The organism is Mesorhizobium sp. WSM4815, assembly GCF_055811575.1.
In genome coordinates this window covers 1-97,384 of the sequence record NZ_JBVVQS010000078.1, presented here as the reverse complement: position 1 = coordinate 97,384, position 97,384 = coordinate 1, and the positions used below count along the sequence as shown (strand labels likewise).

Below are 97,384 nucleotides of genomic sequence, written 5' to 3'. Positions count from 1 at the left end.
CCCCCCCCCCCCCCCCCCCCCCCCCCCCCCCCCCCCCCCCCCCCCCCCCCCCCCCCCCCCCCCCACCCCCCCCCCCCACCCCCCCCCCCCCCCCCCCCCCCCCACTGTGGGGGGCGCCTCGCACAAACCTGTCTCATCTGCCGCATTCCCCCACGCGGCCTCTACCGCAGCGATGGCCGCCGGCGGCAATTCCTTCGACAAGGTCAGATAATCCTCCAACCTCAACCTTCCGCCACCACGCTCCAGCATCTCCAGCAGTTCACGTGGGGTTTGCGGAATCCCTTCAACGACGTAGCCCTGTTCGCTCAGGTCGTGCAGCATCGCCAGCACGCTGGACGGCACGTCGAGGCCGACGGCGTAGCCGGTGCGGCCGGGGGCGCTCGGATAGTCGGGTATCAGGATGGCGAGCTTGCGCTTTTCGCGCGGCGTGCGCTGCAGGCGCACGAACGCCTCGACACGGTTCGCCACCTGCGCGACCCGGTCCAGCTCCGGCCGGTTGGCGAAGGCGCGGAAGGCCAATGCGGGATCGACCTCGCTTTCGCCCTTGAAGGAAACGGCGCCGGCAAGGATGCGGCCGTCGAGTTCCGGCAGGACGACATGCATGGCGAGGTCGGCGGGCGCCAGGCCGCGCTGGTTGTCTTGCCAGATATCGCGGCGTGTCGTCGCGACGATGACCTGAAAAACAGGAACGCCGGCGCGGTCGAACAGGGTTTCGACGCCGGGCTCGGCACCCGAGGCGAAGGCGGTCGCGGTGATGATGGCGGCCGGCTTCAGCGCGGCAAGCGCGGTCTCGACAAAGGCGAGCGAGGCCGGGTCCTTGAGGCTGGAGACGAAGATCGGCACGGGGGCCATGCCGCGCTGCCGCAGCGCTTCAAAAAGCGCTTCGATCGGCGCGACATCGGCGGCGAGCAGCATCGAGCGGTAGAAGAGAATGGGGATGATTGGGGCGGATTCTATGGCTGCAAGGCGCGAAGGAACGCCAGCATTTGAAAAGTCCGGTCTTTCTACGACCCCCAATCCCGGCTCATAAAATCCCGCCTTCGGCACGACAACCGGCTCCGCGACTGCCACATCTGATCCCGCGAGACTTGCCAGCCTCTGCACCAGCGCCGTCATATTCTCCGGGCCGCCTTCGCGGAAATAGCCGAGCAGGCCGTCGAGCTCCTGGCGCGGCAGCGTCGAGCCTTCGATCAGCCGGAGATCCTCGTCGCGGCATTCGCCGGGCAGCAGCGCCAGTTTTATGCCGTGCGCGCGGGCGGTCGAGGCGAGCTGGTCGCAGCCGTAGCGCCACCAGTCGTAGCCGCCGAGGATGCGAACCAGAACAACCCTGGCGTGCCGGGCGACACTGTCGATCCACAGGTCGACGGACATCGGATGGCGCAGATCGCGCAAGGCGGCCAGCCGCATCGACGGCAGCCGATCCGCATCTGCCTGCCATGCCGCCGCCAGCCCGGCCAGATCGCTGTCGGTGAAGGACAGCGCCACGACATCCGCAGGCGTCTGCCTGAGATCGACAGGCTCGGCAAGATCGTCGAGCGAGGCGGATGTGGTGGTGAGGATGTGCATCGCGGCTCGTGCCTGAGGTCAGCCGGCGAGAATACGCTCGATGGCCGGGCGGTTCAGCCCTTTCAGGCCGATGACGACGAGGCGGGAGCGGCGATCGTCGGCGGCGGTCCAGGCGCGATCGTAGTAGTGGTTGACGCGCGGCCCGACTGCCTGCAGCAACAGCCGCATCGGCTTGCCGCCGACCTCGACGAAGCCTTTTACGCGCAGCACGTTTTCTTCCTCCGCCGCCGTGGCGACACGCAACGCCAGCTCATCGGGATTGGCAATCGACGGAATGTCGATGACGAACGAGTCGAAATCGTCATGCTCGTGATCGAGCTCGTCGTCGTGGTGCGTCTTGCGGTTCTCGATGTCGTCCTCGACGGCAAGGCCGAGGCCGAGCAGCACGGACGGATCGACCTTGCCCTGCGAGGCCGGCACGATCTTCACCGCGCGGGCGGCGTGCTTCCCGATGACGGCATTGGCGCGGGCCGAGCCGGCGGCGTCCATCAGGTCGCTCTTTGACAATATGATCAGGTCGGCGCAGGCGAGCTGGTCCTCGAACACCTCCTCGACCGGATCGTCGTGGTCGAGCGTCTCGTCCTGCGCGCGCTGCGCCTGCAGGGCGTCCATGTCGTTGGCAACGCGGCCTTCGGCCAGCGCCGGTCCGTCGACCACGGCAATGACGCCGTCGACCGTCACCCGGCTCTTCACCGTCGGCCACTGGAAGGCCTGGACCAGCGGCTTGGGCAGCGCCAGCCCGGAGGTTTCGATCAGGATATGGTCGACCCTGGGCGTCAGCGACAGGATCTGGTCGAGCGCCGGGACGAAATCGTCGGCGACGGTGCAGCAGATGCAGCCATTGGCCAGTTCGACGATGTTTTCCTCAGGGCAGGTGTCGATGCCGCATCCCTTAAGAATCTCGCCATCGATGCCGATGTCGCCGAACTCGTTGACGATGATGGCCAGCCGCTTGCCGCCGGCGTTTTCGAGCAGATGGCGGATCAGCGTCGTCTTGCCGGCGCCGAGGAAGCCGGTGACGACGGTGCAGGGCACACGCGAGACGGAAGTGGTCATATCTGGTCCTTCAAAAGGTCGAGGGGTGGGATGCGGGCAACGAGGCCGCGCTTCAGGCAATCGGGGCGGCCGCGCCATGGGATGAGGCCGTCGGTCGAGGTGGCGAAGAGTTTTGCGCCGGTGATGAGATCGGCGCCGCTGGTCGCGGTCAGGTCGCCGAAGACATAGCTCCAGCAGCCGTCGCGCAGGATAGCGGCGCTGAGGCGGCGCTTGCAGTTGCCGAGGCATTCGACGCTGCGGATACGGATATTTTCGCCAGAGGCGGCGCGGCGCGTGTCTTCGGCCAACAATTCGCCGGCGCGAGGATGGCCGTCGGAGCCGGTCTCGTCACGGCAGGAGGCGCAGACGATCACGGTGACGTCGGCCAGAGCATCATCATCGCCGGACAATACGCCCGCTGTCTCAGCCGAAAAACTGCTGTCGCGTTCCAAATCAGGCTCCTTGCCCGGAAAACCCGCCAGGCGATCGGATTCTTTTGTCCTAGACGGCAGGTCTCCTGGCTCGCGGGTCATCGCCTTGGTGCCGCCTTCCCGGGATTTTCCCAGTGGTTATCGGCCTTGGCTCGTCGCTTACAGTTGCGGGGACAGCCGCGGATTTGAAATCGGATTTCGCACCGCATTCCCTCTTGGCTCCTCCCTTTGCCGAGAGGAGACCGTCTGAACCGGATTTAGGCTTGTGGAGGCAGTCGTGTCAACGCACGTCTACGACGCGGCGAGGGAAACGCTGCGGGGCAATTTTCGCGTCGGCGCTGTCCCTCATTGCCCTGCCGGGCATTTCTCCCCGTATAGTGACGGGGAGAAAGAGCTGGCCGCAACGGCGGCGCCTGCAACGCTGGCGATTGGCGAAACCATCGATGACAGCATCCCTCTCCCCGTCTCTATACGGGGAGAGGACGCCGGCAGGCAGGTGAGGGGCAGCGCCCACATCGACCTCACGAAACCGCGACATCCGCCAGCGCATGGCCCAGATCCCCCGCAGGCGTCACCTCGATGCGTTCGAGCCCGAGCCAGCCCTGCATCAGCTTCAATTCCTCAAAAAGTTCGGCGGCGGTTTGCGGCGGCGCGCCGGGTTCGGCATAGGCGGCATGGACGCGCAGCACGCCGGCCGGGCGGTCGGCCTTAAGGTCGATGCGCGCCACGATCCTTTCGCCGAGCAGGAACGGCAGCACATAATAGCCGTATTGGCGCTTTTCGGCAGGGGTGTAGATCTCGATGCGATAGCGGAAGTCGAACAGTCTTTCCGTACGCGCCCGCTCGAAGACTACCGGATCGAAGGGAGCGAGCAAGGCGCGCGCCTCGATCTTGCGCGGAAAACGGGCATTCCTGTGAAGATAGGCGGGCTTGCTCCAGCCTTCGACGGTCACCGGCAAGAGGTCGCCGGCCTCGACCAGTTCCTCGATGCGGCCTTTGATGTCGGCGGGGGAGAGGCGGAAATAGTCGCGCAGGTCGCCTGCTGTCGCGACGCCGTGGGCGCGGGCGGAAATGCGCAGCAATTCGCGGTGCGCATCCTCAGGCGAGGGCACAGGCAAGGCAAGTACTGCCGGCGGCAGCACGCGCTGCGGCAGGTCATAAAGCCGCTCGAAGCCACGACGTGACGCCGTGGTGATGCGGCCGGCCCAGAACAGCCATTCGAAAGCGTGCTTGGCGTCGCTCCAGCCCCACCAGCCGCCTGAGCCTTTCTGGCCTTCCAGGGCGGAAGCGGCGATCGGGCCGCGTTCGACGACCTCGCGAAAGATGTCTTCAATGTAGGCGGTGCGCTCGCGGCCCCACTTGGCCAGCCCGTTATACATTTCCTCGCCACGTTCGGCCCGTTCCATGCGCCAGCGCATCAGCGGATAGGTTTCGACCGGCAGAAAGGAGGCTTCGTGCGCCCAATATTCGAAGAGTTTGCGCTTGCGCGTCACGGCGGCGTTGTCGAGCAGGGCGAGCGGGTAGGGGCCAAGCCGCGAATAGAGCGGCATATAATGGGCACGCACCACCGCGCTGACGGAATCGATCTGCAGCAGACCGGTCCGGCCAAGCACACGGGCCAGATGGCGGCGATCGGGCGTGCCGTTAGGGCGAGGATCGGCAAACCCCTGTGCGGCAAGCGCGATGCGCCGGGCCATGGCGAGCGAGATTTTTTCCTTCATACAGGCGGCACTCTGTCGGCGTTTGACCAAAGGTGGGAGAGATGATTCCGCACCATGCTAGCAGGGTTCTGGCGGCATCCATGTCAGGAGAGAAAAGTGGAGTAAAAAGCGAAGGAAATCAAACAGGAGCGGATTGGACCAGTTTATCCGGATATGCCGTCGAGCACCGTGTTTTGAACAAGGTTTGACTTGCTTCGCCGAAAGCCCTGCGCTAACCCTCGCCGCGTTGCAGCATAGAGCCCCCTAAAACGGTTCAGTGGTTAAACTGTCACGCTTCCGCAAGTGGGTCCGGTGCTGTAATCAGAGTGGATTGGCCGCCAACGGAAAGCTGCAGCATGAACGCATTGTTGAGTTCGTACCTGCCCATCGTCCTGTTCATCGGCGTGGCGCTGGTCGTCGGCCTGGCGCTGCTTGCCGCACCCTTTCTGGTGGCCTACCGCAATCCCGATCCGGAAAAGCTTTCCGCCTATGAATGCGGCTTCAACTCCTTTGACGATGCCCGCATGAAGTTCGACATCCGCTTCTACCTAGTGTCGATCCTGTTCATCATCTTCGATCTGGAAGTGGCCTTCCTGTTTCCGTGGGCAGTGTCTTTCAGCCAGATCGGCATGCTCGGATTCTGGTCGATGATGGTGTTTCTGGCGGTGCTGACCATCGGCTTTGCCTATGAATGGAAGAAAGGAGCGCTGGAATGGGATTGAGCGACAATTCCGGCACGCTCGTCGCGCCGAAGCCAAAAGGCATTCTCGACCCCAGCACCGGAAAGCCGGTGGGGGCGAATGATCCCTTCTTCCTCGAGATCAACAACGAGCTTGCCGACAAGGGCTTTCTCGTCACCTCGACCGAGGCGCTGATCACCTGGGCGCGCAGCGGCTCGCTGATGTTCATGACCTTCGGTCTTGCCTGCTGTGCGGTCGAGATGATCCACACCTCGATGCCGCGCTATGACTCGGAGAGGTTCGGCGTTGCGCCGCGCGCCTCGCCGCGCCAGTCCGACATCATGATCGTCGCCGGCACGCTGACCAACAAGATGGCGCCGGCGCTGCGCAAGGTCTACGACCAGATGCCGGAGCCGCGCTACGTCATCTCGATGGGCTCCTGCGCCAATGGCGGCGGCTACTATCACTATTCCTATTCGGTGGTGCGCGGCTGCGATCGCGTCGTGCCTGTCGACATCTATGTGCCCGGCTGTCCGCCGAGCGCGGAAGCGCTGCTCTACGGCATCCTTCTGTTGCAAAAGAAGATCCGCCGCACGGGCACGATCGAGCGGTGAGCGCGATGATGAGCCTGAATGAACTCTCGACCTATCTCGGCGAGAAGCTGAGCGGCCGGATAGGCGATGCGGTGCTTGCCTATGGCGAACTCACGATCTCGCTCGAGCCGCACGATCTGATCGAGGTGGTGAGCTTCCTGCGCGACGATCCAAAATGCCAGTTCATCTCGATCATCGACGTCTGCGGCGCCGATTATCCGTCGCGGGCCAAGCGCTTCGACGTCGTCTATCACCTGCTGTCGCCGAAGCAGAATATTCGCATCCGCATCAAGGTGCAGGCCGACGAGGAGACGGTGGTGCCGTCTATCACCGGTGTGTTTCCGGGCGCCGACTGGTTCGAGCGCGAAACCTACGATCTCTACGGCGTGCTGTTCTCGGGCCACCCCGATCTCAGGCGAATCCTGACCGATTACGGCTTCGAAGGCCATCCGCTGCGCAAGGATTTCCCGCTGACCGGTTTCGTCGAGGTGCGCTACGACGACGAGGCCAAGCGGGTCATCTACGAGCCGGTGGAATTGAAACAGGAATTCCGCAATTTCGATTTTCTCAGCCCTTGGGAGGGGACGGATTACGTCCTTCCAGGCGACGAAAAAGCCAAGACGAATTGAGACGCCAGAATGGCTGAAACCTCCGTCCGCAATTTTAACATCAACTTTGGACCTCAACACCCTGCAGCGCATGGTGTTTTGAGGCTGGTTCTTGAGTTGGACGGCGAAGTCGTCGATCGCGTCGATCCGCATATCGGGCTGTTGCATCGCGGCACCGAGAAGCTGATCGAAGCCAAGACCTATTTGCAGGCCGTGCCCTATCTCGACCGGCTCGACTACTGCGCGCCGATGAACCAGGAGCATGCCTTTGCGCTGGCCGCCGAGCGGTTGCTCGGCATCGAGGTGCCGAAGCGCGGCCAGCTGATCCGCGTGCTCTATTGCGAGATCGGCCGCATCATGTCGCACATCCTCAACGTGACGACGCAGGCAATGGATGTCGGCGCGCTGACGCCGCCGCTGTGGGGTTTTGTCGAGCGCGAAAAGCTGATGGTGTTCTATGAGCGGGCCAGCGGCTCGCGCATGCATGCAGCCTATTTCCGGCCCGGCGGCGTCCACCAGGACCTGCCGCAGCAGCTGGTCGAGGACATCGGCAACTGGATCGATCCGTTCCTGAAATCGCTCGACGACCTCGACGCACTGCTCACCGGCAACCGCATCTTCAAGCAGCGCAACGTCGACATCGGCACCGTCTCGCTGGCCGATGCCTGGGCCTGGGGTTTTTCGGGCGTCATGGTGCGTGGATCCGGCGTCGCCTGGGATCTGCGCAAGTCGCAGCCCTATGAATGCTATGCCGAGATGGATTTCGACATTCCGATCGGCAAGAACGGCGACTGCTACGACCGTTATCTCGTGCGCATGGAAGAGATGCGCCAGTCGGCGAAAATCATGCGCCAGTGCGTCGACCTGCTGCTCGGCAAGGAGGGCACGGGACCGGTGTCGAACCTCGACGGCAAGGTGGTGCCGCCGAAGCGCGCGGCGATGAAGCGCTCGATGGAAGCGCTGATCCATCACTTCAAGCTCTACACCGAGGGCTATCGCGTGCCGGCCGGCGAGGTCTATGCGGCGGTGGAAGCGCCGAAAGGCGAGTTTGGCGTCTACCTGGTCTCGGACGGCACCAACAAGCCCTATCGCTGCAAGCTGCGCGCGCCCGGCTTCGCGCATCTGCAAGCCATGGACTTTTTGTGCCGCGGCCACATGCTGGCCGACGTCACCGCCGTTCTCGGCTCCCTCGACATCGTGTTTGGTGAGGTCGATCGATAAATGTCAGTCCGCCGTCTCGCAGAAGCCAGCCTCCAGCCAGCCTCCTTCGCCTTCAACCGGGCGAATGCGGCGGCGGCGAAGCAATGGATCAACAAATATCCGAAGGGCCGCGAGCAGTCGGCGATCATCCCGTTGCTGATGCTTGCGCAGGAGCAGGAAGGCTGGGTGACCAAGGCTGCGATCGGGACGATCTCCGACATGCTCGGCATGCCCTACATCAGAGGGCTCGAAGTCGCGACCTTCTACACGCAGTACCAGCTCAATCCGGTCGGCACCCGCGCGCATATCCAGGTCTGTGGCACCACGCCCTGCATGCTGCGCGGCTCGGAAGCGCTGATGGACGTGTGCCGTTCGAAAATCCATCACGACCAGTTCCACACCAACGACAAGGGCACGCTGTCGTGGGAAGAGGTCGAATGCCTTGGCGCCTGCGTCAACGCGCCGATGGTGATGATTTTCAAGGACACTTTCGAGGATCTGACGCCGGAGCGGCTTGCCGAGATCATCGACCTCTATGATGCCGGCAAGGGCGCCTCGGTGAAGCCGGGGCCGCAGAACGGCCGCATCACCTCCGAGCCGATCACCGGCCTGACGACGCTGAAGAGCGAAAAGGCAATCCTGAAGACGACCCGCGACAAGGACGCCAAGGCAGCCGCCAAGGCCGCCAGGGAGGCAGCGCCAGCGGCAATTGTCGCGGCGCCAGCGGCTCTGGCCCAGGCATCGGCCGGCCCCGTTGCGCCGTCGAAGGCCAGCAAGCCGAAGACCGATGCGCCCGAAACCAGCCCGGCGCTGGAGACGCCTTCTCCGGCAAAGGTCGCACCGGATACGGAAAAGGCGGCGAGCGTCAGAGCGCCGCGGCATTCGGCGGCCAACGCCAACAAGGCCGCGCCGGAAGTCGAAAAGGTTTTGAAACAGCGCAGCGGTCCCAAGACCAAGGCTGAGCCGACGGCTGCTTTCAAGGCGCCGGAGTTGAAGGAAGCGCCGATCGGCGCTGCCGGCAAAAAACCCGTCAAGACGACCAGTGCCAAGACGGGCAAACCTTCGCTCGAGGACAAGAACCGTCCGGCCGGCATCGCCAGGCCGGCGCTGGTCGACGATCTCAAGCTGATCTCGGGCGTCGACCCGAAGATCGAAGGCATCCTGCATTCGCTTGGTATCTTCACCTACGCGCAAGTCGCGTCTTGGAAGAAGGCCGAGCGCGAGTGGGTCGATGGCTATCTCAGTTTCCACGGCCGCATCGAGCGCGAAGACTGGGTCAAGCAGGCCAAGGCGCTGGCCAAGGGCGGGGTCGCCGAATATATCCGCGTCTTCAGCAAGAAACCGGTCTGAGGGACGAACAATGCTTCAGGACAGAGACCGCATCTTCAACAACATCTACGGCCGCTTCGACAAGTCGCTGGCCGGTGCGATGGCGCGCGGCGCCTGGGACAACACGCCCGGCATCATCGCCAAGGGGCGCGACTGGATCGTCAACGAGATGAAGGCGTCAGGCTTGCGCGGCCGCGGCGGCGCCGGCTTCCCGACCGGGCTGAAATGGTCGTTCATGCCCAAGCAGAGCGACGGCCGGCCGAGCTATCTCGTCGTCAACGCCGATGAATCCGAGCCCGGCACCTGCAAGGACCGCGACATTTTGCGCCATGACCCGCACACGCTGGTCGAAGGCTGCCTGATCGCCGGCTTCGCCATGGGCGCGATCGCCGCCTACATCTATGTGCGCGGCGAGTTCATCCGCGAGCGCGAGGCGCTGCAGCGCGCCATCGACGAGGCCTATGCGGCCAAGCTGATCGGCAAGAACAACACGTCCGGATACGATTTCGACATCTACATGCATCATGGCGCCGGCGCCTATATCTGCGGCGAGGAAACGGCGCTGCTCGAAAGCCTCGAAGGCAAGAAGGGCCAGCCACGGCTGAAGCCGCCGTTTCCGGCCAATGTCGGCCTCTATGGCTGCCCGACGACGGTCAACAATGTGGAGTCGATCGCGGTGGCGCCGACCATTTTGCGCCGCGGCGCGGCGTGGTTCTCGTCGTTCGGCCGGCCCAACAACGTCGGCACCAAGCTGTTCTGCGTTTCGGGCCACGTCAACACGCCGTGCACCGTCGAAGAGGCGATGTCGATCCCGTTCCGCGAGCTGATCGAGACGCATTGCGGCGGCATTCGCGGCGGCTGGGACAATCTGCTGGCGGTCATTCCGGGCGGCGCTTCGGTGCCGCTGGTGCCGGCGGAGCAGATCATCGATGCGCCGATGGATTTCGATGCGCTGCGCGACCTGAAATCGGGTCTCGGCACGGCGGCTGTCATCGTCATGGACAAATCGACCGATATCGTGAAGGCGATCGCCCGGCTTTCCTACTTCTACAAGCACGAGAGCTGCGGCCAGTGCACACCGTGCCGCGAAGGCACCGGCTGGATGTGGCGGGTGATGGAGCGGCTGGTGCGCGGCGAGGCGCAGAAGCGCGAGATCGACATGCTGCTCGACGTGACCAAACAGGTCGAGGGCCACACGATCTGCGCGCTGGGCGATGCGGCGGCGTGGCCGATCCAGGGCCTGATGCGGCATTTCCGCGGCGAGGTGGAGCGGCGTATCGACGAGTTTTCGCGCAATGCGCACCGGGCAGAGCCGGTGATGGTGGCGGCGGAATAGACGAGAGTTGAAAGATGGGCGAATGCCCGATTTGAGATACGGGCAAAAGTGCCCGATCTGAAATACGGGCAAGAGCCCGATCTGAAATCCGGGCAAGTGCCCGATTTGAGATACGGGCGAGGGCCCGATCTGAAATACGGGCAAGTGCCCGATTTGAGGAAACAGGCCGGGGCATACGGAAGAAACGACCAGGAGACTACCTATGTCGCTGAATTCGAGACCCGAACATTTGATGCCAGATTTGGACCCGTTCGAGAAGATGAACCAGGACCTGACCAGGATGATGCCGAAGGAGATGGCCAGCGCCGTCAATCTCCTGGCGCACCCTGTCGCGAGTGCGGCAGCGATGTCGGCGCTCGGCATCGGGCTTGCCAATCATGCCTTTGGGGTGTGGATGGGCGTGCTCTCGGGAGCCGCCGAGGCCTCGCAGCGCCTCTTCCAGCCGATCGTCGACGATTTCGATGCCAGGGTCGAACGTTTTTCGCAGACAGGGACAAGCTCCTCGACCAAGGCGCGCGCGGCGACAAAAACCTTGATCGCCGAGGCGCAGTCCTTCGCCAGGAACGTGAATGACATAGCCGCCAACAGCATGGATGATGCGCGCAGCGTGGTGGATGCGGCTGCCGCACCGGCCGGGTTGATGCCGGAGGATTTCAAGCAGCCCAAGGCAATGGATCGTCCGGAAAACCCGGCAGACCTCAAGGCGATATCGGGGATCGGGCCGAAGCTGGAACAGGTGCTGAACGGCCTGGGCATCTGGACCTACGGCCAGATCGCGGCGTGGACGCCGGAAGAGATCGCCTGGGTCGACGATTATCTGTCGTTCAAGGGCCGCATCGGTCGCGACAACTGGCTTGGCCAAGCAGCGGCGCTGGCCGCCAAGGCCGAGAGGTAGGCGACGCGATGGAGGTCCACGACAGGCGCGATGTTCTCGACGTGCGCAACGCCATCGTCAGCAATTCCAGTTTCGATGACGTCAACATGTCGAACACCCGGTTTCACGACGTCAACCTGTCGGCGGCCAGGATCCACCGCACCAACCTGAGCAACACCAAGGTGGAAGACGCCAATCTTTCGAACGCGTATTTCACCAACGTGAACATGAGCAACGTGAAGATAGACGCGCAGGTTGCGGGCATGATGATCAACGGGATCAGCCTTGAAGACCTGTTCCAGGCATATGAGACGGCGAAGACCGCCGGGGGCAATTGATGGCAAAGCTCAAGGTCGACGGGAAAGAAATTACTGTACCCGACCACTACACGCTGCTGCAGGCAGCCGAGGACGCCGGCGCCGAAGTGCCGCGCTTCTGCTTCCATGAGCGGCTGTCGATCGCCGGCAATTGCCGCATGTGCCTGATCGAGGTGAAGGGCGGGCCGCCCAAGCCGCAGGCGTCCTGCGCCATGGGCGTGCGCGATCTGCGTCCGGGACCAAATGGCGAAACGCCGGAAATTTTCACCAACACGCCGATGGTCAAGAAGGCCCGGGAAGGCGTGATGGAATTCCTGCTGATCAACCATCCGCTCGATTGCCCGATCTGCGACCAGGGCGGCGAGTGCGACCTGCAGGACCAGGCGATGGCGTTCGGCGTCGATTCCTCGCGCTATCACGAGAACAAGCGGGCGGTCGAAGACAAATATATCGGGCCGTTGGTCAAGACGATCATGAACCGCTGCATCCATTGCACGCGCTGCGTCCGCTTCACCACCGAAATTGCCGGCATTTCCGAGCTCGGCCTGATCGGCCGCGGTGAGGACGCCGAAATTACCACCTATCTCGAAAGCGCGATGACATCGGAACTGCAGGGCAACGTCATCGACCTTTGCCCGGTCGGCGCGCTGACCTCCAAGCCCTACGCCTTCCAGGCGCGGCCGTGGGAACTGACCAAGACCGAATCCATCGACGTGATGGACGCAGTCGGCTCGGCGATCCGCGTCGATTCAAGAGGCCGCGAGGTGATGCGCATCCTGCCGCGCACCAACGAGGCGGTGAACGAGGAGTGGATTTCCGACAAGACCCGCTTCATCTGGGACGGCTTGCGCACCCAGCGCCTCGACCGGCCATATGTCCGCAAGAACGGCAAGCTGGCCCCGGCAAGCTGGGCCGAGGCTTTTTCCGCGATCAAGGAAGCGGTGTCGCGAACCGCGCCCGACAAGATCGGCGCCATATCAGGCGATCTCGCCGCCGTCGAGGAGATCTATGCGCTGAAGCTGCTGATGGCCTCGCTCGGCTCGAAGAACACCGATTGTCGTCAGGACGGTGCGGCGCTCGATCCGTCGCTCGGCCGGGCAAGCTATCTCTTCAACCCGACCATCGAGGGCATCGAGCAGGCCGACGCGGTGCTGATCATCGGCGCCAATCCGCGCTTCGAGGCTTCCTTGCTCAACGCCCGCATCCGCAAGCGCTGGCGGCTCGGCAACCTGCCGGTCGGCGTCATCGGCGATGTCGGCGATACGCGCTACGACTATGAGCAGCTCGGCGCCGGACCGGAATCGCTGAAGGATTTGGCCGACGGCAACGGCAAATTCTTCCAGGTGCTGAAGCAGGCGACGCATCCGCTTGTCATCGTCGGTCAGGGCGCGCTGTCGCGCTCGGACGGCGCGGCCGTGCTCGGCCATGCGGCGAAGCTCAGCCTGGCCGTCAATGCCGCGAGAGCCGACTGGAACGGCTTTGCCGTGCTGCACACTGCGGCGGCGCGTGTCGGCGGTCTCGATGCCGGCTTCGTGCCGGGCGAGGGCGGCAAGAACGTCGCCGGCATGCTGGGCGATATGGAGGTGCTGTTCCTGCTCGGCGCCGACGAGATCGACATGACCAGGACCGGCGGCGCCTTCGTCGTCTATATCGGCACGCATGGCGACCACGGCGCGCACCGCGCCGACGTCATCCTGCCGGGCGCCGCCTATACCGAAAAATCGGGCACCTACGTCAACACCGAGGGCCGGGTGCAACAGACCAACCGCGCCGGCTTCGCGCCGGGCGATGCGCGCGAGGACTGGGCGATCCTGCGGGCGCTGTCGGATGTGCTGGGCAAGAGATTGTCGTTCGATTCGCTGCCGCAGCTGCGCGCAAAACTCTATGGCGAATACCCGCATCTTGCCCGCATCGACCAGGTCGCGGCCGGCAATGCCGACGATATCGCTGAGGTGGCGAAGCTCGGCGGGCGGCTTGGCAAGGGCGCCTTCACCTCGCCGGTCAAGGATTTCTACCTGACCAACCCGATCGCGCGGGCTTCCGCAGTGATGGCGGAGTGCTCGGCGCTGGCGAAAAACGGTTTTAGGCAGGCGGCGGAATAGCATGGACACCTTCTTCTCCTTCTACGTGCTGCCGGCGCTTCTCATCCTGCTGAAGTCAGTCGTGCTGATCGTCGTGCTGCTGATCTTCGTCGCCTACATCCTGTACGCGGACCGCAAGATCTGGGCGGCGGTGCAGTTGCGCCGCGGCCCAAACGTCGTCGGCCCATGGGGCACGCTGCAGGCTTTCGCCGACCTTCTGAAGTTCGTGTTCAAGGAGCCGGTGATTCCGTCCGGCGCCAACAAGGGCGTTTTTCTGCTGGCGCCCTTGGTTTCGGCGGTTCTGGCGATCTCGGCCTGGGCGGTGATCCCGGTCAATGAGGGCTGGGCGATCGCCAACGTCAATGTCGGCATCCTCTATGTCTTCGCCATCTCCTCGCTCGAGGTCTATGGCGTGATCATGGGCGGCTGGGCGTCCAACTCGAAATATCCGTTCCTCGGCGCGCTGCGCTCGGCGGCGCAGATGGTGTCCTACGAGGTCTCGATCGGCTTCGTCATCGTCACCGTGCTGCTTTGCGTCGGCTCGCTCAACCTGTCCGACATCGTGCTGTCGCAGCAGGATGGGCTGGGCACAAGGGTTGGGCTGCCCAACACCTTCCTCGACTGGCATTGGCTGTCGCTGTTCCCGATGTTCGTCATCTTTTTCATCTCGGCGCTGGCCGAAACCAACCGCCCGCCCTTCGACCTGGTGGAAGCCGAATCGGAACTCGTCGCCGGCCATATGGTCGAATATTCGTCGACGCCGTTCCTGCTGTTCTTCCTCGGCGAATATGTCGCCATCGTCTTGATGTGCGCGCTGGCCACGATCCTGTTCCTCGGCGGCTGGCTGCCGCCCTTCGATTTCGCTCCCTTCACCTGGGTGCCGGGTCTGATCTGGTTCGTGCTCAAGGTCTGCCTGGTGTTCTTCATGATCTCGATGGTGAAGGCCTTCGTGCCGCGCTACCGCTACGACCAGCTGATGCGGCTCGGCTGGAAGGTCTTCCTGCCGATCTCGCTGGCGATGGTGGTGATCGTCGCCGCGTTCCTCAAGATCACGGGGTTTGCGTGATGACTGCTCTAGCCCAAGCCGCAAAATCCCTGCTGCTGCAGGATTTCGTCAGCGCTTTCTTCCTGTCGATGCGCCAGTTCTTCGCGCCGAAGGAGACGATCAACTATCCGCACGAAAAGGGGCCGACCAGCCCGCGCTTCCGCGGCGAGCATGCGCTGCGCCGCTACCCGAACGGCGAGGAGCGCTGCATCGCCTGCAAATTGTGCGAGGCGATCTGTCCGGCGCAGGCGATCACCATCGAGGCCGGCCCGCGCCGCAACGACGGCACCCGCCGCACCGTGCGCTACGACATCGATATGGTGAAGTGCATCTATTGCGGCTTCTGCCAGGAGGCCTGCCCGGTCGACGCCATCGTCGAGGGGCCGAACTTCGAATTCGCGACCGAGACGCGCGAGGAACTTTATTACGACAAGGACAAGCTCTTGGCCAATGGCGACCGCTGGGAGCGCGAACTGGCGCGCAACATCTCGCTGGACGCGCCGTACCGCTGACATTTGACGCATGGACGGGGCGAAGGGCCTCGTCTAAGGAACACGAAACTTGCCGACCGGAGGCGGTGGCAAACATCGAACAGGACGAACGTCCTGTTCGGACAGGAACCCGGGGGAACCCATGCTGAATGGACTAGAGGCGGCCTTTTTCTACCTCTTCGCCTTTGTCGCGGTGGCGTCGGCGTTCATGGTCATTTCGGCGCGCAATCCCGTGCATTCGGTGCTGTTCCTGATCCTGACCTTCTTCAATGCCGCGGGCCTGTTCATGCTGACCGGCGCCGAGTTCCTGGCGATGATCCTGCTCGTCGTCTATGTCGGCGCGGTCATGGTGCTGTTCCTCTTCGTCGTCATGATGCTCGACGTCGATTTCGCCGAGATGAAGGAAGGCGCCCTGCAATACGCGCCGATCGGCGCGCTGGTCGGGCTGATCCTGGCGGCTGAGCTGATCGTCGTGCTCGGCGGCTATACGTTCGCGCCGCAACTGGCGGCAACGGTTGCAAAACCCATTCCGGACCTTGCCGCGCGCTCGAACACGGCAGCGCTCGGCGACATCCTCTACACCGACTACCTCTACTATTTCCAGATTGCCGGCCTTGTGCTGCTGGTCGCCATGATCGGCGCCATCGTGCTGACGCTGCGCCACAAGCCGGGCATCAAGCGGCAGTCGATCGCCGCCCAGGTCGGCCGCACGCCGGCAACGGGAATGGAAATCCGCAAGGTCAAGACGGGCGAAGGAATCTGAGATGGTCGTCGGCATCGCACATTATCTGACCGTATCGGCGATCCTGTTCACGCTCGGCGTGTTCGGCATCTTTCTCAACCGCAGGAACATCATCGTCATCCTGATGTCGATCGAGCTGATCCTGCTTGCGGTCAACATCAATTTCGTCGCCTTCTCGGCAGCGCTCGGCGATCTCGTCGGACAGGTGTTCGCGCTGTTCGTGCTGACGGTCGCAGCGGCTGAAGCGGCGATCGGCCTCGCCATTCTCGTCGTCTTCTTCCGCAACCGCGGCTCGATCGCGGTCGAAGACGTGAACATGATGAAGGGTTGACGGAAACCACCATGTATCAGGCCATCGTCTTCCTTCCTCTGCTCGGCTTCCTGATCGTCGGCCTGTTCGGCACGTCGCTCGGCGCCAAGGCGTCCGAATACATCACCTCCGGCTTCCTGGTGATATCAGCCGTGCTGTCGTGGGTCGCCTTCTTCGCCGTCGGGTTCGGCGAGGGCGAGGTGTTCACTGTGCCGGTGCTGCGCTGGATCCAGTCGGGCGGGCTGGAGGCCGCATGGGCACTGCGCATCGACACGCTGACGGTGGTGATGCTGGTCGTCGTCAACACGGTGTCGGCGCTGGTCCACATCTACTCCATCGGCTACATGCATCACGACCCGAACCGGCCGCGCTTCTTCGCCTATCTGTCGCTGTTCACCTTCGCCATGCTGATGCTGGTGACGGCCGACAACCTCGTGCAGATGTTCTTCGGCTGGGAAGGCGTCGGCCTCGCCTCCTATCTGCTGATCGGCTTCTGGTACAAGAAACCGTCGGCCAATGCCGCCGCGATCAAGGCCTTCGTCGTCAACCGCGTCGGCGATTTCGGTTTCGCGCTCGGCATCTTCGGCGTGTTCGTGCTGTTCGGCTCGGTCAATCTCGGCACCATCTTCGCCAATGCGGCGACGTTCATTCCGGCCGAAGGCGCGCCGGAGGGCGCAGCCGTATTGACCTTCCTCGGCTATGCCCTCGACAAGCAGGCTGCGATGACCGTCGTCTGTCTCTTGCTGTTCATGGGCGCCATGGGCAAGTCGGCGCAGGTGCCGCTGCACACCTGGCTGCCGGACGCCATGGAAGGCCCGACGCCGGTCTCGGCGCTCATCCATGCCGCCACCATGGTGACGGCCGGCGTGTTCATGCTGGCGCGGCTGTCGCCGCTGTTCGAACTGTCGCATTCGGCGCTGATCGTGGTCACCTTCATCGGCGCCTTCACCGCCTTCTTCGCGGCGACCGTCGGCCTTGTCCAGAACGACATCAAGCGCGTCATCGCCTATTCGACCTGCTCGCAGCTCGGCTACATGTTCGTGGCGCTCGGCGTCGGCGCCTATGGCGCGGCCATCTTCCATCTGTTCACGCATGCCTTCTTCAAGGCGCTGCTGTTCCTCGGCTCGGGCTCGGTGATCCACGCCGTCTCCGATGAACAGGACATGCGCAGGATGGGCGGCCTCAGGACGCTCATTCCGAAGACCTATTGGATGATGGTGATCGGCACGCTGGCGCTGACGGGCGTCGGCATTCCGGTGACGGTCATCGGCACCGCCGGCTTCTTTTCCAAGGACGCGATCATCGAAAGCGCCTTTGCCGCGCACAATCCGGTCGCCGGCCTTGCCTTCGTGCTGCTGGTCGTCGCCGCCTGCTTCACCAGCTTCTATTCCTGGCGGCTGATCTTCATGACCTTCCACGGCCAGCCGCGGGCGAGCCACGACGTCATGCACCACGTCCATGAATCGCCGCCGGTCATGCTGGTGCCGCTGTACATCCTGGCGGCTGGCGCGCTGTTCGCCGGCGTGATCTTCCATGGCGCCTTCATCGGCGAGGGCTATGCCGAGTTCTGGAAGGCGTCGCTGTTCACGCTGCCGGAAAACCACATCCTGCACGACATCCACGAAGTGCCGTTTTGGGTGAAGCTGTCGCCGTTCGTCGCCATGCTGATCGGCTTTGCGATTGCCTGGCAATTCTACATCCGCGCGCCGGAGATGCCGAAGAACCTGGCGGCGCAGCATCGCGGGCTCTACGCCTTCCTGCTCAACAAGTGGTATTTCGACGAACTCTTCGACTTCCTGTTCGTGCGGCCGGCAAAACGCCTCGGCCACTTCCTGTGGAAGACCGGCGACGGCACCGTGATCGACGGACTTGGTCCTGACGGGGTTTCGGCGCGCGTCGTCGACGTCACCAACCGGGTTGTCAAGCTGCAGACCGGCTACCTCTATCATTATGCCTTCGCCATGCTGATCGGCGTTGCCGCATTCGTCACCTGGATGATGCTCTGATGACCGCCTGGCCGATCCTCTCGCTGGTCACCTTCCTGCCGCTGGTTGGTGTGCTGTTCATTCTGCTGATCAATGACGACAGCGAGAATGCCCGCCGCAACATCCGCGCCATCGCGTTGTGGACGACTGGTATCACCTTCATCATCTCGCTGTTCATCTGGACCGGCTTCGACAATGCGGAGCCCGGCTTCCAGTTCGTCGAGAAGTTTGCCTGGCTGGATTCCGGCATCTCCTACCATATGGGCGTCGACGGTATCTCCATGCTGTTCGTCATCCTGACCACCTTCCTGATGCCGCTCTGCATCCTGGCTTCGTGGGAATCGATCGAGAAGCGCGTCAAGGCCTACATGATCGCTTTCCTGCTGCTGGAGACGCTGATGATCGGCGTGTTCTGCGCGCTCGACATCGTCTTGTTCTACGTTTTCTTCGAGGCCGGCCTGATCCCGATGTTCATCATCATCGGCGTGTGGGGCGGCAAGCGGCGCGTCTACGCCTCGTTCAAGTTCTTCCTCTACACGCTGGCCGGCTCGGTGCTGATGCTGCTCGCCATCATGGCGATGTTCTTCCAGTCCGGCACCACCGACATCCCGACGCTGCTGACGCACAACTTCCCGGCCTCCATGCAGACCTGGCTATGGCTCGCCTTCTTCGCCTCCTTCGCCGTGAAGATGCCGATGTGGCCGGTGCACACCTGGCTGCCGGACGCCCATGTCGAGGCGCCGACGGCCGGTTCGGTGATCCTGGCCGCCATCCTGCTGAAGATGGGCGGATACGGCTTCCTGCGCTTCTCCCTGCCGATGTTTCCGATCGCCTCGGAGATGTTTGCGCCGCTGGTCTTCGCGCTGTCCGTCGTCGCCATCATCTACACCTCGCTGGTGGCGTTGATGCAGGAGGACATGAAGAAGCTGATCGCCTATTCGTCGGTCGCCCATATGGGCTTCGTCACCATGGGCATCTTCGCGATGAACCAGGAAGGCGTCCAGGGGGCAATCTTCCAGATGCTGTCGCACGGCCTGGTCTCCGGCGCGCTGTTCCTCTGCGTCGGCGTCATCTACGACCGCATGCACACGCGCGACATCGACGCCTATGGCGGGTTGGTCAACAACATGCCGAAATACGCCACCGTGTTCATGATCTTCACCATGGCCAATGTCGGCCTGCCCGGCACCAGCGGCTTCGTCGGCGAGTTCCTGACCATGCTCGGCGTGTTCCGGGTCAACACCTGGGTGGCGTTCTTCGCCGCCACCGGCGTCATCCTGTCGGCGGCCTATGCGCTGTGGCTGTATCGCCGGGTGATCTTCGGCGCGCTGACCAAGGACAGCCTGAAAGGCCTGCTCGACCTGTCGACGCGCGAGAAGGTGATCATCTACCCGCTGGCCGTGCTGGTCATCTTCTTCGGCGTCTACCCGGCGCCGGTCTTCGACGCGACCGCCGCATCGGTCAAGGCGCTCGTCACCAATGTCACCGCATCCATCGACACCGCGCAGACCGCGGCGGCGAACTGACCCGAGAGGTTTGCGAACCATGACGCCGGACCTTCTCTCCAGCCTGTCGCTGTCGACGCCAGAGCTGATCCTCGCCGTCGGCGCCCTGGCGCTGCTGATGCTCGGCGCCTATTCGCGCGCCAACACCACCACCACGGTCAGCGGCCTTGCCGTCGCCGTCCTGGTCGTTGCCGGCGTCTGGACGATCCTTTCCACCGGGCAGGGCAACGCTTACGGCGAAGCCTTCGTCCAGGATCCCTTCGCCCGCTTCATGAAGGTGCTGGCGCTGATCGGGTCGGCGGTGACGCTGGTCATGTCGATGCGCTTCGCCAAGGCGGAGCATTTCGACAAGTTCGAGTATCCGGTGCTGATCCTGCTGTGCACGCTCGGCATGATGCTGATGATCTCGGCCAACGGCATGATCGGGCTTTATCTCGGCCTCGAACTGCAGTCGCTGGCAATCTACGTGCTGGCGGCGATCAACCGGGACAATCTGCGCTCGACCGAGGCGGGACTCAAGTACTTCGTACTTGGGGCGCTGTCGTCGGGCATGCTGCTCTACGGCATCAGCCTCGTCTACGGCTACACCGGCAACACCGGCTTCCAGGAGATCGCCGCAGCACTTGGCGGCGGCGAGCGGCAGCTTGGCCTGGTCTTCGGCCTGGTCTTCGTGCTGGCCGGCCTCGCCTTCAAGATATCGGCGGTGCCGTTCCACATGTGGACGCCCGACGTCTATGAAGGCGCGCCGACGCCGGTGACGGCCTTCCTCGCGGCGGCGCCGAAGATGGCGGCGATGGCGCTGATCGTGCGCGTCACGATGGACGCCTTCCAGCCGATCGCCGCCGACTGGCAGCAGATCATCGTCTTCATCTCGATCGCCTCGATGCTGCTCGGCGCCTTTGCGGCGATCGGCCAGACCAACATCAAGCGGCTGATGGCCTATTCCTCGATCGGCCATATGGGCTACGCCCTGGTCGGCCTCGCCGCCAACAGCCAGGCCGGCGTTCGCGGTGTCGCCATCTACATGCTGATCTATCTGGTGATGACGCTCGGCACCTTCGCCTTCATCCTCGCCATGCGGCGCAAGGAAGGCAATGTCGAACAGATCAGCGATCTCGCCGGGTTGTCATCGACCAATCCGATCATGGCGACGATCCTGACCATCCTGATGTTCTCGCTGGCCGGCATTCCGCCGCTCGCCGGCTTCTGGGGGAAATGGTACGTGTTCCTTGCCGCCATCAACGCCAACCTCTACGCGCTGGCGATCATCGGCGTGCTGGCCTCGGTGGTGGGCGCTTATTATTATCTGCGGATCATCAAGATCATGTGGTTCGACGAAGCGGTCGGCGGCTTCGTGCCGATGGCGACCGAGCTTCGCGTCGTGCTTGGCGTCTGCGGCGCCTTCGTGCTGTTCTATGTGCTGATCGGCGGGCCGATCGGCACCTATGCCGAAGCCGCCGCCAAGACATTCTTCTGACGGGATGGCATTTCGGCTGGCTCCAACAGCGGCCTCGGAAGGGTTCCGGCTCGAGGCACATGACACGGTCGGTTCCACCAATGCGCTGGCGCTCGACCGTGCGCGGGCGGGAGATTCGGGCAAGCTCTGGGTCGTTTCGAAAAAACAGGAAAGCGGGCGTGGCCGGCGCGGCCGGGTCTGGGCGACGCCCGAGGGCAATCTGGCGGCGACGCTGCTGGTGGTCACCAATGCCGAGCTTCGCCTGGCCGCGACGCTCGGTTTCGTCGCCGGGCTGGCGCTGGCCGATGCGCTCGAGGCCGTCGTGCCGAAGGGCAGGATCGCAATCGGCATCGACGGCGGCAGCGATGGAAAAAACCGTTTCGAGCTGAAATGGCCGAACGATGTGCTCGCCTCCGGCGCCAAGCTTGCCGGCATCCTGCTGGAATCGGCGATACTCGAAGGCGATCGCTTTGCGGTGGCGGTGGGCATCGGCGTCAATGTTGTGGCATACCCCAAGGATTTGCCTTATCCGGCGACATCGCTTAGCGCGCTGGGCGCTGCTTGCGATGCCGAGACATTGTTTCTGGCGCTGTCGGATGCCTGGAGCGAGAATGCGCGGCTGTGGAACGATGGGCGCGGGCTGGCCGCCGTCAGGCGGCGCTGGCTAGCGCGCGCGGCAGGGCTTGGCGGGCAGGTTGCTGTCAGAATTGACGGTAATGTGGTGCGCGGCACGTTCGAGACCATTGACGAGGACTGCCGTTTCGTGATCCGCGACGATGAGGGTTCGGTTCTGACGATCGCCGCCGGCGACGTGCATTTCGGTGCGGTCGCGTCGGCCCAGGTTTGACAGGCCCCCAGGTTTGGCAGGCCAAGGTTTTGACAGGCCAAGTTTTTTACGGGCTCAGGTTTGACTGGCCCCAGATTTTGACGGGCTTGGGTTGACCGGCCAGGAAAGGAATGATCATGGCGACAGCGGAAAACGCCGAACTCGTCTTCGTGCCGCTTGGCGGCGTCGGCGAGATCGGCATGAACTTCGCCCTCTATGGCTACGGGCCGGCCAATGCGCGCGAATGGATCGTCGTCGATGTCGGCGTGACCTTTCCCGATGCCAGCCTGCCTGGCGTCGACCTGGTGCTGCCCGACACGCGCTTCATCGAGGAGAACATCGCCAATCTGCGTGGCATCGTCATCACGCACGCGCATGAGGACCACTACGGCGCGCTGCTCGACACATGGCCGAAGCTCAAGGCGCCGGTCTGGATGACGCCGTTCGGCGCCGGATTGCTGGAAGCCAAGCGGCAGGGCGAGCAGGGCGCACCAAAGATCCCGGTGACGATCTACCGCGCCGGTGAAAAGTTCAGCGTCGGCCCGTTCGAGATCGAGGCCATCCCGGTCGCGCATTCGATCCCCGAGCCGATGTCGCTGGCGATCACCTCGCCGGCCGGCACCGTCATCCACACCGGTGATTGGAAGATCGATCCGGCGCCGACGATCGGTCCGCTGACCGACGCGGCGCGCTTTCGCGCCTATGGCGACAAGGGCGTGCTGGCGTTGATCTGCGATTCCACCAATGCGCTGCGGGAAGGGGTGTCGCCGTCGGAAGTCGCGGTTGGCGAAGGCCTCAAGGGCGTCATCCAGAGCGCCAAGGGCCGCGTTGCGGTCACCACCTTCTCCTCCAATGTCGGACGCATCGTCTCCATTGCCAAGGCGGCACGCGATGCCGGCCGGCAGTGCCTGGTGCTCGGCCGCTCGCTGAAGCGGGTCATCGATGTTGCCGGCGAGCTCGGCTATATGGATGGGCTGCCCGAATTCATCGCCGAGGAGGATTTTGGCTTCATCCCGCGCGAAAACCTCGTCATCATCTGCACCGGCAGCCAGGGCGAGCCGCTTGCGGCACTGGCGAAACTGTCGCGCGAGGAGATGAAATCGGTGTCGCTGACGGCAGGCGACACGGTGGTGTTTTCCTCGCGCACTATTCCCGGCAACGAGAAGGGTATCCTTGAGATCAAGAACCGTCTGATCGATCTCGGCATCAAGATCATCGAGGACGGCGATGCGCTGGTGCATGTCTCGGGCCATCCGCGCCGTAGCGAGTTGCGCAAGATGTATGAATGGGTGCGGCCGCAGATCGGCGTTCCGGTGCATGGCGAGGCGGCGCATCTGGTGGCGCAGGGATCGCTGATGTCGGTGTCCGGCATCGGCCAGGTGGCGCAGGTGCGCAACGGCGACATGCTGCGGCTCTATCCCGGTGCGGCGACGATCATCGACCAGGTGCCGTTCGGCCGCATCTACAAGGACGGCAGGCTGATCGGCACCGACCAGGCGATGGGCATTCGCGACCGGCGCAAGCTGTCTTTCGCCGGCCATGTCGCGGTCAATGTCGTGCTCGACGACAAATATGAGCTCGCCGGCGATCCCGATCTGGTCGCCATCGGCGTCGCCGAGGCCGATGCCCGCGGCGAGAGCCTGGAAGACCTGATGATCGATGCGGCAATCGGCGCCGTGGACTCCATCCCCCGTCAGCGCCGAAGAGATCTCGATCTCGTGCAGGAGGCAGTGCGCCGCGCCGTCCGCGGCGCCGCCAATGAAGCCTGGGGCAAGAAGCCGCTGGTGACGGTGTTCGTCACAAGGTGACGAACAAGGGAGTAGGGCAGTAGGGCAGTAGGGCAGTAGGGGAGTAGGGAAAGACAGGCGAAGAAGTGCAAACGATCTCCTCCCTATTCCCCTATTCCCCTACTGCCCTACTCCCCTAACTTTTGGAGTTCCAATGCTTGGACGCCTGAACCATGTCGCGCTTGCCGTGCCGGATCTGGCTGCGGCGACAGCGGCTTATCGCGACACGCTCGGCGCTCGGGTGACGGCGCCGCAGGCGCTGCCGGAGCATGGCGTGACGGTGGTGTTCGTCGATGTCGGCAATACCAAGATCGAATTGCTGGAGCCGCTTGGTGAGGGTTCGCCGATCGCGGCATTCCTCGAGAAGAACCCCTCGGGCGGCATGCATCATCTGTGCTATGAGGTCGACGACATTCTTGCCGCGCGTGATCACCTCATCGCCAGCGGCGCCCGCGTCCTCGGCGACGGCAACCCGAAGACCGGCGCGCACGGCAAGCCGGTGCTGTTCCTGCATCCCAAGGATTTCTTCGGCACGCTGGTCGAACTGGAGCAAGCATGAGCTGGGTTTCATTTCTCGCCCTGTTCTTCATCACATGGTGGGTGGTGCTGTTCGCCATCCTGCCGTTCAGCCTGAGAACGCAGGACGAGGATGAGGACGTGACGCTGGGCACGGTATCCAGCGCGCCGCGCGGACCGCATATGCTGCGTGCGGTGCTGCGGACGACGATCGTCACGCTGGTTCTGCTTGGCATCTTTTATGGCATGACGCGGGGGCTCGGCCTCGGCATCGACGACATCCCGCACATCGTGCCGGATTTCAGCCGGAGTCCCGAAAACTAGACCGCCGGTACGGCTGGCCACATCTTGCATGCGAGCACCAATCCGGGCAGGAAGCCGATGCAGGTTTCGAACCGGCTGTGCTGACGCAAGGTAAAGCGGTTTAGCAATTTGTCGTGCTAACCAAATGATTGCACAAAAAAAATGCAAGGCACGAGGCCTTGCAATTTAAACGCGTCCGATCTGTTTCCGGTATTCGGCGGCAGCGAGTAACCGCGCCTAGATCGCATCCTCCCAAGACTTTGACCGCGTAGGAGAGCAGATTTCTTTCCGCCCTCTCGTTTATCGGCGCACATTAGACCAAGCCGGGTGAAAATGTCACGCAGAATTTTGCCCGGAAATAAGCAATCTCGTGCTGCACTGCACAATAGTATGGCACGCGTTGCTTGCAAAACGACCAGCAAGGCGAACGCGGCACTGCGGCGCCTTTGCGACGCCCCATCGGGCGCCCAGTTGGCTGCCAGTTGGCTTTGGGGGGCGGGTTTCCATTCCGTCATGAAATGGCTATGAAGCCGGGGCAAGCAAGCCTGCGCTGCGCCGATTCCGGTGCGGCAATCCTCTCTCTCACGGACCGGTCCATGCGTTTGTCGCGCTATTTCCTGCCTATCCTTAAAGAAAATCCGCGCGAGGCCGAAATCGTCTCGCACCGGCTGATGCTGCGCGCCGGCATGATCCGCCAGCAGGGGCAAGGCAGTTTTTCCTGGCTGCCGCTCGGCAAGAGGGTGCTGGACAAGGTCTGCCGGATCGTTCGCGAGGAGCAGGACCGGGCCGGCGCGCTTGAGATCCTGATGCCGACCATCCAGTCGGCCGAGCTGTGGCGCGAAAGCGGCCGCTATGACGACTATGGCAAGGAGATGCTGCGCATCAAGGACCGGCAGAATCGGGACATGCTCTATGGGCCGACCAACGAGGAGGTGGTCACCGAGATTTTCCGCGCCTATGTGAAGTCCTACAAGGATCTGCCGCTCAATCTCTATCACATCCAGTGGAAGTTCCGCGACGAGGTGCGGCCGCGCTTCGGCGTCATGCGCAGCAGAGAGTTCCTGATGAAGGACGCCTATTCCTTCGATCTCGATTTCGAAGGCGCCAGGGCGGCCTATAACAGGATGTTCGTGTCCTATCTCAGGACGTTCACGCGCATGGGGCTGCAGGCAATCCCGATGCGTGCCGACACCGGGCCGATCGGCGGCGATCTCAGCCACGAATTCATCATCCTGGCCGACACCGGCGAGAGCCAGGTCTATTGCCATCGCGACTATCTCGCGCTTGACGTGCCGGGGGCAGACACGGACTTCTCCAACGATGCCGAGATCGGCGACATCGTCAAGAAATGGACGACGCCCTATGCGGCGACCGACGAGATGCACGACGAGGCGGCGTGGGAGAAGGTCGCGACAAGCGATCGCGTCTCGGCGCGCGGCATCGAGGTCGGCCACATCTTCCATTTCGGCGACAAATATTCGAAGCCGATGGGCGCCAAGGTGACCGGGCCCGACGGCAAGGATCATTTTGCCTCCGGAGGTTCCTACGGCATCGGCCCGACGCGGCTGGTCGCGGCGATCATCGAGGCCAGCCACGACGACAACGGCATCATCTGGCCGGAGGCGGTGGCGCCTTTCGACATCGGCCTGATCAATATGAAAGCCGGCGACGCCGACTGCGACCGCATCTGCGATGAACTCCATGCGGCGTTTGTCGCCGTCGGCAAGGACGTGCTCTACGACGACACCGATCAGCGGCCGGGCGGCAAGTTCGCCACAGCCGACCTGATCGGACTGCCGTGGCAGGTGATCGTCGGGCCGCGCGGCGTGGCCGCCGGCGAGGTCGAGATCAAGAACCGCAGGAACGGCGAGCGTGAGACGCTGCCGATCGAAGACGTGAAGAAACGCTTCGGTTTTGCCGGATGAGTGGAGCGGCAGCAGCTAAACCCATGGCCGCCGGAGCTTTTTCCGTGTTCGAACGCATGGTCGCGTGGCGCTATCTGCGCTCGCGCCGCAAGGAGACGGTGATCTCCGTCATTGCCTCGATCTCGTTCCTCGGCATCATGCTGGGCGTCGCCACGCTGATCGTCGTGATGGCTGTCATGAACGGCTTTCGCGCCGAGCTCCTGACGCGCATCCTCGGCGTCAACGGCCATCTGATCGTGCAGCCGCTCGACATGCCGCTGGAGGACTATGCGCAGGTCGCCGGCCGCATCAACGGCGTGCCCGGCGTCCAATACGCCATTCCGCTGATCGACGGGCAGGTGCTGGCGCAAGGCAATGTCGGCGGCGGATCAGGGGCGCTGGTGCGCGGCATACGCGGCGAGGATCTGGGCAAGATTTCAATCGTCGCCAACAATATCAAGCAGGGCTCGATCGCCGGCTTCGACACAGGCGAGGGCGTCGCCATCGGCAGCCGCATGGCCGACAATCTCGGGCTTGTGCTCGGCGACACCATCACGCTGATCGCGCCCGACGGCGATGTGACGCCGCTCGGCACGACACCGCGCATGAAGGGTTACCCGATCACGGCGATCTTCGAGGTCGGCATGTCGGAATATGACAGCTCCATTGTCTACATGCCGTTTTCGGAAGCGCAGCTCTATTTCAACATGGATGGCCGGGCCCAGGCGATCGAGATCTATGTCGACAATCCCGACAATGTCGACGCGCTGAAGCCCAAGGTCGAGGAGGCATCGCAGCGGCCGATCACCATGGTCGACTGGCGAGAACGAAACCGGACATTCTTCGATGCGCTGCAAGTGGAGCGCAACGTCATGTTCATGATCCTGACGCTGATCGTGCTGGTCGCGGCGCTCAACATCATTTCGGGGCTGATAATGCTGGTCAAGGACAAGGGCCACGATATCGCCATCCTGCGCACCATGGGCGCCACGCGCGGCGCGATCCTGCGCATCTTCCTGATGACGGGGGCGGCGATCGGCGTGGTGGGCACCCTTGCCGGCGTCCTGCTCGGCGTTGTAATCTGCCTGAACGTCGAGCGCATTCGCCAGTTCTTCTCCTGGCTGGCCGGCGAAAGGCTGTTCAATCCCGAGCTCTACTTCCTGAGCCAGTTGCCTGCCCGCATGGACGCCAGCGAGACGATCTCGGTGGTACTGATGGCGCTGGTACTGTCGTTCCTGGCGACCCTGTTTCCGGCATGGCGCGCGGCCAGGCTCGATCCGGTCGAAGCGCTGAGGTACGAATGATGGCCGAGGCCATTATCGAACTGAAGAGCGTCGAGCGGCATTATGTCCAGGGGCCGCGCAAGCTGACCATCCTCAACGGCGCCGATTTTTCGTTGAAGCGCGGTGAGATCGTGGCGCTGGTGGCGCCTTCGGGCACCGGCAAATCGACGCTGTTGCACACCGCCGGACTGCTGGAGCGGCCGGACGCCGGCGATGTCATTCTGGCCGGCCGCGCCTGCGGGCGGCTTTCCGACGACGAGCGCACGGCGATCCGCCGCAACGATGTCGGCTTCGTCTATCAGTTCCATCACCTGCTGCCGGAGTTCACGGCGCTGGAAAACATCATGATGCCGCAACTGATAAAAGGGCTGACGCGCAAGGAGGCTGCCGAGCGGTCGGCGCAACTGCTCGACTACATGCAGATTGGCAAGCGCGCGCAGCACCGGCCGTCCGAACTGTCCGGCGGCGAGCAACAGCGCGTCGCCATCGCGCGCGCCGTCGCCAATGCGCCGCTGGTGCTGCTGGCCGACGAGCCGACCGGCAACCTCGACCCGGTCACCGCCTCCTATGTGTTCGAGGCACTGGGGGCGCTGGTCCGGCAGTCGGGCCTGGCGGCGCTGATCGCCACCCACAATCACGAACTTGCCTCGCGCATGGACCGTCGCGTCACGCTCGCCGACGGCAAGGTTGTTCCGCTTTAGGTGTGCTGTCTGGCTGCATCTCCCCACGCGCAGCCAGCGCGGAAACAGTGAAATCCGTTCTCAACCTTTCCTTAACCGTGCCGAACTGAGCGCCCGAATTTCACGACACGCTTTGACTGAGGCCGTTGACATTCGAACAGAATCAGAACAAAATGCGAACATACTGAAAACAGGAGAGCGTTATGACCGGTCTTGTTCAGGATGTCGTGTCACTGGTGTGCATGAGCACGTTTCTCATTTCCATGGCGATCTGGATCGGAGCGATGTGAGGATTTCTGAAGATGTGGCTCGACGCTGACGCCCCCCTCTCCCCGTTCCTTCACGGGGAGAGGGTAAGGGTGAGGGGCAGCGCATGCGTGGACCAGAATTCGAGACGACGAGCCGAGCGAGATGCTTGCGTCAATCGGACAATGACGCCGAAACCGCGCTCTGGATGGAACTGCGTGACCGCAGGCTGAACGGCCACAAATTCGTGCGGCAGTTTCCGATAGGCTTCTATTTCGCCGACTTCGCCTGCAGGGAGTGCCAGCTTGTCGTCGAAGTTGACGGGAGTCAGCATGTCGGCAGCAATCATGATCGAATCCGGGATCGCTTCATCGTCTCGAATGGCTGGTCCATGCTGCGCTTTTGGAACGTCGACGTACTGAAGGACCGCGAAGAAGTTCTTGAAACAATATTGGCTGCGATCGAAGGACGCCTCGAACGCCGTATCGAAACGCATGATCTTCGATTTGTTGCCGCCAAAGGCTATGGAGAGACATGTCCTTGATCGTTCGCGCCGCCCCTTACCCTTACCCTCTCCCCGTGAAGAACGGGGAGAGGGGGCGTCAGCGTCGAGCCAGATTCCCACTCGTCGTCCCGTAAGCCTTGTCGCCGCCATTGCGTGAGATGGGGGGCGGTGCGCCTGCATTGAGGCTGGCACAGGCGTTGGGCTAACGAAATGCTTCAGCCGGCCTTGCGGGCCGTTTCGACAAGCAGAGCTGCGGTGGGTCCGAAGACATCCTCGAAGGCGGATTTCAGCGCGACATCGAGATCGGCCATTGCCAGGGGGAGGCCGAGGTCGACGAGGCTGGTGACGCCGTGGTCCTGCACACCGCACGGCACGATGCCGCTGAAGTGGCTGAGATCCGGCTCGACATTGATGGCGATGCCGTGAAAGCTCACCCAGCGCCTCAGCCTGATGCCGATGGCGGCGATCTTGTCCTCGGCGAGCGATCCGTCGGGCAGGGCGGGGCGATCCGGCCGCACCACCCAGACGCCGACACGGTTCTCGCGCCGTTCGCCGCGCACGTTGAAAGCGGCCAGCGTGCCGATGATCCATTGTTCAAGTGCCGCGACGAAGGCGCGGACGTCCTCGCGCCGCCGCTTCAGGTCGAGCATCACATAGGCGACCCGCTGGCCTGGCCCATGATAGGTGTATTCGCCGCCGCGCCCAGCTGCAAACACCGGGAAACGGTCGGGCTCGATCAGGTCCTCGATGCGGGCGCTGGTGCCGGCGGTGTAGAGCGGCGGGTGCTCGACCAGCCAGACCATCTCGCCGGCGGCGCCGCCTCGGATCGCTTCGGCACGCGCCTCCATCACGGTAAGCGCATCCGGATAGGCGGTGAGGCCGGGTTCGATCCGCCATTCGACCGGCGCCGAACCGGGCAGGGGCAGGAACGACGTGGCGATCTGGCTGCGTTCTGTCATGGTGTGTCTCGTCTAAAGCGCGCCGCGTTTGAAGGGAACCGTGGCGCGCTTTAGATTCTTGATTTGTGCATGTCGTTGTCCCAAAACCGCTGCGCACTTTTGGGCGACATGCATTAGCCCCACATATGGCGGCAATCGGCTGAAACGTCCAGTTGCGAGCGCGTTTCAGCTCTTTGGAGGGTTATGCCGAAGCCCGGGCAATTATTGCGCGACGCGCCCTTGTTTCGCCGGAAACGATTTGCTACACGCCGCGAGCCGGTTCGTTCCGGCTCCTACCACGTGCGGTCGTGGCGGAATTGGTAGACGCGCAGCGTTGAGGTCGCTGTGGGGCAACCCGTGGAAGTTCGAGTCTTCTCGACCGCACCAGCTTTATCCAACAAGCTGTTATTTTTATTGTGCGATTTTCTGTTTCGCCGTAGTTCTTCCAAAACTGTTTGTGCAAGCTGAAACCTGCACGAACCCGCTGCTGGTTGGTGCGGATGCCGCGCACTGACCGAGTGGTTTGACCCGCCGTTACTTGCCAGCCGCTTCAAAGACCGAACCGTGCCGCGAAACGGATACTTGGCAATGCGCGGCGAAAAATGCGCTTTCCAGGCGAGCGGCTATTGATGTGATTGCGCGGCAAATCGCCCGCTAGTGCGTTATCTCAAGGCTTGTTTGCGGACGCGATTTTCCAGCCGCATGAGCAAATAGTCGACCTCTTGTCTGGCCGCCGCCGACAATGCACTGCCCGGCTTGCGCTGGGCGTCCGACGCGATGGCGCCGCGCTTCATCATCACATATTTTCGTACCGCAAGCCCCACGCCGGGTTGCTGCTCATAGCGCAGATAGGGCAGGTGGGCGTCGAAAAGATCGTGCGCCTTGTCGCGCTCGCCGGCGGCGGACAGTTTCACCATGTCGACCAGCATATCGGGGAAGGCATAGCCGGTCATCGCGCCGTCGGCACCGCGCTCCATCTCGAAGTCGAGAAAGAGGCCGCCATTACCGGTAAGGATCGACAGCGGCCGCAGCGAGCCGTCCTTCTGGAAGCCGCGCAGCGCGCTGATCTTCTCCAGGCCCGGCCAGTCCTCGTGCTTGAGCATGAAGCAGGCCGGGTTGTCAGTGACGATGCGGCGGATGACGGCCGGCGTCATGATCACCGAGAGGGTCAGCGGATAATCCTGCAGGACGAAAGGAACATCCTCGCCGACCGCTTCGGATGCGTTGCGGAAGTAGGTGACGATCTGGTCGTCGGTGCGCAGCGCCGGCGGCGGCGCGATCATCACGCCCTGCGCGCCAAGCTCCATCGCGGCGCGCGCAAGGCTGCGCATGGCTGCGAAGCCAGGGGCGGAGACGCCGACGATGACCGGCAGCCTGGTGCGCGCCACGACACGTTCGACGATCTCGATCGATTCGCCGGCGTCGAGCTTCGGGGCCTCACCCATGATGCCGAGGATTGTCATCCCATCGACGCCGCAGCGCTCGTAGAAATCGACCATCGAATCAAGCGATTCCCAGTCGATCTTGCCATCCGCCTCGAACGGCGTCGGGGCAATGGTGTAGACGCCTTTGGTGTCAGGGCCGATGGCCATGAGTTCCTCCTAAATCCAGCTTTCAATCATAGCGCAGGACCGACGGTCCGATCCAACCCGGCAGTCGGTCCGGACGGGCGGGGTCCCGTTCGTCGTTCCATCGTATGCGGACAACTGGTTGGCCGATCTGGACAATGGCCGCACAGGATTGCGCCGCGGGTCGAAACCCGCGGAAAAGAGAAGGTGTTACGCCGTCGGACAATGCAATCATGCTCTGCGAGCCGTCAACCTTCTTACGCCGCGAGTTCAGCAGTTGCAGGCGGCGATCCGTGCGGCGATTGACCTCAAGGACTGTCGATCCTGGGGAATGACTTTGCCAAAGTCAAAATCCAGCCTTAACCTTCTGCAATGCATTCCAGGTCGAGCATCCGGTTTTGCCTGGGAAAGCCGCACGCAACGGAGCCCTATTTATGAGTGACAGCCAGGTAAGGATTGCGGCCGGGAACACCATTCGAAGCCTGCATGCCGATCTGCCGGTCAACGCCACCTTCCATATCTGGCTCAAGGCGACCAGGCCGGACGTTCCAGGCTCGCTGTCGTTTTCCAACGTTCGCGGCAAGTTCGGCGAGGTGAGCGTCGCGAACGCCGAAGAGCATGAATTCAGAATTTTTCACGTCTTCGGCGGCGGCAGTGTCGAACTGGATTACGATGCGGATCAGACCTCGGTTTCGGTTGCCTACTGGTTCGCATTGGCCGACGTGCTGGAGACCGGCATTACAGTTCTCCACACCAATCCGGGAAATGCCCCGCCGAACATCCCCGACAGCTATCATTTTCGTCCGCCGTTCGGCTGGATGAACGATCCGAACGGATTTGGCCGGTTTGGAGGCCGCCCACATCTGTTCTATCAGCATTATTCGCATGGCCTTCGCTGGAACACGATGCATTGGGGGCACGCCGTCTCTTCGGATTATTTGCGGTGGCGTCACATGCCAATCTTCCTGTTTCCGTCGGAAGATCTCACCGCCAGGCCCGACAAACGGGGCGGCGCCTATTCCGGCTCGGCCATCCCGCTTGCCGATGGCCCGGGCATTCGCGTCTTTTTCACCGAGCAGGTACAGGACCGTATCCCGGAACAGCAGATCCAACTCACGGCCACTTCCAGCGACCTCATCATGGCGGGAGACGCGCACGTCATCCTGCCATACCGCCCGCTTGACCAGGGATTGACAGCGGATTTTCGTGACCCATACGTCTTCAGGGGACCGGATGGCCTTTGGAAAATGCTGCTGGGCAGCCAGAGCGATGAAGGCGGCGTTGTCCTGCTCTACGAAACCCGTGACCATACGGCCGCCACCGGATGGACGTATGTCGGCAAGCTTCTGGTCGAGAAACACTATCGGACGACGGCGATCGAATGTCCCTGTCTGCTGCCGCTCGACGGGCCTGCGACCGACCCAGCGACGCGCTGGGTCCTGATTCTCGGGCTGATGAACAGTGAAGACCAGTCGACCCGGCGCAAGAACCTGACAATGGCCATTGTCGGCTGGTTCGATGGTCGGACCTTTGCCAAGGAATTCGAACAGGAACTGGACTTCGGGACGGATAATTACGCCTTCCAGGCCTTCGCCGACGGCGATGCCATTGTCGGCATAGGCTGGCTTGCCAACTGGGCCGACACCGGGCCGGCAATCGATTTCCCCACAGCCATGACGTTGCCTCGCAATATCCATCTGTCTGCAGGCGAGTTGCACACCCCGCCCATCGGCGCTGCCGAGAGCCTGCGGAGCCATATTCTGGACCGGACACGCCTCGCAGCCGGAGAGCAGGTAAGCTTTATCAACGGCGCCGTCGAAATCCTGTTCGAGCTGGAAAAGCCGGGTGCCCATTTCCACCTGAAGCTGCAACATCCAACCGTTCGGCTCGAGGTTGTCGTCGACGACGAGGGACTTGCCATTCGTCATGGAGACGACGCAGTGGAATCCCCTCACTATATTGCCAAGGGAGCCCGTCCAAAACGGCTGCGGATATTCCTCGACTACGGATCGATCGAGGTTTTTGCGGATCGCGGTCGTTGGGCCGGCACGAAGCGGATCAGCGGTTTTGAGCCGGTGCAATCGGCACGTCTCATCGCCGAAACTGGCGCCATTCTACACGCGACGGTGTGGGCCCTCAAACCGTGACAACGAGAATATTTCCAGCTCAGGATCGGGCGTCCGCAAACACCGACCAATGAACGAGGCCTTCGACGACGCCAAGGGCGAACTGTCCCTTGGCGCTGTAGATCAGCGGGTTGGCCCGCGCCATGTCAAGCAGTTCGGGAAGGGCATTGGCAACGACAATCCCGCGCGCACCGGGCAGCTCGAACATGCTGCGGTCGTTGTTGGTATCGCCGGCGACGACCACCTCATCGAGGCCGATGCCGAGCTCATTGCAGAGCCAGGCCAGCGCCTGGCCCTTGTCTGCTGAGCGCGGCAGGATGTCGAGATCGCGTCCGCTCGAATAAACCATCGTCACCGACAGGTCGGCCTCGGCCAAAGCACGCTCGATGCTGGCAAGGGCTTCCGGACTTGCGTCGAGCAGGTACCAGCTCGATTTGAAGGCGTGCTGATAGCCGTCGGGTTGGCGGACGGTGTCTTTGAGCGACCCGAGCACCGCATCGATCTTTTCAAGCGACCAGCCTTCCGAAAATCTTTGGGTAAAATGCCCCAAATCAGTAAAGTGTGCGGGGCGCGAGGTGTGCCGCGGACCGGCGAGCATCGTGCCGACACCGCCGATCACATAGTCCGGCGCCGGCAGGGCTACTTCGTCGACGAAGTTCAAGATATCGTCGGCCAGGCGACCGCTGTTGTAGACGAGAACCGGCCGGTGCTCGGGATCGAGCGCCTCCCATTTCAACCGAAAGCGTGACGTCGCCGGCGCATCGCCAGCCAGGGTCCCGTCGAGATCACTCGACAAAAGCGCGATCGGTTTCAATCGCCGTCGTTCCACGGCTCGTCCCAATCATGGTCGTCGACCGCCTTCAGCACCGGACGTCCTTCGACAAGGCTGACCAGCTGCTGCGCGATGCCTGTCCAGGTGAACAGGCTGCGCGCCTTGTGCGCGCCCATGCGGCCCAGACGGCCGTAGAGGCGCTGGTGCTTCATCGGCTTGACGATGGTGATGCCGAGATCTTCCTTGTCGAAAGGATCGCCAAAAAGCGCATGCCGGCCATAGCTGATCCCGCGATAGAGGCCGCCATGGATCGTAACCACGGTCGGCGTTCCGCAAGCCATTGCCTCGATCGCGGTCATGCCGAACGGCTCGTAGCGGCTCGATAGGACGAACATGTCCGCCGCCCGATAGGTGTCGGCCAGGTCCTCGTCGGCAACATAGCCGGAGAAGACGACACGATCCTGCAAGCCTAGCTGTTCGACCTGTTGCTTGAGCTGGTTGAGGATCTTCTGTTCCTGCTCGTCCATGTTCTCGCCGCCGACAGCGAGCCTCAGGACCGCATCCGGCACACGCGGCGCCACCACGGAAAACGCATCGATCAGCAGGTCGTAGCCCTTGTTGGTGGCGAGCCGGCCGAGCGCCAGGACCGTTCGCCCTTCGAAGCCGAGCCGATGGCGGATCAACCGACGAGACGCCTCGCTGACGGGGAAGAACCGGTTGTCGTCGTAACCGGGCGGGATCATGTGCACGCGGTCGCGCTCGAGGCTGTAGTCCTCGACCAGCATGTCGACCTGCGGCGGCGTTGTTGCGATCACCATGGCGCAGCTTCGATAGATGATCGTCTCGTGCTTTATGCGCTCGCTGAAATTGAACTCGGCCTCGAACGTATCGGCCTTGTCAGGGTAGTCGGTCTTCATCTGGCGCTGCTTCCATATGCCAAGCGAATGCGGCGTATGGATGTGCGGGATATTGAGCGCTTCGGACAGCCGCTGCCCCGCCACGCCCGCATCCCAGTAGTGACTGTTGATGAAGTCGTAGGAGAGATTTTCCCGGCGAATCAGGCGCAGCGCGTTTTCACACCACTCGAGAAGGTGGCGGTGGAGATATTCCTTCGGAATAAAATCGGGTCCGCCACAGGCGACACGCAGGACGCGAACCCCGTCGGCCACTTCATCGACAGGAGGCTGGTCTTCAAATCGTCGCGTCCAGATATCGACGGCATAACCCAACTGGGCCAGCTTTTTGGCAAGTTCCAGGACATAGACCACCTGTCCGCCGGTATCGGCCGCGCCCAGTGGCGGGTTGGCTGCTACGTAGCCGTGGGTTGAAATGAGAGCAATTCGAGGTATCGCCGCATCCGAGTCCGGCATCTGTATCCTTCTCTACGATTGATCTGCGCACGCCGCAGCATGCACAAGTTGGGTTATATAAGGTTTCCAGCCGCCATCCGCAAATGTCGAAAGCGCCAGGCGGCCGCCAGGCTGGTGGCACGTCGGTGAGAATATTGACTCCGCCCGCAATGGTAGCCCCCAGAGACGCCGATAGGGAACATACCGAGGAGCCTCGGCGCGACGCTTATGGGAGAGCCGAAGACGTTGTGCGATTGGTGGATGATTGCGCCGGCTGACATCGACTTCGAAATCTGACAGACGCTGTAGCAATTTGACGCTGCTCATGATCCTTTCTGGAAATCGATTCCGATTTTCATGGTCATGCGCTAGACCTGACACGCAGCTTTTCCGGAATTCTGAATGGCGGGAGGCGCTTGTGGAAGGCCAGGACGAACAGACGACCGGCGCCAGGACCGCTGAGGACAGCGCCGACATCTATGGCGAGGACGGCGCCATTCTATCGTCGTTCCTTGCCCAGATCGGTGCCGCGATCGCCGATCGCGACACGCTGACGCTAAAGCGTGAAGTCGACGACCTGCACCAATCGGAACTCGGCGACCTGATCGAGGCGCTTCATCCAGAACAGCGCCGCGCGCTGGTCGAATTGTTGGGCGCCGACTTCGATTTTTCCGCGCTGACCGAGGTCGACGAGGCTATCCGCCGCGACATCGTCGACAGCCTGCCCAACGCCCAGATTGCCCAGGGGGTCCAGGACCTCGATTCCGACGACGCGGTCTACATTCTCGAGGATCTCGAAAAGGAAGACCAGGACGAGATCCTGTCGCAACTGCCGTTCACCGAGCGGATCAGGCTGCGCCGCTCGCTCGACTATCCCGAAGAGACTGCCGGTCGCCGCATGCAGACCGAGTTCGTCGCGGTGCCGCCATTCTGGACGATCGGCCAGACCATCGACTACATGCGCGAGGACAACAACCTTCCCGACCGCTTCAGCCAGATTTTCGTCATCGATCCGAGCTTTAAGCTGCTCGGCGCCATCGACCTCGACCAGATCCTGCGCACCAAGCGCTCGATCAAGGTCGAAGAGGTCATGCATGAGACCAGGCACGCCATTCCGGCGACGATGGACCAGGAGGAGGCGGCGCGCGAATTCGAACAATACGACCTTCTCTCCGCTGCCGTCGTCGACGAGAACGAGCGGCTGGTCGGCGTGCTGACCATCGACGACGTGGTCGACGTCATCCAGCAGGAAGCCGAGGAGGATCTGCTGCGCATGGGCGGTGTCGGCGACGAAGAATTGTCGGACAGCATCCTTTCGACCTCGCGCTCGCGCGTTCCGTGGCTGCTCGTCAACCTTTTGACGGCGTTCCTGGCGGCCTCGGTGATCGGCCTGTTCGACCGCACGATCGAGCACATCGTGGCGCTGGCCGTGCTGATGCCGATCGTGGCGGGCATGGGCGGCAATGCCGGCTCGCAGACCATGACGGTCACGGTGCGGGCGCTGGCGACGAGGGACCTCGACATCTACAATGCCGGCCGCATCATCCGCCGCGAGATGGGGGTGGGCTTCATCAACGGCATCATCTTCGCCATCCTGATCGGCATCGTCGCGGCCGCCTGGTTTCGCGATCCCAATCTGGGCGGCATCATCGCCGCGGCGATGATCATCAACATGTTCGTGGCCGCACTGGCCGGCATCCTGATCCCGCTGCTGCTCGACCGGTTCAAGATCGACCCGGCCGTGGCTTCGGCGGTTTTCGTCACGACGGTTACCGACGTCGTCGGCTTCTTTGCCTTTCTCGGCCTCGCCACATGGTGGTTCGGCGTGTGAGCGACGCCTACTCAATTGACTTTTACGTAAATGCCATGCGAGATTTTGGAACAGCCTCTGGCCGATTCTGAAACGCGTGCGGAAAGCGAGGCCGCATGGTTGGAACCCGCAGCGCGGCCGGGCATTTGGAGTGATGATGCGGGAATATTATTCGATAACCGAACTGACCCGCGAATTCGATGTTTCGACGCGGACGCTGCGCTTCTACGAGGACGAGGGGCTAGTGCAGCCGGTACGGCGCGGCCGCACGCGGCTGTTTCGCCCGTCGGACCGGCACCTGATCCGCCAGATCATGCGCGGCAAGAGGCTCGGCTTTTCGATCAACGAGATCCGCGAAATCATCCAGATGTACAAGGAGCCGCCCGGCGAGGTCGGTCAGCTCAACCTGATGATCAAGCGCATCGAGGAAAAGCGCGAGGATCTGCGCCAGAAGCGCCGCGATCTCGAAGAGACCCTGGCTGAGCTCGACCAGGCCGAAGAGTCGTGCGTCGAGCGGCTGGTGGAACTCGGCGTCAACACCTGATCGACCTTTTTGATAATTCTACTCTGGCGGCCAGCCAGAGCGAATTCTGAAAAAGACCTTGCTGCCTCAAATCCAGCGCCGCACAGTTTTCGCGTAATCCCGGTATTTCTTGCCGAATTTCGTTGCCAGAACTTTTTCCTCGGCCTCGATCGCCAATTTCTGCGTTGCGAAGGCGGCGACGATCGCCAGCGGCAGGAACCATACGTTCCCCGAGATAAGGGCGACGCCGATCATCAGCAGCGTGTTGGCCAGATAGATCGGATTGCGGCTGACGGCGAAGGGGCCCGATGTCACCAGATGGTCCGGCACGGCGTTCGGGTGGAGCGTCGTCTTTGCCCGGATCATGATGCGGATCGCCGTGAACCAGAGTGCGACGACGCCGAACAATGCCACCCAGCCGGCCGCGAACAGGATGTCGCCCAAAAGACCGCCGATCCATGGCAGCGGATAAAGCAAGCCAAGCGCGATGCTGACGGCGATGGCCGCGACATAGATCAGCGGCGGCCACGGTATAAACCCCGGTTTTTGCTGTCCCGGTTTCTGTTGGCCCGGTTTCTGCTGATGGTCGGTCATTGTGCTCCTCCCTCCATCAAAGTGCCGTCGGCCTTGGCAGTGCAGGCGCCGGCGAGCTCGTCGAGATGCGCCTTCCATTCCGCAGCCTGGTCGTTGCGGTAGAGCCGATCAAGCGTGGCCTCGCCCTCGAGCGTATCGAGCATGCAGACACAATAGCTGCTGCAGAACTCCGTGTCGCGCGATTGCTCGCACGATGCCTGGCACTCTTTCAGGAAGGTGACCTGCCTGGTTTCGACCGCTGCCGGCATGACTTGCGAAATCAGCCAGACCGAGCCGATCAGCACCGGCTGGTGGATCAGATAGAAGGCGAGGCTGTGCCGGCCGATAAAGACCAGCGGATTAGTCCAGCGGCCGGGCGTCAGGCCCGCCAGCCGCGTCAGCATGCCGGAGGCGAAGGCAAGCTTTGCCGCTGCGATGCCGGCAAGCACAGCGCCGAACCATGGAAACAGCGGGACATAATCGTTGGAGCGCGGGTTGGTTGCCGACAGGCCGACCCACCACAGGGCCGGATGATCGAAGATCTCGGACCTGAGGTAGAGCGGCGCGGTGATGACGAAAGCTGCGACAACCAGCGTCAGCAGCGCCGGCAGCCGCAGAAACGCCAGGCCGAGCAGGCTGGCCAGTGCGATCTCGTGCAGGATGCCGAAGAAGATGAAACTGTCGGGTGTGGCAAGCCTGGTGGCGGCCGATATGGCGAGCGCCGCCCCGCCGACCATGGCGAAGCGTTTCCAGAAGCCGTTCCAGCGGATTTGCTTGCCATGGGCGAGGAACAGGCTGACGCCGACCAGGAACAGGAAGGTCGAAGCGATGCAGCGCGCGTAGAATTTCCACCAGCCAAAGGCGGTCAGGCCGGGATCGGTGTAGCCGAAGAATTCGAGATCCCAGGTGAAATGGTAGCTCGCCATGGCAAGCAAAGCGATGCCGCGGGCGACGTCGATAGCGATGATGCGCCTGGATCGGTCCTGAACGGCCGGCGTAGGAATGGTCATGATCTCGCAATTCTGATTCAGTGCTGCAAGACGACTATCATGGTTGCCCCGGACAAAAGAAGACAGGGCCCGTTGATGCCCAGGGCGTCGAAGCCGGCGCCGCCCCTCATTGCCCTGCCGGGCATTTCTCCCCGTATAGTGACGGGGAGAAAGAAGCCGGCCGCAACGCCCGGCGCCATCCTTGCGACGCTGATGATTGGCGAAACCGCCGATGACAGCCCCCTTCTCCCCGTCACTATACGGGGAGAAGATGCCGGCAGGCAGATGAGGGGCAGCGCCGACGATTCAACCATCAAGATCGCGGCGAAGAGGAACCAAGCTGGTTCCCGGCACGGCGCATTCGCGCTGCTAGCTGGCGGAATTTGGTTTGCCGGGCGCGGCGATTCTGCCTATAGTCGCAGCCGTCGTCGGTTCCGTTTTGGAACCAAGAGGGAATGCGGTAGGGGCAAAATTCGCCCGATGCCGTGGCTGCCCCCGCAACTGTGTGCGGTAGTCCTCTCCATATGCCACTGAAGATTTTCTTCGGGAAGAGCTTCTTCGGGAAGGTGGGGAAGGGCGCTGATCCGCGAGCCAGGAGACCTGCCGGCGACAGGAGAACTGACTTCTATGCCCTCGGGTGGAGGGCGAAAGGACAAGACATGAATACCGCTTCCGTCTCGCTCGGCGCTTCCGTCTCCTCGCAGTCGCGCTTTGTGCAGTTGGCGCTTGCTGCATTTCTCGGCGTTTTCGTCATGGGCTTTGTCGGCTTCTCGCACATCGATGCGGTCCACAATGCCGCTCACGACTATCGCCATTCGACGGGCTTTCCCTGCCACTGACGAGGGGCTGACACCATGACACTGTTTCGCAACGTCGTGTTCATCGCGGCGATCGCAGGGCTTGTGGCCGGCGTCGTTCTCGCCTGCATGCAGGCCTACGCCACGGTGCCACTCATCCTCAAGGCGGAAGTCTACGAACAGGCCGGCGGTGGTCACACGCATGACCATGGTTTGTCGCCGGCCGCAGCAGGCAGTAATGCCATGAGCAGCGCCGTGCCGGCTGAAGCAGCCACCGCGGAAGAGGAAGGCTGGGCGCCGGCCGATGGCTTCGAGCGCTTCGCCTTTAACGTCGTTGCCAACGTCGTCACCGGCATCGGCTTTGCGCTGATCCTGGTCGCCGCTTCGGAATTCGCCGGCGGCATCGGCAATTGGCGACAGGGCCTGTTCTGGGGCCTTGCCGGCTTTGCCGTGTTCACGCTGGCCCCGAACCTTGGCCTGCCGCCCGAACTGCCGGCGATGCCGGCGGCCGATCTCGCCCAGCGCCAGATCTGGTGGACGGCAACGGTGGTGGCGACCGCGGCCGGTCTCGGCCTGCTCGCCTTTCGCAAGTCATTGCCGCTGGCGGTGATTGCCGTGGCGTTGATCGTGGCGCCGCATATTGTCGGCGCGCCGCAGCCCGACAGTTTCGAATCGCCGATCCCGGAAGGCCTGCACCACCAGTTCGTGGTGGCGGTGACGCTGACCAATCTGGTGTTCTGGCTGGTGCTCGGCGCTGTCGTCGGCGTGGTGCGCGGCCGCTTGACCGGCGCCGCAACCGGCCTGCGCGACAGCCTTGCCTGATCGCGCTGCTCCAGGCAGCAAGCTGACCCTGGTCATCGGCGGTGCACGCTCGGGCAAGAGCGCGCATGCCGAAAGCCTGGTGAAGGCCTGTCCGGCGCCGTGGACCTACATCGTCACGGCGCAAGCCTATGACGACGAGATGCGCGAACGCATCGCGCTGCACCGGGCGCGGCGCGGCTGCGGCTGGACGACCATCGACGCGCCGCTCGATCTCGTCGGCGCGATCGGGGGGCTGCCTGACGGCCGGCCCGTCCTGATCGACTGCCTGACGCTGTGGCTGTCCAACCATATGCTGGCCGAACGCGACATTGAGGCCGAATGCCGAGGGCTGGCGGATGTGCTGTCGCGGCCGCGCGGGCCGTGGTTCGTGGTTTCCAACGAGGTCGGGCAGGGCATCGTGCCCGACAATGCGCTTGCCCGCCGGTTCCGCGATGCCGCCGGCCGGCTCAACCAGCAGGTCGCCGCCGTCGCCGGCACAGTACTGCTGATGGTGGCGGGACTGCCGCTCAAGGTGAAGTGATATGACCGATATCGACGACAGGGACGAGCAACGCCACCGCGCCAAGATGGCCAAACGCAAGGCGGTGCAGGACGCCGAGGTCGCGGCCAAGACGGTCGAGAAGGGACTGCTGATCGTCAACACCGGGCCCGGCAAGGGCAAGACCACTGCCGCCTTCGGGCTGGCGCTGAGGATGCTCGGCTACGGCAGGCGCGTCGGCGTCGTCCAGTTCATCAAGGGCAAATGGCATACTGGCGAGAAGGACGCCTTTGCCGCTTTCGGCGACCGGGTCGTCTGGCACACGATGGGCGAGGGTTTTACCTGGGAAACGCAGGATCTGAAGCGCGACATCGCCGCCGCCGAGGCTGCCTGGGCCAAGGTGCTCGAGCTGATGGCCGATCCATCGATCAGCCTGCTGGTACTCGACGAGTTGAACATCGCGCTGCGCTACGACTATCTCGATCTCGACACGGTGGTGGCGGCGCTGAAGGGCCGCCGCGAAAACCTGCATATCGTCGTCACCGGCCGCAACGCCAAGCAGGCGCTGGTCGATGCCGCCGATCTGGTCACCGAGATGGGCGTCACCAAGCATCACTTTTCCGCCGGCGTGAAGGCGCAGCAAGGCATAGAGTTCTGAGGTTTCGTTCGCCTCTTCTCCCTTCTCCCCTTGTGGGAGAAGGTGGATTGGCACGTAGCGCCAAGACGGTTGAGGGCTGCTGGACGGAGCGCCGTCGGTACCAAGCTGGAACACCCCTCATCCGGCCGCTTCGCGGCCACCTTCTCCCACAAGGGGAGAAGGGGAGGCCGCAGTCACGCAACGATGACGATCACCGACAGCAAGCCGAACAGTCCCATCAGCAGAAAGTCGGCAACCCGATAGAGTCTTAGCGCTCGTCTGATGTCCACGCTCTCGACATCGCGGCGGCCGCCTTCGCCCATGAACGCGTCGTCGACCATGACGCCGTCGTAGGAGCGCGGCCCGGCCAGCGCCAGGCCGAGCGCGCCGGCCATCGCCGCCTCAGGCCAGCCGGCATTGGGCGATCGGTGCTTTTTCGCGTCGCGCCGCACGGTGCGCCAGGCGTTGCCGGCATCGGCGTCTTTGACGAGGAAGGCGGCCAGCACGATGAGCAGCGCGGTCAGCCGCGACGCCGGCAGGTTGATCAGATCGTCGAAGCGCGCCGCCGCCCGGCCGAAAGCCTCATGGCGCGGCGTGCGGTGGCCGATCATCGAATCGGCGGTGTTAGCGGCCTTGTAAGCGACGCCGCCGGCCAGCCCGCCGATGCCGATCCAGAAGACCGGCGCGACGACGCCGTCGGAAAAATTCTCGGCCAGGCTTTCGATCGCCGCACGGCAGACGCCGGCTCTGTCGAGCTTTTCCGGATCGCGGCCGACGATCTGCGAGACGGCAACACGACCGATGTCGAGTCCGCCATTGTCGAGTCCGTCGGCCACCGCCTCGACATGCTCGGCCAGGCTCTTCTGCGACAGCAGCGATGTCGCCAGGAGCGCGGTGAGGATCAATCCGGCTGGAATGCCCGCAAGCATGGTTTCCACAGCGAAAGCGATGGTGGCCGGCACAAGTACGATGATCAGCAGCGCATGAACACCGCGCCGGCGGCGCAAGGCGTCGGAATCAGTATCGCGGTTGAGCCTGCGGTCGAGAAAGGATATCAGCCTGCCGAACCAGGTGACGGGATGGCCGATGGCGCCGAGCAGCCAGCTGGGATAGCCGACAGCGAACTCAACAAGCAATGACAGGAAAGCGATCAGGATCGACATGAAGTCTCTTGATGGAGCGGCGGCAGTGGTGGATCACGGCGGAAGCCTTGGCCGGGCGAGGGCGCTTTTTCCGCATGCGCCGCAGCCCTTCGTCGACCTCTCGACCGGTATCAATCCGCACTCCTATCCGTTTTTCGAGCTGCCCGCCACCGCCCTGTCGAGATTGCCGGAAGCTGCGCGGGTCCGTGATCTGGCCGATGTCGCGGCGAGCGCCTATGGCGCACCATCGGCGGCCAATGTGGTGGCAGCGCCGGGCACGCAGATCCTGTTGCCGCGCGTCGCTTCGCTGGTCAGCCCCGGCAAGGCGCTGGTGCTCGGGCCGACCTATGCCGAACATCAGCGGGCAGCGGCAATCGCCGGCCATGCGGCGATGGAGGTCGACGATTTCGATGCCCTGGCAGGAGCCGACCTTGCCATCGTCGTCAACCCCAATAATCCGGACGGTCGCATCGTCGAACGCAAGAAGCTGCTTGCGCTTGCCGAAAGATTGCGCGCCAGAGGCGGGTTGCTGGTCGTCGACGAGGCGTTCATGGATGTCGGCCCGCTTGACGAGAGCGTGGCCGGCGATGTCGAGCATGGCGGCATCGTCGTGCTGCGCTCCTTCGGCAAGTTTTTTGGCCTTGCCGGCCTGCGGCTCGGCTTTGCATTGGCCGACGCGCTAACGGTCGAACGGCTGGAGGCGCAGTTCGGGCCGTGGGCGGTTGCCGGTCCGGCGCTCGAATATGGCATCCGTGCGCTTGCCGACAGCGGTTGGCAGTCCGAGATGCGGCGCCGTCTGGCCAGGGATGCAGCACGGCTCGATGCGCTGTTCGGCCGCTTCGGCGTTGCTGTTGCCGGCGGCACCACCCTGTTCCGCTTTATCAGACTGGCGGACGCCGCCGGTCTGTTTTCGGTGCTTGGCGAGCGCGGCATCCTGCTTCGGCATTTTTCCGGCCGGCCGGAGGTGCTGCGCGCCGGGCTGCCGGGCGGGGGCGAGGAATGGCAGCGGCTCGAATCGGCTCTTGCCGACTGGTCGCAACAGCGCGACGATAACACCAGCGAGGTCCAGCAATGATCCATGTCTGTTCGCTTTCAAAAGTCGAGGAAACCGTCGCGAAGACCGGGGCCGAGCGGTTGCTTTCGCTGCTGGCCGCCGGCACCGAGGTGACGCGGCCGGCGTCGATCGCCCAGGAAAACCATCTGCATCTGGTCATGCACGATATCGCGGTGGCGCAGGAGGGCATGACCATGCCGGGCGAGGCGCATGTTCGCAACCTGCTCGATTTCGCGCGCCGATGGGATCGCGCAAGGCCGCTGGTCGTGCATTGCTATGCCGGTATCAGCCGGTCGACGGCCTCGGCCTATATCATCGCGGCGGCACTGGCGCCGCAGCGCTGCGAGGTCGAGTTGGCTGAGACGCTGCGTGCACTGTCGCCGACGGCAACACCCAATCCGCGGCTGATCGCGGTCGCCGACGCGCTGCTCGATCGCAACGGCCGCATGACCCGTGCGATCGAGGCGATCGGGCGCGGCGCCGAGGCCTTCGAGGGCACGCCTTTCGAGTTGAAGATCGACGGCTGATTCCTAGTCTTGAGGACAGTTGCTTATCCATCAAGCCACCAAGCAACCTACTCGTGCTGTGATCGCTGCAGGTATTGGCGACGTCGGCGCTGGCGAAAAGCCTCCTAGGCCAGCCAATCTGCAAGCTTGGCCTTGCGGACGTCCTTCAACAGGCTGATGAAACCGTCGGCTTGATGGTTGGCGGTCAGCCGGCCCTTTTCGGCCGTTGCAATGCTGGCGTCGCCGACCACGCCGTTCGGGTTGAGATCGGTGGCGATCCAGGCGAAGGCGTGCGTTCCGGTGTGGCGCAGCAGCGAAAATTGCTTTTCGGCGCGGGCGACGTTGGACACGAAATTGTCGGCCTTTGCCATGTCGACCAGATCCGGCCGGAAATGCAGCATCAGCGAGGTCTCGACATCGCCGCCATGGATGCCGTGGCGGTCCTCAAGCTCGGTATACATGCCGGCCGGTCGGCCAAAGCGCTGCCAGCTCGTCTTCACCGCCAGCATCTTTGCCCGCACGCGCAGTTCGCGGGTGATGATGCCCATGATCTCCTCATTGCCGCCATGCGAGTTGACGACGATCAGCTTCCTTAACCCGGCCCGGGCGATCGACAGGCCGAGCTCGGTCCAGGCCTCGATCAAGGTCGCCGCCGGCAATGTAAGGGTTCCCGGCGCATGCAGGTGCTCGTTCGACTTGCCCACCGCCTGGACCGGCAGGATGCGGATGTCGAGATCGCCGGGCAGGCGCGCGATCACCGTTTCGAGCATGCCGTTCATGATCGAGCTGTCAGTCGAGACCGGCAGATGCGGCCCGTGCTGTTCGATCGCCGCCACCGGCAGAACGGCGATCGTCGCCTCCGGGTCGATGGTGGCGTACTCGGTGGTCCGGTAGTCGCCCCACCACACGCGTTTCGTTGCAACGGTCATTTTGAAACCTCGAGCAAACTGGCGGCGTTGGCGCTGCCCCTCACCCTTACCCTCTCCCCGCATAGAGACGGGGAGAGGGGGTCGCCAGCGTTGGAGCGCTTCCCTTCTCCCCGTCACTATACGGGGAGAAGGTGCCGGCAGGCGGATGAGGGGCAGCACCAGCCTTTGTCGTGTAACTGGAGATCAACGGCCTGTCGATTCCAGCCGGCTCCTCACCCTGCCGCGACGACCTCGATCTCAACCTTGAACTCCGGCCGCGCGAAACCGGACACGATCATCAGCGTCGAAGCCGGCGCCGGGCTGGTGAACAGGCGATCGCGAACGTCCATATAGGGTTTCAGGTGGGCGCGATCGGTGACATAGGCGTTGATGCGCACGATGTCGGAAAGTCCAAGCCCGGCGTCGCCGAGAATCGCTGCGATGCTTTGAAAACAGAGCTCGGCCTGCGCGCCGGCATCCTGCGGGATCTGATCGTCCACAGTGATGGCGACCTGGCCAGAACACAGCACCAGCCGCTTGCCGGGAGGCACCTCGACGCCATGGCTGTAGCGGGCAAAGGGCGGCTTGATCGACTTCGGCGTCAGGAACTTGAACATGAAAATCTCCAGTCTGCTGCCAGCGTAAAGCCGGATCAGGCGAGCCCTCAAGATGCAGTGCATACTATCAGGGCGATTGTGGACAGGCGTTCAAAAAATAGGCACGATGCCCCCGGTACGGCATGACCGGTCCGGCTTTCGCGCGCCACTGTTGCGCAAGGCGGGCGGTCCGGGCGATGGCATGTGTCTTGCTTCTTCGATCGATGGTGTCGAGCCCGGCGCGCGGCGCGCCGGAGCCAACTGAGGGTGGTGTGGATGGACGGAAAACTCAAGATTTCGGCTGGCGCGATCGTGCTGCTTGTAGCAAGCACGCTGAGCGCGGCAGCAAACGAGAAGATCACCTTCGGCACCAACTGGCTCGCCCAGGCCGAGCACGGTGGCTATTATCAGGCGGTCGCTGATGGCACCTATGCCGCGTGCGGGCTCGACGTGACGATCATGCAAGGTGGCCCGCAGGTCAGCGGCCGGCCGCTGCTGCTTGCCGGCAAGATCGACTTCTACATGGGCGGCAACATGCTGCAGGCCTTCGACGCCGTGCAGCAGGAGATTCCGCTGCGCGTCGTCGCCGCCTCGTTCCAGAAAGAGCCGCAGGTGATCATGAGCCATCCGGGTCAGGGGCTCGACAGATGGGAGGATCTGAAGAACGCGGACCAATACATTATCGGCGACGAAGGTGCACAGAGCTACTTCCAGTGGATGATCACGGAGTTCGGCTTCGATCCGGCCAAGCGCGTGCCGTATACGTTCAACCCAGCACCTTTCATCGCCAATCCGAAGTCGATCCAGCAGGGTTACGTGACCTCGGAGCCCTTCGCCGTCGCCAAGGAAGGCGGCTTCCAGCCCAATCTGTTCCTGCTCGCCGACTACGGCTTCGACACCTATGCGACGACGATCGAGACCATGCAGGCGACGATCGACAAGCGGCCGGAGGTGGTTCAGTGCTTCGTCGATGGCTCGGCCAAGGGCTGGTACAACTATCTCTACGGCGACAACGCTGCCGCCAACGCGGCGATCAAGACGGACAACCCCGACATCAGCGACGAGCAGATCGCGTTCTCGATCGAGCAGATGAAGAAATTCGGCATCGTCGATTCCGGCGATACGGAAAAACTCGGCATCGGCGCGATGACCGACGCGCGCATCCAGAGCTTCTACGACAAGATGGTCAAGGCCAAGGTCGTGCCGGCCGACGTCGACATCAAAAAGTCCTACACGCTGGACTTCGTCAACAAGGGCGTCGGGATCGACCTGAAGAAATAGCACCCGGGCATGATGCAGGAGAAAGTGGCGCAAACGCCGGCAAGCGCATCGGGCAAAGGTCCGATGCTGCTGGCGCTGCGTGGCGTCGGCAAAGTCTTTTCCAACGGCGTGACAGCGCTCAGCGACGTCGACCTGACGATCCGGGAAGGCGACTTCCTCAGCCTTCTCGGCCCGTCCGGCTGTGGCAAGTCAACGGCCTTGCGCCTCATCGCCGGTCTTGCAACGCCGACCTCCGGCCTGCTCGACTGGCGCGGCAGCAGCGCTGCCGATCGCTCTGACATCGGCTTCGTCTTCCAGGAACCGACGCTGCTGCCGTGGGCCGACGTCTTCGACAATGTCTGGCTGCCGCTCAGGCTGAAGGGCGTGTCGCGGGCCAAGGCTGCGCCTGTCGTGATGGAGATGCTGGCGCGGGTTCATCTGACCGGTTTCGAGAAAGCCGTGCCGCGCGAATTGTCCGGCGGCATGAAGATGCGCGTCTCGATCGCCCGCGCCATGGTGGCCAAGCCGCGCGTGCTTTTGATGGACGAGCCATTTGCGGCATTGGACGAGATCACCCGCTTCAAGCTCAACAACGATCTTCTGGAACTGTGGCAGGACGAGCGTTTTACCGTCGTCTTCGTCACCCACAGCGTTTTCGAAAGTGTTTTCCTCTCCAGCCGCGTCGTCGTCATGGCGGCGCGGCCGGGTAGGGTCTTCAAAGAACTCGCCATCGATGCGTCCTATCCGCGCAACGAAGCCTTCCGCACCTCGCCCGCCTATGCCGCGCTCTGCCGCCAGGCGTCCGATGTGCTGATCGGCGCCATCAACTCAACCGCCGGACCGCATCATGACGGCCATTAATCATACTGCCGTAACCCTGGATCCAGAGGAGGCGCGTCGCGTGCGCCAGGAGCGGCTCGAGCGGATCGGCCGCTGGCTGCTGCCGCTGGCGATCATGGTCCTGGCGATCTGGCTGTGGGATCGCATCTGCGTCTGGAACGACATCCCGAAATATATCCTGCCGCGCCCCGCTGTGGTGCTGCAAACGCTGTTCGACGATGCCGGGCTGCTGTTCTCCTCGCTGCTGGTGACGCTCAGGATTACCTTCCTCAGCCTGCTTCTGGCGGTCATCGGCGGTGTCGGGCTGGCGGTGCTGTTTACGCAATCGAAATGGGTGGAGATGTCGTTCTTCCCGTTTGCCATCGTGCTGCAGGTGACGCCGATCGTCGCGATCTTCCCGCTGATCAACATCTATGTCGACAACCAGACGACCAAGCTTCTGCTGTGTGCCTGGATCGTCGCCTTCTTCCCGATCCTGTCCAACACGACGCTCGGCCTCAACTCCGTCGACCGCAACCTGCGCGACATGTTCAAGCTCAACGGCGCAACCCGCTGGCAGCAATTGCGCTATCTGCGCCTGCCGGCGGCGATGCCGTATTTCCTCGGCGGGCTGAAGATCGCCGGCGGCCTGTCGCTGATCGGCGCGGTGGTGGCGGAGTTCGTCGCCGGGGCCACCGGGCAGTCGTCGGGGCTGGCCTCGCGCATCATCGAGGCCGGTTACCGGCTCAACGCACCGCGGCTGTTCGCGGCGCTGATCCTGATCTCGTTCACCGGCATTTTGATTTTCCTGGTGCTGTCGCTGATCTCGCACCTGATCCTGCGACGCTGGCACGAGAGTGCGCTGAAGCAGGAGCGATGATGGTGTTGGAGGAAGGCACCCCCCTCTGGCCTGCCGGCCATCTCCCCCTCAAGGGGGGAGATCGGACGTCATCTAGGATTTCGCCAATAACCAACGTTGCAAGACGAGCGCCATGGGCAAAGCTGCCAATCTCCCCCCTTGAGGGGGAGATGGCCGGCAGGCCAGAGGGGGGTGCGGCTTGATATCAGCCTCTGGTCCTTATCATCTCACCAACGCCCGGCTTCACGCATCACTTACGCCGAGACTCTCCGCTGTCTATGACAGCGATGGCTTTGCACTCGCCGACATCGCTGTTGCCGACGGCAAAATCTCCAGCATCGTCGCGAATCGCCAGTCCAATTCACCCGCAGGCGCCGTCGACCTCGGCGGCCGTATCGTCATGCCGTGCTTCGTCGACTGCCACACCCATATCGACAAAGGCCATATCTGGCCTCGAAAACCCAATCCGGACGGCACCTTCATGGGTGCGCTGAACGCCACCGGCGCCGACCGTGCTGCCCGCTGGAGCGCCGAGGACGTCGCTCGCCGCATGGATTTTTCGCTGCGTTGCGCCTACGCGCACGGCACAAGGGCTTTGCGCACCCACCTCGATAGCGTCGCACCGCAGGAGGAGATATCCTGGCCGGTGTTCGAGACGGTACGGGAGAAATGGCGTGGCCGCATTGAGCTGCAGGCCGCTTGCCTGCTCGGCATCGAAGGCGTGCGAGACAAGAAATGGTTCGAAAGCCTGGCCAAACGCGTCGCTGCGGCCAACGGCGTGCTTGGCATCGTCACCTATATGCTGCCGGACCTGGAAGAGCTTCTCGATCGAGTTTTCGCGCAGGCGATCAAGCATGGCCTCGACCTCGATTTCCATGCCGACGAGACCGACGACATCTCGGCGATCTCGCTGAAGAAAATCGCCGAGGCGGCGCTGTGGAACGGGTTTGAGGGAAACATCCTCGTCGGCCACTGCTGCTCGCTGGCACGCCAGCCCGATCTCGACGTGCTCGACACGCTGGACAAGATGGCGAAGGCGGGGCTTGCCGTGGTGTCGCTGCCGATGTGCAACCTCTATCTGCAGGACCGGCGCGGCGACCAGACCACGCCGCGCTGGCGCGGCGTGACGCTGCTGCACGAGATGAAGGCGCGCGGCATTCCCGTCGCCGTCGCCTCCGACAACACCCGCGATCCGTTCTACGCCTATGGCGATCTCGACATGCTGGAGGTCTATCGCATGGCGACGCGTACCCTGCATTTCGATCACCCGGTCGGCGACTGGCCGCAAGCGGTGACTTCGACGCCGGCCAGGGTGATGCGGCTCGACGGTTTCGGCACCCTTGCCGCCGGCGGTGGCGCCGACTTCGTCGTCTTCAGGGGGCGGAACTGGACGGAATTGCTGTCGCGACCCGAATCGGATCGCATCGTGGTGCGGGATGGTCGCGCCATCGAGCGCCAATTGCCCGACTATGCCGAACTCGACGATCTGATGGAGAAATGATGGACATTTCGGCACTGAAGCGCGACCTCGACGGTCTGAAGATCGACGACCATCCGGCGATCATCCAGCAGAAGAGCCGCGATTTCTACTGGTACAGCCCGGTGCTCAAGCAACAGCTCGACCATGTCACCGGCGACCTGATCGTGACGCCAAAGACCGAAGTCGAGGTGATCCGCGTGCTTGCCGCGTGCCACCGGCATGGCATTCCGGTGACGCCGCGCGGCAGTGGCACCGGCAATTACGGTCAGGCGATGCCCTTGTCCGGCGGCGTGGTGCTCAATCTCGCCGAGATGAACGCAATCAAGGCGATCGCGCCCGGCCGCGTCGTGACCGGTCCCGGTGCCATCCTCGCCGACATCGACAGGGCGGCGCGCGCCCATTCCGGCCAGGAGCTTCGGATGTCGCCATCGACCTATAACACCGCTTCGATCGGCGGCTTCGTCGCCGGCGGCTCGGGCGGCATCGGCTCGATCCGCTGGGGCGGGCTGCGCGACCTCGGCAACGTCATCCGGCTCAGGACCGTGACGATGGAGGCGGAGCCTCGCATCATGGATCTTGCCGGTGAGGAGGTGCTGAAGGTGATGCATGCCTACGGCACCAACGGCATCATCACCGAGGTCGAGATGCCGTTGACCGCTTCCTACGACTGGATCGACGTCATCGTCGGCTTCGACGATTTCATGGATGCGGCCGGCTTCGGCAACGATCTCGCCATTCAGGACGGCATCCTGGCGAAGCTGATCACGCCGATCGCCGCGCCGATCCCTTACGACTATTTCAAGCGGCACCAGAAATTCTTCCGGCGCGAGCAAAGCATCGTCGTCTGCATGATCGCCCCGCAGGCGATGGACGCCTTTGTCGCCCTCACGGCGCGCAGCAAGGGCGAGATCGTCTTCCGCGCCGACAAGGAGGCCGATCTCAAGGGCTTGCCGCCGGCCTATGAGCTGACCTGGAACCACACGACGCTGCGCGCCATCAGGGTCGACCCTGATATTACCTATCTGCAGACCCGCTATCCCTCGCCGGATCACCTCGCTTACGTCAAGGCGATGATCGACCGCTTCGGCGACGAGGTGCCGGTTCATCTCGAATTCATCCGCTTCGACGGCGCGATCGGCGTCGCTGGACTGCCGCTGGTCCGCTTCACCACGGCCGAGCGGCTCGACGAGATCATCCGCATCCATGAAGACAATGGCTGCTGGGTCTTCAATCCGCACCGCTACACGCTGGAAGAGGGCGGCATGAAGCAGACGGATGAGGTGCAGCTCGCCTTCAAGCGCGAAACCGATCCGCAAGGGCTGCTCAATCCCGGCAAGATGATCGCCTGGGAAAACCCTGACTACGACTTTCGCTCGGGCAAGTCGTTCCTGTTCAAGGGATTGCAGAAGGCGGGGTGAACGATGACGAGCGTGTGGCGCTGTCGCGCCGACCTGCGAGGACTTCGGTGAACATCCTCGTGCTCTACGCCCACCCGGTCGAAACCAGCTTCAACGCCGGTCTGCACCGGACGATCGTCGAGCGGCTGACGGCCGCCGGCCACGCCGTCGACGATTGCGATCTCTATGCCGAGGATTTCGACCCGCGGCTGACACGGGCCGAGCGGCTCGGTTATCACGACGAGCGCGGCGCCGGTGATCCGGCAGCGCCCTATGTCGAGCGCCTGCTGAGGGCAGAGGCGCTGGTGCTGTCGTTTCCGGTGTGGAACTACGGCTATCCGGCGATCCTGAAAGGCTTTTTCGACCGCGTCTTCCTGCCCGGCATCTCGTTCAAGCTGGTCAATGCCAAGGTGCAGCCTTCGCTGCACAACATCCGCAAGCTGGCGGCGGTCACCACCTATGGTGGCAGCCGGCTCCACGCCATGCTGATGGGCGACCCGCCGCGCAAGCTGGTCAAGCGCGTGTTGCGCGCCACCGTCGAGCCAGGCGCCTCGGTGTCCTATCTCGCGCATTATTCGATGAACCTGTCGACCGATGAGACGCGGAAGAGATTTACGGCGAAAGTCGCCGCCAGCATGGATGCCTTCTGATGCGGGTCCTGGTGGTTTATTGCCATCCGGTCCCGGAAAGCTTTTGCGCCGCGATCCGGGATAGTGCCATCGAGGTGCTGGAGGCGAGAGGCTGGGAGGTGCGGCTGCTCGACCTCTATGCGGAAAATTTCGATCCGGTCATGGGCTGCGACGAGCGACGCTTCTATAACGAGCACGCCCCGCAGGATCCGGCGCTCAAGCCGCATATCGAAAATCTCAACTGGGCCCAGGCAATCCTCTTCATCTATCCGACATGGTGGTACGGGCTGCCGGCGATGCTGAAGGGCTGGCTCGACCGGGTCTGGGCGACCGACGTCGCCTTCCGACTGCCGGCCGGCAAGGGACGGATCCAGTCACTGGTGAGGCATGTGACGAAGATCGGGGTGATCACGACCTGCGGCGCACCGACCTGGTGGAGCGTCGTCGTCGGCCAGCCGGGACGCAAGACAATCCTGCGCGGCATGCGGGCGCTCTGCGCCACCCGCTGCAGGACGTTCTTTCTGGCGCACTATTTGATGGATGCGTCGACACCGAAGACGAGGGCGGCGTTTCTGGAGAAAGTGCGAACGAAGCTGGAGCGGTTTTGAGCAGGCGGAGATCTCCTTCTCCCACAAGGGGAGAAGGGAAGGGCGCCCTACATCCGCACCCGTTCCGCTTTCGGATCATACATCGGCTTCAGCGACACTTCCGCGGCGAAGCGCTCGCCGGCGACCTCGATCTCGTAGGAAGACGACAGCACATCCGCCTCGCTCTCGCCTTGGCAAGGCACGTAGCCGAGGCCGACGGCGCCGCCGAGATGATGGCCGTAATTGCCCGAGGTGACCGGGCCGACAATCTTGCCGTCGCGCAGGATCGCTTCGTTGTGGAAGAGCAAGGGTTGCGTGTCTTTCAGGCGGAATTGCACCAGCCGCCGGTTCAATCCGGTTTCCTTCTTCCTCAGCACGGCATCGCGGCCAAGAAAATCGCCCTTGGCAGTCTTCACTGCGAATCCAAGGCCTGCCTCCAGCACATTGTCCTCGTCGGTGATGTCGTGGCCGAAATGCCGGAAGGCCTTTTCGATGCGGCAGGAATCCAGCGTGTGCAGGCCGCAAAGTTTTAGGCCGACATCGGCGCCGGCCTCAGCGATCGCCTCAAACACGTGTGCGGCCTGGTCGGTCGAGACATAAAGCTCCCAGCCGAGCTCGCCGACATAGGTGACGCGATGGGCGCGGGCCAGCCCCATGCCGATTTCAATCTCCTGAAACGTTCCGAACGGATTGGTTTCGTTGGAGAAATCGTTCGGGCTCAGCTTTTGAATGAGCTGCCTCGAATCCGGGCCCATCAGGCAGAGCACGGCTTCGGCAGCGGTGACATCGGTGATGACGACGAATTCATCGGCGAGATGCTTTTTCAGCCAGGCGAGATCACGCTGCAGCGTGGCGCCCGGTACGACGAGGAAGAACGCGGTTTCAGACAGCCGCGAGACGGTGAGATCGCTCTCGATGCCGCCGCGCTGGTTGAGCATCTGGGTGTAGACGATCTTGCCCGGCGCCACCTCCATGTCGTTGGCGCAAAGCCTCTGCAGGAAGGCGCAGGCATCGCGGCCCTCGACACGGATCTTGCCGAACGAAGTCATGTCGAACAGGCCGACGCCGTTTCGGATCGCCAGATGTTCGTCGCGCTGGTTGTCGAACCAGTTCTGCCGTTTCCAGGAATAGCGGTACTCGCGCTCCTGGTCCTCACGCGCGAACCAGTTGGCCCGCTCCCAGCCGGCAACCTCGCCGAACACCGCGCCGCGTGCCTTCAGATGTTCATGGAGCGGGGAGCGCCTGACGTTCCGAGAGGTCGCCATCTGCCGGTACGGAAAATGGTCGGCATAGAGCAGGCCGAGCGTCTCGGAGACGCGCTCTCTGAGATAGCGGCGGTTCTTCTGGAACGGCTGGGCGCGGCGGATGTCGACCTCCCACAGATCGAAGGGTGCTTCGCCATCGTTGATCCATTGCGCCAGCGCCATGCCGGCGCCGCCTGAGGAGACGATGCCGATGGAGTTGTAGCCGGTCGCCATCCAGTAGCCGGAAAGCTCCGGCGCCTCGCCGAGATAATAGCGATCATCAGGCGTAAAACTCTCGGGGCCGTTGAAGAAAGTGTGGATGCCGGCGCTGGCCAGCATCGGCATGCGGTTGACGCCCATTTCGAGGATCGGCTCGAAATGTTCGAAATCCTCGGGCAACTGGTCGAAGCAGAAATCTTCGCTTATGCCGTCCATGCCCCACGGCTTGGCCACCGGCTCGAAGGCGCCGAGCATCATCTTGCCGGCATCTTCCTTGTAGTAGGCGCACTCGTCCGGCACGCGCAGCACCGGCAGCCGGGTCAGGCCGGGGATCGGTTCGGTGACGAGATAAAAATGCTCGCAGGCATGCAGCGGGATGCTGACGCCGTTCTGGGCGCCAAGCTCGCGTGCCCACATGCCGGCGCAATTGACGACGATGTCGGCCTCGATCATGCCTTGCTCGTCGCCCTTCGCCCAGGAAACGCCGGTGACGCGGCCATTCCTGGTGTGAACCTTGGTGACCTTCACATTCTCGACGATCGTCGCACCGCGCTGGCGCGCGCCCTTGGCCAGCGCCATGGCGATATTGGCCGGGTCGCATTGGCCGTCGAGCGGCAGATGCACGGCGCCGACCACATCGGAAACATTAAGATGCGGGTACATCTGCCTGACTTCGTTTGGCGAAATCTCGCGCACGTCGATATCGAACGCGCGGGCGAGCGACGCTTGCCTATAAATCTCGTGCTTGCGTTCCTCGGTCAGCGCCACGGTGATCGAACCGACCTGGCGCATGCCGGTGCCGACATCGGTCTCGGCCTCCAGCTTGACGTAGAGGTCGGCCGAATATTTCGCCAGCCGCGTCATGTTCTGCGAGCCGCGCAACTGGCCGATCAGGCCGGCGGCATGCCATGTCGTGCCCGATGTCAGCTGCTTGCGTTCCAAAAGAACGATGTCGGTCCAGCCGAGCTTGGCCAGATGATAGGCGACCGAGCAGCCTGAAACACCGCCGCCGATGATGACGGCCCTCGCCTTGGGAGGAATGGTTTTGGGAGACGGGACGGTCATGCGGCCTCACGGCGATAGCTGGAAGCAAAGCGACGCAAGCGAAGGGTTGCTTCCAGAAGCACCGCCTCGGGCTGGCAGAGGCTGACGCGAATATGGCCGGCGGCGGCATCGCCGAAGCTCGAGCCGGGCATCACACCGACCTTTTCCTTGTCGAGCAGAGCCCAGGCGAATTTCTCGTCGTCCGGCTCGAGAGCCGAGATGTCGAGCATGACATACATGCCGCCTTCGGAGCCGCGCACGGTGACGTTGTTCATGCCGCGCATGGCATCGAGGACGACGCTGCGCCGTGCGGCATAGCGTTCGGCGATCTCCTTGACGCCGTAGCCGTTTTCCAGCGCCTCGGCGCAAGCGAGGCTGATGAAGGCCGGCAGGCCGTAGGTGGTCACCAGATTGAGGTTGGTCAGCAGCGAGATCATCTGTTCGGGCCCGCTCAGCCAGCCCATCCGCCAGCCGGTCATGCCGTGGCTCTTCGACATGGAATTGATGACCAGCGTGCGTTGCGCCATGCCGGGCAGCGAACGCGGCGAGACGTGCTCGCCGCCGCCCAGCGTCCAATAGACCTCGTCCGACAGCAGCCAGAGGTCATGCTCCCGGCAGATCTGCGCCAGCTCTTCCAGTCGCTGGCGCGAATAGACGGCACCCGTCGGATTGTTCGGCGTGTTGATGAGGATGGCGCGGGTGTTCGGCCGAAGTGCGGCGCGAATGTCGGCGGCGCGCGGCTGGAAACCATCATCGGCGGGTGTCTCGACCACGGTGAAATCGGCGCCCGCTGCACTGAAGGTGTTGGGGTAGGTCGCGTAATAGGGCGCGACCACGATGGCATGGTCGCCCTGGTCGAGAACGGCCTGCACCGCCGCGTAAAGCGCGGCCTGCCCGCCCGGCGTGGCGATGACCTGGTCGGGGTTGGTCGCAACGCCGGTGCAGGCGGTCGAGGCCGCCGCCATGGCCTGGCGCAGGCGCGGAATGCCGGGAAGCGGGGTATAGTGGTGATTGCTGGCGCGAACCGCGGTCACGCAGGCTTCGATCGTCTGCGTCGGCGTGTCGAAATCATGGTCGCCGACCGACAGCATGATGATGTCCTCGCCGGCATGCTTGCGGGTCCAGGCGGCGATATGGACCTCCCAGCCGTCCTTGCCGGAAGGCACGATGCCGGAAATGCGCGATGATGGTCTGGGCATTATGCTACTCCCGAAAGTTCGTAGCCGGCCTGTTCGAGCCGGTCGCGCAGGGCGGCGATATGGGCCGGCCCGACCTCGCAGCAGCCGCCGACGATATCGGCGCCGGCCTCGACCCAGCCGACCGCCTGGTCGGCATAGGCATCCGGATCGAGGTCGTGGCGGGCGTGCAGCACTTCCACCGTGCCGCCATGCTTGAGCGCCTCGACCGAGGTGAAGCCGTTGGCATAGGCGCCAACTGGCCCGCCGAGGCCGATCATTTCGGGCAGCGCGGCAGCGATGGCTTCGGGCCGGCAGCAATTGATCAGTCTGGCTGCGACCGGCAGGCCGTCGAGAGCTCTTGCTGCCGCCGCTATGGTTTCGCCGCTGCGCAGCCGTGGTGTGCCGTGATCGGCGAGCGTCCACGACACCCACACCGGCTTGCCGCTTTCCGACGCGGCAGTGACAGCCGCGCGCGCTTCCTCGGCCGACGCCATGGTCTCGCACAGGAACAGATCGACGCCGTCGGCCTGCTCGGCAACGATGCGGCGGTAGATGTCGAGCGTATCCTCGAAAGATATCGTCAGGGCCGGTGCGTAGCTGCCGAACAGCGGCGACAGGCAGCCGGCGATTGCCGCGTCGCCGGCCTCGTCGCGCGCTTGCCTTGCCAGTTCTATGCCGCGCTGCTGCAGCGGCTTGAACAGCTCTTGCGCGCCCTCGCGCGCCAGCCGCTCGGGGGTTGCGGAATAGGTGTTGACGGTGATGACGCGGGCGCCGGCCCGGATGAATTCCGCATGCAGGTCGCGCACCAGATCCGGTTCGTCGATCAGCACCCTGGCCGACCATAGCGGCGTCGGCTCGGACTTGCTGCGGCGGACCAGTTCCTGGCCCATGCCGCCGTCGGTGAGAATGACTGAATTCATGCGCGCAACCTCTCGTTTTTCGGATCCCACAGCGGTTCGTCCTTCTGCACGACCGCCTTGAAGCGCTCGCCGAAGATCTCGACCTCGACCGCAGTTCCCGGCTCAGTCAGGTCGGCGCGCAGCATGCCGAGCGCGATCGACTTGTCGATGCGATGACCCCAGCCGCCGGACGTCGTCTCGCCGACGATCCGGCCGTCATGCCACAGCGTCGACATGGTTGGCGCGTCGCAGTCGCCGGGGTTTTCGACGACCAGCGTGACAAAGCGCTTCTTCACGCCCTGCTGCTTCTCGTTTTGCAGCGCCGCCTTGCCACGGAAATCCGGCTTGTCCCATTTCACGAAACGCTCCAGCCCACCCTGCAGGATTGAATAGTCGGTCGACAGGTCGCCTTTCCAGGCGCGATAGGATTTTTCAAGCCGCAATGAATCCAGCGCGTACATGCCGAACGGCTTCAGGCCGTGCTTCTGCCCAGCCGCCCAGACGGCGTCGAAGACGGTGGCGGTGTCGTCGACCCTGGTGTGGATTTCCCAGCCGAGTTCGCCGGCGAAGGACACACGCACCAGCCTTGCCCAACGGCCGGCAATTGTCGTCTCCTGGTGCGTCAGCCAGGGCAGGGCAAGGTCGGCGGCGCAGACCTCGGTGAGGATTTTTCGCGAATTGGGCCCGGCGAGGATCTGCGTTGAGAACTCCTCGGTCCTGTCGACCAGCCTGAACGAAGCGCCCTTCGGCATGCGCCATTTCAGCCATTCGAAATCGTGCCATTGCGCCACCGCGGCGGTGATCAGCGTCATCAAATTCTCGTCGTGGCGAACGACAGACATTTCGGTGACGATGCGGCCCTTGTCGTCGGCGAAATAGACGAGGCCGATGCGGCCGGGTTTCGGCACCAGCCCGGTGATCTGTTGGTTCAGCCAGTCGGCCGCGCCCGGACCGTCGAGATTGAAGCGGGAAAAACCGGGCAGATCCAAAACGCCGGCGGAATCGCGCAGGGCGAGGCATTCTTCGCGCACGCGATGCTGCCACGGCCCATCGCGGCGGAAGGTCAGCGTCGCGGCTTCCGAGACATCGTCGCCGGCTTGCGCGTACCAGGTGGCGCGCTCCCAGCCATTGTAGGCGTCGAAGCAAGCGCCGAGCGCCTTGATGCGATCGTGGATCGGCGACAGTTTGCGGTCGCGCCCAGCTGGCCAGGCATGGCGCGGGAACTGGATGGCATATTCGTTGCCGTAGATTTCCATGCCCTTGGCGACGCAGTAATCCGGGGCCGAGGCAAAGCTGGTGAAGCGCCGCGGATCGCAGGACCACATGTCCCACTCGGTCTGGCCCTCAGTCACCCATTCGGCCAGCACCTTGCCGGCGCCGCCGCCCTGGGCGATGCCGAAGGTGAAGACGCAGGCCTCGAAGGCGTTCGGCAGGCCGGGCATCGGGCCGATCAGCGGGTTGCCGTCCGGCGCGTAGGGGATCGGGCCGTTGATGACCTTGGACAGGCCGGCGGTGCCGAGAATCGGCACGCGGGCGACGGCATCGGCCAGATAGTCCTCGAGCCGGTCGAGATCGTCTGGGAACAGCTGGAACGAAAAATCGGCTGGCATCGGATCGTTGTGGCCGACCCAATGGGCACGGCAATTGCGCTCATAGGGACCGAGATTCATGCCGTTCTTTTCCTGGCGCAGATAATAGGAGGTGTCGACGTCGCGCAGCAGCGGCAGTTTCTTGCCCTGCTCCTTCGACCACGCGGCCAGTTCGGGGATTTCCTCGAACAGGATATATTGATGGCTCATCACCATCATCGGCACGTCGCGGCCGAACATCCTGCCGACTTCGGCCGCACGGTAGCCGGCGGCGTTGACGACGATCTCGCAGCGGATCTCGCCCTGAGCGGTCTCGACCACCCACTCGTCCTTGTCGCGGCGCACGCCGGTGACCGGACAGAAGCGAATGATCTTCGCACCCAGGTCGCGGGCGCCCTTGGCCAGCGCCTGGGTCAACTGCGCCGGGTCGATGTCGCCGTCGCTCGGATCGTAGAGCGCGCCCTTCAATTCATGCGTTTCGATGAACGGGTAGCGGCGCTTGATCTCGTCGAGCCCGACCACATCGATGTCCATGCCCTGGTAGCGGCCCATGCCCTTGGCGCGCTGAAACTCCTGCATGCGCTCTGCCGTATGGGCCAGCCTGAGCGAGCCGGTGACATGATAGTTCATGGGATAGCCGACCGCGTCGGCCAGCCCGCGATAGAGCTCGGTCGAATAGCGCTGCATGTTCATCAGCGACCATGACGAGGAGAAGGTCGGCACGTTGCCGGCCGCATGCCAGGTCGAGCCGGAGGTGAGCTCGTTCTTTTCGAGGAGCACGCAGTCGGTCCAGCCCGCCTTGGCGAGATGGTAGAGCGCCGACGCACCCACGACACCGCCTCCGATGATCACCACACGTGCCGTAGTCGGCAAACCGGCCATACTCTTCTCCAGACCTCTAGTAGACAGGTGGCGAAACCACCCAGATGACCACCGCCGGCTCCGCACCGGGATTGCGCCAGCGGAACGGCTTGCCGTCGAAGCGAAACGAGTCACCCTCACCAAGCCGGTGCCAGACGCCTGATATCTCGATGTCGAAGCTGCCGGAAGCGACATATCCGGCTTCCTCCGTCGGCCGGCGGGCTTCGGTCTTCAGTTCAGCACCCGGCGCGAAGACCGAACGCAGCATCTCGAAACTACCGCCGAGATCGGGTGACAGAAGCTCCTCCACCAGTCCGGAATCGCTTGTGCCAAGCGTGCGGCGGCTGCCGGCGCGGACGACCACGCCGCGCTCGTTCTCGACGGGCACATCGTGGCTGAAGAACAGGCTGACCGGCACGCCGAACAATTCCGCGAAGCCTCTGAGATCGCTAAGCGACGGTATCGACAGGCCGCGCTCGACCTGACTGACCCAGCCGACCGAGCGGCCGAGCTTCAGGCCGGTCTCGGCAAGCGTCAGCCCGCGCGCCCTGCGCAGCGCCCTGATATCGCCGGCCAGCAGCCGTTCGCGGTTTTCCTGCTCCGATCTGACGGCGGTTGAGGTCAAAGCTTTTTTCTCGGTAAAAATCTGTCTGGTGAAAAGTCCCCCTTGGTGAAAAATTGAGGGCAAATTTCATCAGGGGTCAGGTTCGTGAAAAAATCAAGAGAATTTTCATGAGGCCACAAGATTTGCTTGCGCCGTTTTGACGGTTCAGGCAAAGGCTCGGCCACGAACGGCGAGTGAGGGCGTCCGGTCGAGCTTGCGTTAGAGCGCCATGCGTCAAATTGGACCGCAATGGTGCTCTCTCATTTCTAGACGGCGCATGTATCCTTTCCGGAATCGATTCCGGTTTCCGGGGCACGCGCAAAGGGACGCCCATGCTGGAAAACAGGACTAAGATTACGGATGGCGCGGCGATCGTCGACGAGGCGATCACGTCGCGCCGTTCGGTGCGGGCGTTCCTGCCCGACATGGTCGACGATGAGACGATCCGCGCCATCCTCGGCGTTGCCGCGCGGGCGCCTTCGGGCACCAACATGCAGCCCTGGCGCGTCTACGTCACCAAGGGCGAGGTCAAGCAACGGATCAGCGACGCCATCCTCAACTCCGGTATCCGTGCCGAAAAGGCCGAGTGGGACGAGTATCGCTACTATCCCGACCAGTTCTTCGAGCCCTACCTGACCCGGCGGCGGGCCAATGGCTTCGGCCTCTATAGCGTGCTCGGCATCGGCCGGCGTGAGGTCGACAGGATGCGCGCCCAGCACGACCGCAACTTCGTCTTCTTCGACGCGCCGGTCGGCATGATCTTCACCGTCGACCGGCGGCTGAACAAGGGCTCGTGGATCGACTACGGCATGTTCCTGCAGAACATCATGGTGGCGGCGCGGGGCAGGGGCCTGCATACCTGCCCGCAGGCGGCCTTTGCACCCTATCACAAGCAGATCAGGCCGGTGCTCAACATTCCCGACGAGGAGATCGTCGTCTGCGGCATGGCGCTTGGCCGTGAGGACACATCCAAGCCCGCAAACGCGTTCCGCACCGACCGCGCGCCGCTGGAAGAGTGGGTGACTTTCGCCAGTTGAGGTGACAACGCGCCGTCTCGGTCTACTGAACTTCGTAGCCGACTTCCTCGCTGGCGTGGCAGAGCGCCTTCCAGAACGAGCGCGCAAACGAGCGGAACACATAGATGTCGAACTGGTCGGCGCCGGTGCGCTGGATCTGGGCGAAGATGTCATGATGCATGGTCGAGCGGCCGGCACCGACCGGGAAGGCCGGCAGCGCGAAGTCGATGGCGAAGAACTTTGCCAGCACCCATTCGGCCTTCGGTCCGGCGATGCGGATCGCGGTGCGGCCATGCGACAGGTCGGTCACCGTGCCGATATCAGGGGTGACGACATTGGCAAAGGCCGATGCCAGGCCCTCGGCCTCGTCGACCACGGTGAATTTGCCCGGCGCAAAACCGAACACCGACCTCACGCCGTTGGTGCTGCCGGCGCCGGCGCCGTCGGGCAGCGCAAGGCCGGTAACGGTGCGAATGCCTGCTATCAACGCCTTCTCCTGGCCCGGCCAGGCAGCGAGCTGCAGGATCGATCCCGGCCTGGTTTCGGAGAGGATGACCTCGATGCCGTGTTCGAAATCGCCATGCGAGCCGGTGCGCAGCTCCAGCTCAAGCGGGGATTGGCGCTCAACCATGCATGCGGCTCCCGTCCGGATCAAAGAAGTGATTGGAGACGATCTCGACCGGGCCGAACCGGTTGCGCAGAGGATCGGAGATATGGGCGCGCGTGCCGCGCCGTGCCTTGCCGTCCTTGACCAGAGCGAGCGCGATGTACTTGCCGAGCGCCGGCGAATAACAGCAAGCGGTGATGTGGCCGATGGAATCGTGCGGATTGGCTTCGTCAAGCGCTTCAACGATGTGGGCGCCGCCGTTGAGCGGCTGGTTGTCCAGCGAAATCAGGCCGACGAGTTCCAGGCGGCCAGGCGCGATCAGGCCCTCGCGATCCATCATCGCCGAGCCGATGAAGGGCTTCTTCCTGGACAGCATCCAGTCGAGATGCAGGTCGCGTGCGGTGGTGCGGCCGTCGATCTCGGCGCCGGTGACGTGGCCTTTCTCGATGCGCAACGTGCCAAGCGCCTCAAGCCCGTAAGTCACCAGTCCGAACGGCTTGCCGGCTTCGATCAAGGCTTCCCAGACATGGGTGCCGTAGCCGGCGCCGGAGTAGACTTCGAAGGCCATTTCGCCGGAGAAGGAAAGCCGGCAGATCATCACCGGCACGCCTGATATCTTGCCGTGCACGATGCCCATGAAAGGCAGGGTTGCGTTGTCGACGGCGGTGCCGGTGACGCAAGCAGCAAGGATCTCTCTCGCCCTAGGCCCGCCGATCGCCGCACCCGCCCATTCGTCGGTCACCGAGGTGACATGGACCTTAAGCCCCGGCCAGATGACGTCGAGGACATACTCCAGTTGCTGCATCACCTTGCCGGCATTGGCGGTCGTGGTGGTCATCAGGAAGTCCTGTTCGCCGAGCCGCCACGTCGTGCCGTCGTCGAAGGCGAGGCCGTCCTCGCGCAGCATTAACCCGTAGCGGGCCTTGCCGACGGCCAATGTCGAGAACATGTTGGTGTAAACCTGGTCGAGGAATTCCGCCGCGTCCGGGCCCTGCACGGCGATCTTGCCCAGCGTCGAGACATCGACGATGCCGGCGCTCTCGCGCGTCGCCCTGGCTTCGCGCACATAGGCCTGCTCGATCGTCTCGCCGGGATGGCCATAGATCATCGGGCGATACCAGAGGCCGGCCGAATACATGGTCGCGCCGTTGGCGACGTGCCAGTCATGCATCGGCGTCAACCGTTGGGGCCTCAGGTCGCTGAAACGCTCGGCGGCGAGTGACCCGATCGACACGGCCGAAAAAGGTGGGCGAAAGCGTGTCGTGCCGACTTCGGGAATCGGCTTGCCCAACGCCTCGGCCATGATGGCGAGGCCGGGTATGTTGGAGCTCTTGCCCTGGTCGGTCGCCATGCCGAGCGTGGTGTAGCGCTTCAAATGCTCGACCGAGACAAAGCCTTCGCGATGTGCAAGCCGTACATCCTCCGCGGTCACGTCGTGCTGGAAATCGACGAAGCTTTTTCCATTGGCCCTGATCTCGAACACCGGCGCCGGGTCGGGACCGCCGGGTGCGGCTTCGACGACCGGCAGGGCCGTTGGCGCACCTGTTCCACCCGCCGCCGAAAGCCCGGCGGCGCGGCCTTCGGCGATTGCCTCGGCGGTGGAAAAGCTGCCGGTGAAAGCGCCGGCGCCAATCCATCTCTGACTTGGCCATCGCTGGGTTGGCTTCGGTGGCAGGAAGGCTTGTCGAGCAGCATTCCATTCCGCCTTGGCGCCGGCCTGGCTGGCCAGATGGATGATCGGCGACCAGCCTCCCGATATCAGCAGGCAGTCGGCTTGAATGCTGCGCGCCTCGCCGGCAAGCGCGCCGTTGACCATGTCGAAGCGCTGCACCTTGACGCCGGACAGCGCCTTGCCGCCTTCGGTGGCGACCACGGCGTGACCGAAAAGGATCTTGGCTTCCGCTTCATCGGCGAACTCGCGCATCTCGCTCGAAAGCTCCGGCCGCACGTCGACGATCGCGACAATCGCCGCGCCGGCCTTCTTCAGCGCCAGGGCGGAGCGATAGGCGCTGTCATTGTTGGTGAACAGTGCGATCCTGTTGCCCGCCAGCACGCCGTACTCGTTGGCGTAGCGCTCGGCGGCATGCGCCAGCATCACTCCCGGCCGATCGTTGCCCGGAAACACCAGCGGCCGCTCGAAGGCGCCGGTGGCCAGCACCACCGACTCGGCGCGAATGATCCAGTAGCGTTGGCGTGGTTCGCCCTTGCCGGGCCTCTCCTTGTGGTCGGCAACCCGTTCAAGCGCGGCGAGCGTGTTGCCGTCGTAATAGCCCCAGACCGTGGTGCGTGGCAGCAGGCGGACATTGTCATAGCCTTCGAGCTGGCCGGCGGCTCGCGCTGCCCAGTCGGCCCCGGGCATCCCGTCGATCGTCTCGCCCGACCAGTTGGCCGAGCCGCCGAAATGCGGTTCGAGTTCGCTGAGGATGACACGCGCGCCCTGATCGGCGGCTGCCCTGGCGGCCATCAGTCCGGCCGGACCGGAACCGACCACCAGCACATCGCAGAAGGCGTTCATGCGCTCGTAACGCGCCGTGTCGGCAGCGGTCCCGGCGCGGCCGAGACCGGCGGCGCGGCGGATGAAATGCTCGCAGAACATCCAGAAACGCGTGCTCTTCAGCGGGCCGATCGCGGGCCCCATGAAGGTCTTGTAATAGAAGCCGGCAGACAGAAGCTTGCCGCCGAGCTGGTTGGCGGCGCTGACATCCCAGGCCAGCGATGGAAAGCGGTTCTGGCTGACGGCGGTCAGCCCATCATGGATCTCGACCATGGTCGCGGCGATGTTAGGCTCGCGAACCTCGCCCCGCAACACCGTCACCAGGGCGTTCGGTTCCTCGACGCCTGCTGTCAGCACCCCGCGAGGACGGTGATATTTGAACGAGCGTCCGAACAGGGTGACGCCATTGGCCAGCAGCGCTGAGGCAAGCGTGTCGCCGGCATGGCCGGTGTGAGGCGCGCCGTCGAAGGTGAACCGGATGGTTCGCAGCCGGTCGATCCGGCCACCGGCATCGGTGCGGCGCGGGCTCATGACTTGCCCTCCGCCTTGTGCCGGGCAGCCACTTTGTGGTCGCCGCGCGTGAACACGACGCTGGAGATCTCGTGTGTCAGCGTGTTGCGCACGGCCCTGAGATGGGCGCGGCAGCCGCCGGAATGCTGCCAGATCTCGTTGTGGTCACCCGCCGGGTTCAATCGGTCGTAGACATAGGCGTTCCAGGCATCGAGGTCCTGCGAGGCAGGCTGAGGGCGCTCGCGGTTGCCGTCACCCTGATAGGTGAACTCGATGACGTCGCGCGGGCCGCAATAGGGGCAGGTAATCAGCATGCGATTGTATCTTCTCGTTTGACCATGATCTTGGCCGAAAACCGGTTTCCAATCTTTGTTACGCCAACCTGCGGTTCGGGATCATGGTTTAATGCAGCCGCGGCGTCGCGCCCTGGCCCTTGTCGTCGATCACCAGGCCGCGATGGAAGCGATCCAGGGTGAAGGGCGCGTTGATGTCGTGCGGTTCATCCTTGGCTATGGTCCACGCAAAGCACCAGCCGGAGGCCGGCGTCGCCTTGAAGCCGCCGTAGCACCAGCCGCAGTTGAGATACATGCCCAGCAGCGGGCCGGTGGTGATGATGGGCGAACCGTCCATCGACATGTCGCAGACGCCACCCCAGGAGCGCAGCATGCGAACCCGGGCGAGACCCGGAAACAGCGCCAGCATCTCGCTCATCACCTCGTCGACAACAGGCAAACTGCCGCGCTGGGCGTAGCTGTTGTAGCCGTCGAGATCTCCGCCATAGACGAGGCCGCCCTTGTCCGACTGCGACATGTAGAAATGGCCCATGCCGAAAGTCAGGACCGTGTTGATGAACGGCTTCAGCGATTCCGTCACGAAGGCCTGCAGCACCTGGCTCTCGATCGGCATCGTATCGATGCCGGCGAGCCGCATGACTTGCCCGGTGCTGCCGGCCACCGCGACCGCCACCTTCCTGGCACGAACCTCGCCGCGCGAGGTCGTGACGCCTGATATGCGGTCGCCGTCGCGCAGGAAGCCGGTGACCTCGCAATTCTCGATGATGTCGACGCCACGGCGGTCGGCGCCGCGCGCATAGCCCCAGGCGACGGCATCGTGGCGTGCGGTGCCGGCGCGCCGCTGCATCAGGCCGCCGACGATTGGGAAGCGCGCCGTGGCGGAGACGTCCAGCGCAGGCACCAGGCGCGCGATCTCGGCCGTGGTCATCAGTTCGGCGTCGACGCCGAGATGGCGCATGGCGTTGCCGCGGCGGGCAAAATCGTCGAGCTGGGCGGGCGTGTGCGCGAGGTTGAGGCAGCCGCGCTGCGAGAACATGACGTTGTAGTTGAGATCGTGCGACAGGTTCTCCCACAGCTTCATCGAATGTTCGTAGAAGCGCGTGTTGGCCGGCAGCAGGTAGTTGGAGCGGACGGCTGTCGTGTTGCGGCCGACATTGCCGGAGCCGAGCCAGCCCTTTTCCAGCACTGCCACGTTGGTGATGCCGTGCTCCTTGGCGAGATAATAGGCGGTCGACAGGCCATGGCCGCCACCGCCGATGACGATCACGTCGTAGGACGCCTTCGGGTCCGGCTTGCGCCAGGCCGGTTTCCAGTCCTTGTTGCCGGTCAGCGCATTTTTGAGAAGCGAGAAGGCCGAATATTCCGCCATTCTTTTTGTTGTCCGTTCTGGCTTTTCGTCAGCCGTTTTGGGCGATGCGGCACATTATAGAGCAGGCCGCTGCCGCAAAGCCAATATTGCGCCATCGCTTTTCGACTGGCCGACTCCGAAGGGCGGGCAGGGCGGGACGGCTTGCTCCCCGGTATCAGCGTCTTTATCAAAGGCGAGCTTTAGAACGCCTTACCGCCTGTGAGTCGCCAAACGATCATGCTTTTCCGACTGCTCCGCTTCGTTCTGGTCCTGGCGATCGTCGCCTCGGCGCCGCTGTCGCTTGATGCGGCGGCGCAGGGGCTTGAGCAGGCTGCCTCTGGAGTGGTCGCCGACCAGCAGAAAATCCTGCAGGACCTGACGACGAGGACCGACAATCTCGAAAAGAAAATCCAGGAGGACGGTGACGACGACGCCAGCCTTGTCGACATCCGCCTGCAGCTCGAGGAAATGTCGCGAGGTGCGCTGGACAGCGCGCTTGTCTTCCGCCCGCGCCTTTCGGAGATCAACGCAAGGCTCGATCAGCTCGCGGCGCCGCCGGCCGCGGGCCAGCCACCCGAACCCGACATCGTGACCAGCGAACGCCAGGCGCTGGCGTCCGAAAAGGCCGAGATCAATGCTGTCATCGCCGCGGCGCAAAACCTGTCGATCCGAATCAGCGGCCTCATCGCCAAGATCGCCAATATGCGCAGCGAGCTGTTTCGCAATCTGCTCACCAAGCGCTACGTGCTGTCCGACGCGTTGAGCCCTGAAGTCATTTCCGATGCCAATGGTGAATTTACCGGCTTCAGCAAGGCAGTGTCGTCGTGGCTGGCCTTTGTCTTCAAGTTCAAGTTCCAGGCCGTGCTGGCCGCGACCTTGACGGCGCTTTCCCTGGCGGCGGTGCTTTTTGTCGGTGGGCGGCGTTTGTTCGGGCGTATCTTCGAAGCGGACCCGTCGGTCGAAGATCCGTCCTATCTCAGCCGGTTGTCGGTGGCGTTCTGGTCGACATTGCTGCCGACGCTGGCGGTCGGCGTCTTCCTGGTCTCGACCGTGTTCTTTTTCAACTATTACAATGTGTTGCGCGGCGACATTGGCGTTTTCCTGAAGGCGCTGGTCGGGGTCATCGCGGTGGTGTTCTGCGTCAACCGACTGGCCAATGCGACGCTGGAGCCGCGGCTGCCGAACTGGCGGCTCATCCCCGTTGAATCAGGCCCGGCACGCTGGCTGGTGCGGCTGACGACCGCCATGGCGGTGGTGATCGGCGTCAACTATTTCCTGTCGGTGGTCAACGACACGATGGGCTCGCCGCTGTCTCTGACCATCGCCAGAAGTTTTGTCGCCACCGTCATCGTCGGCATCATCCTGATCCTGATGGCGCTGCTGAAGCCGTTCAAGGCCACCGACGGAAGCTGGCGCCCCTGGCCGGCGTGGCTGCGCTACACCGCTGTCGCGCTAGGCCTTTTCACCATTGCCACGGCGCTGCTCGGCTATATCGGCCTTGCCATCTTCGTCTCGCTGCAGGTCGTGGTCACCGGTACCATTCTGGTGACCGCCTATATCGGCTTCCTGTCAGCGCGGGCGATCAGCGAGGAAGGTGGCTTTGCCAACACGTCGATCGGGCGCTGGCTATCGACCAATTCCAGTTATGAGGAGTCCGCGCTCGACCAGCTCGGCCTGGTCGTCAGCGTCGCCATCAACCTGATGATCGTGCTGGTGTTCCTGCCGATGATCCTGTTGATGTGGGGCTTCCAGCCCGGCGACATCGAGGCCTGGGCCTACAAGCTGGCGACGGGCCTCACCGTCGGCTCCGTGACGATCTCGGTGACCGGCATCCTCACCGGCATCGTCGTCTTCATCATCGGCTATTTCCTGACGCGCTGGTTCCAGGGCTGGCTCGACGGCTCGGTGATGGCGCGCGGCAAGGTCGATACCGGCGTGCGCAACTCGATCCGGCTGGCGGTCGGCTATGCCGGCGTCGCGCTCGCAGCCCTCGTCGGCGTCTCGGCGGCGGGCATCGATCTCTCCAACCTGGCGCTTGTCGCCGGCGCCCTGTCGCTCGGTATCGGCTTTGGCCTGCAGAATGTCGTCTCCAACTTCGTCTCCGGCCTGATCCTCTTGGCCGAGCGGCCGTTCAAGGTCGGCGACTGGATCGTCGCCGGTGAGATCAGCGGCACGGTCAAGAAGATCAGCGTGCGCGCTACCGAGATCGAGACGTTCCAGCGGCAGTCGGTGATCCTGCCCAATTCAAACCTGATCAACAATGCGGTCGGCAACTGGACGCACCGCAACAAGCTCGGTCGCATCGACATCAAGGTCGGCGTCGCCTACGGCAGCGACGTCAAGCAGGCCCATGCTGTGCTGTTGGAGATTGCGCGCGGCCATCCGCTGGTGCTGAAAAATCCGGAACCCTTCGTGCTGTTCACCAATTTCGGGGCGGCCGCTCTCGAATTCGAAATCCGTGTGTTCCTGGCCGACGTGATGAACGGCAACATCGTGCAGAACGACATTCGGTTTGCCGTCCTCGACGAGTTCGCCGATCAGCATATCGAAATTCCGTCGGCGCCGCGCGCCGTCGTCGAGACCAAGAAGCATGAGGCGTGGCCGATCGATGACGACAAGATCGAAGTCGATTTTGCCGAACAGGAGCAAGCAAAGGCGGAAGCCGTGGCCGAGACGAAACGCCTGGCCAGATCCGGGCGCAAGACCCGCAAGCCGGATCCCGATTAGGGTTTATTGATATTCAGCCGGCCTGCGAACGGCTGATACCTGCGCTTCCGACGCAGCCAAAGCAATTGCGGCATGAATGCGGCATTCAGTTGCCGTTCAGCTGGCATCTCATATAAGCTCACATGCAAAGGGCGGGAATGCCTTGCGAAATGCAACAGAGGCGGTGGCAACACCGATACTGCAAATGTGGAAGTCTCTCGTCGCCGCCATTGCTTTTCTTGCCGTGGGCGATTCAGCCTTCGCCGCCAGCGCCACCAACAAGGACGCCGAGACCCGCACACTCGTCGTGACCGAAGGCGGTGGCAAGACGGAGCTGGCGCTGGCCGCCGGCGAAACCGCTGAATTCTGCCCGACCGGCTGTTTCGTTACCATGCCGAATGGCGACCTCGAAGCACTGACCGGTTCGGAAACAATCGAAATCTCTGGCGGCGTCGCCCGCATCAAGTAACCGCGTCAAAAAACGTTGACTAGTTTTTAGAAGGCCGGGCAAATGCCCGACCTTTGATCGTTTCGGGTTATCGAAACTTAACGATGAAAGGGAAAATACCGTCACGCAAGCCAGGCCGGGCCGGACGCCTTAACGATCGCTGCGCTGTTGCCCGCTATATCGGGCCGAAGACGCCGAAGCATGGGGTTTTGGATCGGCGCCTGATCCTTTCCGAAAGGTCGGCTTTCGGGATCATGCGCTTTTAGGCAGGGCAACGAAGAATGGATGCGCGGTCGGACAGGAACGCAATCCCGCTTGCTGTCGATCTCGACGGCACGCTGCTCGCGACGGACCTGCTGTGGGAAGGTCTGTTCATCCTTCTCAAGAAGAATCCGCTCTATGTTTTCCTGGTGCCGTTCTGGCTCGCCGGCGGGCCGGCGCGGTTGAAGCAGGCCATCGCTCAACGCATCGACATCGATCCTGCGTCGCTGCCCTACCGCGAGGCGCTGCTTCAGCGCCTTCGCACCGAACATGGCGAAGGCCGCAAGATCGTGCTGGCGACCGGGACGCCGCGTAAATTCGCCGAGGCGATCGCCGCACATCTCGGGATATTCGATCGCGTCCTGGCGACTGACGGCCCCCACAACATGACGTCAGGCAGAAAGTGCGCCTCGCTTGTCGCAGCCTATGGCGATGGCGGCTTCGACTATGCCGGCAACAGTCGGCACGACCTTAAGGTATTCGACGCCGCGCACACGGCAATCGTCGTCGCGCCCGACCGCCATGCCGCGCGCTGGCAGGCCGCGCACAGTGCTGAAATCATGCCGGCGCCGAAACCGACATTCAGAACCATCGTCAAGATGCTGCGCGTTCATCAGTGGCTGAAAAACTCGCTGATCGCAGTGCCGATGGTGCTGTCGCACGAATACTTCAACGCCGACATGATCTGGGAATGCCTGCTGGCATTCGTCTCGTTCAGCGCAGTCGCTTCCGCCATCTATATCCTCAATGATTTCTTCGATCTCGCGCTCGACCGCAAACACCCGACCAAGCGCAACCGGCCATTCGCCAGCGGCGCGCTGTCGATCCCGTTCGGCCTCGGTTCAATGATGGTGCTGCTCGCAACAGGCGTTGCTGCAGGGCTTCTGCTGCCGATCGAATTCCTCGGCGTGCTCGGTGGCTACATGGTCATCACCACAGGCTATTCGCTGTCGTTCAAGCGCATGCTTCTGATCGACGTGCTGACATTGGCCGGTCTCTACACGATCCGCGTTCTGGCGGGCGCCGCGGCAACCGGCGTCGACGTCTCTTTCTGGCTGCTGGCCTTCTCGATCTTCTTTTTCCTGTCGCTGGCGCTGGTGAAGCGGTTTGTCGAGCTGCGCACGACCGCCATTCCGGCCGGCGAGCGCATTGCCGGCCGCGGCTACCGCACCGAAGACCAGGAGATCGTCGCCCAGGCGGGCATGGCGTCGGCCTTTTCCTCGGCGCTGGTGCTGGCGCTCTATATGGACAGCGCTGCGGTGCGCGAACTTTATCCGCATCCTTGGCTGGTCTGGCCGCTGGCGCCGATCGTGCTTTACCTGACCATGCGCGTCTGGATTCTCGCCCGCCGCGACCAGATGCATGACGATCCGGTCGTCTTCATCATCCGCGACTGGCGCAGCCAGATCGTCGTGCTCATCGGCGCTGTGTTTCTGGTCGTCGGAGGCTGGTAGGCGTGGGCCAGGAGCGGTTCCAGAGCTTCGGTCTTGCCACGCCACCGGCACTCAATGTGATCCCGGCGGACGACGCTGTTGCGTTGCTGAAGAGCGGCAAGGCGACAAGAAACGCTTTGCTCGCCTACGGCAACGGCCGCTCCTATGGCGATTCCTGCCAGAATGGGGCCGGCACGATCATCGATATGCGGCCGCTGAACAGGATCCGCGCCTTCAATGCCGAGACCGGCGTGATCGAGGCCGAGGCCGGCGTGCTTCTGTCCGACATCATCGCCCATGCAGCGCCATACGGCTTCTTTCCCGCCGTCGTTCCGGGCACGCAGTTCGTCACGCTCGGCGGCGCCATCGCCAACGACGTTCACGGCAAGAACCATCACCGGCGCGGCACCTTCGGCTGCCACGTCGAATCCTTGACGCTGCTCAGATCGGACGGACAGGCCCATTACAGCTCGGCCACCGAGAATGAACGCCAGTTCGCGGCGACGATCGGCGGCATGGGGCTGACTGGCCTGATACTGTCCGCATCGATCCGGCTGATGAGGGTGCCATCGCTCGACATCATCGAGAAGGTGACGCCATTCCGTGATCTCGGCGAGTTCTTCGAACTTGCGGAAGCGGCCGATCAGGCCAACGAATACGTCGTCGCCTGGATCGACCAGCTTGCCGGCGGCCACAGTCGCGGCCGCGGGCTGCTGTTCACCGGCAATCACGCCGAGCATGGCTCCCATGTGGCCTTGCGTGCCGGTGGAAATCTTTCGGTGCCGTTCCAGCCGCCGTTCAACGTGCTCAACCGGCCGTTCCTGACTGCCTTCAATGCCGCCTACCGGTGGAAGAAAGGCCGGTCGACGGAGGCGCGTCAGGTCGGCTACCAGGGTTTCTTCTTTCCGCTCGACGGCGTCGGCAACTGGAACCGCCTCTATGGACCGAATGGGCTTTTCCAGCACCAGAGCGTGATGCCGGAAGACGTCGCGCGCCGAGTGGTGCCGGCGTTGCTTGCGGCGGCAAAACGGGCCGGGCAGGGCTCGTTCCTCACAGTCCTGAAGCGCTTCGGCGGGGTCCGCTCGCCGGCACTGCTGTCGTTCCCGCGGCCGGGTTTCACGTTGACGCTGGATTTCCCCAACCGTGGCAGGGCGACGCTGGCGCTGCTGAAGGAGCTCGACCAAATCACGGTCGAGGCCGGTGGTGCGGTCAATCCCTACAAGGATGCTCGCATGGGCGACGACGTTTTCGCAGCCTCCTTTCCGGAATGGCAACGCCTCGAAGCGATCCGCGATCCCGCCTTCATGTCGAGTTTCTGGGCGCGAACGGCGAAAAGGCTCGAGGCGCGACACGGAGCCGCCGAAGCCGCGGAATAGATAACATTCGAATAGTTCGTGGTAAACAGATCGATAATTCAAGCTTTCCTCGAACTTTTTTGTGCTTCACGAAATGTTTGGAAGTTTTCAGTAGAACGAAAAAGGTTGATGAGAAAAACATGAAATACATCGTCTCAATTCTGTTCACGGTCATGACCAACGCCGCCGCGCAACTCATGCTGAAGCAGGGCATGATGTCACTCGGTCCGATTTCCTTCGAGGGCAGCAATCCGTTGCTGAAGCTGTTGCAGATCGTCTTCAGCCCATGGGTTTTCTTCGGCCTGTGCACCTTCGTCATCTCGATGGCGGCGCACATCTATGTGCTGTCCAAGGTAGAGCTCAGCTTCGCCTATCCGTTCCTCAGCCTCGCCTATGTCGCCGTCGCGATCTTCGCCTATTTCATCTTCCGCGAAGACCTCAATGGCTGGCGTATCGCCGGCATCGCTTTCATCTGCGTCGGCACGGTGCTGATCGCCCAAAGTGGCCGGGATCTGGGTGGCCGGGATTTGGATAGCCAGGATTTGGGTGGTCGCGGGCATGACGAGGAAACCGCCTCCCTTTCGTCCGACAAGATTCACAGTGGGATCGTTCGATGAGACATGTGATCTTCGGCGGTGACGGTTTCGTCGGCCGCCACCTTGCCCCGAAACTCCTGGCCGATGGCGAGGAGGTGGTCGTCGCAGATATCGCCAAAAGCGACCTGCCGCATTACCGCTCGGTCCGATATGTCAGGTGCGACGTCACCGATCCGGCCTCGGTCGCTTCGGTTGGGCTGAAGGCCTACGACATGGTCTACAATCTGTCGGCGAAAATGCTGTCGCCGATCCAGGTGCGCGCCAGGCGCCACGAATTCTTCTTCCCGGTGAATTTCCACGGCACCGAGCATATCATGCAGGCGATGGACAGAGCCGGCGCGCCCAAGCTCGTCCATTACACGACCGACATGATCTACGGCCACACGGTCACACAACCAATGACCGAGGAGCACCCGGTCGCGCCGCTCGGCGAATATGGCTGGTCGAAGCAGAAGACCGAGGAACTGGCCGTCGAATGGCGCAAGCGCGGCATGTCGATCTCGCTGTTTCGGCCGCGCCTGATCATCGGCCCCGGCCGCCTCGGCATCCTCGAAAAGCTGTTCAAGCTGATCGACTGGAACCTCCCGGTGCCAATGATCGGCTCGGGCAAGAACCCGTATCAGTTCATCTCGGTGTTCGACTGCGCCGAGGCGGCGCGCGCTGCGTGGAAGGCCGGCGTGCCTGATGAGGCTTATAATCTCGGCTCGCTCAACCCGCCGCCGGTCCGGAAATTGCTCGGCGACCTGATCAGGCATGCCGGCTCGAAATCGATCCTGATCCCGACCCCGGGCTGGGCAGTCAAGCGAACGCTCGACCTGCTCGACCTCTTGAACATGCCGATCATGGATCCTGAGCAGTATCTGATCGCCGACGAGGACTGCGTGCTCGACGTGTCCAAGGCCGAACGCCAGCTCGGCTGGGTGCCGCAATATCGCGACGAGGACATGCTGATCGCCGCCTACAGCGAATATCGCGCCAAGAAAGACGGCCATGCCGTCGCCGCCAACCATGTGCCCGCCGAGTGAAGGGCCAGCAGGAGACTCTTGAGATGACGGTCATGACCAAGTCAGACCACACGACTGCGCGCGCCACGGTCAGCGCGCGGGCGCTTTCGCCCGCCACCACCGCCAAGCCCGATCTGATCAGCGTCGAGCAGGCCAAGGCGATGGACGTCGCGCGCATGACCGACCTGTTCAAGGCGCATCTCAACCCCGGCCAGCTGCATTTCATGAAACTGCTCGGCTTCCACAAGATCAAGATCGAGCGCGCCGAAGGCATGTTCTACATCGACCAGAACGGCCGCAAGATCCTCGATTTCTTCGGCGGCTTCGGCTCGCTGGCCTTCGGCCACAATCATCCGCGCCTTCTCGAGGCGCGCAAAAAGTTCCAGGAGGAGAAGCGGCAGGAGATCGCCATCGCCTTCATGTCGCAATATGCGGCGGCCCTGGCGCACAATCTCGCCAAATGCTCGCCCGGCGACCTCGACATGGTGTTTCTGGGCTCTTCCGGCTCGGAAGCCATGGAGGCGGCGGTGAAGCTCGCCGAGCGCGCCGCCGGCCCGAAGCGGCCGAAAATCGTCTATGCCGAGAATTCCTTCCACGGCAAGACCAAGGGCGTGCTGGCGATCACCGACGGCTCGCTCTATCGCGCCGACTTCAAGATGGCCGACAATGTCATGCGCATTCCGTTCGGCGACGTCGAAGCGGTCGAGCGCACGTTCCGCTCCGATCCCGAGGTCGGCGTCATCGTGCTCGAAACCATCCAGGGCGGCGGCGGCATCATCCAGGCGCCTGCCGAATACTGGCAGAAGCTGCGTGCGCTATGCGACCAATACGGTGTTCTGTGGGTCGCCGACGAGGTGCAGTGCGGCTATGGCCGCTCCGGCCGCTTCTATGCCTTCGAGCACTACGGCGTCGTTCCGGACGTGACGGCGCTGGCAAAGTCGCTCGGTGGCGGCAAGGCGGCGGTCGGCGCGATGATCGCCAGGCGCGAGGTCTATTTGAAGGCCTATGGCACGCCGAAGACGGCGATGATCCACGCCATGGCCACCTTCGGCGGCATGGGCGAGGCCTGCGTCACCTCGATCGAGGCGCTCAACGTGCTTTACGACGAGGGGCTGATCGACAACGCCGCGGTCACCGGCGACTATCTGCTGCAACGCCTGCAGACGTTGCGCGAAAAATACCCGAGGATCATCAAGGAGGTCCGCGGCAAAGGCCTTATGGTCGGGCTGGAATTCCACGACTTTTCGCAGACCTTGCCGATGGTGCTGCGGCCTGTGGTCAGCGTGCTTGACGACAAGCTGAAGGGATCCTTGTCCGGTTTTGTTGGTGCTTTGCTGCTGCGTGACTACGACGTGCTCGTTGCCTTCACCGAATACAACCGCAACGTCATCCGTCTCGAACCGCCGCTGATCTGCCAGCGCGAACATGTCGACCGCTTCGTCGAGGCGCTCGACAGCCTGTTGTCGCGCGGCATCGTGTCGATCGTGAAGGATTTCGTCAAAAGCCAGGTTCGTTAGCCAGGTGCGCCGAGCGAGACCATGCTGAGCAAGTCTCCGGCTCCGACGAACCTGCTCGACCGGCTAACCAAGGCCAGTCTGGCATGGGGCGAGGGCACCTATGCGCGTCTTGCCGCACCGATCGGCGCGGCTGCCTTCGCGCTCTACATCCTGCTGACCGCGGCGACGGCATGGTTCATGCCTGACGCCAATTGGGACATGCTGCCCTACCTTGCGATCGCCGAGGAGGGCACCTATCGCGATGTGCAGGCGCTGCACGATTATGCCTATGGCACGGTCAGGGACGGCCTGTCGGCGAGCGACTACAAGGCGCTGACCGATGATGGCGGCGGTTTCCGCAGTCATATGGCCGGGAATGCCGCCGATTTCCATTCGCTGCTCGGCATGTACCGGATCAAGTTCCTTTTCGCCGAGATCCTGTCGACGATGAGCTCGGCGATGTCGCCGGTCGCGGCGATGCGGCTGCTGCAGGTGTTCTCGGTGCTGCTGTTCGGCGCGATCGCGCTGCTCTGGCTGCGCTCAGAGGGCGCGCTGGCGCTGGCGCCGGTTCTCGGCGCGGTGCTGATGATGGCTGATTTCGGCGACGCGGCGCGGGCGTTGACGCCTGACCTGCTGTGCTCAGCGCTGTTCCTCGGCGGGCTCTTTGCCTATAGGCGCGGTCGTGAAGTGGCCACCGCGATCCTGCTCTTTCTCGCTTTCATGGCTCGGCCCGACAATATTGTTTTCCTTGCTATTTTTGCCGTGCTGCTGTTGGTCTTCCGGCAGAATGCGTGGGGCGCGCTGGCCGGCTTTGCCGCCTCGCTCGTCGCCTATTTCGCCATCTCCCACTGGGCGCAGCATCCCGGCTGGTGGCCGCATCTGTGGTTCTCCTCGATCGAGCAGCACTACAATATGGCCGGCTTCGATCCGCCGTTCTCGGCTGTCGCCTACCTCCGGGCTTTTGCCGCCTCCCTGATCCGTGCCGTCAGCCTGAACAACTGGGTCGGCGTCTCGGTGATGGCGCTGGCGGGGTGGTATGCCTCAAGCCGTGCCGGCTTCAAGCTCGACCGCCGCGCCGGCATTCTGTTTGCGGCATTGGTGCTCGGCGTATTGGCCAAATTCACGGTCTTCCCGATCCACGACACCCGCATCTATTTTCCCAATCTGATCCCGCCGTTCCTGCTGCTCGCCGGGCCATTTATGGCGTTGTGGGCATCAGCGAGCACCAAAGGGCGCGGCGCCGCGCCATTGCACGTCATTCCTGGAGACAAGTCATGAGTTCCGTTTCCAGCCTGGCGCGCATCGCGCTGTCGCTCGGCCTCCCCGCTGGCATCCTCGATCGCGGGCCGTCGCTGCACGGTACGAAGTTCCTGGCGAAGGCCGCGCTGAAGGCGCGCCTCAGTGGGGCAAAAAGGCGGTTCCAGATGGTCAATGTCGGCGCCTGCGATGGCGTGTTGTTCGACGATGTGACGCCGTGGCTGCACCGCATCCCGCACGCTCGCGCCGTACTGGTCGAGCCGATCCCGCACAACCAGAAGCGGTTGCGCGCCAACTATACCGATACGGGCCGCTTCATCATTGAGCCGGTTGCGGTGACGAAGAGCAAGGGAACGATCACGGTCCACACCTTCGATGCGCCGCACTCGAGGCTGGCACGCTGCCGATCGAGTTCATCGGCTGCTCGTCGGTGACCGACACCAATCTGATGTCGGGCAAGAATGCCTGGGGCCAGGCCGATGCCAACTTCAACAAATTCGCGCCGCACCTCAGGGATATCGAAGTGCCGTCGGAGACATTGCAGACGCTGCTCGACCGCAACTGCATCACCCATATCGACGCCTTCGTTGTCGATTGCGAAGGCGCCGACTGGATCGTCTTCGAGCAGCTCGACCTCGAGCGCTACCGTCCCGGCATGATCAAGGTCGAGGTTGGTGCGTTGCCGGCGGCCGAGATCGGCCAGGTCGTGGTCAAGTTGAAGACCGCCGGCTACCAGGTCGGCTTCCAGGCCGAGGACATCTGGGCCTTCGCCTGAGGGATAGCCCCGGAGCCCGATAGCACCTGATTTTTGCGGGTCGCGTCGCACTTGCAGCGTGTCGCAAACAGGCGGTAGCATGGCGGCTGTCGCCTGCATATTGTGCGCCGATCAAACGGGCGCCGGTGCCCGCTTTACCACTTTGGAGTCGCGGGCAATGGCAGGGTTTCCGGAAAAGGCGAAGGTCGTCATCGTCGGGCTGGGCGGTATTGTCGGCGCATCGGTCGCCCATCACCTGATCGAGCGCGGATGGGATGACATCGTCGGCATCGACAAGTCAGGGATTCCGACCGATATCGGCTCGACAGCGCATGCTTCCGACTTCTGCTACACCACCAGCCATGATTTCCTGTCCTGCTGGACGACGCTCTACTCCATCGATTTTTATGAAAAGATGGGTCACTACGCCCGTATCGGCGGCCTCGAGGTTGCCCGCGTCGGCGATGACGATCGCATGGCGGAGATCAAGCGCAAGATCGCCTCGGCAAAGGCTTTCGGAACGCGTGCCCGGCTGATCGAGCCGGCCGAGATCAAGCAGAAATTCCCGCTGATCGAAGAAGAGATGGTGCAGGGCGGCCTGTGGGATCCCGATGCCGGTCTCGTCATCCCGCGCTCGCAAACGGTCGCCGGCAAGCTGGTCGACCAGGCGGAAGCCTCCGGAAAACTTAAATCCTTCGCCAACACGCCGGCCCGGTCGCTTGTCGTCGAGAACGGTCGCATCAAGGGCGTGGTGACCGATCGCGGCACCATCGAAGCCGACTACGTCATCGTTTGCGCAGGTATCTGGGGCCGGTTGATCGCGGAAATGGTCGGCGAGGACCTGCCGGTCATGCCGATCGACCATCCGCTCACCTTCTTCGGGCCCTATACCGAGTTCGCCGGCACCGGCAAGGAGATCGGCTGGCCGCTGCTGCGTGACCAAGGCAACTCGGCCTACATGCGCGACACCGGCGATCCCAAGACCGCCGAAGGCGGACAGATCGAGTGGGGCTACTACGAAGAGACCAATCCGCGCCTTTGCCATCCGCGCGACCTCCTGGAGAAAGACCAGGCCCGTCTATCGCCCTCGCAGCGCGACCTCGACATGGAACAGATCCTGGCGCCGCTCGAGCGCGCCATGGAATTGACGCCGATCCTGGGCGAACTGGGCTACAATGAGAGCCATTCCTTTAACGGGCTTCTGCAGGTGACGGCAGACGGCGGCCCCTCCATGGGCGAGAGCCAGAAGGTGCGGGGCCTCTGGTATGCCGTCGCGATCTGGGTCAAGGACGGCCCCGGCATGGGCAAGCTCATCGCCGACTGGATGACGGACGGGAGGACGTCGATCGACCACCACGCCATCGACTATTCGCGCTTCTATCCGCACCAAACGCAAGAGCAGTTCATCTGGGACCGCTGCACCGAAACGGCGATGAAGGTCTACAATCCGGCCGTCCATCCGCGCGAGCCATTCTCCAAGGCTCGCGACGTGCGCCGCTCGCCCTTCTGGGAGCGCGAGAAGGAACTCGGCGGCTATTTCATGGAACTCGGCGGCTGGGAGCGCGCCCACGGCTATGCCGCCAACGAGCACCTGCTCGAGAAATACGGCAACCGGGTGCCGGTGCGCGAAAACGAGTGGGACAACCGCCATTTCTGGCGCGTCTCCAATGCCGAGCATCTCGCCATGAGCGAGGATTGCGGCATCGTCAACCTGTCGCATTTCGCGATGTACGACGTGGAAGGCCCTGATCATGTCGCGCTGATGGAGTGGCTGTGCGCGGCCAGGATCGGCGGCGACGGCAATATCGGCAAAGGCATCTACACCCATTTCCTCGACGACGAGGGCATGGTGCGCGCCGACCTGACCGTCATCCGGATGGCCGACCGCTGCCGCGTCATAGACGGCGCCGATGCCGGCCCGCGCGACTTCCACTACATGCGGCGGACGGCAGAAGACAAAGGGTTCGATGTCGCCATCACCGACGTGACCGAGAAATACGTGACCGTCGGCATCTGGGGTCCGAACGCGCGCTCGACCTTGCAGAAGGTCGTCGAGGACCCGGATGGCCTGACGCCGGAGAACTTTGCCTTTGCGGCGATCAAGCCTGTCAGGATCGCCGGCAAGGACGTGACCGCTTTCCGGATCTCGTATGTCGGCGAGCAGGGCTGGGAACTGCACATGCGCTACGAAGACGGCCTGGCCGTATGGGATGCTTTGCGTTCGACCGGCGTGATGGCTTTTGGCGTCGAGACCTATGCCAACAGCCGCCGCATGGAGAAGAGCCTGCGCCTGCAGAATGCGGATCTTTTGACCGAGTACAATCTGCTGGAGGCCGATCTTGCCCGCCCGAAGGTCAAGGAGGCCGATTTCAGCGGCAAGGCAAAGCATCTGGACTATCGCGCCCGTGCGCATCAGCCGGTTATGCTCTGCACGCTTGTCATGACGGATAATGTCGATTCCAGGGGCGTGGCCCGCTATCCCGTCGGCACGATGCCGGTGATGGACCCGCAAACGGGTGAAACGCTGGTCGACGAACTCGGCCGCCGATCGTTTACGACCTCGGTCGCCTACGGCCCGACCATCGGCAAGAACATCGCGCTTGCCTATCTGCCGTGGGCGTATTGCCAGGAGGGCCGCAAGCTGGATGTCGAATATTTCGGCGAGACATACCCGGTCGAAGTGGCCGCCGTCGGCTACAGGCCGCTTTACGACCCGGACAACCTCAAGCCACGCAGCTGAGCCTCCCACAATAGAGGGTGAGAGGCGGACTCGCAAAATGTGAGCGCAAGGACTTAAGGCGCGTCACGTTGTGTGGGGAGTCATGCGCAGCGCGTTAAGTTCTCGTTTTTATGCAAGTCGTTGCCCAAACCCGCTGCGCACCCTTGGTTCAAGCCCGAGGGCATGCTTTTGGACGACATGCATTAGCCCGGCGCTGGGCTTTTCGCTTTGTGGCGTGACGATTTTCGCTTACCTTGCGGCATGTCTGCTTTTCCCCGCGCAGGACATCTCCTCTCAGGCGCCGCCGCGCTGGTGCTGATGCTCGTCCAGGCGCCGGACTCCCGCGCTGCCGAACCCGTCGACGTCGAACTGGTGTTGGCGGTCGACGTTTCGCTGTCGATGTCGCCGGCCGAACTCGAAATCCAGCGTCGCGGCTATGTCGCGGCGCTGACGCATGACACGGTCCTGCAGGCCATCGCCGACGGCGCCTACGGCAAGATTGCCGTCACCTATGTCGAATGGGCCGGCACGACATGGCAGCACATCATCGTGCCGTGGACGGTGATCGCCAATCGTGCCGACGCCGAGCGGGTGGTCGAGCAACTCTCCGCCCATGCGCCCAACAGCGCGCGGCGCACCTCGATTTCCGGTGCCTTGCAATTCAGCAGCGATCTCTTCGCCGAAAGCGGCTTTCAAGGCGTCAAGCGAGTCATCGACATTTCAGGCGATGGCCCCAACAATCAAGGTGCTCCCGTCGACATCATCCGTGACGAACTGGTCAGGCAAGGCATCACCATCAACGGCCTGCCGCTGATGACGCGGGGCGGCTTCACCAGCGTCTACGACGTCAACTATCTCGACCGCTATTACACCGACTGCGTCATCGGCGGGCCCGGGGCGTTCATGATCCCCGTCAATGAGTGGACGCAGTTTCCCGAAGCGATCCGCCGCAAGCTGGTGCTTGAGCTTGCCGGACCTGCCTCACCGCAATGGACGGCGGAAGAAGCGGCGCATCCGCCAGTGGTGCTGGCGCAGGACAAGCCGGCCACCGATTGCCAGGTCGGCGAGAAAATGTGGCGCGACCGAAGCTGGATGTTCGATACCCGCTAGACTTCAATCGGCCATCCGCCAGACCAGAGATACGCGTGCAAAATATTGCCTTGTCTTGTCTAGTCTACGCGACCAGCAACTGCTTGCGATCGACGCGCTCCTGCTGCGGCGAGCGCGCATAGAGCTCGCGATAGCATTTGGAGAAATGCGAGGCGGAGACGAAGCCGCAAGCGACCGCCACTTCGACCACCGGCAGCGATGATTGGATCAGCAAGTGCCGGGCCCGGTCGAGGCGGATCTCCAGATAGTAGCGGGCAGGGGATCGTCCCATCTCGGTGCGGAACAGGCGCTCGATCTGCCGGCGTGACAGGTCGACATGGTCGGCGATCTCGATCAACGACAGTGGCTCGGACAGGTTTGCTTCCATCAGTTCGATGATGGTCAGCACCTTGGAGTTCTGCACGCCAAGGCGTGCGCGCAGCGGCAGGCGCTGGCGATCGGTCGGGCTGCGCACGCGGTCAGTCAAGACCTGCTCGCAGACCCGGTTAACCAGATTGTCGTCGAAATCGTCGCCGATCAGCTTCAGCATCATATCGAGCGCCGCGGTGCCGCCGGCGCAGGTGTAGATGTTCTGGTCGATCTCGAAGAGGTCGGCAAAGACATTGGCCTTCGGGAACGCTTCGGAAAAGCCCGGCAGGTTCTCCCAATGAATGGCGCAGCGCTTGTTGGACAGCAGGCCGGCGGCGGCCAGTATATGAGCGCCAGTGCACAAGCCGCCGATGGCGACGCCGCGATTGTATTCCTCGCGCAGCCAGGCGAAGGCCGATTTGTTCTGGTAGCGCTCGACATTGATGCCGCTGCAAACGACCGCCATGTTCGGCCGTTCGGAGCCGGACATCTTCTTGCGTTCGTCCTCCAGCGAGGTGTCGACGGCGCATTCGACGCCGTTCGAGGCGCGCACCGGCTTGCCGTCGATGCTGGCGAGCCGCCAGCGGTAGGCTTCGTAGCCGAGCATCCGGTTGGCCGAGCGCAACGGATCGAGCGCCGTTGCAAAGGCGATCATGGTGAAATCGGGGACCAGGAAGAATACAAACGATCGCCTGATCGGATGATTTACGACGTTCACAGGGTAACCCTCACGCTGCAATGGCGCGAACAGGATGTCGCGATCAGCATAGCGACATCAGGAAAAACTTTTCCTGTCAATCGGCTAGGCGGCAACGGAAAGACTTTATTTGCGACATGGGTCGCAAATGGGCAATCGCTATGCGATGACGGACCCGACATGCTGCCGGATTAAGCATTTGCCGCATGTGGTCGGGGCATGACCAAGCACGCCGCCTCGGCAAACCGAAGCGGCGTTGTGATCAAACTTCGAAGCAGCAGCAGCAGCAGCGAGCGCTGCTTGCGAGCTTGCAGATCAGGCGACGAAGCCGAGGCGCGCAGCGGCCACGGCGCCGGTCTGGCCCGGCATGGTGTTGGCAAGGCGCTGGCGCTCGAGCGCGGTCGTCAGGCTCATTTCACGGCGAGCAAAAAGGCGGGCAAAAAGCTTCATCATCATCTCCATTCGGTTGCTCAGACGGGTCGCCTTCGCGTGATGGAGTGGGGCAGCTCGTTGGCTGGCGCTGATATAGGCTTACGTGAAGGGAAACTAAATCGCAAAAGCGAAGCACTTGATAGGAAAAGCGACACGGAATGCGACGTATTTGGGCGTTCCGCCAGATTTATGATCACTTACAAGGCGTTAGTTCAAAATTTGAGCTGCTATGCGGCCTGTTCATAGGCACCATGCAACGACGGCATGGCTCGGAAAATGGCTGCAAATAAAACGGCCTGCCGGACATGGTCTGTGCGCCAGGCCTTCAGCTTTGAATACACACGATCTATTTTGCTCCGCCAGCCCAGGATCCAACGCCGTGGCGAGTGCCGGTCTTGGTGTCGGCGGCTTCAGGCCAACCGATATCCTTCTGCAGTTCGATCGGCAGAGAGCGGATGGCGCGTTCGGTCTGGTAGCGGGCGCGGGCCGCGCTGAATTCGGTCGCGATGCGGCCGATGGATGACAGGATGGACATTTTAACTCTCCTTAGGGTTGGGCCGGGTGCCGGTGCTCGGCGGACCAAGCGCTACATCCGGTTTGTTTCGGCTTCATTTTCGTGTCGATTGCAGATCAGTGTCATCGTCGTCTGCCTTCGATGGAGTTGACTATCCTCCCAAAGTGATGTTCAATCAAACGAAATGGAATGATAGTTTGCATCAGAAAAATTGAAGGTCGATCCCGATGAACGCCCCACTCAATCATCCGTTGCCGTTGCTCGATCTCGACGTCTTGCGCACCTTCGTGGCGATCGCCGAGACCGGCAGTTTCACCACCGCTGCCAGTGCCGTCTTCCGCACGCCGTCGGCCGTCTCCATGCAGATCAAGAAGCTTGAGGACATTCTCGGCCGCTCGGTGTTTGCGCGCGACGCGCGCTCGGTGACGCTGACCACGGATGGCGAGATGCTGCTCGGCTACGCCCGCCGGCTGTTGTCGATCAACCGCGAGGTGGTGTCGAAGTTCATCATCCCCGACATTGTCGGGGTGGTGCGGCTCGGCTCGCCTGATGACTATGGCGAGCGCGTGCTGCCGCATGTGCTGAAGCGTTTTGCACAGTCGCATCCTTCGATCGCCGTCGACGTGACCATCGACCAGAGCGTCAATCTGCGTCGGCGCATGGACGACCGGGCGCTCGACATCACGCTTCTCACCAATTCATACAAGACCAGCGCGCTCGGCGCCGAAGTGCTGCTCACCGAACCGATCGTCTGGGCCGGCGCCAAGGGCGGCTGCGCGCATCTGCGCGAACCGCTGCCGGTGTCATTGTGGGAAGAGGGCTGCGCCTGGCGGGCCGGGGCGCTCGAGGCGCTTGGGCGTGAGGGCCGCAACTATCGCGTCGCCTATATGAGTGCGCACACCGCCGGCCAGCGCGCCGCAATCATGTCCGACCTCGCGGTGGCGCCGCTGCCGAAATCGTTCCTCGGCAGCGACATGGTCGAGCTTTGCCCGAAGGACGGCATGCCCGATATCGGCACCTACAATCTGGCCATGGTCGTGGCGCCGGACGCCAGCGCGCCAGTGAAAGCCGTTGCCGATCACATCCGCGCGACCTTCGAAGTGTTCAAAGAAACCGGAAAGTTTTGATTCAGGACTTCGACGGCGTAGACAGGTTGTGAGTGGGGACTTCACGACCTGTCCTTTGCAGTGCCAATTCGCCGGCCTTGGCATGATAGCTTTCGGTGTCGCTGGCTAAAAACGTCACGATGCTGTCCCGCGCGCGCCGCGCTTCTGGCATGTCGATCAGCGGCCAAGCATGGAACATGCCTTGCTCGTGCACAACCTCTATCGCGACACCGGCGGCACGGGCCTTTTGCGCGAAGATCAGATTGTCGGGGGTCAGCATGTCGCGCGAACCGGTCAAAAGCAGCGTTTTCGGCAACACCGAGAGGTCACCGTAAAGCGGACTGATGCGCCAGTCGCTGGGATCTATGCCGGCACTGTAGAGCCGGACTGCCTCCAGCCCGCCAGGAATTCCCAGCCACGGATCGTAGCGTTCCGCCTCGAACACTTCGGGGTTGGCGAGCGACAGATCGAGCCCGGGCGAAATCAGCACATGGCGCGACGGCAATGGCAGGTCGGCTTCCGCGGCCATCATGGTCAGCACCACGGCCATGTTGCCGCCGGCGGAATCGCCAATGAAGACGATGTCCTGCGCTTCCGTTTCGTCGAGCATCTGACGGTAGACCTCGCCGACCATGCCGAACATGGCGTGGAAATCGTGTTCGGGAGCAATGGGGTAGATCGGCACGGTGATGCCGAAGCCCAGCCGGTCGGCCATATCGGCGATCAGTCCCCAGTGATAAGACGTGATTTGAAAGACATAGGCGCCGCCATGCAGGTAGAGGATCCGCTTTCGCTCGCCGGTCTTCGGCGCGATCTCGTACACGGGAAAGCCGTCCACGCTGCGCGTCGCGATCTCGAAACGCTGATGCAGCGATGCGGGCGGCTGATGGTTCTCCGTCTTGCGGGCGTAGGCGATCCAGCGCTGCAGGTTTTCCGGGCTGGAAAAGGCTTTCTTGCGGCTATACCTGAGCACGAAGGAAACGACGTGGCTTTTGATACTGGGCATGCGGACACACGGACTTCGGCTGAGCCGACTAAGAGAACCCCTCGCAATCGAAGATCGTGCCTTCGCCCAGAATGTCAAGATTTGCGCGGTCTCAACACGGCCCTGTGATCTGGCTGGCAATCAAGGCCAGCGCAGCATCGCTCAGCGCCTGGGCAGCAGTACGGCGCGCAGCCGACGGTCGCTTGCTGCCGGAGCCGGATGACGGTTCCGGCGCTTGGCCAGCAGCTTGCATTTGTCGGCGAAGGTCATCAGCGCGCCGAACCCAAAAGCAGGGCCGAGAAGGTGACCTGCGGGTCGTTGCGCGGCGACACGGGCCAGCCGATATCCTTCTGAATTTCGGGCGGCAGGCTGTTCATGGCCCGGACCGATCTGTTCCTGTTATGCGCATGCTTGATGGCCGTACCAAAGCGGCCGAGGCTTTCGAACATCGACATCTTCATCTCCCTTGGAGTGCTGCGGCGGCTGAAAGTTATTTCCTGCCTGCCGTTCGATGCCGGTTAAATGCGCCGCGTGTGTATCGGGTGAATTTCGCGAAAACAGCGCCTTGTTTCTGTTTGGGCTGATCCGGAAACATATGCATGCAAATGAGAATGAGGGTGAGTGCAGCTTTTAGCAGCGGGATGCTACCCCCGGCCGCGCCGGGCGGCGTGGCCTTCGCGCGAACGACGCCGTGGGGCGGCATCGCCGGCAATGCCGTCCTCGCTCACGGTCTTGCGCGGCGGCAGCTTCACCGCCGCCGATAGTTTTGGGAACGGGTCGATCTTGTTCGGCAGCGCCATGGCATAGACGAAATGCTCCTGGAATCTCGGCTCCAGCGCGGTCTCGATCTTCTCGATCCGGCTCACCGTTTCCTCGATCTCGCGGCGATAGCCGCGATTGAGCAGCGCCATGCGCGCACCGGCACCGGCGGCGTTGCCGACGGCCGAGACCTTGTCGAGATCGCAGTCGGGGATCAGTCCCAGCACCATGGCGTATTTCGGATCGATGAAGGAGCCGAAGGCGCCGGCGAAGTGGATGCGGTCGACATGATCGGTGTGCTGCTTTTCCATCAACAGCTTGGTGCCGGCATAGAGTGCTGCCTTGGCGAGCTGGATGGCGCGCACGTCGGTCTGTGTGATGGTGATCCTCGGCTCACCCTCCTTCAGCACGTAGGAGAAGGTGCGGCCATTGGCGGTGACGCGCGGCGAGCGGGCGCAGAGCCCACCGTCGACGACGCCGTCCTCGGAGATGATGCCGGCCAGGTACATCTCGGCGACCACCTCGATGATGCCGGAGCCGCAGATGCCGGTGACGCCGGTTGCCTGGACGCTGTCGAGGAAGCCGGGCTCGTCGGACCACAGTTCCGAGCCGATGACGCGGTATTTCGGCTCCAGCGTGTCGGGATCGATGCGGACGCGCTCGATGGCGCCGGGCGCAGCGCGCTGGCCGCCGGAGATTTCCGCGCCCTCGAAGGCCGGACCGGTGGGCGAGGAGGCCGCCACGACCCGCTGGCGATTGCCGAGCACGATCTCGGCATTGGTGCCGACATCGACGATCAGCATCATCTCGTCCTGGCGGTGCGGGCCTTCCGACAGCGTCACCGCAGCCGCGTCGGCGCCGACATGGCCGGCGATGCAAGGCAGCATGTAGAGCCTAGCGCCCTGGTTGAGCTTCAGGCCGATATCCGACGCCTTGATGTGCACGGCGCCCGAGACAGCCAGCGCGAAGGGCGCGCCGCCGAGTTCGGTCGGGTCGATGCCGAGGAACAGATGGTGCATGATCGGATTGCCGACGAAGACGCAATCCAGGATGTCGTTGCGCTGGACGTTGCCTTCCGCGCAAACCTTGTCGACGAGACCCGAGATCGCCTCGCGCACCGCGACCGTCATGCCTTCGCGGCCGTCCGGGTTCATCATCACATAGGAAACGCGGCTCATCAGATCCTCGCCGAAGCGGATCTGCGGGTTCGACGTGCCTGACGAGGCGGCGACGCGGCCCGACAGCAGCGACACCAGATGCATGGCGATGGTGGTCGAGCCGATATCGCAGGCAAGCCCGTAGGCCTCGTTCTTGAGGCCGGGCCACAACGAGATGACCCGCGCGGTCTCGCTGTCGGCATCCTTGTGGATGGCGGCGGTCGCGGTCCAGTTGCCTTTGCGCAGGATGACTTGCACCTGCGGCAGCAGATGGAAATCGAAATCGAGGCTGTTGAGCCCCCAGTCCTTCATCAGCGCGATCTTCAGGCGATCGAGATCGCCTGATGGATTGTGCATGTCGGGCTCTTCGATCTCGACATAGCACATGTGGATTGCCGAATCGCGGGCAATGACCCTGGTGTCGGCATCCTTGCGAATGGTCTGGGCGTTGATGACCGTGTCCTGCGGCACATCCACGACGAGATCGCCGAGGATCTGCGCCGAGCAGGACAGGCGGCGCCGTTCGGGAAGGCCGCGCACGCGTTCGTAGCGTTCCTCCTTGGCGCCCTTGGGCGAGATGTGGTCGTTGGAAGAGACGATCTTGTGCTTGGCGAAATTGCCTTCCTGCACCTCGACCTGGCAGCGCCCGCAGGTGGCGCGTCCACCGCACACGCTCTCGACATAGACGCCGAGCTGGCGTGCGGCATCGAGCACCGGCGTGCCGACCGGAAACCGCCCGCGCTTGCCGGACGGCATGAACAGCACGAGTGGATCGGTGATGTTGGCAGGAGAGTTCACGATTGCGCGCTTATCCTCGGGCCATACGGGCTTCACGACCCCCGCGCCGGCGACCGCCATTGCCATTACCTTCGCCCGGCGCATTGACTTGCGTAGGCGCCGCGATCGCCTGGCCGCCTTCGGCCGGCTTGTAGTCCTTGTAGGTCCTGATCCAGTTGGTGCAGTTCTCGTCGGTGCCGTTCAGCACATTGGCGCCGCGCACCGCTTCCATCTCTTGCGGACGCACCGGGTTCATGATCGCCGAGGTCATGCCGGCGCCGATCACCATCGGGATGAAGGCAGCATTGATGCCGTGGCGGTGCGGCAGGCCGAACGAGATGTTTGACAGGCCGCAAGTGGTGTTTACCTTGAGCTCTTCACGCAGCCGGCGCAGCAGGGCAAAGACCTGGCGGCCGGCGTCGCCGAGCGCGCCGATCGGCATGACCAGCGGGTCGACGACCACGTCATGCGCCGGAATGCCGAAATCGGCGCAGCGTTCGACGATCTTCTTGGCGACGGCGAAGCGCACATCCGGATCCATCGAAATGCCTGTCTCGTCGTTGGAGATGGCAACCACCGGGACATTGTATTTCTTGACCAGCGGCAGGATGGCTTCGAGCTTTTCTTCCTCGCCGGTGACGGAGTTGACCAGCGGCCGGCCCTTGGCGACCCTGAGCGCCGCCTCGATCGCCGCGGTCACCGAACTGTCGATCGACAGCGGCAGGTCGACCAGCCCCTGCACGATCTCCAGCGTCTGCACCAGCAGGCCGGGTTCGGTCTCGTTCGGGTTGACCGAGGTGACGCCGGCATTGACGTCGAGCATGGTCGCACCGCAGGCGGCCTGTTCCAGCGCGTCCCTGATGACGGTATCGAAATTGCCTGCGATCATCTCGGCCGCGAGCTTCTTGCGCCCGGTTGGATTGATGCGCTCACCGATCACGCAGAAGGGCTGGTCGAAGCCGATGATGATTTCTCGTGTCGCCGAGGCGACGATCGTCCGGGTCATGCAATCTCTCCCTCGTGATATAAAGACTTCTTTATATCGTTTCTGTTTTCGATCAAGCGAATGGTGGCGTCCGCGCCATCAATGCGCGGTCTTGACCATGTCGACCTGCGTTTCGGTGATCTCGTCGTGCAAAATGTGGTCGAGCCGGTCGGCGACGAGCTGATCGTCGCGGCGGATTTCGCGTTTCCAGGGCTGGCGCCCCTTCAGCACGCCCGATTCATCGACGATCTCGGCGACATATTCCTCCTGGCGATAGGCCATCACATGGACGCCGCAGACGCCGGGAATTTCTTTCACCTCGTTGATGATATCGATGCAGAGCTGCTTGCCTTCCTTCTTCTGGTCCTGGGCGCCTTCCAGCCGCTTGACGATCGAATCGGGGATATGAATGCCCGGGACGTTAGAGCGGATCCATTTGGCGGTCTTGGCCGAGGCCAGCGGTCCGACCCCGCACAGGATGAAGCATTTTTCCGTAAAACCGAGATCGCGGACCTGCTGCATGTAGGTGCGGAACATCGGCACGTCGAAGCAGTACTGGCTCTGCACGAATTGCGCGCCGGCGGCGATTTTCTTGCCCAGCCGGTAGGGGCGGAAATCGATCGGCGGCGCGAAAGGGTTGATCGCCGCGCCGAGGAAAAGCTGCGGCGGCGTCGTCAGCTTGCGGCCGGAGAGGAACTTGCCGTTGTCGCGCATGATGCGGCAGGTTTCCAGCAGTGACATGCAGTCGAGATCGAATACCGGCTTGGCGCCTGGCTGGTCGCCGGCCTGCACGCCGTCGCCGGTCAGGCACAGCATGTTGGCGACGCCCATCGCCGCCCCGCCCAGCACGTCGCCCTGGATGGCGATGCGGTTCCTGTCGCGGCAGGCGATCTGCATGATCGGGGCATAACCCATGCGGGTCAGCAACGCACAGATGCCGACCGACGACATGTGGCAGTTGGCGCCCGAGGCGTCGACGGCGTTGATGGCGTCGACCCAGCCGTCGAAGATTTTGGCGCGGTTGTAGACGTCTTCCGGATCGGCGCTGTCCGGCGGGTTGAGCTCGGTGGTCACCGCGAATTCGCCGCGCCTCAGGACGCGCTCCAGCCGGCCGCGCGAGGTGTGGCCGGGCAGGGGGTCGAGCGGCAGATGGATGCCGGCCGGGTTCTCGTCGGGCTGGCGGCCGATCATGCCGGTGCCCCAGGTTTTGGAACGTTGCGCGCGGCTTCGCGGGCGGCGGCGGCCTGTGCGGTCACCCGCAGCCATGCCGAGGTCTCGCGCAGCGACTGGTCGACCGGCTTCTGCACGTCGAGGATCTTGTCGCCATGCACCATATTGCGTGAACCTTCCCAGGCTTTGACCCAGACGCACGGCATATCAGGCTCGACCTCGCAATTGCCGTTGGCGCGCACACCGCCGCAAGGGCCGTTGCGCAATTGCTTGGGGCAATTCATCGGGCACGACATGCCGGTAGAAGAAAGGACGCACTGGCCGCACATGCGGCAGTCGAACATAAAACCCTTGACGCGTTTTTCGACGAATTTGATCGGACCTTCGACGCGGCCGTAACCGATGCGCTTCCACAGCGGATGGAGGAGCAAAAACATGTCGGAGAACCTGGCGTAGAACCATTCGAGCAGTCGCGAGTGGCGGACGGACCACAGCCTGACAGCGAAGGAGCGCTGCACGCGCCGCTGCGGCGACACGTCGGCCGGCTTGTAGTCGGATTTCGGCGCTGCCTTCTTGACCAGAGTGGCCTGGGTAATCGCCGGGGTCGTTTCAGACATCTTCTTTTCCGCCCGCCTTGACCAGAGCGACCAGCCGCTCGCGGTCGTATTTCGCGTCGATGTCCTGAAAGGCTTTTTCCGCCTCGCCTTCAAGATCGTCGCTGACCGGCATGGGGTCGGCCTTGCGCCATTCGGCAAGGTAGTCGTCGGTGCCGCCGGCGCCGGTGCGCATCGCGCACATGTCGATCGCCTCGGTAAAGCGCAGCGGCAGTTCGCGCTTGGCGTTCTGCCGGCCCTTCTTGACGATGACCTGGGCGGGGATGTCGCGCCAGTAGACGACGATCAGATCGGCCATGAATTTCTTACTCCTCGCGCATGACCCCGAAAATCGGCATCGATTTTGGAAAGGATCATGCGCCGACTCAAAGTGCTACAGCGTCCTTTGCGCGTCCAATGGGACGCGCGGCGCTGTAGTGAGTGCGAGCATTGCCGGAAGCGCTGTCGGGCTGCTTGTTATGGGACGACGCGCGCGCATTCAAAAGCGACGCAATTGGCAGCCGCAACGGAAACGCGAAAATATTCGATGCTTGGCCTGGTTTTGATCAGCCGGCGCGACGATCGAAGCTGCCGACAAGCTTCCTGTGGAAGCGGACATAGCCTCGCTCGGTCGTGCGCAGATGTTCGGCGACAATTTGGTGGAAACGCGGCAGGCGGTGAAAGGGAACGGCCGGATAAGAATGGTGCTCGGAGTGGTAAGGCATGTTCCACGCCACGAAGCGTACCAGCCTTGTGGTAAAGGTGGTGCGGGTGTTTTCGAGCATGTTGGCGACATGCGGGCAGAGCGCGTGCTCGGCCAACAGATAGGCCCGCAAGAAGGGCTGGCCGACGAGCACCGGCACGATCCACACCCACAGCAGAAGCGCCGACTGCACGGCCAGCGAGGCCGCCAGCAGCACTGCATAGACGAACAGGAACCAACGCGCTTGCGAAATCACCTTGTCGCGGCCTTTTTCCGGCACGAAGCCGTCGCGGTTGCGGCCGGCGGCGTTGACAACGATCACGCGCGCCATGCCGCTCCAATAGGGGATTCCGGAGAGATAGCGCACGTACTGGCCGATGGTCTCCGGTTTCGGAGCCATCAGTTCGGGGTCGTTGTCCGGATCGTGCGTGTGGCGATGGTGCGCGAAATGGAAATAACGGAACCATGCCGGCGGCAGCAGGATCAGGAAACCGGTCACGGCGGCGATGGCGCGATTGAGCCACGGCGTCCTGAAGGCCGTTTCGTGGATCGTCTCGTGCAACAGCGTGAAGGAAAAGACGATCAGGATCCCCTGCGGCAGCACGAGAACCGGCCAGAACGGGATGCGGGCGGCGATCAGCGCACCCAGCACGACAACCAGCCCGCCGTGAACGGCCAGCCGGACAATGCCAGGCCTGTCCAGTTTGGCGGTGAGGTCGCGACGATCATGGACCGAAAGGCTGGCGATGATGGTGCGGTGGTCGATTTCGCTCATAACGGCGCAAGCTTATCGCCAGGGCGCTGTCCGGTAAATCGGCGCTCGTTGCCAGACGCCGGTTTTTGCGCCGGTCCAGAGATGGAACCAGATCGTCGGATGGTACCATTGTTTCCAAGGCAGGCCGCGGCGCGGCGCCCGCAAAGACATAGTGCTAGTGCGTGGGTTTAGACCGTCGGGTTAACCCTGATGATCGGCCTCTGGACAGCGGGCTCAGCGCTTGAATTCAAGGATGTCGAGCTTCGATTCGTAATAGGGGGCCGGGAATTCGATGCGCCATTCGTTGGCGCTGTTGCGAAAGGCATAGCCGACCTGGTCGCCTTGCGGGCCGCTGCCATAGGGTTTTGCGGGATCGTTGTTGACAAAGATGGAGCCGAGATAGATCGCGCGCTTTTCGCCGTCGTCGAAGAAGCGGCCCTTGGTACGCTGCGAACCGGTGAGTTTTTCCAGTATCCAGCCCGAACCATCGTCGCTCACCTTGCACTTGAACCAGCCATAGATGACGAGCGGGCTCAGCCCGCCGGCCTTGATGGTGCGGCATTGCCAGTTGCCGGTCAGGTCCTTGCCGGAAAACGCGACCAGCGGCTTTGCCAGCAAGGCGTCGAGTTGCTTGACCTCGGCGGCTTCGCCGGCCCTGGCTTCATCAAGGGCTGCCTTGCGCGTCTCGTCATATTTGTCGAGCCGCACCTTGTCGGCGGGCGTGATCAGCTTCTGCACCTCGCCTTCGGCGAGCGCGGGCAGGGCGAAGCAGAAAACGCCTGCGGCAATCAAGAGGCGTGCGATCATCGGTGCGTTTCCTGGTCGAAAGCTGGAACAGCCTGTTTTCTCGTTTGGCATACAACTTACCCGTTCGCGGCGGCCTGTCATCCGTGCTTAACAGCAGTCAGCTTAAAACTCGTGGTTTCACCGATGCGGATCTTGCTTACGGGGTCGTCAGGCTGGCTGGGCAGCGCGCTCGCGCTGCGCCTGCGGGCGCTTGGCCATGACGTCATCGGGCTGGATCCGGTCCCGTCGGCGCCAACGCAGGTGATCGGCTCGGTCGCCGACCGTGATCTGGTGATGCGGACGGTCGGGGAAAACCGCATCGAGGCGATCGTCCACAGCGGCGCACTGCACAAGCCTGATATCGAACACCACCGCAATGAGGATTTCATCGAGACGAATGTGCGCGGCACGCTCAACCTGCTCGACGCGGCGGTGTTATCGGGCGTTCAGCGCTTCGTCTTCACGTCGACGACCTCGCTGATGATCTCGAAAGCCATACGCGCCGGCCTCACCGGCGGTGCGCGCAAGGCCGCCTGGCTGACGGAAGACATGTCGCCCGAGCCGCGCAACATCTACGGCGTAACCAAGCTCTCGGCCGAACATCTTTGCCGCCTCTATCACATCCAGTCCGGACTGCCGGCGATCGTGCTGCGCACCGCCCGGTTCTTTCCCGAAGCAGACGACATGGCGCATGCGATCGACCAGTCGGACGCCAACACCAAGGCCAATGAGCTGTTGTTCCGTCGTCTGACCGTGGAAGATGCCGCCGAGGCCCATGTCGCGGCGCTGGAGAAGGCTCCACAGCTAGGCTTCGACGTCTTCATCATCTCGGCGCCAACGCCGTTCCGGCCTGATGATTGCGAGGCATTGATCGCTGACGCGCCGCCAGTCGTGGCGCGTTATTTTCCGGAGTTTCCGGCGCTTTATGCGCGAAAAGGCTGGACGATGTTTTCCTCGATCGACCGTGTCTACGACGCGTCGCGGGCGCGGGACAGGCTGGGCTTCGTCTGCAAGACGAGCTTTGCCGCTGTGCTCGCCGCGCTTGCAGCGGAAGAAGACCGCGCCTGATCGAACGTCAGCCGTGTGCCGCGGCGCTGGCCAGCTCCGTCGTCAGGTCGCCATAGCCGGTGGAACGGCGCTCATAGGCGAGGCCGAGCATTTTCGCGGCTTTCTCGGCGACCTTGTCGAGTTCCGGATCGTCGGTCTGGGCGATATAGACTAGCTTCTCGTAATTGCCGAAATAGTCCTTGATCAGCTCCGGATGCCTGTCGAGGCCGAGCGGCTTCATGAAGAAGGCATCGAACTGCCGGCACAGGAAATCGGTCATGTAGAACGACATCATGTCGTCGTCGGCGATTTTCGCATAGGCTTCCATGCCCTGGTAGAAGGCAAAGCAATGCGGACCGGCCATGCGCTCGACGCCATGCTTCTCGCAGACGCGGTCGAGCAGGCCGCCGGTGCCGCAATCGGCATAGCCGACGAAAATATTGGTGTAGCCGTCCGCCTTGGCCTTCTCGATTGCCTTGTCCATGGCAGGCGCGATGCGGTCCGGGTAGAAATGGAACTCCGCCGGCAGGCAGGTCAGGTCGAGATGGTCGAGCCCCAGCTGCTCCTTAACGGCCAGAACTTCGCGCGCAATCATCCCGCAGGCGATGACAAGCAGCCTGTCACCTTGATCGGGTTGTAGTTTTCGCGCAATGCTCATGGAACCAGTCTAACCGATTTTCGTTGCTGTCCCACGAATCTATCTGTTGAGGGAGATACCATTCATGAAACCGCTACGCATTGCGCCGATCGCCATCCTCGCTTGCGCCCTGGCTCTTTCGGCCTGCGCCAACACCGTCCGCGGCGTCGGCAGGGATGTCAAATCGACAGCCAACGCGGTCGAGGATACGGTCCAAAATCCCTGATCCCGCGGATATCAACAAGGCGCATCGCTATCGAGAAAGTTCAAGCGATGCGCGTTAAGTCATTGTAACATCTGGGAACAACAAAGTCGCGTTGCAAGGCTTGGCTCGGTCTGTTGTCCATGCGCGTTGGCGGAGATGAGGCCGAAGCGCAGGCTTGGGTGTCCACCTCTCCGCAATTCCCTATCGTCACGGCAGGCACAAAAAGTTGACTTTTCGAATGCGGGACATGCCGGTAGTCTTTCCCTGTACCTCAACAACGAAGCTAGGAGCATAGAATGAAGACCGCTCTCTTGGTTGTCGCCGCTCTGGGCCTTTCGGTATCCGGCGCCGCAGCGGAATGTGTCGGCCACAACAAAACGACGGCTTCCGTAGATCAGCAGACCAAAGCTGCAAGCGTAGATCAGCAAACCACAGTCGCAAGCGTCGCGAATACAACCGCCGACACGCCGATCCTGAAAAAGGAAGAGGCGAAAGAGTCTGAATAGGCGATTCGATCCGCTGCGCGGATCGCTGTTGCTTGTTGAAGTCTTGACATGCCGGCGCTACGCGGCGCCTCGTCTGCAAGAGCATAAGTACGGGCTCCGTACTTATGTTCTTGTGTTCTCCTCGTCAGCTCAGGCCGAAGCGCGGACGTTGTGCTTGCGCTTCATAAAATCCTTGGCGGTTTCGACTGCCACGGCCGCGTCGCGGCAATAGGCGTCGGCGCCGAC

90 protein-coding genes, 1 tRNA gene, 2 pseudogenes and 2 riboswitches are annotated in these 97,384 nt (G+C 63.0%); of the genes and pseudogenes, 57 read left to right on the top strand and 36 right to left on the bottom strand.

Features of this window, described 5'->3' with window-relative positions:
* From AC0L2B_RS05490 to AC0L2B_RS05475, 4 genes are all read right to left on the bottom strand, one after another.
* On the bottom strand, window positions 1–1,566 hold a 1,566-nt coding region (locus AC0L2B_RS05490; protein ID WP_473744508.1), incomplete at its 3' end, for a cobaltochelatase subunit CobN.
* 18 nt (window positions 1,567–1,584) lie between these two features.
* Window positions 1,585–2,622 carry a cobalamin biosynthesis protein CobW gene (cobW, locus tag AC0L2B_RS05485; RefSeq protein WP_473744507.1) on the bottom strand — a complete coding sequence of 346 codons (1,038 nt, stop codon included), beginning with the start codon at window positions 2,620–2,622 and terminating at the stop codon, window positions 1,585–1,587.
* Window positions 2,619–3,053, bottom strand: coding sequence for a DUF1636 family protein (locus AC0L2B_RS05480; protein WP_287056179.1), 435 nt, complete (start codon window positions 3,051–3,053; stop codon window positions 2,619–2,621). Before AC0L2B_RS05480 ends, cobW begins: the two co-directional genes overlap by 4 nt.
* Window positions 3,054–3,091: 38 nt before the next feature.
* Window positions 3,092–3,294: riboswitch (cobalamin riboswitch) on the bottom strand.
* 259 nt (window positions 3,295–3,553) lie between these two features.
* On the bottom strand, window positions 3,554–4,753 hold the full coding sequence (locus tag AC0L2B_RS05475) for a winged helix-turn-helix domain-containing protein (RefSeq protein WP_473744506.1): 1,200 nt from the start codon (window positions 4,751–4,753) through the stop codon (window positions 3,554–3,556).
* A gap of 335 nt (window positions 4,754–5,088) precedes the next feature.
* Between AC0L2B_RS05475 and AC0L2B_RS05470 the strand changes: the two genes are divergently transcribed.
* The 24 genes from AC0L2B_RS05470 to AC0L2B_RS05355 all read left to right on the top strand — a co-directional run bounded on the left by AC0L2B_RS05470 (window position 5,089) and on the right by AC0L2B_RS05355 (window position 29,373).
* On the top strand, window positions 5,089–5,454 hold the full coding sequence (locus AC0L2B_RS05470; protein WP_023798850.1) for an NADH-quinone oxidoreductase subunit A: 366 nt from the start codon (window positions 5,089–5,091) through the stop codon (window positions 5,452–5,454).
* The gene (locus tag AC0L2B_RS05465) at window positions 5,445–6,026 is read left to right on the top strand and encodes a NuoB/complex I 20 kDa subunit family protein (protein ID WP_027156092.1); all 582 of its coding nucleotides are present in this window, start codon (window positions 5,445–5,447) and stop codon (window positions 6,024–6,026) included. The genes AC0L2B_RS05470 and AC0L2B_RS05465 overlap by 10 nt, the downstream gene beginning before the upstream one ends.
* 5 nt (window positions 6,027–6,031) lie before the next feature.
* Complete coding sequence (locus AC0L2B_RS05460) at window positions 6,032–6,634, top strand: NADH-quinone oxidoreductase subunit C (RefSeq protein WP_473511662.1); 603 nt, start codon at window positions 6,032–6,034, stop codon at window positions 6,632–6,634.
* Between the two features lie 9 nt (window positions 6,635–6,643).
* Window positions 6,644–7,834 (top strand): NADH-quinone oxidoreductase subunit D, encoded by a 1,191-nt coding sequence (locus AC0L2B_RS05455; protein ID WP_473744505.1) that lies wholly within the window; start codon window positions 6,644–6,646, stop codon window positions 7,832–7,834.
* Window positions 7,835–9,163, top strand: a complete 1,329-nt coding sequence (locus AC0L2B_RS05450) for an NADH-quinone oxidoreductase subunit E (protein WP_473744504.1) — start codon at window positions 7,835–7,837, stop codon at window positions 9,161–9,163.
* Between the two features lie 10 nt (window positions 9,164–9,173).
* A complete protein-coding gene (gene nuoF / locus AC0L2B_RS05445) occupies window positions 9,174–10,478 on the top strand; it encodes an NADH-quinone oxidoreductase subunit NuoF (RefSeq protein ID WP_128166987.1) in 1,305 nt (434 codons plus the stop codon).
* Between the two features lie 202 nt (window positions 10,479–10,680).
* A complete protein-coding gene (locus tag AC0L2B_RS05440) occupies window positions 10,681–11,373 on the top strand; it encodes an NADH-ubiquinone dehydrogenase (protein WP_473744503.1) in 693 nt (230 codons plus the stop codon).
* 8 nt (window positions 11,374–11,381) lie between these two features.
* A complete protein-coding gene (locus tag AC0L2B_RS05435) occupies window positions 11,382–11,690 on the top strand; it encodes a pentapeptide repeat-containing protein (RefSeq protein ID WP_023798858.1) in 309 nt (102 codons plus the stop codon).
* Window positions 11,690–13,771 carry an NADH-quinone oxidoreductase subunit NuoG gene (nuoG, locus tag AC0L2B_RS05430; RefSeq protein ID WP_473744502.1) on the top strand — a complete coding sequence of 694 codons (2,082 nt, stop codon included), beginning with the start codon at window positions 11,690–11,692 and terminating at the stop codon, window positions 13,769–13,771. Before AC0L2B_RS05435 ends, nuoG begins: the two co-directional genes overlap by 1 nt.
* Window position 13,772: 1 nt before the next feature.
* Entirely contained in the window at window positions 13,773–14,816 is a 1,044-nt protein-coding gene (nuoH, locus tag AC0L2B_RS05425) for an NADH-quinone oxidoreductase subunit NuoH (protein ID WP_023798860.1), read from the top strand.
* On the top strand, window positions 14,816–15,307 hold the full coding sequence (gene nuoI / locus AC0L2B_RS05420; protein WP_473744501.1) for an NADH-quinone oxidoreductase subunit NuoI: 492 nt from the start codon (window positions 14,816–14,818) through the stop codon (window positions 15,305–15,307). Before nuoH ends, nuoI begins: the two co-directional genes overlap by 1 nt.
* A 121-nt stretch (window positions 15,308–15,428) precedes the next feature.
* Window positions 15,429–16,049 carry an NADH-quinone oxidoreductase subunit J gene (locus tag AC0L2B_RS05415; protein WP_091594336.1) on the top strand — a complete coding sequence of 207 codons (621 nt, stop codon included), beginning with the start codon at window positions 15,429–15,431 and terminating at the stop codon, window positions 16,047–16,049.
* A gap of 1 nt (window position 16,050) precedes the next feature.
* Entirely contained in the window at window positions 16,051–16,359 is a 309-nt protein-coding gene (gene nuoK / locus AC0L2B_RS05410; RefSeq protein WP_023798863.1) for an NADH-quinone oxidoreductase subunit NuoK, read from the top strand.
* 11 nt (window positions 16,360–16,370) lie between these two features.
* Window positions 16,371–18,344 carry an NADH-quinone oxidoreductase subunit L gene (gene nuoL / locus AC0L2B_RS05405; protein WP_287214147.1) on the top strand — a complete coding sequence of 658 codons (1,974 nt, stop codon included), beginning with the start codon at window positions 16,371–16,373 and terminating at the stop codon, window positions 18,342–18,344.
* The gene (locus tag AC0L2B_RS05400) at window positions 18,344–19,849 is read left to right on the top strand and encodes an NADH-quinone oxidoreductase subunit M (protein WP_023798865.1); all 1,506 of its coding nucleotides are present in this window, start codon (window positions 18,344–18,346) and stop codon (window positions 19,847–19,849) included. Before nuoL ends, AC0L2B_RS05400 begins: the two co-directional genes overlap by 1 nt.
* 19 nt (window positions 19,850–19,868) lie before the next feature.
* Window positions 19,869–21,305: an NADH-quinone oxidoreductase subunit NuoN gene (nuoN, locus tag AC0L2B_RS05395; protein WP_473744500.1), complete on the top strand. Its 1,437-nt coding sequence runs from the start codon at window positions 19,869–19,871 to the stop codon at window positions 21,303–21,305.
* A 4-nt stretch (window positions 21,306–21,309) separates the two neighbouring features.
* The gene (locus AC0L2B_RS05390) at window positions 21,310–22,131 is read left to right on the top strand and encodes a biotin--[acetyl-CoA-carboxylase] ligase (protein ID WP_473744499.1); all 822 of its coding nucleotides are present in this window, start codon (window positions 21,310–21,312) and stop codon (window positions 22,129–22,131) included.
* Between the two features lie 116 nt (window positions 22,132–22,247).
* Window positions 22,248–23,918 (top strand): ribonuclease J, encoded by a 1,671-nt coding sequence (locus AC0L2B_RS05385; protein WP_473744498.1) that lies wholly within the window; start codon window positions 22,248–22,250, stop codon window positions 23,916–23,918.
* Between the two features lie 133 nt (window positions 23,919–24,051).
* A complete protein-coding gene (gene mce / locus AC0L2B_RS05380; protein WP_077383436.1) occupies window positions 24,052–24,456 on the top strand; it encodes a methylmalonyl-CoA epimerase in 405 nt (134 codons plus the stop codon).
* Window positions 24,453–24,737 carry a DUF1467 family protein gene (locus AC0L2B_RS05375; protein ID WP_023798870.1) on the top strand — a complete coding sequence of 95 codons (285 nt, stop codon included), beginning with the start codon at window positions 24,453–24,455 and terminating at the stop codon, window positions 24,735–24,737. The genes mce and AC0L2B_RS05375 overlap by 4 nt, the downstream gene beginning before the upstream one ends.
* 575 nt (window positions 24,738–25,312) lie before the next feature.
* Window positions 25,313–26,641, top strand: a complete 1,329-nt coding sequence (gene proS, locus AC0L2B_RS05370) for a proline--tRNA ligase (protein WP_473744497.1) — start codon at window positions 25,313–25,315, stop codon at window positions 26,639–26,641.
* Window positions 26,638–27,924: a lipoprotein-releasing ABC transporter permease subunit gene (locus AC0L2B_RS05365; RefSeq protein ID WP_473744496.1), complete on the top strand. Its 1,287-nt coding sequence runs from the start codon at window positions 26,638–26,640 to the stop codon at window positions 27,922–27,924. The genes proS and AC0L2B_RS05365 overlap by 4 nt, the downstream gene beginning before the upstream one ends.
* Window positions 27,921–28,604 (top strand): ABC transporter ATP-binding protein, encoded by a 684-nt coding sequence (locus AC0L2B_RS05360; RefSeq protein WP_174654574.1) that lies wholly within the window; start codon window positions 27,921–27,923, stop codon window positions 28,602–28,604. Before AC0L2B_RS05365 ends, AC0L2B_RS05360 begins: the two co-directional genes overlap by 4 nt.
* A gap of 352 nt (window positions 28,605–28,956) precedes the next feature.
* Entirely contained in the window at window positions 28,957–29,373 is a 417-nt protein-coding gene (locus AC0L2B_RS05355) for an endonuclease domain-containing protein (RefSeq protein WP_473744495.1), read from the top strand.
* A 176-nt stretch (window positions 29,374–29,549) separates the two neighbouring features.
* On the opposite strand, the gene lipB is transcribed toward AC0L2B_RS05355, so the two are convergent.
* Window positions 29,550–30,293, bottom strand: a complete 744-nt coding sequence (gene lipB, locus AC0L2B_RS05350; RefSeq protein WP_473744494.1) for a lipoyl(octanoyl) transferase LipB — start codon at window positions 30,291–30,293, stop codon at window positions 29,550–29,552.
* Window positions 30,294–30,574: 281 nt separating this feature from the next.
* On the opposite strand from lipB, the gene AC0L2B_RS05345 reads away from it, so the two are divergent.
* A tRNA-Leu gene (locus tag AC0L2B_RS05345) sits at window positions 30,575–30,659 on the top strand.
* Between the two features lie 275 nt (window positions 30,660–30,934).
* Here AC0L2B_RS05345 and AC0L2B_RS05340 read toward each other — a convergent pair.
* Window positions 30,935–31,864, bottom strand: coding sequence for a dihydrodipicolinate synthase family protein (locus AC0L2B_RS05340; protein WP_473744493.1), 930 nt, complete (start codon window positions 31,862–31,864; stop codon window positions 30,935–30,937).
* A gap of 410 nt (window positions 31,865–32,274) precedes the next feature.
* Here AC0L2B_RS05340 and AC0L2B_RS05335 point away from each other — a divergent pair, with 410 nt between their 5' ends.
* Window positions 32,275–33,987, top strand: coding sequence for a GH32 C-terminal domain-containing protein (locus AC0L2B_RS05335; protein ID WP_287230290.1), 1,713 nt, complete (start codon window positions 32,275–32,277; stop codon window positions 33,985–33,987).
* 19 nt (window positions 33,988–34,006) lie between these two features.
* Here AC0L2B_RS05335 and AC0L2B_RS05330 read toward each other — a convergent pair whose 3' ends face one another.
* The gene (locus AC0L2B_RS05330) at window positions 34,007–34,780 is read right to left on the bottom strand and encodes an HAD-IIB family hydrolase (protein WP_473744492.1); all 774 of its coding nucleotides are present in this window, start codon (window positions 34,778–34,780) and stop codon (window positions 34,007–34,009) included.
* Entirely contained in the window at window positions 34,777–36,108 is a 1,332-nt protein-coding gene (locus AC0L2B_RS05325) for a glycosyltransferase family 4 protein (protein ID WP_236377083.1), read from the bottom strand. The genes AC0L2B_RS05330 and AC0L2B_RS05325 overlap by 4 nt, the downstream gene beginning before the upstream one ends.
* 397 nt (window positions 36,109–36,505) lie before the next feature.
* Between AC0L2B_RS05325 and mgtE the strand changes: the two genes are divergently transcribed.
* Together mgtE and AC0L2B_RS05315 are read left to right on the top strand one after the other, a co-directional pair.
* Window positions 36,506–37,918, top strand: coding sequence for a magnesium transporter (gene mgtE / locus AC0L2B_RS05320; RefSeq protein WP_023798879.1), 1,413 nt, complete (start codon window positions 36,506–36,508; stop codon window positions 37,916–37,918).
* A 136-nt stretch (window positions 37,919–38,054) separates the two neighbouring features.
* Window positions 38,055–38,441, top strand: coding sequence for a MerR family transcriptional regulator (locus AC0L2B_RS05315; protein WP_023685221.1), 387 nt, complete (start codon window positions 38,055–38,057; stop codon window positions 38,439–38,441).
* A 66-nt stretch (window positions 38,442–38,507) separates the two neighbouring features.
* Here the strand turns inward: AC0L2B_RS05315 and AC0L2B_RS05310 are convergent, their stop codons facing one another.
* Complete coding sequence (locus AC0L2B_RS05310; RefSeq protein WP_473744491.1) at window positions 38,508–39,014, bottom strand: methyltransferase family protein; 507 nt, start codon at window positions 39,012–39,014, stop codon at window positions 38,508–38,510.
* Window positions 39,011–40,003 carry a heparan-alpha-glucosaminide N-acetyltransferase gene (locus tag AC0L2B_RS05305; RefSeq protein WP_128166963.1) on the bottom strand — a complete coding sequence of 331 codons (993 nt, stop codon included), beginning with the start codon at window positions 40,001–40,003 and terminating at the stop codon, window positions 39,011–39,013. The genes AC0L2B_RS05310 and AC0L2B_RS05305 overlap by 4 nt, the downstream gene beginning before the upstream one ends.
* A 391-nt stretch (window positions 40,004–40,394) precedes the next feature.
* Window positions 40,395–40,604: riboswitch (cobalamin riboswitch) on the top strand.
* Window positions 40,605–40,641: 37 nt separating this feature from the next.
* Between AC0L2B_RS05305 and AC0L2B_RS05300 the strand changes: the two genes are divergently transcribed.
* From AC0L2B_RS05300 to cobO, 4 genes are read left to right on the top strand one after another with little or no spacing between them, the layout of a single operon-like run.
* Window positions 40,642–40,821 (top strand): CbtB domain-containing protein, encoded by a 180-nt coding sequence (locus AC0L2B_RS05300; protein ID WP_473744490.1) that lies wholly within the window; start codon window positions 40,642–40,644, stop codon window positions 40,819–40,821.
* 15 nt (window positions 40,822–40,836) lie between these two features.
* Window positions 40,837–41,601 carry a CbtA family protein gene (locus AC0L2B_RS05295; RefSeq protein WP_473744489.1) on the top strand — a complete coding sequence of 255 codons (765 nt, stop codon included), beginning with the start codon at window positions 40,837–40,839 and terminating at the stop codon, window positions 41,599–41,601.
* Window positions 41,602–41,623: 22 nt separating this feature from the next.
* Window positions 41,624–42,121: a bifunctional adenosylcobinamide kinase/adenosylcobinamide-phosphate guanylyltransferase gene (gene cobU / locus AC0L2B_RS05290; protein ID WP_473744510.1), complete on the top strand. Its 498-nt coding sequence runs from the start codon at window positions 41,624–41,626 to the stop codon at window positions 42,119–42,121.
* A 1-nt stretch (window position 42,122) separates the two neighbouring features.
* Window positions 42,123–42,737: a cob(I)yrinic acid a,c-diamide adenosyltransferase gene (cobO, locus tag AC0L2B_RS05285; protein WP_473744488.1), complete on the top strand. Its 615-nt coding sequence runs from the start codon at window positions 42,123–42,125 to the stop codon at window positions 42,735–42,737.
* A gap of 173 nt (window positions 42,738–42,910) precedes the next feature.
* On the opposite strand, the gene cbiB is transcribed toward cobO, so the two are convergent.
* Complete coding sequence (cbiB, locus tag AC0L2B_RS05280; RefSeq protein WP_473744487.1) at window positions 42,911–43,879, bottom strand: adenosylcobinamide-phosphate synthase CbiB; 969 nt, start codon at window positions 43,877–43,879, stop codon at window positions 42,911–42,913.
* On the opposite strand from cbiB, the gene cobD reads away from it, so the two are divergent.
* Complete coding sequence (cobD, locus tag AC0L2B_RS05275) at window positions 43,878–44,933, top strand: threonine-phosphate decarboxylase CobD (protein ID WP_473744486.1); 1,056 nt, start codon at window positions 43,878–43,880, stop codon at window positions 44,931–44,933. The two genes, cbiB and cobD, sit on opposite strands and share 2 nt — an antisense overlap.
* Complete coding sequence (locus AC0L2B_RS05270) at window positions 44,930–45,439, top strand: tyrosine phosphatase family protein (RefSeq protein ID WP_473744485.1); 510 nt, start codon at window positions 44,930–44,932, stop codon at window positions 45,437–45,439. Before cobD ends, AC0L2B_RS05270 begins: the two co-directional genes overlap by 4 nt.
* A 104-nt stretch (window positions 45,440–45,543) precedes the next feature.
* Here AC0L2B_RS05270 and AC0L2B_RS05265 read toward each other — a convergent pair whose 3' ends face one another.
* Window positions 45,544–46,347: a creatininase family protein gene (locus tag AC0L2B_RS05265; RefSeq protein ID WP_473744484.1), complete on the bottom strand. Its 804-nt coding sequence runs from the start codon at window positions 46,345–46,347 to the stop codon at window positions 45,544–45,546.
* Window positions 46,348–46,559: 212 nt separating this feature from the next.
* Window positions 46,560–46,943, bottom strand: coding sequence for a RidA family protein (locus tag AC0L2B_RS05260; protein ID WP_473744483.1), 384 nt, complete (start codon window positions 46,941–46,943; stop codon window positions 46,560–46,562).
* A gap of 255 nt (window positions 46,944–47,198) precedes the next feature.
* Here AC0L2B_RS05260 and AC0L2B_RS05255 point away from each other — a divergent pair, with 255 nt between their 5' ends.
* From AC0L2B_RS05255 to AC0L2B_RS05225, 7 genes are all read left to right on the top strand, one after another.
* Window positions 47,199–48,203 carry an ABC transporter substrate-binding protein gene (locus tag AC0L2B_RS05255; protein ID WP_473744482.1) on the top strand — a complete coding sequence of 335 codons (1,005 nt, stop codon included), beginning with the start codon at window positions 47,199–47,201 and terminating at the stop codon, window positions 48,201–48,203.
* Window positions 48,204–48,212: 9 nt separating this feature from the next.
* Complete coding sequence (locus AC0L2B_RS05250) at window positions 48,213–49,043, top strand: ABC transporter ATP-binding protein (RefSeq protein ID WP_473744481.1); 831 nt, start codon at window positions 48,213–48,215, stop codon at window positions 49,041–49,043.
* Window positions 49,030–49,881 (top strand): ABC transporter permease, encoded by an 852-nt coding sequence (locus AC0L2B_RS05245; protein WP_473744480.1) that lies wholly within the window; start codon window positions 49,030–49,032, stop codon window positions 49,879–49,881. Before AC0L2B_RS05250 ends, AC0L2B_RS05245 begins: the two co-directional genes overlap by 14 nt.
* Window positions 49,882–50,059: 178 nt before the next feature.
* On the top strand, window positions 50,060–51,361 hold the full coding sequence (locus tag AC0L2B_RS05240) for a cytosine deaminase (RefSeq protein WP_473744479.1): 1,302 nt from the start codon (window positions 50,060–50,062) through the stop codon (window positions 51,359–51,361).
* Window positions 51,358–52,758: an FAD-binding oxidoreductase gene (locus tag AC0L2B_RS05235; protein ID WP_473744478.1), complete on the top strand. Its 1,401-nt coding sequence runs from the start codon at window positions 51,358–51,360 to the stop codon at window positions 52,756–52,758. The genes AC0L2B_RS05240 and AC0L2B_RS05235 overlap by 4 nt, the downstream gene beginning before the upstream one ends.
* 47 nt (window positions 52,759–52,805) lie before the next feature.
* Complete coding sequence (locus AC0L2B_RS05230; RefSeq protein WP_473744509.1) at window positions 52,806–53,387, top strand: NAD(P)H-dependent oxidoreductase; 582 nt, start codon at window positions 52,806–52,808, stop codon at window positions 53,385–53,387.
* Window positions 53,387–53,974, top strand: a complete 588-nt coding sequence (locus tag AC0L2B_RS05225) for an NAD(P)H-dependent oxidoreductase (RefSeq protein ID WP_473744477.1) — start codon at window positions 53,387–53,389, stop codon at window positions 53,972–53,974. Before AC0L2B_RS05230 ends, AC0L2B_RS05225 begins: the two co-directional genes overlap by 1 nt.
* A gap of 47 nt (window positions 53,975–54,021) precedes the next feature.
* Here the strand turns inward: AC0L2B_RS05225 and AC0L2B_RS05220 are convergent, their stop codons facing one another.
* The 5 genes from AC0L2B_RS05220 to AC0L2B_RS05200 are packed head-to-tail and all read right to left on the bottom strand — an operon-like array spanning window position 54,022 to window position 61,612.
* Entirely contained in the window at window positions 54,022–56,481 is a 2,460-nt protein-coding gene (locus AC0L2B_RS05220) for a GcvT family protein (RefSeq protein ID WP_473744476.1), read from the bottom strand.
* Entirely contained in the window at window positions 56,478–57,659 is a 1,182-nt protein-coding gene (locus AC0L2B_RS05215) for a pyridoxal phosphate-dependent aminotransferase (RefSeq protein ID WP_473744475.1), read from the bottom strand. Before AC0L2B_RS05215 ends, AC0L2B_RS05220 begins: the two co-directional genes overlap by 4 nt.
* Window positions 57,659–58,558 (bottom strand): homocysteine S-methyltransferase family protein, encoded by a 900-nt coding sequence (locus AC0L2B_RS05210; RefSeq protein WP_473744474.1) that lies wholly within the window; start codon window positions 58,556–58,558, stop codon window positions 57,659–57,661. The genes AC0L2B_RS05215 and AC0L2B_RS05210 overlap by 1 nt, the downstream gene beginning before the upstream one ends.
* Window positions 58,555–61,008: a GcvT family protein gene (locus tag AC0L2B_RS05205; protein ID WP_473744473.1), complete on the bottom strand. Its 2,454-nt coding sequence runs from the start codon at window positions 61,006–61,008 to the stop codon at window positions 58,555–58,557. The genes AC0L2B_RS05210 and AC0L2B_RS05205 overlap by 4 nt, the downstream gene beginning before the upstream one ends.
* 16 nt (window positions 61,009–61,024) lie before the next feature.
* Window positions 61,025–61,612 carry a helix-turn-helix domain-containing protein gene (locus AC0L2B_RS05200; protein WP_031254773.1) on the bottom strand — a complete coding sequence of 196 codons (588 nt, stop codon included), beginning with the start codon at window positions 61,610–61,612 and terminating at the stop codon, window positions 61,025–61,027.
* Window positions 61,613–61,923: 311 nt separating this feature from the next.
* Between AC0L2B_RS05200 and AC0L2B_RS05195 the strand changes: the two genes are divergently transcribed.
* Window positions 61,924–62,628 carry a nitroreductase gene (locus AC0L2B_RS05195; protein WP_473744472.1) on the top strand — a complete coding sequence of 235 codons (705 nt, stop codon included), beginning with the start codon at window positions 61,924–61,926 and terminating at the stop codon, window positions 62,626–62,628.
* Between the two features lie 22 nt (window positions 62,629–62,650).
* On the opposite strand, the gene AC0L2B_RS05190 is transcribed toward AC0L2B_RS05195, so the two are convergent.
* The 4 genes from AC0L2B_RS05190 to AC0L2B_RS05175 all read right to left on the bottom strand — a co-directional run bounded on the left by AC0L2B_RS05190 (window position 62,651) and on the right by AC0L2B_RS05175 (window position 67,880).
* Window positions 62,651–63,238, bottom strand: coding sequence for a sarcosine oxidase subunit gamma (locus AC0L2B_RS05190; RefSeq protein WP_473744471.1), 588 nt, complete (start codon window positions 63,236–63,238; stop codon window positions 62,651–62,653).
* Window positions 63,231–66,239: a sarcosine oxidase subunit alpha gene (locus AC0L2B_RS05185; RefSeq protein WP_473744470.1), complete on the bottom strand. Its 3,009-nt coding sequence runs from the start codon at window positions 66,237–66,239 to the stop codon at window positions 63,231–63,233. Before AC0L2B_RS05185 ends, AC0L2B_RS05190 begins: the two co-directional genes overlap by 8 nt.
* On the bottom strand, window positions 66,236–66,532 hold the full coding sequence (locus AC0L2B_RS05180) for a sarcosine oxidase subunit delta (protein WP_128246501.1): 297 nt from the start codon (window positions 66,530–66,532) through the stop codon (window positions 66,236–66,238). Before AC0L2B_RS05180 ends, AC0L2B_RS05185 begins: the two co-directional genes overlap by 4 nt.
* Before the next feature lie 88 nt (window positions 66,533–66,620).
* Window positions 66,621–67,880, bottom strand: a complete 1,260-nt coding sequence (locus AC0L2B_RS05175) for a sarcosine oxidase subunit beta (RefSeq protein WP_473744469.1) — start codon at window positions 67,878–67,880, stop codon at window positions 66,621–66,623.
* A 216-nt stretch (window positions 67,881–68,096) separates the two neighbouring features.
* On the opposite strand from AC0L2B_RS05175, the gene AC0L2B_RS05170 reads away from it, so the two are divergent.
* The 11 genes and pseudogenes from AC0L2B_RS05170 to AC0L2B_RS05120 all read left to right on the top strand — a co-directional run bounded on the left by AC0L2B_RS05170 (window position 68,097) and on the right by AC0L2B_RS05120 (window position 82,998).
* Window positions 68,097–70,586, top strand: coding sequence for a mechanosensitive ion channel family protein (locus AC0L2B_RS05170; protein WP_473744468.1), 2,490 nt, complete (start codon window positions 68,097–68,099; stop codon window positions 70,584–70,586).
* A gap of 184 nt (window positions 70,587–70,770) precedes the next feature.
* Window positions 70,771–71,034, top strand: a complete 264-nt coding sequence (locus AC0L2B_RS05165) for a hypothetical protein (protein ID WP_236377105.1) — start codon at window positions 70,771–70,773, stop codon at window positions 71,032–71,034.
* A 260-nt stretch (window positions 71,035–71,294) separates the two neighbouring features.
* Window positions 71,295–72,728 carry a UbiA family prenyltransferase gene (locus tag AC0L2B_RS05160; RefSeq protein WP_473744467.1) on the top strand — a complete coding sequence of 478 codons (1,434 nt, stop codon included), beginning with the start codon at window positions 71,295–71,297 and terminating at the stop codon, window positions 72,726–72,728.
* A 2-nt stretch (window positions 72,729–72,730) separates the two neighbouring features.
* A complete protein-coding gene (locus tag AC0L2B_RS05155; protein WP_473607725.1) occupies window positions 72,731–74,083 on the top strand; it encodes an FAD-binding oxidoreductase in 1,353 nt (450 codons plus the stop codon).
* Between the two features lie 119 nt (window positions 74,084–74,202).
* The gene (locus tag AC0L2B_RS05150) at window positions 74,203–74,679 is read left to right on the top strand and encodes an EamA family transporter (protein ID WP_473515914.1); all 477 of its coding nucleotides are present in this window, start codon (window positions 74,203–74,205) and stop codon (window positions 74,677–74,679) included.
* Window positions 74,676–75,683, top strand: coding sequence for an NAD-dependent epimerase/dehydratase family protein (locus AC0L2B_RS05145; RefSeq protein ID WP_473744466.1), 1,008 nt, complete (start codon window positions 74,676–74,678; stop codon window positions 75,681–75,683). The genes AC0L2B_RS05150 and AC0L2B_RS05145 overlap by 4 nt, the downstream gene beginning before the upstream one ends.
* Window positions 75,684–75,706: 23 nt before the next feature.
* Window positions 75,707–77,179 (top strand): aspartate aminotransferase family protein, encoded by a 1,473-nt coding sequence (locus AC0L2B_RS05140; RefSeq protein ID WP_473744465.1) that lies wholly within the window; start codon window positions 75,707–75,709, stop codon window positions 77,177–77,179.
* Between the two features lie 21 nt (window positions 77,180–77,200).
* Window positions 77,201–78,436 carry a hypothetical protein gene (locus tag AC0L2B_RS05135; RefSeq protein ID WP_473744464.1) on the top strand — a complete coding sequence of 412 codons (1,236 nt, stop codon included), beginning with the start codon at window positions 77,201–77,203 and terminating at the stop codon, window positions 78,434–78,436.
* A pseudogene (locus AC0L2B_RS05130) lies at window positions 78,433–79,190 on the top strand (FkbM family methyltransferase). Before AC0L2B_RS05135 ends, AC0L2B_RS05130 begins: the two are co-directional and overlap by 4 nt.
* A 157-nt stretch (window positions 79,191–79,347) precedes the next feature.
* Entirely contained in the window at window positions 79,348–81,909 is a 2,562-nt protein-coding gene (locus AC0L2B_RS05125; RefSeq protein WP_473515910.1) for a GcvT family protein, read from the top strand.
* Window positions 81,910–82,149: 240 nt separating this feature from the next.
* Complete coding sequence (locus AC0L2B_RS05120) at window positions 82,150–82,998, top strand: DUF1194 domain-containing protein (protein WP_473515909.1); 849 nt, start codon at window positions 82,150–82,152, stop codon at window positions 82,996–82,998.
* A gap of 64 nt (window positions 82,999–83,062) precedes the next feature.
* Here the strand turns inward: AC0L2B_RS05120 and AC0L2B_RS05115 are convergent, their stop codons facing one another.
* From AC0L2B_RS05115 to AC0L2B_RS05105, 3 genes are all read right to left on the bottom strand, one after another.
* On the bottom strand, window positions 83,063–84,064 hold the full coding sequence (locus AC0L2B_RS05115) for a GlxA family transcriptional regulator (protein ID WP_128246512.1): 1,002 nt from the start codon (window positions 84,062–84,064) through the stop codon (window positions 83,063–83,065).
* A 294-nt stretch (window positions 84,065–84,358) separates the two neighbouring features.
* The gene (locus tag AC0L2B_RS05110; protein ID WP_198032808.1) at window positions 84,359–84,505 is read right to left on the bottom strand and encodes a hypothetical protein; all 147 of its coding nucleotides are present in this window, start codon (window positions 84,503–84,505) and stop codon (window positions 84,359–84,361) included.
* Window positions 84,506–84,821: 316 nt separating this feature from the next.
* The gene (locus tag AC0L2B_RS05105; protein ID WP_077383673.1) at window positions 84,822–85,010 is read right to left on the bottom strand and encodes a hypothetical protein; all 189 of its coding nucleotides are present in this window, start codon (window positions 85,008–85,010) and stop codon (window positions 84,822–84,824) included.
* A 206-nt stretch (window positions 85,011–85,216) separates the two neighbouring features.
* Between AC0L2B_RS05105 and AC0L2B_RS05100 the strand changes: the two genes are divergently transcribed.
* On the top strand, window positions 85,217–86,116 hold the full coding sequence (locus AC0L2B_RS05100) for a LysR substrate-binding domain-containing protein (RefSeq protein WP_023798923.1): 900 nt from the start codon (window positions 85,217–85,219) through the stop codon (window positions 86,114–86,116).
* Window position 86,117: 1 nt separating this feature from the next.
* Here the strand turns inward: AC0L2B_RS05100 and AC0L2B_RS05095 are convergent, their stop codons facing one another.
* From AC0L2B_RS05095 to AC0L2B_RS05055, 9 genes are all read right to left on the bottom strand, one after another.
* Window positions 86,118–87,101 (bottom strand): alpha/beta hydrolase, encoded by a 984-nt coding sequence (locus AC0L2B_RS05095; RefSeq protein WP_023798924.1) that lies wholly within the window; start codon window positions 87,099–87,101, stop codon window positions 86,118–86,120.
* Window positions 87,102–87,349: 248 nt separating this feature from the next.
* Entirely contained in the window at window positions 87,350–87,529 is a 180-nt protein-coding gene (locus tag AC0L2B_RS05090) for a hypothetical protein (RefSeq protein WP_473744463.1), read from the bottom strand.
* A 195-nt stretch (window positions 87,530–87,724) separates the two neighbouring features.
* Window positions 87,725–89,854 carry an ASKHA domain-containing protein gene (locus tag AC0L2B_RS05085; protein WP_128167262.1) on the bottom strand — a complete coding sequence of 710 codons (2,130 nt, stop codon included), beginning with the start codon at window positions 89,852–89,854 and terminating at the stop codon, window positions 87,725–87,727.
* The gene (locus AC0L2B_RS05080; protein WP_023798928.1) at window positions 89,805–90,779 is read right to left on the bottom strand and encodes a methyltetrahydrofolate cobalamin methyltransferase; all 975 of its coding nucleotides are present in this window, start codon (window positions 90,777–90,779) and stop codon (window positions 89,805–89,807) included. The genes AC0L2B_RS05085 and AC0L2B_RS05080 overlap by 50 nt, the downstream gene beginning before the upstream one ends.
* 78 nt (window positions 90,780–90,857) lie before the next feature.
* Window positions 90,858–91,949, bottom strand: a complete 1,092-nt coding sequence (locus tag AC0L2B_RS05075; RefSeq protein WP_027154501.1) for a methylenetetrahydrofolate reductase — start codon at window positions 91,947–91,949, stop codon at window positions 90,858–90,860.
* Window positions 91,946–92,545, bottom strand: a complete 600-nt coding sequence (locus tag AC0L2B_RS05070; RefSeq protein WP_027154500.1) for a methylenetetrahydrofolate reductase C-terminal domain-containing protein — start codon at window positions 92,543–92,545, stop codon at window positions 91,946–91,948. The genes AC0L2B_RS05075 and AC0L2B_RS05070 overlap by 4 nt, the downstream gene beginning before the upstream one ends.
* Window positions 92,538–92,840, bottom strand: coding sequence for a virulence factor (locus tag AC0L2B_RS05065; protein WP_128173850.1), 303 nt, complete (start codon window positions 92,838–92,840; stop codon window positions 92,538–92,540). Before AC0L2B_RS05065 ends, AC0L2B_RS05070 begins: the two co-directional genes overlap by 8 nt.
* A gap of 247 nt (window positions 92,841–93,087) precedes the next feature.
* On the bottom strand, window positions 93,088–93,999 hold the full coding sequence (locus AC0L2B_RS05060; protein WP_473744462.1) for a fatty acid desaturase: 912 nt from the start codon (window positions 93,997–93,999) through the stop codon (window positions 93,088–93,090).
* A 213-nt stretch (window positions 94,000–94,212) separates the two neighbouring features.
* Entirely contained in the window at window positions 94,213–94,785 is a 573-nt protein-coding gene (locus AC0L2B_RS05055; protein ID WP_473522028.1) for a DUF4893 domain-containing protein, read from the bottom strand.
* Window positions 94,786–94,908: 123 nt separating this feature from the next.
* Here AC0L2B_RS05055 and AC0L2B_RS05050 point away from each other — a divergent pair, with 123 nt between their 5' ends.
* Complete coding sequence (locus AC0L2B_RS05050; protein ID WP_473744461.1) at window positions 94,909–95,832, top strand: NAD-dependent epimerase/dehydratase family protein; 924 nt, start codon at window positions 94,909–94,911, stop codon at window positions 95,830–95,832.
* A 7-nt stretch (window positions 95,833–95,839) separates the two neighbouring features.
* Here AC0L2B_RS05050 and AC0L2B_RS05045 read toward each other — a convergent pair whose 3' ends face one another.
* Window positions 95,840–96,469 carry a DUF1638 domain-containing protein gene (locus AC0L2B_RS05045; protein ID WP_027154496.1) on the bottom strand — a complete coding sequence of 210 codons (630 nt, stop codon included), beginning with the start codon at window positions 96,467–96,469 and terminating at the stop codon, window positions 95,840–95,842.
* A 64-nt stretch (window positions 96,470–96,533) separates the two neighbouring features.
* Between AC0L2B_RS05045 and AC0L2B_RS05040 the strand changes: the two genes are divergently transcribed.
* Entirely contained in the window at window positions 96,534–96,674 is a 141-nt protein-coding gene (locus tag AC0L2B_RS05040; RefSeq protein ID WP_036263015.1) for an entericidin A/B family lipoprotein, read from the top strand.
* A gap of 275 nt (window positions 96,675–96,949) precedes the next feature.
* Window positions 96,950–97,159: a hypothetical protein gene (locus AC0L2B_RS05035; RefSeq protein ID WP_287285310.1), complete on the top strand. Its 210-nt coding sequence runs from the start codon at window positions 96,950–96,952 to the stop codon at window positions 97,157–97,159.
* Between the two features lie 129 nt (window positions 97,160–97,288).
* Here the strand turns inward: AC0L2B_RS05035 and AC0L2B_RS05030 are convergent.
* Window positions 97,289–97,384 (bottom strand): annotated as a pseudogene (locus AC0L2B_RS05030) (cobalamin-binding protein); the annotation flags it as partial.

What these genes read in the sequence shown, in the direction of transcription:
- cobW (WP_473744507.1), bottom strand. Translation starts at nt 2,622, where the DNA reads ATGACCACTTCCGTCTCGCGTGTGCCCTGCACCGTCGTCACCGGCTTC.
- AC0L2B_RS05475 (WP_473744506.1), bottom strand. Translation starts at nt 4,753, where the DNA reads ATGAAGGAAAAAATCTCGCTCGCCATGGCCCGGCGCATCGCGCTTGCC.
- AC0L2B_RS05470 (WP_023798850.1), top strand. Translation starts at nt 5,089, where the DNA reads ATGAACGCATTGTTGAGTTCGTACCTGCCCATCGTCCTGTTCATCGGC.
- AC0L2B_RS05465 (WP_027156092.1), top strand. Translation starts at nt 5,445, where the DNA reads ATGGGATTGAGCGACAATTCCGGCACGCTCGTCGCGCCGAAGCCAAAA.
- AC0L2B_RS05460 (WP_473511662.1), top strand. Translation starts at nt 6,032, where the DNA reads ATGATGAGCCTGAATGAACTCTCGACCTATCTCGGCGAGAAGCTGAGC.
- AC0L2B_RS05455 (WP_473744505.1), top strand. Translation starts at nt 6,644, where the DNA reads ATGGCTGAAACCTCCGTCCGCAATTTTAACATCAACTTTGGACCTCAA.
- AC0L2B_RS05450 (WP_473744504.1), top strand. Translation starts at nt 7,835, where the DNA reads ATGTCAGTCCGCCGTCTCGCAGAAGCCAGCCTCCAGCCAGCCTCCTTC.
- nuoF (WP_128166987.1), top strand. Translation starts at nt 9,174, where the DNA reads ATGCTTCAGGACAGAGACCGCATCTTCAACAACATCTACGGCCGCTTC.
- AC0L2B_RS05440 (WP_473744503.1), top strand. Translation starts at nt 10,681, where the DNA reads ATGTCGCTGAATTCGAGACCCGAACATTTGATGCCAGATTTGGACCCG.
- AC0L2B_RS05435 (WP_023798858.1), top strand. Translation starts at nt 11,382, where the DNA reads ATGGAGGTCCACGACAGGCGCGATGTTCTCGACGTGCGCAACGCCATC.
- nuoG (WP_473744502.1), top strand. Translation starts at nt 11,690, where the DNA reads ATGGCAAAGCTCAAGGTCGACGGGAAAGAAATTACTGTACCCGACCAC.
- nuoH (WP_023798860.1), top strand. Translation starts at nt 13,773, where the DNA reads ATGGACACCTTCTTCTCCTTCTACGTGCTGCCGGCGCTTCTCATCCTG.
- nuoI (WP_473744501.1), top strand. Translation starts at nt 14,816, where the DNA reads ATGACTGCTCTAGCCCAAGCCGCAAAATCCCTGCTGCTGCAGGATTTC.
- AC0L2B_RS05415 (WP_091594336.1), top strand. Translation starts at nt 15,429, where the DNA reads ATGCTGAATGGACTAGAGGCGGCCTTTTTCTACCTCTTCGCCTTTGTC.
- nuoK (WP_023798863.1), top strand. Translation starts at nt 16,051, where the DNA reads ATGGTCGTCGGCATCGCACATTATCTGACCGTATCGGCGATCCTGTTC.
- nuoL (WP_287214147.1), top strand. Translation starts at nt 16,371, where the DNA reads ATGTATCAGGCCATCGTCTTCCTTCCTCTGCTCGGCTTCCTGATCGTC.
- AC0L2B_RS05400 (WP_023798865.1), top strand. Translation starts at nt 18,344, where the DNA reads ATGACCGCCTGGCCGATCCTCTCGCTGGTCACCTTCCTGCCGCTGGTT.
- nuoN (WP_473744500.1), top strand. Translation starts at nt 19,869, where the DNA reads ATGACGCCGGACCTTCTCTCCAGCCTGTCGCTGTCGACGCCAGAGCTG.
- AC0L2B_RS05390 (WP_473744499.1), top strand. Translation starts at nt 21,310, where the DNA reads ATGGCATTTCGGCTGGCTCCAACAGCGGCCTCGGAAGGGTTCCGGCTC.
- AC0L2B_RS05385 (WP_473744498.1), top strand. Translation starts at nt 22,248, where the DNA reads ATGGCGACAGCGGAAAACGCCGAACTCGTCTTCGTGCCGCTTGGCGGC.
- mce (WP_077383436.1), top strand. Translation starts at nt 24,052, where the DNA reads ATGCTTGGACGCCTGAACCATGTCGCGCTTGCCGTGCCGGATCTGGCT.
- AC0L2B_RS05375 (WP_023798870.1), top strand. Translation starts at nt 24,453, where the DNA reads ATGAGCTGGGTTTCATTTCTCGCCCTGTTCTTCATCACATGGTGGGTG.
- proS (WP_473744497.1), top strand. Translation starts at nt 25,313, where the DNA reads ATGCGTTTGTCGCGCTATTTCCTGCCTATCCTTAAAGAAAATCCGCGC.
- AC0L2B_RS05365 (WP_473744496.1), top strand. Translation starts at nt 26,638, where the DNA reads ATGAGTGGAGCGGCAGCAGCTAAACCCATGGCCGCCGGAGCTTTTTCC.
- AC0L2B_RS05360 (WP_174654574.1), top strand. Translation starts at nt 27,921, where the DNA reads ATGATGGCCGAGGCCATTATCGAACTGAAGAGCGTCGAGCGGCATTAT.
- AC0L2B_RS05355 (WP_473744495.1), top strand. Translation starts at nt 28,957, where the DNA reads ATGCGTGGACCAGAATTCGAGACGACGAGCCGAGCGAGATGCTTGCGT.
- lipB (WP_473744494.1), bottom strand. Translation starts at nt 30,293, where the DNA reads ATGACAGAACGCAGCCAGATCGCCACGTCGTTCCTGCCCCTGCCCGGT.
- AC0L2B_RS05340 (WP_473744493.1), bottom strand. Translation starts at nt 31,864, where the DNA reads ATGGCCATCGGCCCTGACACCAAAGGCGTCTACACCATTGCCCCGACG.
- AC0L2B_RS05335 (WP_287230290.1), top strand. Translation starts at nt 32,275, where the DNA reads ATGAGTGACAGCCAGGTAAGGATTGCGGCCGGGAACACCATTCGAAGC.
- AC0L2B_RS05325 (WP_236377083.1), bottom strand. Translation starts at nt 36,108, where the DNA reads ATGCCGGACTCGGATGCGGCGATACCTCGAATTGCTCTCATTTCAACC.
- AC0L2B_RS05315 (WP_023685221.1), top strand. Translation starts at nt 38,055, where the DNA reads ATGCGGGAATATTATTCGATAACCGAACTGACCCGCGAATTCGATGTT.
- AC0L2B_RS05310 (WP_473744491.1), bottom strand. Translation starts at nt 39,014, where the DNA reads ATGACCGACCATCAGCAGAAACCGGGCCAACAGAAACCGGGACAGCAA.
- AC0L2B_RS05305 (WP_128166963.1), bottom strand. Translation starts at nt 40,003, where the DNA reads ATGACCATTCCTACGCCGGCCGTTCAGGACCGATCCAGGCGCATCATC.
- AC0L2B_RS05300 (WP_473744490.1), top strand. Translation starts at nt 40,642, where the DNA reads ATGAATACCGCTTCCGTCTCGCTCGGCGCTTCCGTCTCCTCGCAGTCG.
- AC0L2B_RS05295 (WP_473744489.1), top strand. Translation starts at nt 40,837, where the DNA reads ATGACACTGTTTCGCAACGTCGTGTTCATCGCGGCGATCGCAGGGCTT.
- cobO (WP_473744488.1), top strand. Translation starts at nt 42,123, where the DNA reads ATGACCGATATCGACGACAGGGACGAGCAACGCCACCGCGCCAAGATG.
- cobD (WP_473744486.1), top strand. Translation starts at nt 43,878, where the DNA reads ATGAAGTCTCTTGATGGAGCGGCGGCAGTGGTGGATCACGGCGGAAGC.
- cbiB (WP_473744487.1), bottom strand. Translation starts at nt 43,879, where the DNA reads ATGTCGATCCTGATCGCTTTCCTGTCATTGCTTGTTGAGTTCGCTGTC.
- AC0L2B_RS05270 (WP_473744485.1), top strand. Translation starts at nt 44,930, where the DNA reads ATGATCCATGTCTGTTCGCTTTCAAAAGTCGAGGAAACCGTCGCGAAG.
- AC0L2B_RS05265 (WP_473744484.1), bottom strand. Translation starts at nt 46,347, where the DNA reads ATGACCGTTGCAACGAAACGCGTGTGGTGGGGCGACTACCGGACCACC.
- AC0L2B_RS05260 (WP_473744483.1), bottom strand. Translation starts at nt 46,943, where the DNA reads ATGTTCAAGTTCCTGACGCCGAAGTCGATCAAGCCGCCCTTTGCCCGC.
- AC0L2B_RS05255 (WP_473744482.1), top strand. Translation starts at nt 47,199, where the DNA reads ATGGACGGAAAACTCAAGATTTCGGCTGGCGCGATCGTGCTGCTTGTA.
- AC0L2B_RS05250 (WP_473744481.1), top strand. Translation starts at nt 48,213, where the DNA reads ATGATGCAGGAGAAAGTGGCGCAAACGCCGGCAAGCGCATCGGGCAAA.
- AC0L2B_RS05245 (WP_473744480.1), top strand. Translation starts at nt 49,030, where the DNA reads ATGACGGCCATTAATCATACTGCCGTAACCCTGGATCCAGAGGAGGCG.
- AC0L2B_RS05235 (WP_473744478.1), top strand. Translation starts at nt 51,358, where the DNA reads ATGATGGACATTTCGGCACTGAAGCGCGACCTCGACGGTCTGAAGATC.
- AC0L2B_RS05225 (WP_473744477.1), top strand. Translation starts at nt 53,387, where the DNA reads ATGCGGGTCCTGGTGGTTTATTGCCATCCGGTCCCGGAAAGCTTTTGC.
- AC0L2B_RS05220 (WP_473744476.1), bottom strand. Translation starts at nt 56,481, where the DNA reads ATGACCGTCCCGTCTCCCAAAACCATTCCTCCCAAGGCGAGGGCCGTC.
- AC0L2B_RS05215 (WP_473744475.1), bottom strand. Translation starts at nt 57,659, where the DNA reads ATGCCCAGACCATCATCGCGCATTTCCGGCATCGTGCCTTCCGGCAAG.
- AC0L2B_RS05210 (WP_473744474.1), bottom strand. Translation starts at nt 58,558, where the DNA reads ATGAATTCAGTCATTCTCACCGACGGCGGCATGGGCCAGGAACTGGTC.
- AC0L2B_RS05205 (WP_473744473.1), bottom strand. Translation starts at nt 61,008, where the DNA reads ATGGCCGGTTTGCCGACTACGGCACGTGTGGTGATCATCGGAGGCGGT.
- AC0L2B_RS05195 (WP_473744472.1), top strand. Translation starts at nt 61,924, where the DNA reads ATGCTGGAAAACAGGACTAAGATTACGGATGGCGCGGCGATCGTCGAC.
- AC0L2B_RS05190 (WP_473744471.1), bottom strand. Translation starts at nt 63,238, where the DNA reads ATGGTTGAGCGCCAATCCCCGCTTGAGCTGGAGCTGCGCACCGGCTCG.
- AC0L2B_RS05185 (WP_473744470.1), bottom strand. Translation starts at nt 66,239, where the DNA reads ATGAGCCCGCGCCGCACCGATGCCGGTGGCCGGATCGACCGGCTGCGA.
- AC0L2B_RS05180 (WP_128246501.1), bottom strand. Translation starts at nt 66,532, where the DNA reads ATGCTGATTACCTGCCCCTATTGCGGCCCGCGCGACGTCATCGAGTTC.
- AC0L2B_RS05175 (WP_473744469.1), bottom strand. Translation starts at nt 67,880, where the DNA reads ATGGCGGAATATTCGGCCTTCTCGCTTCTCAAAAATGCGCTGACCGGC.
- AC0L2B_RS05170 (WP_473744468.1), top strand. Translation starts at nt 68,097, where the DNA reads ATGCTTTTCCGACTGCTCCGCTTCGTTCTGGTCCTGGCGATCGTCGCC.
- AC0L2B_RS05165 (WP_236377105.1), top strand. Translation starts at nt 70,771, where the DNA reads ATGTGGAAGTCTCTCGTCGCCGCCATTGCTTTTCTTGCCGTGGGCGAT.
- AC0L2B_RS05160 (WP_473744467.1), top strand. Translation starts at nt 71,295, where the DNA reads ATGGATGCGCGGTCGGACAGGAACGCAATCCCGCTTGCTGTCGATCTC.
- AC0L2B_RS05150 (WP_473515914.1), top strand. Translation starts at nt 74,203, where the DNA reads ATGAAATACATCGTCTCAATTCTGTTCACGGTCATGACCAACGCCGCC.
- AC0L2B_RS05145 (WP_473744466.1), top strand. Translation starts at nt 74,676, where the DNA reads ATGAGACATGTGATCTTCGGCGGTGACGGTTTCGTCGGCCGCCACCTT.
- AC0L2B_RS05140 (WP_473744465.1), top strand. Translation starts at nt 75,707, where the DNA reads ATGACGGTCATGACCAAGTCAGACCACACGACTGCGCGCGCCACGGTC.
- AC0L2B_RS05135 (WP_473744464.1), top strand. Translation starts at nt 77,201, where the DNA reads ATGCTGAGCAAGTCTCCGGCTCCGACGAACCTGCTCGACCGGCTAACC.
- AC0L2B_RS05125 (WP_473515910.1), top strand. Translation starts at nt 79,348, where the DNA reads ATGGCAGGGTTTCCGGAAAAGGCGAAGGTCGTCATCGTCGGGCTGGGC.
- AC0L2B_RS05120 (WP_473515909.1), top strand. Translation starts at nt 82,150, where the DNA reads ATGTCTGCTTTTCCCCGCGCAGGACATCTCCTCTCAGGCGCCGCCGCG.
- AC0L2B_RS05110 (WP_198032808.1), bottom strand. Translation starts at nt 84,505, where the DNA reads ATGGAGATGATGATGAAGCTTTTTGCCCGCCTTTTTGCTCGCCGTGAA.
- AC0L2B_RS05105 (WP_077383673.1), bottom strand. Translation starts at nt 85,010, where the DNA reads ATGTCCATCCTGTCATCCATCGGCCGCATCGCGACCGAATTCAGCGCG.
- AC0L2B_RS05100 (WP_023798923.1), top strand. Translation starts at nt 85,217, where the DNA reads ATGAACGCCCCACTCAATCATCCGTTGCCGTTGCTCGATCTCGACGTC.
- AC0L2B_RS05095 (WP_023798924.1), bottom strand. Translation starts at nt 87,101, where the DNA reads ATGCCCAGTATCAAAAGCCACGTCGTTTCCTTCGTGCTCAGGTATAGC.
- AC0L2B_RS05090 (WP_473744463.1), bottom strand. Translation starts at nt 87,529, where the DNA reads ATGTTCGAAAGCCTCGGCCGCTTTGGTACGGCCATCAAGCATGCGCAT.
- AC0L2B_RS05085 (WP_128167262.1), bottom strand. Translation starts at nt 89,854, where the DNA reads ATGGCGGTCGCCGGCGCGGGGGTCGTGAAGCCCGTATGGCCCGAGGAT.
- AC0L2B_RS05080 (WP_023798928.1), bottom strand. Translation starts at nt 90,779, where the DNA reads ATGACCCGGACGATCGTCGCCTCGGCGACACGAGAAATCATCATCGGC.
- AC0L2B_RS05075 (WP_027154501.1), bottom strand. Translation starts at nt 91,949, where the DNA reads ATGATCGGCCGCCAGCCCGACGAGAACCCGGCCGGCATCCATCTGCCG.
- AC0L2B_RS05070 (WP_027154500.1), bottom strand. Translation starts at nt 92,545, where the DNA reads ATGTCTGAAACGACCCCGGCGATTACCCAGGCCACTCTGGTCAAGAAG.
- AC0L2B_RS05065 (WP_128173850.1), bottom strand. Translation starts at nt 92,840, where the DNA reads ATGGCCGATCTGATCGTCGTCTACTGGCGCGACATCCCCGCCCAGGTC.
- AC0L2B_RS05060 (WP_473744462.1), bottom strand. Translation starts at nt 93,999, where the DNA reads ATGAGCGAAATCGACCACCGCACCATCATCGCCAGCCTTTCGGTCCAT.
- AC0L2B_RS05055 (WP_473522028.1), bottom strand. Translation starts at nt 94,785, where the DNA reads ATGATCGCACGCCTCTTGATTGCCGCAGGCGTTTTCTGCTTCGCCCTG.
- AC0L2B_RS05050 (WP_473744461.1), top strand. Translation starts at nt 94,909, where the DNA reads ATGCGGATCTTGCTTACGGGGTCGTCAGGCTGGCTGGGCAGCGCGCTC.
- AC0L2B_RS05045 (WP_027154496.1), bottom strand. Translation starts at nt 96,469, where the DNA reads ATGAGCATTGCGCGAAAACTACAACCCGATCAAGGTGACAGGCTGCTT.
- AC0L2B_RS05040 (WP_036263015.1), top strand. Translation starts at nt 96,534, where the DNA reads ATGAAACCGCTACGCATTGCGCCGATCGCCATCCTCGCTTGCGCCCTG.
- AC0L2B_RS05035 (WP_287285310.1), top strand. Translation starts at nt 96,950, where the DNA reads ATGAAGACCGCTCTCTTGGTTGTCGCCGCTCTGGGCCTTTCGGTATCC.